General features: G+C 51.8%; 101 protein-coding genes, 1 pseudogene and 1 other annotated feature (2 of these 103 cut by a window edge). Of the genes and pseudogenes, 25 read left to right on the top strand and 77 right to left on the bottom strand.

The annotated features are described in order from the left end of the window. The 17 genes from J2T14_RS15990 to J2T14_RS15910 form a co-directional block, all read right to left on the bottom strand. A protein-coding gene (locus J2T14_RS15990; RefSeq protein ID WP_307200628.1) for an extracellular solute-binding protein crosses the window boundary here: on the bottom strand, positions 1 to 941 show its 5' portion. The gene continues 145 nt to the left of window position 1, outside the view; the window shows 941 of its 1,086 coding nt (coding positions 1–941); it begins with the start codon at positions 939 to 941; its stop codon lies off the left edge, out of view. A 36-nt stretch (positions 942 to 977) separates the two neighbouring features. After that, a complete protein-coding gene (locus tag J2T14_RS15985) occupies positions 978 to 2,405 on the bottom strand; it encodes a HAMP domain-containing sensor histidine kinase (RefSeq protein WP_307472309.1) in 1,428 nt (475 codons plus the stop codon). 2 nt (positions 2,406 to 2,407) lie between these two features. Then, positions 2,408 to 3,097 carry a response regulator transcription factor gene (locus J2T14_RS15980; RefSeq protein ID WP_307472307.1) on the bottom strand — a complete coding sequence of 230 codons (690 nt, stop codon included), beginning with the start codon at positions 3,095 to 3,097 and terminating at the stop codon, positions 2,408 to 2,410. 130 nt (positions 3,098 to 3,227) lie between these two features. After that, positions 3,228 to 3,992: a hypothetical protein gene (locus J2T14_RS15975; RefSeq protein WP_307200634.1), complete on the bottom strand. Its 765-nt coding sequence runs from the start codon at positions 3,990 to 3,992 to the stop codon at positions 3,228 to 3,230. Between the two features lie 5 nt (positions 3,993 to 3,997). Next, on the bottom strand, positions 3,998 to 4,921 hold the full coding sequence (locus tag J2T14_RS15970) for an FTR1 family iron permease (protein WP_307472305.1): 924 nt from the start codon (positions 4,919 to 4,921) through the stop codon (positions 3,998 to 4,000). Between the two features lie 83 nt (positions 4,922 to 5,004). Further along, positions 5,005 to 6,486 carry a stalk domain-containing protein gene (locus tag J2T14_RS15965; protein WP_307472303.1) on the bottom strand — a complete coding sequence of 494 codons (1,482 nt, stop codon included), beginning with the start codon at positions 6,484 to 6,486 and terminating at the stop codon, positions 5,005 to 5,007. 27 nt (positions 6,487 to 6,513) lie between these two features. Continuing rightward, positions 6,514 to 7,563 carry a hypothetical protein gene (locus J2T14_RS15960; RefSeq protein WP_307472301.1) on the bottom strand — a complete coding sequence of 350 codons (1,050 nt, stop codon included), beginning with the start codon at positions 7,561 to 7,563 and terminating at the stop codon, positions 6,514 to 6,516. 28 nt (positions 7,564 to 7,591) lie between these two features. Then, positions 7,592 to 9,151: a hypothetical protein gene (locus J2T14_RS15955; RefSeq protein WP_307472298.1), complete on the bottom strand. Its 1,560-nt coding sequence runs from the start codon at positions 9,149 to 9,151 to the stop codon at positions 7,592 to 7,594. 33 nt (positions 9,152 to 9,184) lie between these two features. Continuing rightward, a complete protein-coding gene (locus tag J2T14_RS15950) occupies positions 9,185 to 9,952 on the bottom strand; it encodes a glycosyltransferase family 2 protein (RefSeq protein ID WP_307472296.1) in 768 nt (255 codons plus the stop codon). Positions 9,953 to 9,999: 47 nt separating this feature from the next. After that, positions 10,000 to 11,469, bottom strand: coding sequence for an alkaline phosphatase family protein (locus J2T14_RS15945; RefSeq protein ID WP_307472293.1), 1,470 nt, complete (start codon positions 11,467 to 11,469; stop codon positions 10,000 to 10,002). Next, positions 11,469 to 12,431 (bottom strand): lysylphosphatidylglycerol synthase transmembrane domain-containing protein, encoded by a 963-nt coding sequence (locus J2T14_RS15940; protein ID WP_307472291.1) that lies wholly within the window; start codon positions 12,429 to 12,431, stop codon positions 11,469 to 11,471. Before J2T14_RS15940 ends, J2T14_RS15945 begins: the two co-directional genes overlap by 1 nt. Beyond that, positions 12,428 to 12,787, bottom strand: coding sequence for a MarR family transcriptional regulator (locus tag J2T14_RS15935; RefSeq protein WP_307200651.1), 360 nt, complete (start codon positions 12,785 to 12,787; stop codon positions 12,428 to 12,430). Before J2T14_RS15935 ends, J2T14_RS15940 begins: the two co-directional genes overlap by 4 nt. A 223-nt stretch (positions 12,788 to 13,010) precedes the next feature. After that, entirely contained in the window at positions 13,011 to 14,072 is a 1,062-nt protein-coding gene (locus J2T14_RS15930; RefSeq protein ID WP_307200653.1) for an endonuclease/exonuclease/phosphatase family protein, read from the bottom strand. Between the two features lie 135 nt (positions 14,073 to 14,207). Continuing rightward, positions 14,208 to 14,963, bottom strand: coding sequence for a 2-dehydro-3-deoxy-D-gluconate 5-dehydrogenase KduD (kduD, locus tag J2T14_RS15925; RefSeq protein ID WP_307472290.1), 756 nt, complete (start codon positions 14,961 to 14,963; stop codon positions 14,208 to 14,210). Positions 14,964 to 14,967: 4 nt separating this feature from the next. Then, the gene (locus J2T14_RS15920; protein WP_307200657.1) at positions 14,968 to 15,762 is read right to left on the bottom strand and encodes a DeoR/GlpR family DNA-binding transcription regulator; all 795 of its coding nucleotides are present in this window, start codon (positions 15,760 to 15,762) and stop codon (positions 14,968 to 14,970) included. 30 nt (positions 15,763 to 15,792) lie between these two features. Beyond that, positions 15,793 to 16,623 (bottom strand): 5-dehydro-4-deoxy-D-glucuronate isomerase, encoded by an 831-nt coding sequence (kduI, locus tag J2T14_RS15915; protein WP_307200660.1) that lies wholly within the window; start codon positions 16,621 to 16,623, stop codon positions 15,793 to 15,795. A 227-nt stretch (positions 16,624 to 16,850) separates the two neighbouring features. Next, positions 16,851 to 18,824 (bottom strand): glycoside hydrolase family 127 protein, encoded by a 1,974-nt coding sequence (locus J2T14_RS15910; protein WP_307472288.1) that lies wholly within the window; start codon positions 18,822 to 18,824, stop codon positions 16,851 to 16,853. A gap of 139 nt (positions 18,825 to 18,963) precedes the next feature. On the opposite strand from J2T14_RS15910, the gene J2T14_RS15905 reads away from it, so the two are divergent. Further along, positions 18,964 to 19,839: a helix-turn-helix transcriptional regulator gene (locus J2T14_RS15905; protein ID WP_307472287.1), complete on the top strand. Its 876-nt coding sequence runs from the start codon at positions 18,964 to 18,966 to the stop codon at positions 19,837 to 19,839. Between the two features lie 332 nt (positions 19,840 to 20,171). Here J2T14_RS15905 and J2T14_RS15900 read toward each other — a convergent pair whose 3' ends face one another. From J2T14_RS15900 to J2T14_RS15865, 8 genes are all read right to left on the bottom strand, one after another. Further along, the gene (locus J2T14_RS15900; protein WP_307472285.1) at positions 20,172 to 20,591 is read right to left on the bottom strand and encodes a DUF6843 domain-containing protein; all 420 of its coding nucleotides are present in this window, start codon (positions 20,589 to 20,591) and stop codon (positions 20,172 to 20,174) included. 84 nt (positions 20,592 to 20,675) lie between these two features. Beyond that, positions 20,676 to 21,947, bottom strand: coding sequence for an extracellular solute-binding protein (locus J2T14_RS15895; RefSeq protein ID WP_307472283.1), 1,272 nt, complete (start codon positions 21,945 to 21,947; stop codon positions 20,676 to 20,678). A 21-nt stretch (positions 21,948 to 21,968) separates the two neighbouring features. After that, complete coding sequence (locus J2T14_RS15890) at positions 21,969 to 23,543, bottom strand: response regulator (RefSeq protein WP_307472281.1); 1,575 nt, start codon at positions 23,541 to 23,543, stop codon at positions 21,969 to 21,971. Between the two features lie 20 nt (positions 23,544 to 23,563). After that, positions 23,564 to 25,333, bottom strand: coding sequence for a sensor histidine kinase (locus J2T14_RS15885; protein WP_307472279.1), 1,770 nt, complete (start codon positions 25,331 to 25,333; stop codon positions 23,564 to 23,566). Between the two features lie 121 nt (positions 25,334 to 25,454). Next, positions 25,455 to 27,248, bottom strand: coding sequence for a glycoside hydrolase family 66 protein (locus tag J2T14_RS15880; RefSeq protein ID WP_307472277.1), 1,794 nt, complete (start codon positions 27,246 to 27,248; stop codon positions 25,455 to 25,457). A 23-nt stretch (positions 27,249 to 27,271) separates the two neighbouring features. Continuing rightward, positions 27,272 to 28,105 carry a carbohydrate ABC transporter permease gene (locus tag J2T14_RS15875; RefSeq protein WP_307472275.1) on the bottom strand — a complete coding sequence of 278 codons (834 nt, stop codon included), beginning with the start codon at positions 28,103 to 28,105 and terminating at the stop codon, positions 27,272 to 27,274. Positions 28,106 to 28,265: 160 nt separating this feature from the next. Further along, positions 28,266 to 29,222 (bottom strand): carbohydrate ABC transporter permease, encoded by a 957-nt coding sequence (locus J2T14_RS15870; protein ID WP_307472272.1) that lies wholly within the window; start codon positions 29,220 to 29,222, stop codon positions 28,266 to 28,268. Positions 29,223 to 29,312: 90 nt separating this feature from the next. Beyond that, complete coding sequence (locus J2T14_RS15865; protein ID WP_307472270.1) at positions 29,313 to 30,638, bottom strand: extracellular solute-binding protein; 1,326 nt, start codon at positions 30,636 to 30,638, stop codon at positions 29,313 to 29,315. Positions 30,639 to 31,443: 805 nt separating this feature from the next. On the opposite strand from J2T14_RS15865, the gene J2T14_RS15860 reads away from it, so the two are divergent. Further along, positions 31,444 to 31,653, top strand: coding sequence for a hypothetical protein (locus J2T14_RS15860; protein ID WP_307472268.1), 210 nt, complete (start codon positions 31,444 to 31,446; stop codon positions 31,651 to 31,653). Positions 31,654 to 31,702: 49 nt separating this feature from the next. Here J2T14_RS15860 and J2T14_RS15855 read toward each other — a convergent pair whose 3' ends face one another. Beyond that, positions 31,703 to 32,440 carry a ThuA domain-containing protein gene (locus J2T14_RS15855; protein ID WP_307472266.1) on the bottom strand — a complete coding sequence of 246 codons (738 nt, stop codon included), beginning with the start codon at positions 32,438 to 32,440 and terminating at the stop codon, positions 31,703 to 31,705. After that, positions 32,433 to 33,494, bottom strand: coding sequence for a Gfo/Idh/MocA family protein (locus J2T14_RS15850; protein WP_307472263.1), 1,062 nt, complete (start codon positions 33,492 to 33,494; stop codon positions 32,433 to 32,435). Before J2T14_RS15850 ends, J2T14_RS15855 begins: the two co-directional genes overlap by 8 nt. Before the next feature lie 131 nt (positions 33,495 to 33,625). Here J2T14_RS15850 and J2T14_RS15845 point away from each other — a divergent pair, with 131 nt between their 5' ends. Both J2T14_RS15845 and J2T14_RS15840 read left to right on the top strand, forming a co-directional pair. Further along, positions 33,626 to 34,546 carry an AraC family transcriptional regulator gene (locus tag J2T14_RS15845; protein ID WP_373458160.1) on the top strand — a complete coding sequence of 307 codons (921 nt, stop codon included), beginning with the start codon at positions 33,626 to 33,628 and terminating at the stop codon, positions 34,544 to 34,546. A 166-nt stretch (positions 34,547 to 34,712) separates the two neighbouring features. Further along, on the top strand, positions 34,713 to 35,939 hold the full coding sequence (locus J2T14_RS15840; protein WP_307472258.1) for an aspartate aminotransferase family protein: 1,227 nt from the start codon (positions 34,713 to 34,715) through the stop codon (positions 35,937 to 35,939). 50 nt (positions 35,940 to 35,989) lie between these two features. Here the strand turns inward: J2T14_RS15840 and J2T14_RS15835 are convergent, their stop codons facing one another. From J2T14_RS15835 to J2T14_RS15825, 3 genes are read right to left on the bottom strand one after another with little or no spacing between them, the layout of a single operon-like run. Beyond that, complete coding sequence (locus J2T14_RS15835) at positions 35,990 to 37,321, bottom strand: multi antimicrobial extrusion protein MatE (protein ID WP_307472256.1); 1,332 nt, start codon at positions 37,319 to 37,321, stop codon at positions 35,990 to 35,992. Then, positions 37,318 to 37,959 carry a ThuA domain-containing protein gene (locus tag J2T14_RS15830; RefSeq protein ID WP_307472254.1) on the bottom strand — a complete coding sequence of 214 codons (642 nt, stop codon included), beginning with the start codon at positions 37,957 to 37,959 and terminating at the stop codon, positions 37,318 to 37,320. Before J2T14_RS15830 ends, J2T14_RS15835 begins: the two co-directional genes overlap by 4 nt. Positions 37,960 to 37,992: 33 nt before the next feature. Then, the gene (locus J2T14_RS15825; protein ID WP_307472252.1) at positions 37,993 to 38,718 is read right to left on the bottom strand and encodes an SDR family oxidoreductase; all 726 of its coding nucleotides are present in this window, start codon (positions 38,716 to 38,718) and stop codon (positions 37,993 to 37,995) included. Between the two features lie 119 nt (positions 38,719 to 38,837). Between J2T14_RS15825 and J2T14_RS15820 the strand changes: the two genes are divergently transcribed. After that, positions 38,838 to 39,044 (top strand): hypothetical protein, encoded by a 207-nt coding sequence (locus tag J2T14_RS15820; protein ID WP_307200676.1) that lies wholly within the window; start codon positions 38,838 to 38,840, stop codon positions 39,042 to 39,044. An 89-nt stretch (positions 39,045 to 39,133) separates the two neighbouring features. On the opposite strand, the gene uxaC is transcribed toward J2T14_RS15820, so the two are convergent. Together uxaC and J2T14_RS15810 are read right to left on the bottom strand one after the other, a co-directional pair. After that, complete coding sequence (gene uxaC / locus J2T14_RS15815; protein WP_307472251.1) at positions 39,134 to 40,540, bottom strand: glucuronate isomerase; 1,407 nt, start codon at positions 40,538 to 40,540, stop codon at positions 39,134 to 39,136. A 16-nt stretch (positions 40,541 to 40,556) separates the two neighbouring features. Further along, positions 40,557 to 41,852, bottom strand: a complete 1,296-nt coding sequence (locus J2T14_RS15810) for a Gfo/Idh/MocA family protein (protein ID WP_307472249.1) — start codon at positions 41,850 to 41,852, stop codon at positions 40,557 to 40,559. 135 nt (positions 41,853 to 41,987) lie between these two features. Here J2T14_RS15810 and J2T14_RS15805 point away from each other — a divergent pair, with 135 nt between their 5' ends. The 4 genes from J2T14_RS15805 to J2T14_RS15790 all read left to right on the top strand — a co-directional run bounded on the left by J2T14_RS15805 (position 41,988) and on the right by J2T14_RS15790 (position 46,113). Then, on the top strand, positions 41,988 to 42,848 hold the full coding sequence (locus J2T14_RS15805) for an AraC family transcriptional regulator (RefSeq protein ID WP_307472247.1): 861 nt from the start codon (positions 41,988 to 41,990) through the stop codon (positions 42,846 to 42,848). Between the two features lie 171 nt (positions 42,849 to 43,019). After that, the gene (locus J2T14_RS15800; protein WP_307472243.1) at positions 43,020 to 44,018 is read left to right on the top strand and encodes a Gfo/Idh/MocA family protein; all 999 of its coding nucleotides are present in this window, start codon (positions 43,020 to 43,022) and stop codon (positions 44,016 to 44,018) included. A 41-nt stretch (positions 44,019 to 44,059) separates the two neighbouring features. Continuing rightward, positions 44,060 to 45,019, top strand: coding sequence for an AraC family transcriptional regulator (locus tag J2T14_RS15795; protein ID WP_373458159.1), 960 nt, complete (start codon positions 44,060 to 44,062; stop codon positions 45,017 to 45,019). Positions 45,020 to 45,033: 14 nt separating this feature from the next. Further along, positions 45,034 to 46,113: a Gfo/Idh/MocA family protein gene (locus J2T14_RS15790; protein WP_307472239.1), complete on the top strand. Its 1,080-nt coding sequence runs from the start codon at positions 45,034 to 45,036 to the stop codon at positions 46,111 to 46,113. A gap of 275 nt (positions 46,114 to 46,388) precedes the next feature. Here J2T14_RS15790 and J2T14_RS15785 read toward each other — a convergent pair whose 3' ends face one another. The 4 genes from J2T14_RS15785 to J2T14_RS15770 form a co-directional block, all read right to left on the bottom strand. Then, positions 46,389 to 47,090 (bottom strand): SDR family oxidoreductase, encoded by a 702-nt coding sequence (locus J2T14_RS15785; protein WP_307472237.1) that lies wholly within the window; start codon positions 47,088 to 47,090, stop codon positions 46,389 to 46,391. A gap of 42 nt (positions 47,091 to 47,132) precedes the next feature. Then, positions 47,133 to 47,585, bottom strand: a complete 453-nt coding sequence (locus J2T14_RS15780; protein ID WP_307472235.1) for a VOC family protein — start codon at positions 47,583 to 47,585, stop codon at positions 47,133 to 47,135. 137 nt (positions 47,586 to 47,722) lie between these two features. After that, a complete protein-coding gene (locus J2T14_RS15775) occupies positions 47,723 to 48,778 on the bottom strand; it encodes a LacI family DNA-binding transcriptional regulator (protein WP_307472233.1) in 1,056 nt (351 codons plus the stop codon). A 91-nt stretch (positions 48,779 to 48,869) separates the two neighbouring features. Continuing rightward, the gene (locus J2T14_RS15770) at positions 48,870 to 50,066 is read right to left on the bottom strand and encodes a GTP-binding protein (protein WP_307472231.1); all 1,197 of its coding nucleotides are present in this window, start codon (positions 50,064 to 50,066) and stop codon (positions 48,870 to 48,872) included. 435 nt (positions 50,067 to 50,501) lie between these two features. Here J2T14_RS15770 and J2T14_RS15765 point away from each other — a divergent pair, with 435 nt between their 5' ends. Then, positions 50,502 to 50,879: a hypothetical protein gene (locus J2T14_RS15765; RefSeq protein WP_307472229.1), complete on the top strand. Its 378-nt coding sequence runs from the start codon at positions 50,502 to 50,504 to the stop codon at positions 50,877 to 50,879. A gap of 60 nt (positions 50,880 to 50,939) precedes the next feature. Here the strand turns inward: J2T14_RS15765 and J2T14_RS15760 are convergent, their stop codons facing one another. Further along, positions 50,940 to 52,013: a Gfo/Idh/MocA family protein gene (locus J2T14_RS15760; RefSeq protein WP_307472227.1), complete on the bottom strand. Its 1,074-nt coding sequence runs from the start codon at positions 52,011 to 52,013 to the stop codon at positions 50,940 to 50,942. After that, complete coding sequence (locus J2T14_RS15755) at positions 52,010 to 53,146, bottom strand: Gfo/Idh/MocA family protein (RefSeq protein ID WP_307472225.1); 1,137 nt, start codon at positions 53,144 to 53,146, stop codon at positions 52,010 to 52,012. The genes J2T14_RS15760 and J2T14_RS15755 overlap by 4 nt, the downstream gene beginning before the upstream one ends. A gap of 145 nt (positions 53,147 to 53,291) precedes the next feature. On the opposite strand from J2T14_RS15755, the gene J2T14_RS15750 reads away from it, so the two are divergent. The 3 genes from J2T14_RS15750 (at position 53,292) to J2T14_RS15740 (ending at position 55,981) form a co-directional block, all read left to right on the top strand. After that, on the top strand, positions 53,292 to 54,137 hold the full coding sequence (locus J2T14_RS15750) for a helix-turn-helix transcriptional regulator (protein ID WP_307472224.1): 846 nt from the start codon (positions 53,292 to 53,294) through the stop codon (positions 54,135 to 54,137). 105 nt (positions 54,138 to 54,242) lie between these two features. Then, a complete protein-coding gene (locus J2T14_RS15745) occupies positions 54,243 to 54,668 on the top strand; it encodes a MarR family winged helix-turn-helix transcriptional regulator (protein ID WP_307472221.1) in 426 nt (141 codons plus the stop codon). Positions 54,669 to 54,742: 74 nt separating this feature from the next. After that, positions 54,743 to 55,981, top strand: a complete 1,239-nt coding sequence (locus J2T14_RS15740) for an MFS transporter (protein ID WP_307472219.1) — start codon at positions 54,743 to 54,745, stop codon at positions 55,979 to 55,981. Here J2T14_RS15740 and J2T14_RS15735 read toward each other — a convergent pair. From J2T14_RS15735 to J2T14_RS15685, 11 genes are all read right to left on the bottom strand, one after another. Further along, positions 55,950 to 57,776, bottom strand: a complete 1,827-nt coding sequence (locus J2T14_RS15735) for a PAS domain-containing sensor histidine kinase (protein WP_307472218.1) — start codon at positions 57,774 to 57,776, stop codon at positions 55,950 to 55,952. The genes J2T14_RS15740 and J2T14_RS15735 overlap by 32 nt on opposite strands. Before the next feature lie 261 nt (positions 57,777 to 58,037). After that, positions 58,038 to 59,294: a 2-oxoglutarate dehydrogenase complex dihydrolipoyllysine-residue succinyltransferase gene (gene odhB, locus J2T14_RS15730; RefSeq protein WP_307472215.1), complete on the bottom strand. Its 1,257-nt coding sequence runs from the start codon at positions 59,292 to 59,294 to the stop codon at positions 58,038 to 58,040. A 6-nt stretch (positions 59,295 to 59,300) separates the two neighbouring features. After that, positions 59,301 to 62,213, bottom strand: a complete 2,913-nt coding sequence (locus J2T14_RS15725; RefSeq protein WP_307472213.1) for a 2-oxoglutarate dehydrogenase E1 component — start codon at positions 62,211 to 62,213, stop codon at positions 59,301 to 59,303. Between the two features lie 585 nt (positions 62,214 to 62,798). Then, complete coding sequence (locus J2T14_RS15720; protein ID WP_307472211.1) at positions 62,799 to 64,316, bottom strand: leucyl aminopeptidase; 1,518 nt, start codon at positions 64,314 to 64,316, stop codon at positions 62,799 to 62,801. A 76-nt stretch (positions 64,317 to 64,392) separates the two neighbouring features. Next, the gene (locus tag J2T14_RS15715; protein ID WP_307472209.1) at positions 64,393 to 65,766 is read right to left on the bottom strand and encodes an ATP-binding protein; all 1,374 of its coding nucleotides are present in this window, start codon (positions 65,764 to 65,766) and stop codon (positions 64,393 to 64,395) included. 168 nt (positions 65,767 to 65,934) lie between these two features. Then, positions 65,935 to 67,284, bottom strand: coding sequence for an anti-sigma factor domain-containing protein (locus tag J2T14_RS15710; RefSeq protein ID WP_307472207.1), 1,350 nt, complete (start codon positions 67,282 to 67,284; stop codon positions 65,935 to 65,937). Beyond that, on the bottom strand, positions 67,281 to 68,096 hold the full coding sequence (gene sigI / locus J2T14_RS15705) for an RNA polymerase sigma factor SigI (RefSeq protein ID WP_307472205.1): 816 nt from the start codon (positions 68,094 to 68,096) through the stop codon (positions 67,281 to 67,283). The genes J2T14_RS15710 and sigI overlap by 4 nt, the downstream gene beginning before the upstream one ends. Before the next feature lie 133 nt (positions 68,097 to 68,229). Then, positions 68,230 to 68,646 carry a hypothetical protein gene (locus J2T14_RS15700; protein WP_307200721.1) on the bottom strand — a complete coding sequence of 139 codons (417 nt, stop codon included), beginning with the start codon at positions 68,644 to 68,646 and terminating at the stop codon, positions 68,230 to 68,232. A 196-nt stretch (positions 68,647 to 68,842) separates the two neighbouring features. Beyond that, on the bottom strand, positions 68,843 to 69,391 hold the full coding sequence (locus tag J2T14_RS15695; RefSeq protein ID WP_307200722.1) for a peroxiredoxin: 549 nt from the start codon (positions 69,389 to 69,391) through the stop codon (positions 68,843 to 68,845). A gap of 142 nt (positions 69,392 to 69,533) precedes the next feature. Next, positions 69,534 to 70,613 carry a 3-isopropylmalate dehydrogenase gene (gene leuB, locus J2T14_RS15690; protein WP_307200724.1) on the bottom strand — a complete coding sequence of 360 codons (1,080 nt, stop codon included), beginning with the start codon at positions 70,611 to 70,613 and terminating at the stop codon, positions 69,534 to 69,536. Between the two features lie 161 nt (positions 70,614 to 70,774). After that, on the bottom strand, positions 70,775 to 72,850 hold the full coding sequence (locus J2T14_RS15685; protein ID WP_307472203.1) for a LuxR C-terminal-related transcriptional regulator: 2,076 nt from the start codon (positions 72,848 to 72,850) through the stop codon (positions 70,775 to 70,777). A 315-nt stretch (positions 72,851 to 73,165) separates the two neighbouring features. Between J2T14_RS15685 and J2T14_RS15680 the strand changes: the two genes are divergently transcribed. Beyond that, positions 73,166 to 74,254, top strand: a complete 1,089-nt coding sequence (locus tag J2T14_RS15680; RefSeq protein ID WP_307472201.1) for an HD-GYP domain-containing protein — start codon at positions 73,166 to 73,168, stop codon at positions 74,252 to 74,254. 209 nt (positions 74,255 to 74,463) lie between these two features. On the opposite strand, the gene J2T14_RS15675 is transcribed toward J2T14_RS15680, so the two are convergent. The 4 genes from J2T14_RS15675 to ilvB form a co-directional block, all read right to left on the bottom strand. Then, positions 74,464 to 76,008: a 2-isopropylmalate synthase gene (locus J2T14_RS15675; RefSeq protein WP_307472200.1), complete on the bottom strand. Its 1,545-nt coding sequence runs from the start codon at positions 76,006 to 76,008 to the stop codon at positions 74,464 to 74,466. Positions 76,009 to 76,136: 128 nt separating this feature from the next. Then, positions 76,137 to 77,129 (bottom strand): ketol-acid reductoisomerase, encoded by a 993-nt coding sequence (ilvC, locus tag J2T14_RS15670; RefSeq protein ID WP_307200732.1) that lies wholly within the window; start codon positions 77,127 to 77,129, stop codon positions 76,137 to 76,139. 142 nt (positions 77,130 to 77,271) lie between these two features. Further along, positions 77,272 to 77,757 carry an acetolactate synthase small subunit gene (gene ilvN, locus J2T14_RS15665; protein WP_307200734.1) on the bottom strand — a complete coding sequence of 162 codons (486 nt, stop codon included), beginning with the start codon at positions 77,755 to 77,757 and terminating at the stop codon, positions 77,272 to 77,274. Then, on the bottom strand, positions 77,754 to 79,499 hold the full coding sequence (gene ilvB / locus J2T14_RS15660; RefSeq protein WP_307472198.1) for a biosynthetic-type acetolactate synthase large subunit: 1,746 nt from the start codon (positions 79,497 to 79,499) through the stop codon (positions 77,754 to 77,756). Before ilvB ends, ilvN begins: the two co-directional genes overlap by 4 nt. Positions 79,500 to 80,063: 564 nt before the next feature. Between ilvB and J2T14_RS15655 the strand changes: the two genes are divergently transcribed. Beyond that, on the top strand, positions 80,064 to 80,516 hold the full coding sequence (locus J2T14_RS15655; RefSeq protein WP_307472196.1) for a GNAT family N-acetyltransferase: 453 nt from the start codon (positions 80,064 to 80,066) through the stop codon (positions 80,514 to 80,516). Between the two features lie 14 nt (positions 80,517 to 80,530). Here J2T14_RS15655 and J2T14_RS15650 read toward each other — a convergent pair whose 3' ends face one another. The 5 genes from J2T14_RS15650 to J2T14_RS15630 form a co-directional block, all read right to left on the bottom strand. Beyond that, the gene (locus J2T14_RS15650; RefSeq protein ID WP_307200741.1) at positions 80,531 to 80,923 is read right to left on the bottom strand and encodes a hypothetical protein; all 393 of its coding nucleotides are present in this window, start codon (positions 80,921 to 80,923) and stop codon (positions 80,531 to 80,533) included. 231 nt (positions 80,924 to 81,154) lie between these two features. Beyond that, positions 81,155 to 81,514 carry a 50S ribosomal protein L20 gene (rplT, locus tag J2T14_RS15645; RefSeq protein ID WP_307200743.1) on the bottom strand — a complete coding sequence of 120 codons (360 nt, stop codon included), beginning with the start codon at positions 81,512 to 81,514 and terminating at the stop codon, positions 81,155 to 81,157. Between the two features lie 46 nt (positions 81,515 to 81,560). Further along, the gene (gene rpmI, locus J2T14_RS15640; protein ID WP_087570780.1) at positions 81,561 to 81,761 is read right to left on the bottom strand and encodes a 50S ribosomal protein L35; all 201 of its coding nucleotides are present in this window, start codon (positions 81,759 to 81,761) and stop codon (positions 81,561 to 81,563) included. Positions 81,762 to 81,813: 52 nt separating this feature from the next. After that, positions 81,814 to 82,407, bottom strand: a complete 594-nt coding sequence (infC, locus tag J2T14_RS15635; RefSeq protein WP_307472194.1) for a translation initiation factor IF-3 — start codon at positions 82,405 to 82,407, stop codon at positions 81,814 to 81,816. Then, positions 82,367 to 82,522 (bottom strand) — a sequence feature (ribosomal protein L20 leader region). Its footprint overlaps the gene before it by 41 nt. 83 nt (positions 82,523 to 82,605) lie before the next feature. Next, a complete protein-coding gene (locus J2T14_RS15630) occupies positions 82,606 to 83,844 on the bottom strand; it encodes a glycosyltransferase family 2 protein (RefSeq protein WP_307472192.1) in 1,239 nt (412 codons plus the stop codon). Positions 83,845 to 84,605: 761 nt separating this feature from the next. On the opposite strand from J2T14_RS15630, the gene J2T14_RS15625 reads away from it, so the two are divergent. Further along, positions 84,606 to 85,178, top strand: a complete 573-nt coding sequence (locus J2T14_RS15625; RefSeq protein WP_307200754.1) for a phosphatase PAP2 family protein — start codon at positions 84,606 to 84,608, stop codon at positions 85,176 to 85,178. A gap of 3 nt (positions 85,179 to 85,181) precedes the next feature. Here J2T14_RS15625 and trmB read toward each other — a convergent pair whose 3' ends face one another. Next, positions 85,182 to 85,964, bottom strand: a complete 783-nt coding sequence (gene trmB / locus J2T14_RS15620) for a tRNA (guanosine(46)-N7)-methyltransferase TrmB (RefSeq protein ID WP_307472189.1) — start codon at positions 85,962 to 85,964, stop codon at positions 85,182 to 85,184. A 189-nt stretch (positions 85,965 to 86,153) separates the two neighbouring features. Further along, the gene (locus J2T14_RS15615; protein ID WP_307200759.1) at positions 86,154 to 86,360 is read right to left on the bottom strand and encodes a hypothetical protein; all 207 of its coding nucleotides are present in this window, start codon (positions 86,358 to 86,360) and stop codon (positions 86,154 to 86,156) included. A 282-nt stretch (positions 86,361 to 86,642) separates the two neighbouring features. Between J2T14_RS15615 and J2T14_RS15610 the strand changes: the two genes are divergently transcribed. The 3 genes from J2T14_RS15610 (at position 86,643) to manA (ending at position 89,290) form a co-directional block, all read left to right on the top strand. After that, the gene (locus tag J2T14_RS15610; protein WP_307200761.1) at positions 86,643 to 87,605 is read left to right on the top strand and encodes a TIGR01212 family radical SAM protein; all 963 of its coding nucleotides are present in this window, start codon (positions 86,643 to 86,645) and stop codon (positions 87,603 to 87,605) included. A gap of 1 nt (position 87,606) precedes the next feature. Then, positions 87,607 to 88,197, top strand: a complete 591-nt coding sequence (locus tag J2T14_RS15605; protein WP_307472185.1) for a class I SAM-dependent methyltransferase — start codon at positions 87,607 to 87,609, stop codon at positions 88,195 to 88,197. Between the two features lie 115 nt (positions 88,198 to 88,312). Further along, a complete protein-coding gene (gene manA / locus J2T14_RS15600) occupies positions 88,313 to 89,290 on the top strand; it encodes a mannose-6-phosphate isomerase, class I (RefSeq protein ID WP_307200765.1) in 978 nt (325 codons plus the stop codon). A 433-nt stretch (positions 89,291 to 89,723) separates the two neighbouring features. Here the strand turns inward: manA and J2T14_RS15595 are convergent, their stop codons facing one another. Beyond that, complete coding sequence (locus J2T14_RS15595) at positions 89,724 to 91,577, bottom strand: B12-binding domain-containing radical SAM protein (protein ID WP_307472184.1); 1,854 nt, start codon at positions 91,575 to 91,577, stop codon at positions 89,724 to 89,726. 125 nt (positions 91,578 to 91,702) lie between these two features. After that, a complete protein-coding gene (locus J2T14_RS15590; protein ID WP_307472183.1) occupies positions 91,703 to 93,247 on the bottom strand; it encodes a stalk domain-containing protein in 1,545 nt (514 codons plus the stop codon). 198 nt (positions 93,248 to 93,445) lie between these two features. On the opposite strand from J2T14_RS15590, the gene J2T14_RS15585 reads away from it, so the two are divergent. Next, positions 93,446 to 94,444: an RluA family pseudouridine synthase gene (locus tag J2T14_RS15585; RefSeq protein ID WP_373458158.1), complete on the top strand. Its 999-nt coding sequence runs from the start codon at positions 93,446 to 93,448 to the stop codon at positions 94,442 to 94,444. An 81-nt stretch (positions 94,445 to 94,525) separates the two neighbouring features. Next, a complete protein-coding gene (locus J2T14_RS15580; RefSeq protein ID WP_307472180.1) occupies positions 94,526 to 94,855 on the top strand; it encodes a DUF1904 family protein in 330 nt (109 codons plus the stop codon). Here the strand turns inward: J2T14_RS15580 and J2T14_RS15575 are convergent. The 10 genes and pseudogenes from J2T14_RS15575 to J2T14_RS15530 form a co-directional block, all read right to left on the bottom strand. Then, positions 94,836 to 96,407, bottom strand: coding sequence for an ArnT family glycosyltransferase (locus J2T14_RS15575; protein WP_307472178.1), 1,572 nt, complete (start codon positions 96,405 to 96,407; stop codon positions 94,836 to 94,838). The genes J2T14_RS15580 and J2T14_RS15575 overlap by 20 nt on opposite strands. Before the next feature lie 11 nt (positions 96,408 to 96,418). Beyond that, entirely contained in the window at positions 96,419 to 97,705 is a 1,287-nt protein-coding gene (locus J2T14_RS15570; protein WP_307472176.1) for an MFS transporter, read from the bottom strand. A gap of 179 nt (positions 97,706 to 97,884) precedes the next feature. Then, positions 97,885 to 99,274 (bottom strand): annotated as a pseudogene (locus J2T14_RS15565) (amino acid permease). Between the two features lie 230 nt (positions 99,275 to 99,504). Beyond that, positions 99,505 to 99,744 carry a glutaredoxin family protein gene (locus tag J2T14_RS15560; protein WP_307472174.1) on the bottom strand — a complete coding sequence of 80 codons (240 nt, stop codon included), beginning with the start codon at positions 99,742 to 99,744 and terminating at the stop codon, positions 99,505 to 99,507. Between the two features lie 27 nt (positions 99,745 to 99,771). Continuing rightward, the gene (locus J2T14_RS15555) at positions 99,772 to 100,392 is read right to left on the bottom strand and encodes a nitrite reductase (protein WP_307472172.1); all 621 of its coding nucleotides are present in this window, start codon (positions 100,390 to 100,392) and stop codon (positions 99,772 to 99,774) included. 41 nt (positions 100,393 to 100,433) lie between these two features. Continuing rightward, positions 100,434 to 101,321 carry a hypothetical protein gene (locus J2T14_RS15550; protein ID WP_307472170.1) on the bottom strand — a complete coding sequence of 296 codons (888 nt, stop codon included), beginning with the start codon at positions 101,319 to 101,321 and terminating at the stop codon, positions 100,434 to 100,436. A gap of 29 nt (positions 101,322 to 101,350) precedes the next feature. Further along, positions 101,351 to 103,786 (bottom strand): heavy metal translocating P-type ATPase, encoded by a 2,436-nt coding sequence (locus tag J2T14_RS15545; RefSeq protein WP_307472938.1) that lies wholly within the window; start codon positions 103,784 to 103,786, stop codon positions 101,351 to 101,353. 37 nt (positions 103,787 to 103,823) lie between these two features. Then, a complete protein-coding gene (locus tag J2T14_RS15540; RefSeq protein ID WP_307472168.1) occupies positions 103,824 to 104,024 on the bottom strand; it encodes a copper ion binding protein in 201 nt (66 codons plus the stop codon). Positions 104,025 to 104,277: 253 nt separating this feature from the next. Next, positions 104,278 to 104,628 (bottom strand): metal-sensitive transcriptional regulator, encoded by a 351-nt coding sequence (locus J2T14_RS15535; RefSeq protein WP_307472166.1) that lies wholly within the window; start codon positions 104,626 to 104,628, stop codon positions 104,278 to 104,280. Between the two features lie 102 nt (positions 104,629 to 104,730). After that, positions 104,731 to 105,363 carry a TVP38/TMEM64 family protein gene (locus J2T14_RS15530; RefSeq protein WP_307472164.1) on the bottom strand — a complete coding sequence of 211 codons (633 nt, stop codon included), beginning with the start codon at positions 105,361 to 105,363 and terminating at the stop codon, positions 104,731 to 104,733. Between the two features lie 201 nt (positions 105,364 to 105,564). Here J2T14_RS15530 and J2T14_RS15525 point away from each other — a divergent pair, with 201 nt between their 5' ends. Next, positions 105,565 to 107,826 (top strand): UvrD-helicase domain-containing protein, encoded by a 2,262-nt coding sequence (locus J2T14_RS15525; RefSeq protein ID WP_307472162.1) that lies wholly within the window; start codon positions 105,565 to 105,567, stop codon positions 107,824 to 107,826. 82 nt (positions 107,827 to 107,908) lie between these two features. Here J2T14_RS15525 and J2T14_RS15520 read toward each other — a convergent pair whose 3' ends face one another. The 3 genes from J2T14_RS15520 to J2T14_RS15510 form a co-directional block, all read right to left on the bottom strand. Continuing rightward, complete coding sequence (locus J2T14_RS15520; protein ID WP_307200793.1) at positions 107,909 to 108,415, bottom strand: ferritin; 507 nt, start codon at positions 108,413 to 108,415, stop codon at positions 107,909 to 107,911. A 110-nt stretch (positions 108,416 to 108,525) separates the two neighbouring features. Then, the gene (locus J2T14_RS15515) at positions 108,526 to 108,747 is read right to left on the bottom strand and encodes a DUF1450 domain-containing protein (RefSeq protein ID WP_307200795.1); all 222 of its coding nucleotides are present in this window, start codon (positions 108,745 to 108,747) and stop codon (positions 108,526 to 108,528) included. Positions 108,748 to 108,885: 138 nt separating this feature from the next. After that, positions 108,886 to 110,313 (bottom strand): S41 family peptidase, encoded by a 1,428-nt coding sequence (locus J2T14_RS15510; RefSeq protein ID WP_307472160.1) that lies wholly within the window; start codon positions 110,311 to 110,313, stop codon positions 108,886 to 108,888. 122 nt (positions 110,314 to 110,435) lie between these two features. Between J2T14_RS15510 and J2T14_RS15505 the strand changes: the two genes are divergently transcribed. Together J2T14_RS15505 and J2T14_RS15500 are read left to right on the top strand one after the other, a co-directional pair. Continuing rightward, the gene (locus J2T14_RS15505; protein WP_307200799.1) at positions 110,436 to 111,236 is read left to right on the top strand and encodes a Cof-type HAD-IIB family hydrolase; all 801 of its coding nucleotides are present in this window, start codon (positions 110,436 to 110,438) and stop codon (positions 111,234 to 111,236) included. Positions 111,237 to 111,330: 94 nt separating this feature from the next. Then, the gene (locus J2T14_RS15500; RefSeq protein WP_307200801.1) at positions 111,331 to 111,600 is read left to right on the top strand and encodes a cysteine-rich CWC family protein; all 270 of its coding nucleotides are present in this window, start codon (positions 111,331 to 111,333) and stop codon (positions 111,598 to 111,600) included. On the opposite strand, the gene J2T14_RS15495 is transcribed toward J2T14_RS15500, so the two are convergent. Beyond that, positions 111,507 to 113,960, bottom strand: coding sequence for a bifunctional diguanylate cyclase/phosphodiesterase (locus J2T14_RS15495; RefSeq protein WP_307472157.1), 2,454 nt, complete (start codon positions 113,958 to 113,960; stop codon positions 111,507 to 111,509). The two genes, J2T14_RS15500 and J2T14_RS15495, sit on opposite strands and share 94 nt — an antisense overlap. Positions 113,961 to 114,082: 122 nt before the next feature. Next, complete coding sequence (locus J2T14_RS15490) at positions 114,083 to 114,865, bottom strand: SDR family NAD(P)-dependent oxidoreductase (protein ID WP_307200805.1); 783 nt, start codon at positions 114,863 to 114,865, stop codon at positions 114,083 to 114,085. A 98-nt stretch (positions 114,866 to 114,963) separates the two neighbouring features. Here J2T14_RS15490 and J2T14_RS15485 point away from each other — a divergent pair, with 98 nt between their 5' ends. Continuing rightward, a protein-coding gene (locus tag J2T14_RS15485) for a hybrid sensor histidine kinase/response regulator (protein WP_307472155.1) crosses the window boundary here: on the top strand, positions 114,964 to 115,343 show its 5' end (the start). The gene runs 2,755 nt beyond the window's last position; the window shows 380 of its 3,135 coding nt (coding positions 1–380); its start codon is at positions 114,964 to 114,966; its stop codon lies beyond the right edge, outside the window.

Here is a 115,343-nt window from a genome sequence, read left to right as displayed (position 1 = left end):
AAGCTCTCCTTCGCCAACAACGTTTGGCCTTCCTTGCTCGTAATATACTCCACCAACTTTAACGCATTGTCTCTATTTTTCGAATAACGGGCAAGTCCGATTCCGCTTATATTCAGGTGAGCTCCCGTCGTCTCCTGATTCGGAAAAAACACGCCTAAGCCTTCCGCGATTCGTGCTTCGTCGGGGTCTTCCGAGGCTGCAAGCTGCCCTACGTAATAGGTATTCATGATGGCTACGTCTCCAATGCCGTCGGCGATGGCTTTCGCTTGCTCGCGGTCGCCGCCTTCTGGTACGCGAGCGAAGTTGTCCGCGATGCCCTTGGCCCACCGCTGTGCGCCATCTGCTCCTTCGAGCGCAATAAAAGAGGCAAGCAACGACTGGTTATACAAGCTGGAGGATGACCTGATCAATACCTTGCCCTTCCACTTCCCATCCGTCAAGCCGGCGTAAGTGGAAAGTTCCTCCGGTTTGACCCTATCCTTCGCATATACGATTACGCGAGCCCGCGTCGCGACACCCGTCCAGTAATAGTCGGGATCACGCCACTTGGCCGGGACTTGACTGTCTAGAACCTCGGAGCGCAGCGGCTGCAAAACGTTTTCGCGTTTAGCGAAGTTTAATACGCCCCCGTCCACGGTAAAGAACAAGTCCGCATCGGAATCGTCTGCATCCTGCTTCATGCGCGACACCAGCTCCTCCGGCGTCCCCTTTACTTCAACGACCTCGATGCCGGTACGCTTCGTAAAGGCTTCGAACACGACGGAATCCGCTTCATAATGCCTGGCCGTGTACACCGTCACGCTTTCCTTCTTCCTATCCTTGTTTTGCTCATCGACTTTGGCCGCACCGGATTGGTTTCGGAGTTGTCCGCCAATGCCTAAGAGTACGCAAGCCGCGAGGACGACAGAAACGAATACATAGACAGATAACCTTTTCAACATAGACCCCTCCTACATCATTTTTCTGAACCGGTATTACTATCGAGGCAGACTAGGCAAGCTGATTGTAACCGTTGTGCCGGAGAACTCCTTGGAACGTATAGCGATCGTGCCTTGGTAACGTTCGAGGAGCCGCTTGGCGATGGCAAGCCCGAGTCCGTTCCCTCCTTGATCGCGGCTTCTGGCTTTGTCTACCCGGTAGAATCTCTCCGTAACATAAGGAATGTCTTTGTCCGGAATTCCAATGCCCCGATCGACGACTTCGATAACGACCCGCTCCGCGTTAACCTCGGCTTTAATGACGATGGTTTTATGTTGCAAAGAGTACTTGGTGGCGTTATCCAAAATGATGAGCAGAATTTGCTCCAGATGTTCGATTGGAATCATTAAGCTTATTCCTATCGCTCTCCACACATCGGTTTCGAAGTCGTAATCGGGATGGATGACCGCAAAACGATCCACGATGGATTCGATTGCGCCAGGCAGATTTTCCAATGCGGATTCGGCACCCTGCGCGTCCTTCTCGGCACGGGATAACGTTAGCAGCTCCAAGACCAGCCGCTTTAATCGCGCGAACTCTTCGAGCGAGGCGTCCAACGATTCGCCCATAATGACGGGATCGTCTTTCCCCCACCTTCGCAGCAAGGCTAGATGGCCCTCTATGATCGCGATAGGCGTCCTAAGCTCGTGGGAAGCATCCTCGACAAACCTCGTTTGCTGCCGAAAGGCATCCTCCACTTGGTCCATCATGTCATTGAACATGACCATCAACGTCGATATTTCGTCTCCGTTTAGCGCCGGAGTCATTCTCTCCTGCATCCCTTTGCTCTTCACGTCCCTGATCGTTTGCGCCATACCCTGCAGCGGTCTAAGCAAGTTGCGCGTTAGCAGCCAGCCTACCAGAATACTTAGCGCCACGGCCCCTATGGCGAAGAAAAACATAACCTGAGAAACCGTCTTTGACAGCTCCTCGAACTGTTTCAGGCTCTTGACGATCTCCACCGACCCGGTAAACTCATGGATCGTTAGCGGACTCTTCATGATTAACAGCGAATAGCCGTTTTTTTTGTAAATGCCGAATGTTTGTCGGGAGGGTGATAGGTTTTCCATTTCGCCAATCCCATTCGTTCCATTGTCCGGCACGTTATTCGTTATCGTAATAATCGCGCGATTATCGTCTCCCAAGATGCGGATCCGTTGATCGTCCCGATTCATTTTGTTCATATATAGTTTGATACTGGCTAGGTTGTCTTGTTTGAATCGTATTTCCTGTTCAAGAAAATCGTTTAATATCGCATTCATGTTCTGTTGGATGTTTTTCTTCTCGCGATGAATGATCCATTGTTCCATAATCATGTACTGCAGCATGTTGTACCCGACGAGAAGCGCCAAGATCAACGCGGTCGATCCCAAAGTCAGCTTGAATTTTATCGGCATCCTTAAGTAATAGCCTGTCCATTGTCGCAAGCTCATTTTCTCATCACATATCCAATGCCTCTCAACGTCTGAATGTAGCTGGAACCGCCGGGGTTGTCGATTTTTCGGCGCAAATACCTAACATATACGTCCACCACGTTCGTATCGACCGCGACATCGTAACCCCATACTTTATCGAGCAGCGTCTCCCGATCGAGCACTCGGTTCGCATTCGACAGAAATACGGCGAGCAGATCGTATTCGCGCTTTGTCAGCTCGATCGACACTCCCGCCCTGCTCACCCTCCGCGTATTCGGATCAAGAACCAAATCAAGGAAGGAAACAACCGGCAACAATCCTTTGTCCCGATCGCTGTTCAGCGCATGCTGCCTCCGGAATACGACTCTCATCCGAGCGAGCAATTCTTCGATGGCGAACGGCTTGGGCAAGTAATCGTCAGCGCCGCAATCGAGTCCGGATACCCGCTCCGATACGCTGTCTCTTGCGCTCAGCATAATAATAGGCGTGTATTTGAAAGAACGAACCCGACGGCATATCTCGAGACCATCCATACCCGGCAGCATAATATCGAGAAGAATAATATCCCAATCTTCGGCAAGCGCGAATTGTAGCCCCGTGTTGCCTTCGGAAGCGACGGTTACGGTGAACCGTTCGTACTGAAGCTCAAGCTCAATAAATCGCGACATGTTTTTTTCGTCTTCGATCAACAATACTTTTTTCATTCCGATATTTCCCTTCGCAAGGCAAAAGCCGCGACATGATGCCGGCCATGACAGGAATCGTTTTTGCTATAAATGAAAATGATTATCATTATTACACATAAGCTTATTCTATTCGATAATCGCGAACCGATCAATCCTTGTTTTTAATAAATTTTTCGTTTCTGAGCCGCAACGCCTGAAGCAATGAGACATTCACTTCCCGCTCGCCCGCTTGGTGAAGCATCGCGTTCACATCTTTAGGCAAACATTTCCCCCCGAAACCCCGATTGTCCTCATATACGAACGTATGGCTTCTCCCGATTCGCGGATCCTCCAGCCAAACCTCCCTAAGCGCGGAGTAATCGACTTCAAACGCTTGCGCGATATCGTAAAACTCGTTGCAAAACGTAACCTTCATTGCCAAAAAACAATTTTCCATGTATTTGGCCAGCTCCGCCGTACGCGCATCCGTAAATACGAATTTAACCTCCGCGTTGCATACGCTTTGATAGGCTTTCACGGCAAGCTTGACATTCGCCTCCGATCCTCCGAGCGTCAGCCAGCTTCTCGCAGTCAAATCGGAAAACGGATGAGCCGCGGTTTCTCCGTAATATTCGGGCTGGAACACGATTCGCTTGCCGGTCTCCTCGATCTGGCTCTCGGTAAAGCCCACGGGAACGGTGGATCGAATGACGATAACCGAGGCGTCTATCCAATTCAGCACTTCCTTCACTTGCGACGTATCGCAGCTACCGTTCGGCGCTTCAGGTGTTGGTACGCATACGAAGGCGGCATCGCAGCGGGCGAGCTCTTCCCGGCTGCCGGTTCCGAGCGGTCCGTCATAGATGACAGCATCCGGAAATTGTTTATGCATCGCTTTGCCCACATGCCCGTATCCGATGATCCCTATTTTCAACTCGTTCACACTCCTGTTATCGATTGTACGGCATGCAGCTTCTCGTAACGTTTTTTCTGCAAACCCTGCATGATGATAATGACTAGATAAAAGGCCCAATACAGCACAAATTCTTCAACTGACGGGTTCTGCGTGTAACCAAGAAACGCTTTGAAGAAAATACCGACTTGCCCGCTAATCAGAGGCTGCTCACCCGTATCGCGAATATGCTGCGTCTCGTCCAAAGGATGCTCGGGCATAATGGCCGTCAGATTGTATATTTCTCCGACCTCGCCGCCGGCGGTCTTGTATATCGTACCCATAATCCCGATATCCTGCATAATCCCAACAGCCTGTACAAGCAGTCCGCCCGCAATCATCATAAGAAATACGCTCGTAATCCGGAAAAACGTCTTCAGTTGTATTTTCCGAGTACCTCTAAAGAACAAATAGCCGACTATAAGAGCTGCGACCAATCCGATGAGCGCTCCCCAGCTTTGCAATGCCTTCTGGATATCGCCGCCGGTAATCGCCGCGAAAAAGAACACCGTTTCTACGCCTTCCCTGACGACAACGAGAAAGGAATGGACGATCATATTGAGCACGCCGCCGACCGTTAAGATCGCGGATATTTTATTTTCCAGCTTCCCTTGCATGCTTCGGCTTTGCTGACCCATGAACAAGACCATATGCGACAGCAGCACGCACGAAACGAGCATAATGCCGATTTTCAAGTAGTTTTGGCTGCCCATCGTCGCGAATCCGGTCAATACGGTTTGGAACACTAATGCGACACCGTAGCTCGCCGCCAACGCAAGAACGACGCCGACCCAAACCCACTTATTCCACTGCGTCTGGCCGATTCTCTTCAAGTACGTCATGATGATGCCAACAATCAAAATGGCTTCGAACGCTTCGCGAAACGTGATCAGAAACGATTGCACATTCATAGTATAGCCTCCCTGCACGTTAAAATAGCGGAGGAAGACACCTGCGCATGATGCGCAGGCGTCTCCCCGCCGACAACCCTTATTTATCGAAGAATAATGATTTCGCCCTTCTCGTAGAAGACCGCTTTGCCGAATAGCTCCACAACTGCGCGCAGCGGAATGAACGAGCTTCCTTTCTCGATAACGACCGGTTGATCCAGCGTAATCGTTTCATTAAGCTTGCCGTCTTGAACGACCTTATCGCTGCCAACTTTCAGCTGGGTGGTTTTGCCGTCTTTGACGATGATAACCGTCTTCGTCTTATTGTCGAAGCTTACTTCGGCATTGATCGCATCCGTAATTAATCGAACAGGAACGAGCGTCCGGCTTGTTTTCTTATTAATGAACGGCGCGCTGGTCGCCGTATGTTCTTGACCGTCTACTTTATACGCTTTCTCGCTCACCTTCAGCTGCACGCCGTCCTTCACAACGAGGTACTTCAGCATTTGGAAGGAAGCCGATTTTGCGCCGGCAAGATCCGACTTGTTAATTGCATCGGCGAATTGCTGCGCATAAGAAGCAGCAGCCGCATATTCTTCCTTAGTGAAAAATACTTCCTGCGTTGACAAGAACATATTGCCTTCCATTGCGTATCCGCGCGCGCCTTGCAAATCGCCTTCAGACAGCTTTGTAAAGGCATTTGTTACGTATTCCGATACTTTGCCGATCATCGTGCGCTGCATAGCGGCTTGCATCTTGTCTTTGTCTACTTGGCCGGCATCTCCCGAGGCGAATACGTTTAGGATATAGTTCGCATCCTCCGTGCTTCCGCCTCTTAAATACGTGTATACCGGAAGATAGAAGAAGTAGCCTTCCGTCATGGCAGCCGGTTGATCGGCCGCGGGCTTCGTCGGTATGTTCGTCGCGTACGTAAAGGCTGCCAGCGCGTACGTTTTAATGATCGTTTTGTCCAGCACTTGGCGATGTACGTTGAAGTCGTTGGCATTTTTATCGTCCAGATCCTTCAGCAGCTGTTCGATGGTTCCTTTCAGAATACCGACCATATCAAGTTTGTACGTACCGTCACGCTTTGCGACTGTGCTTTGGATGACGCCTTCATAAATTTGAACGACCTTGTTAAATTCGGTTTTTGCCGTCGCATAATCCTCATTGGTCAGTGCAGGACGAACCTTCTTGCTGATCAAATCGCGCATATTGAAGTAGAAATACCATTGAAGGCCTTTATCCACCGCTTGCTTCGCTTGATTCACGTTAAGGTTGCCCTTAATCGCATTATCAAGCACGAACGAAATGTTCTCGTCGATTTTCGGATCATTCGGCTTGATCGTATCGTCGATTCGTTTCGCGTCCGTTTGGAATTGAGCGACGTAGAATTCTTGAACCGCTTTTAGATCCGTGTTATCGGTGAACAAAGCTTTAATATCGGCAAATGCTTTGATTTTGGCGGCGATATCCGCATCCTCGGTAATATTGAAGCTGGATTGTGCATGAGCGGTTGTACTTACCGTAACTAATGTAGAGAACACTAAAGCTAGACTTATTGCAATGGACCAAAATTTACGCATGATCATCTCTCCTATAATCGTTTTTTGTTATAACAATCCTTTTTTTCGAATGAACCATATAACTCCGCCGCCAACGATTACGACTCCCGCGATGACGAATATCGTGATGAACGGATTCGTTTTGTCCGTCCGCTCCATCGGAGCATGGCCTTCTTCCTGCGCACCTTGCTGCGAGGCTTCGGCTAACGCAGATACTTCGGATTCGGATTCGCCAGACAGCTCATCCGAATCTCCCTCGCTGCCGGATGCGGCAGGCGGAGTCGTTTCCGTTGTCCCGGGACTTGGCGATATGCTCTCGGCCGGCTCTAGACTCGGTTCTGCGCCTGGCGTTGCCGATGGCGTCTCTTCCGCAGCCAAATCGGAAGCAACCGGCTTGTCGCTGGCCGTAGGTTTGCTCGTAGCGGTTGGAGCCTTGGTTGCAGAGGGCTTCTGCGTCGCAGCAGGCGCTTTGGTTGGTTTGACGCTGCCCGTAGCAGTTGATGCCGGTTTGACGTAAGCTTTGTAAGGGAAGCTTGGTTTTACTTTCCCGTAAATGTAATCAACCTTCACCTTGAACGTATCCGGATCGGCCTCCTTCTCCCCTACGCCGAACAATCCGGGATTGCCGAGCGCTTCAAGCGCATCATCGAACGCTTTGTTAATGTCATCCGTTCCGGAGGACATATAAGGCGCAAGCGTATCGAATGTCGCCTTCGCTTTGGCCAGTAGCAGCTTTGCTGCCGCATAATCCGCTACATCCTTCAGCGCATAGGTAAAGCGGCGATCCAGATTCATGACAAGTACCGCTTTGTAGTTGGCAATGAGCAGCTTGCTGTCCTTCGCTTCAATGTTCTTATCCAGCGTCAGCGCAACCGACTCGCCAAAATGCGATTGGATCTCGGATCGCCGAACCTGATGCGTATCCTGGACTGTTTTCCAATCCGCCTTATCCCCGCTTAAAGCACCCGCTATCACTTTGAAAGTCTCGGCGACATCCTCCGTATTCGCATCTCCGTAGGAGTAGGCCGAAACCTGGACAGGAGCGAGCCATACCATAAGTACGATTACTGCAAGCCCATATCGATACCATCTTGACACTTGTACAGTCCCCTCTCATTCCTTCTCTCTAGTTGTCGCTATCCCGTTTCTTCCATTCGTAAACGGTAATTTCGGAATAGACCGGGTCGAACCGATCATCCGAGGTAAAATGGGCGACGGGCACGACGTCCAATCCCGCAGCCTTGTTTTGTGCCAAAAAGCCGTTCAGGACGTGATCCGTCAAATACACCCGCTGCTCCGTCTCAGATGACGTTATCGCTTGAAAATAATCATACGTATACACTTTCCGGTGCTCGTAATCAGCCTTCAAATAACCAAGCACCCGGGTTTCCTCCCACGTGTACAGCACGAGCGGCTGCTCTAACGCTCCCATATAATCGTTCAATTGATAGACGGCCGGCTGCTGCTCGGCTTGGAGCTTCAGCAATTGCGCTCCGGAGATGAATTGAACGATGACCACGGCGGCTAACGTGAACGGAATGGCTGCGGCGTTGGCTTTGTTCCATAGCCGCTCGTTGCCGGTTACCGAAGAAAGCTTCAGCCAATGAGCCGTTTTCAGTGCAGAGACATAAACAAGCAGCATCAGCGGGCCGGCAATCGGGGCGATATGGCGCGGCTTCTCGATATTTTGACCGAGTAGCACCCAGCCTCCGTAAGCCGCCAATATGATGATCAGCCATTTGTGATGCTTCAAACCGTCTAAAGCAATTGTTCTTCTGCTGCTGCCCAGCTTCCATATTCCGCAGCCTGTCAGAGCGATTAGACATCCATAGAGCGCACCCAGTACGGCCAATCGGTTAAGCAGCACGTCCCGAATCAAGTGATCGTAGACGAGCGTGACGAATCGTGTTCCGAGCGGCACTTGCGCGGAGGCAACGCCGCCGCCCCATTCGGAGAAATGGCCGTCTATGAAAGCCATGGACAAATTCCAAAACCCCTGCAGCGTTCCTTCGGACATCGCTAACCCGCCGATCCATATAAGCTGCGCTCCCGCAGCGGCCGTTATAGCAAGCGCGAGTCTCCGAAGCCCAATTCGCTTATTCGATTCCCTTCTATACTGGTAGATAAGGAGTACGAGCAGTGCCAGGCCAAAAGGAAAGTATGACACCCGAATGCCCATAAGCAAGCTGAATATCACGAGTGCAGCACCGAGGCGAGGGATAGAATGCGGACGATCCGCAGCCATTCGCACGCTCCACAGATACCACCATAACACTGCTATGCCCGTGCATTCGGACATCGGCCTTGAACCCATCAACCACATGTAGGGCATCGATTGAATGGCGACAGTCGACCATAACGCTGCACTAACGTTAACGTATCTTCTCGCCAGCAGCGCAATCGGAATGAACGAACTGCAAGCGAGCGCCGCATTCCAGCCGATCAACGACTTGACGGGATCCGTCACCCATCCATGAACCAGCTTCGCTCCCGCGATGAAATACGGATATCCCGGAAAATGCGGCTGCATGGCGAGCAGATCGAACCGACCTACGGCGAGCACGAAATCGACTTCATCCCATGAGCGTACGAACGGACTGGCGAACCGCAGGTTCAAGCCGAATAACGTCAACAGAACGATAGCGGCAGCGCCCAATGATAAATAACGAAGTGATCGCTGCTGCATTAACGTATCCCCCTCAAGAAGCGTCAGCCTGCCTTAGGCCTGCGAAACCGAGGTTTCCTGCGCATGCCTGCTTGGAGCAGGGGAAGCTCGGCGAAGCGCCGGTCGCTTCATTTCTTGATAAATAGCCGGAAGGACAGAGGTTACATATTGACGGAACTTGATGAACGATTGCCCTTGCGTCCTTACCTTGTAGGCGATGGGAACCTCTTGAAGGCGGAAGCCCTTCCTAAGCAAATTTAAAGTGAGCACCTGGGCATAGTTGTAATCGTGAATGATCTCCGCACTCTCCATCGCCTCCCTTGAAAAGCCCCGCATGCCGGACTGACCGTCATAAATCCATTTGCGGAGCAAGATAGACTGGAGCAGCGTGAACAAGTAGTTGCCTAGCCGCCGATGCACCCTCATTCCGGCAATGCTTCCTTTAAAGCGTGAACCGAATGTGTAGTCCGCCAAGCCGTTCATAATGGGAGCCGCGACATCGGGAATTTGCTCCGGAGGATATTCATTGTCCGCGTCGATCATCAATCCGATATCGGCTCCAAGCAGGCAGCAGCGGGCAAGCCCTTCTCTTACGGCGGCTCCCAAGCCCCTGTTGGCAGCGAAGGAATATACATAATCGGCGCCGGCTTCCTTGGCAGCTTCCGCCGTTCGGTCGGTAGACCCATCGTCGATCACGATGACCAACACATCATAATCGGGATGGAATTTGCGAGGTACGCGCTTAATGACGGTCTCAATATTTCCAACCTCGTTATGCGCCGGTATGAATACGATAAGCTTCTTGTTGCCGGTTGATTTCATGGGAATCCTCTCTTCGTTAAGCATTCGGTTTACATCTCGGCCCAGCATTAAGACTTGAACGCATCCGTCAGCACCTTGCCTCGACTAGCGCTCGGATAAGGCGCGCCTAGCAAATAAGCAAGCGTCGGCGCCATGGAAATAAGCGAGTGTCTCTCATCGACTCGGCAGCCCTGCTTGATCGATGGTCCATGAAGGAAGAAAGGGACGAACCGCTCGCCTTCGTCCAAGTGACCATGCCCTCCGATGCCGTCCGCTTGCCCATGATCGGCACAAATGACAAGCGTCGTATTTTCCATCATCCCTTTGCTAGTGAGCCATTCCACAAATTCCTCGACCAGCCTATCGGCTTCGGCGATTTTTTGTAAATATTCGTCGTACAGCACGCCCATGCTATGGCCCGTCTGATCGACTCCGATCATCTGCACGACGAACAAATCCGGATTTTGTTCGGCCATGATTTTTTTGGCGCGGTCCATGATGTTGCGATCAGCCCTGTCGTTGTGCATGACAGCCGTTACGCTTTCGACATCGTCGCCCATGGAGTCGATGAGGTGGGCGATCCCGAGCAGCCGCCCCCGCTTTCCGACCTTCCGCAGGGAATCGAATATGCTCTCGACCCGAATGCCTAGCTTCCAGACCATATTGGAGCGAATGCCATGCTCCTTCGGATATGCCCCGGTAAACATCGATGAGAAACAAACGACCGTTCTCGCCGGATAGACCGTTTCCATCTGCGTATACTGGGTTCCTTCCTGCCGCAGCTTCTTGAGAAACGGCGCATCCGCCTCCTCGAACCGTTCCTTGCGCATGCCGTCAATGACGATCACGATAACTTTATCGTTGACGGCATTCCCCGTTCTTTCTGGCTCGCTTGTGAGCGATTCCGTCTCTTTGGGCTTCCAATCAAACAGGTTGCGATGGAGAATCCAACTGTACAGCCATAAACACGCCGTGAAGCAGGCTAATATAAGCCATTCTTCACCAAAGACCCCCATAAACCGCCTTTCGCTGCCAAGCGGGAACAACTCGTAAAAGTGGTTCCATAGCAACAGCAGAAGAATCACCTTCGGCAGTTGCTCCTGCGCATTGCCGCTCGTCGAGTCGCTGTTCTTAAGTACCAGCTTCCAGAACCTTCTAAAGTTCCACCATGAGGTCCCGATACGCATCCGATAATAGAACGTGCCCCAGAAGAAAACAGTAAAGAACATGTACAAGCCGATTGCCGCCGCATAAAGCGAAAGGTTTCCCGGCTGCCACAACAGCAGCGCAGCTACGACCGGGAACCACAAATAATTGCGCAGAAACAATGGAAAATCAAAATGATAATAAAGCATGAGCAATGGCAGAATGCATAGAAGGCCAAGGCCGGCCGCAGCCCAAAAACCGCTATCCGTCCATTGATCTAACCGGTAAAGCAGAAATACGGAAAGCGTAAAAATCGGCGTAAACGGCTTGCCCTCGTTCAAAAGATTCCAGCATCTTGCCGCAACGATCTCAAATGGTGACGCTTGTTTCATCAGAATGTCCTCTCGCTCGTAGAATTCGTATGTTGGATTGATCTCCGCGGCATTCGCAGCCACTCTTTTGCTTCCCGCAGGCTGATTGGCATTCGGATCAATGAATAGGCGCCAACCATGAAAGAAAATGCGAATTTGAAGGCATGAGCCAGCAGTGCCGTAGCATAGGCTTCTTCCCAGCCTACCCCGAGTACAGCCAGAGAGCCGCTTAACGTGCTCTCATAGGTTCCGATGCCTCCGGGCGTAACATGAAAGATCTGGCCTCCGATCGTTATGCTGTTCGCCCAAATGGACGAGGCGGCATCCAGCCTCATGTCTCCCATACGAGCGATGCCGAACAGAATGGCAGCTTCCAGTATCCAACTGGCAGCAACGAGCGCTAGAATATACGGGCCTCGCCGGGATAATACGATCGTCTTCAGCTGTGCGAGGTGCCGATGGACGAATGTCCGACGACGAATCGGAGTAAATCGTATGGCCGCAACGGCAGCCAGCGTCACTGCAGACGCAGCGGCAACCGCAATCCAAGACATCGTCATCCCCAACCACAGCATGCCGATAGCCGATATCAACCCTAGCACAAGCATATCCGCCAGTCGCATCATGACGACGCTATGAAGAGCGTTATCCCATCTCAATCGGGCATTCTTCATCAATATCCCAGTTCGGACAAGATCGCCCGCCTTGACCGGCAGCAGATGATTGATCAGCAAGCTGTAAAAAATACCGTGGAGATACAGAGCGATCCCGTGCTCCCGCCCGGCATACGTCCGCCAAGCCTCAGCCTTTAGCACGAATGAGAGCAAGTAAGAGACAACCATGAACAAGATCCATTCTGGCTGCACGAGTATCGCCCGCAAACGCTCAAGCAGCTGATGAGAATCGAAAAGCTGTCGGCTCAGGAGCCAAAAAACGATAAGCAGAACGATTCCGGTTAACCAGGTACATGCTTTTCCCATCATCCTGTGCTCGTATCCTTAACCGGCTCAAGCTCTCCGGCAATATCCGGATCCGGGAATCGTTCCAGTCGCCGCTGCCCCTCACGCTTGACCTCCGCCCAGACCCGAATTCCATTATCGGTAATGGACATGCATTGCCCGTCCTCTTCGCCTCTCATGATTAACCCGCTTGCGGTCAAGCTTAGCGCCGCTTTGTTCACCTCTTGTACGGTTATGTCCAGAAGTTCTGCAAGCTCCTTCGACGTGACAGTTTCTCTTTCGCTTAGCAATTGCAGTATTCTGTATTTGCTTCGCTGCGAACGGAGCTTTAATCCGACTTGGCGAGGTTCCTTTCCGGTCCTATACGAGGTCTGAGCCAACAGTTGCTTACCTCCTTCATGAGGGTGCTAACGAGACGCGATAATCCTTGATTGATTTTGATAATGATTATCATTCCGAACTCAATTGCAATTATAGCGAACGAAAATGAGAAAATGATGTGAATCCAAAAAGATTTTTACTGGCATCAAAATCACCAATCTCCCCGAAACAAAAACGAAAAAAAGCATCCTCGCGGATGCTCCTTCGCTGCATGCATATTCGTTACTTCAAAACAAATCGACCCGTCACAGGGTTATGATCGCTGTTCGCGAAGCCGAGATCATGCCCGCTTACGCTCATTATCTCGATGTTCGGCGATACGAGGAAGCCGTCGATGACGGCAAGGAAGTTGATGCCCGACTCATATGGAATGTCCAGCGTCCTTACAGACGGCGTGGCCGGATCATTCGCCCATTGAAGCCCCTCTGGCCCGAAGCTTTCAGGAAAAGGCTGCAGCCACTCCGGCCATTCCTGCTCGGAATCGAATGCATCGGGATTCGTTCCCGGCAGCGAGTGATTCCAGTCGCCGCCAACAATGAGATAATTGCCTTTGTCTGACTCCTTGCGTACGAAGCCGTCCAAAAACTCCAGCTGCTGCTTGCGAATGACCCCGCCCTTGTCGAACGCGGACAGATGCAGATTGATCAGCACAAGCTCCCTGCCGCCCTCTACAGGAAACCGGCTTGCGATATAGGCGCGATCAAGTTCCATTTGCTGCACGGGCCAGCTTTCCTTGCCGGGAAGATCGTAACGCGTATGCGATGCACTCTGATACGAAGATAACGTCATCAAACCGCTTTTGACCTTGCCCATCGGATCGAGTACGGGCACAGGCACCCATGGTACTTTATAATTGATCGCATAAGTGCTGTCATAGTCAGGCAGGCTGTCGCTCAACTCGGCGGCTTCATCAATTTGATAGCTTCGGGATGAACCTGTATCGACCTCCTGCAGCAAGAAGAAATCCGATTGCGCTTTTTCGAGAAAATCGGCGATAGCAGCCAGATTGGCTTCCGTTTGCTTCTTGCTGCTCGAACGCGACGTTTTGCCGCCGTCCATGAAAAAATCTTGCCCCAGATCAAGTCCCGCATAACCGATGTTGAAGGTTGTCGCCGTTACGGAATCGCCTTGCTTCAGCACTTGCTTACTGTTGTGGGTTGCCTCAAGCTCTAACTCAGATTCGGGCTTGTAATCGACCACCGTTACATAAATAAGGAACAATGCAGCAATCGCGACCGGTACGGCAATAATCCATCCTACCCACTTTAACGTTTTCCGCAGCATCGTTTTTTCTCCTCCTTATCCCCTTTGTGCTGTTAGTTACGATTATGAATCACAATCCATATCTAGGCAATCGAAGCTTTGCAATAAAAAAAGCCTTCAGGCGTTAAAGCCTGAAGGCGCAATATAGGATATTTCCTATCGAACGAGCCAGCCGCCGTCCACGGCGAGAATATGGCCGTTCATGTAATCGGATGCGGCGGATGCGAGGAATACCGCAGGTCCGATCAAGTCCTCGGACGTCCCCCAACGGCCCGCCGGGATGCGGCCGAGAATTTGCGCGCTGCGAACCGGATCTTCGCGAAGCGCTTCCGTGTTGTCCGTGCTCATGTAGCCCGGCGCAATGGCATTCACTTGCAAGCCCTTGGCCGCCCATTCGCTCGCAAGCGCCTTCGTTAGTCCCGCAACCGCATGCTTGCTCGACGTGTAGCCCGGCACGTTAATGCCGCCTTGGAAGGAAAGCATCGAAGCGATATTGATGATTTTGCCCGATCCTTGCTCGATCATGCGGTTGCCCGCCAGCTGGCAAAGCGCGAACACCGAATTCAAATTGACATCCAGCACGTCCTGCCAATCCGCGTAGCTGTGATCGGCCACAGGCGTGCGGCGTATAATGCCCGCATTGTTGACCAAAATATCGATCCGGCCAAGCTCGTCTACCGTCCGCTCCACGATACCCGGCAGCTTGCTCCGATCGGCAACGTCTACCTGAATCGTAATCGCTTTGCGGCCAAGCGCGCGAATCGCTTCCGCCGCCTTGTCCGCAGGCGTCCGGTTTGTCACGAGCGCAATATCGGCGCCCGCTTGCGCCAGACCAAGCGCAATCGCTTCCCCAAGTCCGCGGCCCGCTCCCGTTACGACAGCCGTCTTGCCGCTTAAATCAAACAACCCCATCGTCTCACACCTTCCCTTTAATGCGTTTCCCGTTCCCTGCTGCCGGTGCTTTCATCATTCGCAAACCGCAGGCCTCGTACTTCGCTTCGATCTCCGGAGCAATCCCTTCATCGGTGATGATGATATCGACGTCTTCCAAAGCCGCGTACGTAATGAGCGCCCCTCGATCGAATTTGCTGTGATCGGCCAGACAGTAGACGGTCTTCGCGTTTTCCATATACATTTTTTTAAGCTTCGTCAGTTCCTCGGTAAAGATTGTCAAGCCGTACTCCATATGAATGCCGGTCGTCGACAGAAACAGCTTATGAACATTAAGCCGCTTGATCCATTCCTGCGATTCTGCGCCGATGAGCAGATTGTTATGGCGATAGCCGCCGGGTACGACAAGGCGAACCTGATCCTTCGCCATCAGCTCCCGGATAATAAGCAGATCGTTCGTCAATACCGTGACGGGCATATTCGGGAGCAGCTTCGCGAGTTCCAGCGTCGTGCTTCCGGCATCCAGAGCGATAATGTCTTCGGGCTCGATGCAAGTCAACGCAAGCGTCGCGATCGCCGTCTTCTCGGATTGGTGCTTGCTGTTCGGGTATTGGATCGGCAGCAGGCTGTCTTCGCCGCTTTGCTCCATGACCGCCCCGCCGTGCGTGCGCTTCAGCAGCCCCTTCTCCTCCAGCTTCTCCAGATCCTCGCGGACCGTCTTCTCCGTTACCTGGAACTGCTCGCTTAGCTCGGATACTTTGACCGCGCCGTTACGCTCTAATTTTTCTATGATTTTACGATGCCGTTCTGCTGCTAGCATGGCGCGTACCTCCCAAATCATTCCGTACGACTATTTTAACTGGCTAGCAGGTACCGCGTCCATATCCGTGAACGTGTAGTTCTCGCCGGCCATCGACCAGCAGAACGTATAGTTGCTCGTGCCTACGCCGGAGTGGATCGACCATGGCGGAGAAATAATCGCTTGCTCGTTCGCCACAACGAGATGTCTCGTTTGCGAAGGCTCGCCCATCATATGGAATACGCGCGCGTCGTCGTTCATGTCGAAGTACAAGTAAGCTTCCATACGGCGGTCGTGAACATGCGAAGGCATCGTATTCCACACGCTTCCTGTCTTCAAGCTCGTAACGCCCAGCATCAGTTGGCAGCTTTGAATGCCGTCTGCATGAATATATTTATAAAGGATGCGTTCGTTGGAAGTTTCCTGCGAGCCGAGGTTCGAAGGATTCGCTTCCTCTACCGTCATTTTGCGCGTTGCGATTTCTTTGTGCGCAAGCGCGGAGCAGAAGTACAGCTTAGCCGGGTTGGCCGCATCAAGGCTGGAAAGAAGCACTTGGCGCTTGCCTTTGCCGACGTACAGCACTTCAAGCTTGCTCAGCTCATACGTTTCGCCGTCAACGGAAATCGATGCCGGGCCGCCGATGTTCAGGAAGCCGATCTCGCGGCGCTCGAGGAAATATTCGGTTTTCAGCGTAGCCGCCGCTTCCAGCTCGAGCGCTTTCGTAACCGGCACTGCGCCGCCGACGACCATGCGGTCATAGTGAGTATAAGTCATTTTGATTTGATCCTGCTCGAACAAGCTCTCAATCAAAAACTCCTGGCGCAGACGTTCCGTATCGTATTGCTTCACATCGGTTGGGTTCGTAGTATGGCGCACTTCCATAGTTTTAAAAGCCTCCTATTAGGTATGTTATTGTTCGTTTTAAATAATATCACACATTTACGAACATAAAAAGCACCTTTTCGAAAGTTTGCTTCGATGCGGCTATAAGAACGGCTGACCATCCTCGAATATAATAAACAGCCCCGCTCTCCCAAACCAAAGTTGGCGGAGAGCAGGGCTGTTCGCATTAACAGTATTTCAAGCACGCATGCTTTGTTTGTTTTGCGTTACGCGCGTTCCTTCACCCAGACCGCCATCTCGCCCTTGCCGCGGTTCGCCCAAGCATAATAAGGAATGAACTTCGCCTCGGCAGGCGCCAGATAGGCGGAAGCATCCGAGCGATACAGCTGCGTTCCCCATTGCTTGTACTCAAGCTTCAGCGCATTGGCTGAAATGACCTGCAGACCGCCGGCAAGCTGCTTATCGAAGGATACGCGCAGCTCCGAATCGGCAGGCAGCATAAGCGAACTTAGACCTGCACCGTTGTCGGCTTCCTCGACGCAGTAGACTAGCGGCCCGTGCTGCAAGGCAACCTTGCCGGCGTTGTACTTCACAAGCGGATTGCTTCTTACGCGCATAACAGGCATTTCAAGCACAAGCTCCACGACATCGCCGGAGGACCACGTTCTCTCTACGATCGCGTAGCCGCCTTCGATCTTGTCCTCGAACGAAAAAGGCTTGCCGTTAACTGTAATCTTCGCGGAAGCACTCCAATCCGGAAGGCGCAGCGCCAGCGCGAGCTTGGACGGGGCATCCAGCTTCAATTCATAGATGACGTTGCCCGACCATGGCATACTGGATTTCTGAGTAAGCTGTACGTTTGCTCCTTCAACCTGCAGGTTCGCTTCGCCGCCGATATACAAATGCGAGTAGATCGTCGAGCCTTTGACCGCATACGTATATTCACCGAGCGATGCAAGCAGGCGAGCAATGTTCGGCGGGCAGCAAGCGCAGCCGAACCATTCCTGACGAACCGGCTTGATATGGTTGTAGTTTTTGTTGCGCCCGTCGCATACCTCCGGCGTCACTTCGAGCGGGTTAACATAGAAGAAATGTTTGCCGTCGCGTGACATGCCGGCGATAACGGTATTATAGAGCGCGCGCTCCAGTACGTCCGCATAACGGCTGTCCGGTTCGATCTGCAGCATCCGATGTGCGAAGAAGATTAGTCCGATTGCGGCGCAAGTCTCCGAATATACCGTATCGTTTGGCAGGTCGTAATCGAACGAGAACGCCTCGCCCTGCGCCATCGAGCCGATGCCGCCCGTTACGTACATTTGCTTGGAGACGATATTGTCCCAAAGCTTGCGGCAAGCGTCGATCAACGATTGATCGCCCGTCTCGCGCGCCACATCCGCCATACCCGTCAGCATATACACGACTCTGACCGCATGGCCGATCGCTGCATCTTGCTCGCGTACGGGCAGATGCGCTTGGAAATAAGCATCATCGAGATGTATGCGTCCCTTATGCCAATGCGACGTCCAGCCTCGCGCTTCCGCCTCGGCCTCGAAGAAGCTAGGCTTCTGCCCGCGCTTATCGATGAAATAACGGCTAAGCTCCAAATACTTGCTATCACCCGTTACTTCGTACAGCTTCACGAGCGCAAGCTCGATCTCCTGATGGCCGTCGTAACCGGCAATCTGGCCCGGCCCATCGCCGAATACGACCGCGATATCGTCCGCCATCTTGCATACGACATCGAGCAGCTTGCGCTTGCCCGTTCCTTTGTAATAGGCGACGCCCGCTTCGATCATATGGCCCGCGCAATACAACTCGTGGCATTCCGCCAAGTTCGTCCACTTCTTGCCCGGCTCTTGAAGGGTATAATACGTATTCAGGTAACCGTCCGCATGCTGCGCCTTCGCAATCGTATCTATAACATCGTCGGCAATCTGCTCAAGCGCCGGATCTTTCCTCGTATGCAGCAAGTAGCCGACTGCCTCCAGCCACTTCGCCACGTCGCTATCCTGGAACACCATGCCATGGAAGCTGCCTTCCGCTTCTCCGGCCGCAATCTTGAAGTTCGCGATCGCATGGCTCGGCTCCGCGCTATCGATTCGATCGTTCAACGCATCCCATTGATACGGAACGACCACGTCGCGCACCAGATCGATATAATAGCTCCAGAAATCGTCTTTTATTTGAACGTCTTGAAGCGAAGCCGGTCTTGCCTTGCTCATATTCACAGCTTGTCCCATTCGTACCCGCACCTCTCCCGTGAAGTTATTAATTTTTGTGCTGCTGATTCCTATTGTATGCGCTACAATGAAACATAAATATAACAAGATCAAACTTAATTCTTATAAAATATCACACTAAACAAGGAGGCCATTCACGATGATGAACCGGGCGACTGAGCATGTATACTTTGCAGCCCCTCCGCTTCCGTATTTTCTGGAGAGCGGCATGACGATCTATGAGCCGGGCGGACAGCATCCGAACCGCCAGCAGCTAGGCTTGTTCGATCTTATTATCGTAGAGTCGGGCAGTTTGCATATAGGGGAAGAGGAAACGAGATGGGCGTTGACGGCCGGAGAGACGCTTCTGCTGCTCCCCGATCGCTATCATTATTCGGTGAAGCCCTGCGAGGAGACGACCTGCTTTTACTGGATTCATTTCCTGCCTGTCGGAGAATGGCAGCAGTCGGCAGAGGAGTACGCGAGCTTGAATCATGAGGATCATTTTACAAAATATCATACATCGCCTTACTCCCTTCACCTGCAGAAGCAATGGAAGCTGCCGAACCCGGAGACGACCTACCAGCTTCTCCGTGGACTGAATCAATCGGGCAGCCAGCGCCAATCGAGCGCTTTCTGGACGAGTCAGCAGCACTTCGAGGAACTTCTTCGCTTGATGGACCTGCGCCAGGACGATACGTATACGAGCCCGGCCGTCACGCTCGCGGAGAAGGCGGAAGCCTATATTAAGAACAATTACCGATCGGAAATCACGAGCAAAACGATGACCGAGGCGCTTAATTTCCACTACAACTACATTACTCGCTGCATGAAGCAGGTGTACGGGATGACGCCGATGGACTATGTGACCAAGTATAGGCTGGAACAGGCGAAGCTATTGCTCATCAAGACGGAGTGGCCTATCGCAGAAATATCGTTTTACGTCGGCTTCGAGAATACTCCGTATTTCTCCAACTGCTTCACCGACAAGATCGGCATGGCGCCGACCAAGTTCCGAAAGCAGTATACGACTTGACGACGACTCGCCAAGTTCTCTATATCAAAGCCTATGTTGGATTCTTGCAGTAACCTATGCCAATTTAGGTATCGTTACGAGCCTATGCTGGATATGTGCATTAACTTTCCGTTGAATCCTCCTAGAATGTCCATTCAAGATCAAAGTTAGTGCGAGAATCCATTATAGCAGACGAGTATGCTTGAAAGGTGTCTTCTATCCTGCAGAAATCCATTATACGCAAAAAGACAGAACGGTTTCAGGGGAGTCCGTTCCGGAATTAACGGGAGTAATTGCTCTATTGTCTCAAACAACCGTTTTTCGGATCCGATTAATGGTACAAATTCCAGTTATTATTTTCGTGAACCCCAAAGCCCAAAGTCTTTGCCGCATTTCGAATGCGTCACTTCGATTAACGTGTGATGGGTTTCGCCTTGGGCATTGTCGGTCCCTCCCGTCCCCAGTACGCTGACGCACATCGGATCGAGCTCCGTACGATTTCCTTTCTCATCCACGTAATAATACCGGTCAATCACCTCGCCGTAATCGTACATCGGGGTCGACGTTTCATATTTCCCGTTGCCCTTAACCGGAATAACGTCGTACTTCCCTTCCCGCTCGAGCAGAGGCGCGTTCTTCACGTTGTAGATCACGCGGATCGTGCCTTCGTACCCTTCGGGAATTAAATATAGATCGTACGTGCCTCTATTGTATTTGGACGTGCATCCCATCGCGATGGCAATGAACAGAATGGCAAACAGTAGTCTTTCCATGAAACCGCTCCTTTCCCATTCATCATAGGGCAGGAGCACTTGATTGAGCAGTTCTAACTTTCATAGTACTTATCGGTTATCCGATCATTCCAGCCACTTATCAATCTGCTCAGATGCTAAGGTCAGGCCCTCCCGTGGGGACAGCTCGCCTTGGAAAATCCGGGTCATATACTTCAGATATATTTGGTCGATCTTGCCCCAATGCTTGACCGGCGGTCGCAGAAACGTATGATCGAGCGCTTGCGTAAACGGCGGAATGAAAGAATCGTCTTGAGCTTTGATCTCCTTCGCTTCCTTATTCGTCGGAATGAGCCCCGTCTTCGACATCGCGATCTGCGAATCCTCGCGAACCATCCACCTCATGAATGCCCAAGCTTGCGACGGATGCTCCGCTCCTTGCATAATAACCAGATCCTCGCCGCCAAGTATCGAGGCAGGACCGTAATCGGGCGGGAAAGGGACAGCAACGGTAGAATCGACGGCCCGCTTCAGCTCTTTCCCTTGGAAAACGCTATAAAACCACGGCCCTTCATCCGTTACCAATATACTCCCTGTCTTCACGCCCTCCCAATTATCGGCGCCTCCGCTAATGACGTTGCTGTCGATAAGCTCCTCGTTATATAGAGACACAAGCTGCTCAACCGCTTTAATCGTATTGTCGCCGTTTAAGTAACCGGTCGCTTTCTTATAGTCGTCGCTCGTCATTTTCCCGCCTAGCGCATAGATGTAAGGCAAACTCTTCCACGCTTCGAGACCGCCGATGCCGATCTTAAGCCGCTGCTTTCGCGCAAGCTCGATGACTTCCGCGAAGGTTGCCGGCGGCTCGGTCATGCCTGCCTCTTTCAGCAGCAAGCGGTTATAGATGGCAACTTTCGTGTTCATATTAACCGGCAGCGAGTAATGCCGGCCCTCATAGTAACCGGCCGACCCCGTATTGATCTGGAGCGTGGACATGACTTCATCGTAATCAGGGTTGTCGCTAAGCGGAAGCAGCAGCCCGCTCTGGGAGAACTCCGGTATCCAAGCAATATCCATCCGTACGACATCCGGCGCGCGGCCCGCGGAAGCCTTGGATATGAGCGTATACTTCAGCTCGGCATCATTCGCTTGACGAACGGGATGGACGCGTATATCGGGGTACGTCTCCTCGAATGCCGGAATCAATTGATCCTCCAATATTTGCGTCTCCGCGTCGCTATACGTATGCCAGAACTCGATTTCATACACTTTATTGTCATTCAGCCTCGCTACGCCGCTCTTGTCCGTTATAATCGACTGCTGCCCGCAGCCGGAAGCGAAGATTAGCAGCAGAGGCATAACGATTAGCGTGAATGTCATCCTTCGTTTAACTTCCATTTCAATCACTCCCGTCGCCGATTACTGGTGCTTGTCGCGATATTCAACTGGCGTCATCTGAGTCATCTTTTTGAACAGCTTGCTGAAATATTTAACGTCGTTGAAACCCGATCGCTCGGCAACCTCGTATATCTTAATCTCGTCCTGCGTAAGCAGACGCTTCGCTTCATGCAGCCGAAGATCGATGACGTAATCGATAAAGTTGTGACCGGACTGTTTCTTGAACAGATTGGACAAATAGCTCTTGCTTACATGAATCGAATCGGCAACGTCTTGCAACGTTAGCTCCTCGCGATAATGGAGCTTAATATATTCAATCGCCTTCGCGATCAATTGCGCGCTATGCCCTTTGTCCGCGAGACGCAACCGATTCGGCTGCTCCATCTCCTCGGCCAAGCTTCGAATAGCAGCTTCAAGCTGGCTGATCGTATCGCATCGCCTCACAAGCTCGCGGAAGTCGAATAACGTTTTGGCGTCGCCGTTCCTATATGAGAAGGCAGTCAGCAGCTCATAAGATTGTCTTCGCACCAGCTCGGGCGACGGTCTTTCTGTCCTCCATCGCATAATGAAGCTGTCGATAATGGCAGCTGGACTATGGTCAGAACGCAGCAGTTCTTGCAGCGCATGCCGGCTCTGCTCTTCGATCTCCGGATGCCGGTCGGCATGCGCCTTCGCCTCGGCTTCATTCCATGCGTAGATGCGGCCCGTCCCTTCGTAGAACCGTCGCTCGGCAGCGGAGCGGCTTCTGCTCATGCCAGACTCCAGCCATTCCGTCCCCATAGTCAAGCAGTAGCCGAACGTAACCGATACCGATAGCTCGCCGGCTACGAGCTCTTGGAAGCCGGCAAGCGAATGCCCAGCTTCGGCATCCCGATCATGCTTATGCGCATCGGGATAAATAAGCAGCAGTCCTTCCCCGCTCAATATCGGCGCGCAGCCTCTCTTGGACCAATCGTAAAATAACGTCTGCATATCCTCGTACATCATGCCAATATGCAGGTTCCCGTACGTTTCTTGCCATTCGGTCAGCCCGTCGGCCGTTACATAGGCGCATACGTAAGGGCCAGCATCCATATCCATGCCGAATAAATCGGAGAAACGTACACCGGGGTCGCCCGATACGAGCGAACGAATGACGTCCTGCTCCAGCCGTTTGCGATCGAGCAGGGCGGTCTGGAGCATAATCTGCTGTTGAAATGCGGCCTGCTTGCGACCACGCGCTAGCAGCTCCTTGCACCTTAGCAATACGGCAATCAGCTCATCTGCCTCGAGCGTCGGCTTGAGCAAATAATCGATCGCCCCTTGCTTCATACCCTCGCGCACATATTCGAATTCATTATAGCTACTGATGAGAATGATTTTGACATTCGGATTGATTGCCAGCGCTTGCCGGGTCAGCTCCAGCCCGTCCATGACCGGCATCTTAATATCCGTAATAAGAATATCGATCCTCGCCTTGCCGAACGCGGCGAGCGCTTCCTTGCCGTTCGCGCAATCGCCCTCCAGCACGAGCCCTAGCTTGCCCCAATCGATGAAGCTCTTCAGACCGTTGCGAATGATCGGCTCATCGTCCACGATTAACACATGATCCTGCATTTTCCATCCCCCTCCAGCCGCTAGTTTTGAAGCCGCAACGTAATATGAATCGCTGTCCCGACTCCTGACGCGCTTGCGATAGAAAGGCCCGATGCCGGTCCATAATACAGCCGCAACGAATCATGGATATGCCGCAAACCGATACCCAAATGTTCCATGCCTTGCCGGGCATTCATTCGCTTGAGCTGCTCCTGTTCCATTCCAGCCCCATCATCCTTCACGATGATATGCACTTCCCGATATCGCCCATAAACGTCGACCGATATATGTCCGCCGCGATTAAGCGGGACGAAGCCGTGGAATACGGCGTTCTCGATGAGAGGCTGCAGCAGCATGCGCGGTATTCGAAGCTCCAGAAGCTCCGGCTCGATCTGGCAATTCAGCTCGTAACTATGCTCGTAGCGCATCTCGAGAATGACCAAATATTTTCGGATAATCTCCAGCTCTTCCTCAAGCGCAATCATTTGCCCGTCTTTGCCCATATTCGCCTGCAGCAGCCGTGTCAGCGCAGCCAGCCCTTGATCGGCGCGCTCCCGCTCGCCCGAACGGATAAGCCACCGCAGCGTACTTAACGTGTTATATAGAAAATGCGGATGAATCCGGTAAGTCACCGCTCGCACTTCCGCCTCCAGCTTCTCCTTCTGCTCGGTTTCGACTCGCTCCATCAACTGCTCGATCTCATCGAGCATCTTGTTGAAATGCTTGCTCATTAAGCCGATCTCGTCGGATGTCTTCACCTCGGTCCGTACCTTCAGATCGCCCTGCTGCACGCGCCGCATCTCCAATGTCAGCTGCTTAATCGGCTTCGTCACTTTCTTGGCAATCAATAATCCAATAAGGACGGCCATAAGCGCGAAGCAAGCGGATGTAATCAGGATGCGCGTATGCAGCTTATCCAGCGCTCCCGTAATCTCCACAGTCGGCACCGTGCCAACGAGCAACCAGTCGTTGCTCAGCCTTTGCTTGACCCCGTAGTAAGGAACGCCTTCATTCGAAAATTCGAATTCGACCGCGTCGTTACCGACGATCAGCTCATATAGACCATGCTCCTGAACCGGCTTGCCTATTCGCGTCAAATCGGCGTCGATCATGACGACGCCCTTCGAATCGACGACCGTATACCGCCCGGTCTCTCCGAGCTGCACTTGGCGAATCGTATGAATGGCCGATCGGCCATTCATATTGACGACGAGCAGACCGATCTGCGAAAGCGTGTCGAAGTCCTTCAGCACGCGACTGACCGGCAGCACAAGCTCCGTATTCTCGCCGCCGCCGCTGAAAGGGTCTTGGCGAAGCGGCTGCCAGACCAGTCTGCCGTCCTCCTCCTTGGACTTCTCTACCCAATCGAGCTCGGCAAGATCCGCCTTCTTCAGCTTCGACATGGAGAACGTGCCGCTCCCCCAGCCGACGCCGCTCTCCTTCAAAATATAAACGATCTTGACGAAGGAGCTGGAGTAGGCGATATTTCGAAGCATCGTATTGATCGATTGCGACATTTCGACTTGCTCGCTAAGCGAGCTCGTCTTGTAGTGCATGGCCGCATGCTGAACCTGCAAGTCGCCATAGATCAGGTCGGATGTATCGCTGCCGGCGTTAATCATCGTCGACAAAGCGTCTGCCGTCTGCTTCGTAAGCTGCACCGTGGAAGCCCTTACGTTTTTTTTGACGAGAGCGGTAGATTCCAGATAGAACGAAAATCCCGACAGCGTAGTAGGGATCAATATAATGAACAAAAAGGCGATAATCACTTTGGAAGCATAACGGTTTCTTATTCGTTCGAAGCGCAGCATACTTAAGTCCACCCTAACTATTCGAGATAAGTCTAGTTTACCTCATTCACCGTTGTTTAAAAGAGAAAAACCAAAGCGCTGCGGACTCTCCCGTTATCGCTTTGGCATTTCTATGACCAAATTATTGCTTGTAGCTCACCGTCACCATATTCCAAACCTTCAAACCCGGAAGCTTGAACGTCGCGACGCCGTCCTTCTGCTCGAACAACAGCTCCACCGTCGATCCGTTATAGTAGTCGGGCGAGGCGAACCGAATGCTTTCAACCTGCTCCTCGGTAGGGATGGCAACCTCCATATCCTTGCGTTCTTCCGGCATTGTTTGCTTGCCCTCGTTATCCCGCCAATCGAGCGTTGTCGCATCGGTAAAATTAATAAAATGAACGATGTCGCTCTCCCCCTTCTTCTTGGCGAACGACCAAACCTTATTAAGCGCAGGCGTTGCCGATACCTCATCCTCGCCAGACCCTTTCGCGGTTAGGCCCGACTCCTCGAGTCCGTCTCGTAGGACGTTCTGATAAGCAACGAGAAAATCGTAATAGCGGACAAGCTGCTCTTCCAGCTCTTCGGGAATCGTCAGGTTCCGATTCGGAAAATATTCCTTCGCCAGCATGTTTTCGCCGAGCTCCAGATGCGAGCCGCCCGCCGCGAAAATAACGGCGTCGGTAAGCAGCACGCCCGGCGTATTGAACTGTCCGGCCGAGTCGGCCAAATCATAATTCATGTACGCGGCGAGCACCGTATTCAGCTTGCCCTTGCTATACTTGCCGTTCTGATCGATGATGTCCTTCAGATTCGCATACTTCGGATGAGCGTCCCATACTTCCGTATACAGAAATGCAAGCGGCGCCTGCGTGGCAAGGAAAGCTTGCCCGTACTGACCGACCGCGTTCATGACGTAATCGACGTCCAGCTTCTCCTTGGCCGCTTTCAAGAAGGAAACATAACCTTCGGAGAGCTTGGCGGATTCGCCCTTGCCGTTCCATAACGCGCCGCGGTCGCCGAGCTGGTCGACATGCCAACCATCGAAGCTAAGATGCTTGAACACTTCGATCTCCTTGTCGATCAAATACGTCTGCCACCCCGCATTCGCAGGATCATAAAGCATAATATCGCTGGCCCAGCTATCCGGCAGCGGATGCTTATCCTGATTCGTTTGCGACGGATCGCGGAACAAGCCCCATTCCGGCTTTACGCCATCCGCTTCGGCTCCCTCATAGGCGCCGAACAGCAAATTATAGTTCATCGCCTTCATGTTTCGGTCATGAGCAAGGTCGATATAACCTTTAACCGTGTCGTAAGCAACGGGACGATTCGCAATATCCGGCCACTCCGCGGCAGGCTCCCCTTCGTCCATCTTCAGCGGCTCGTGATGCTTGTATTGCCAGTCGTAGAATTGGATGCCGTTAATATGGAACCGGTTAAGGCGTTCGATAACGCCAGCCTGTTCATCCGACGTCATTGCGTGGAAATCCGCCAAGTAGCCGTAACGCGGGAACTTGCTCCAATCGGAGGAAACGTCGACCGCAACGTTGAGATGATCGACCGGCTTGCCTTTTTTCGTCAGAAACACCTCGGCCATGTAGCCTTTGCCGTCCTCCTTCGGAGGCGTCCAGCTCCAAGCGGCTTTCTTGCCCTCCAGCTTCACTTCCTGTCTGCCGACCTGCTCGCCGAGATGGCGATATTGAACGATGATCTTCGAACCCGGCTGGTCTTGATTAACATCGAGGGTGAACGAAACTTTATCCCCTGGTCGGTATGCGGCTTTATCGGTCGACAGCTTTGCCATGAGGCCTTGACTCTCTACCGTTTCTGCCTTCAGCTTCTGCACTCCGCTGCAGCCCGCCGCCGATAATGCGGCAACGCAGCCTGCAAGCAGCAGGGATAATGACTTTATTTTCAGACGATTCGAGTTCATTCATTGTCTCCTGTTCTATTCGATTAGCCTTTCACGCCGCCTTCGTTGAAACCGCCCTGCACGAACCGCTTCTGGAAAATGATATACAGCAGCACGGTCGGGATGAGCGCAATGATCGAAGCTGCGAAAATCCAAGAGTAGTTCGTCGCATATTTGTCGTTGAACATGAGGAGCGCAATCGGCAGCGTGCGCATCGCCTCGTCCTTGATAATAACGAGCGCCGTGAAATATTCCTCCCATGTCCCCTGAAACGAGAGAACGGCCAGCGTTGCGATAGCCGGCATCGACTGCGGCAAATAAATGTTCCAGAAGATACGCCAGTTGCCCCCGCCGTCGATGAGCACCGATTCCTCGTATTCCTTCGGTATGCTCTGGAAGAAACCTCGCAGGAAGAAAGTGCTGCCGACGACGCCTCCGCCGATATAGATGAGCCATAGCCCCCAATAGGTATTAATGAGGTGAAGCGATTTGATGATCAAGAACTGCGGGATAATGTTGATGACGCCCGGAATCATCATCGTCAGCAGGAACGTGCGGAACAGAAACTCCTTGCCGGGAAACGTAAATCTGGCGAATCCGTATGCCGTCAAGCAGCCGAGGAACAGACTGCCGGCCATCGAGACGATCGTAACGAGCGAGCTGTTCAGGAAGTAACGCGCGAAGTTATTTTTGCTCCAGACCAGCTTGTAGTTGTACAAGTCCGGAACGACCGAGAACACTTCCTTCGGCCGCGGCAGCGAGTACGCCCCCTTGATGAAGCTCGTCATAATCATATATACGAAGGGAAACAGGAAGGCCAAAGCGCCTAAGATGATAATCGCGTATACAAGCAGTTGAATATGCCATTTTGTCTTCATTGTTATCCCTCCCAAGCGTAAACGGCTAGCTCTACGCACGAACCGTTACCTGCGTCTTTAAGCAGCTCGGTTCTGTGCCGTCCTTTGGCGGAGTAAGCTAACGTTTCGCGGATGAAATATAAGTCCGTTTATCCGTGTGAAACTTATAAAGTCTTATATTTTACAAAAACCGCTGGTTGCCGAATTTTTTCATCTGGGTATACGTCAGAAAGAAGACTGCGATCCCCATCATGACGGCTACTGCGGATGCATAACCGAAGTTAAAGTTCTTGAACGCTTGCAAGTACATGAGACTCGGCAGCGTCTGGGTCTGATCCATCGGCCCGCCCCTCGTAATAAAGTACACCTGCGGGAAAAAGTTGAATGCGCCGTTGATCAGGTTGATCACGACGAACGCCGTTACCGGTCCCAGCATCGGTACGGTAATGCCCCAGAACTGCTTCGAACCGCTTGCCCCGTCAATGGCGGCTGCCTCGTAATATTCCTTCGAAATGCCTTGCAGCGCAGCCAAATAAATGACGACGCCCCAGCCGACCGTTTTCCAAATATGGAACAGCCAAATGACGATCATCGCCGACCAATAGTTGGAGAGGAAGTTGATCGGTTCGCCCCAGATACCGAGCTGCTTGTAAAAAATGAAGTTGATCAGGCCGTATTCCCCGCCCGCGAACAGGAAGCGGAACAGAAACGCGACGACGATCCAAGACGTGATGATCGGCAAATAGTAGATCGTCCGGAAGACGATTTTTTGCTTCACAAAATGAAGGTTGATGAGAACGGCGAACACGATCGCGAGCAGCCAGTTGATCGGCACGGTCACCGCGACGTTCAGAAACGTATTGCGGATCGCCATCATCACTTTATTGTTCGGATCGGTAAATGCCGATACATAATTATCGAATCCGACATACGGATTGTCCGCACCCGGCATGATGCTGTAATCTTGGAAGCTGATCAGGATGTTCCGGATCATCGGGTAGATGACGAATACAGCCGTGCCCGCGACGCCCAGAAAGATGAACGGCAGCACCATCATCCATTGCTTCAAGCCTTTCTTGATCCGCAAGCCTGTAGGATTATGCCCTGGCACCGGTTGTCCCGTCATTGGAATAGACATGATGAAACTCCTTCCTTCTCGTTCAATTGGGAGGCCCTCTTCCATCCTATTAGAAAGAAGAAGGCCTCTGAAGATGCGTGAGTAAGTTCGCTACTTCGTGAGAATCGCTTCGATGTTTTTCGCTGCTTCGTCGAGCGCTGCCTTCGCGTCAAGTTCGCCGCGCACCGCTTTCTCGAACGCGAGGTTGATGATCGTCTCCATCTCGCCGTATTGCGGAATCGGCGTACGCGGCAGCGCCGTCTCGAGCTGCTTCACGTATTCGGCAACGAAAGGCGTCTCCATGAACGTCGGATCGTTCGCTGCCGTCTTGTTCGTCGGAATAAGACCAAGCTTGCTCATAATCTTTTGCGGCTCTTCGCCAAGCATCCACTTCGCGAACGTCCATGCTTCTTGCGGATGCTTCGAGTTCGCGAAGATAACAAGATCCTCGCCGCCTACAACGGAGCGGCTGCCGCCGTCGCCTGCAGGCATCAATCCGCGAATCGTCTGCTCCAGCGGTTTGAAAGCCGACTCCGCTTCGTTCATAAGAATGCTGTAGAACCAAGGGCCGTCGTCGATCATCATGTAGTCGTTGTTTTTCATGCCGTCCCAAGCACCTGGCTCGCCGCCAAGAATAGTCGGTGTAATAAGGCCGTCTTTGTTCCACTGCACGATCGTCTCCAGCGCCTTCACACTTGCCGGGCTGTTCAAGTAGCCTTCGACCTTCGTGTAATCCTCGTTCGTCAGCGTGCCTCCGAGACTCCAGAAGTAAGGCGATGCCGCCCATACGTTCGCGCCGCCGATGCCGATGCCGCCCGGCTTACCCTTCGACACCGCAAGCTTTGCCGCAACGACGAGCTCATCGATCGTCGTCGGCGCTTGTGTCACGCCGATTTCATCCATAACCGATTTATTGTAAATCGCGATTTTCGTATTCGTATTGACTGGCACGCCGTAGAATCCGCCGTTATAGGCGTTCGTTTGCATCGGCGCTTCGAACAGGTTCGCTTTAAGATCTTCGAAGCCGTCCATTTTGCTGACGTCCTGCAGGGCGCCCATCTTCGCGAATTCCGGTACCCAAATAATGTCCATCCGCATCAGGTCCGGAGCTGCGTCGCCCGCTACGCCTGCGATAACCTGCTCCTTCAGCCCTTCATACGGCATGCGCGTCAGCTTCAGCTCGATGCCCGGATTTTCTTTCTCGAACAGCGGTTTAATTTCTTCGGCAAGCACTTTCTCTTCCTGGTCGCTGTACGTATGCCAGTATTCGATTGTTACTTTTTTGCCGTCCGCCGCCGGTTTGTCTCCGCTTTCATTTGCCGGCTTGTTGTTGCCTCCATTGCCTGCCGGCGCATTGTTGCCGCCGCTGCAAGCCGTAATCGTGAACGCCGTTACCGCTGCCAGAACCCCGTAGGAAATCGTTTTGTACCATTTCATTGTGTAAGACCCTCCCTCTCATATTGCGTTGCTTTCTCATTATGAGTGGAAAGGCGTTTGCAAGAAACCGTTTACATTGCGTTCGTGGTGTCACATATTACGCAAGTTTGTTTAGTGAATGAGATAGGGAAGTCGTAGAGGTGTCTTATATTTCTGCGTTTGCAGAAATATAAGACACCATGCGATGGCGGCTGCCTCTGCCTCGGGTCTAGTGGTGGTATAGGCTGGAGCGTTCATCTTATGGCAGGTAACTTGGTTACTTCGTCGGGGGTAAGTCGGAGAATCCGACTTATTGCCGCCAGGGCGGCGCGATAGGGGCTCAGTTCGCGGGATAGGCGATTAAATAGGTTGAAAAGTTCATCCTAGTGCAGGTAACTTTGATTACTTCGGCAGGGATAAGTCGGAGAATCCGACTTATTGCCGCCAGGGCGGCGCGATAGGGGCTCAGTTGGCGGGATAGGCGATTAAATAGGTTGAAAAGTTCATCCTAGTGCAGGTAACTTTGATTACTTCGGTAGGGATAAGTCGGAGAATCCGACTTATTACCGCTGGGGGGCGCGATAAGAGCTCTGTTGGCATGCTTGCCGGGGTCGTCCAAGCAATTAACATGAAAAAAATCCTGCTAATTTACCTGGGGTTGCCTCCTTAAAAGAAATAGATGGAAATTATCCTTCTTATTTCGGCGTTATCCCCTTAGGCAGGGATTGGCTCGATATTAACAGGAGCTTTTCCAATTACATCGACTAAGCATTTAGCCATCAGGGCTACTGCAAGAATAATAAAACCCAACAGCTTACGCTATTCGTTGCAGCTTTTGTTCGTCCTCGTATTGACGGCCTGCTCTGCCAAAACCGTCTACTCGCCCAGCGACGTAAGTCACGCTTTGGAGAAACAAGGGCTGGAGGTCAGATCCATTACGCTTGACGAGGCCGAGAAGTTAGCGTCAACCCCACTCGACGTTAACGGCGTCCTCCCTACCGTGAAGCAGTTCACAGCAGCTATGGATAATCTATAATACAAAAACAGGGCGCTCCCGCCTGAGACGGAAGCGCCCTTCACCTTATTTAGCCCTTATTGCCGATCGGCTCGATCGGAGCGACGCGGCCGTAAGCGACGCTCGCTCCCTTAACCGGCGCAGCCCATCGAACGCCGTTGCCTATAACTTGCTGGATTTCCGGCTGATGATAGATCGGGAACGTCTCGTGCCCCGGGCGGAAGTAGAACAGCTTGCCTTTGCCCCTGCGGTAGCAGCAGCCGCTGCGGAACACTTCCCCGCCTTCGAACCACGAGATGAACACGAGCTCATCCGGCGCAGGAATTTCGAAGCGCTCGCCGTACATTTCTTCCTTCGAGATCTCGATATATTGATCGAGACCTTCCGCGATCGGATGACCGTGCTCGATAACCCAAATCCTCTCCTTCTCGCCATCGTCGCGCCACTTCAACGCGCCGGTCTTCGTTCCGAGCAGCGACTCGAATATTTTCGAGCCATGACCGGAATGAAGCACGATCAGCCCCATGCCATCCAGCACTTTCTCGCGAACCTTCGCCACGATATCGTCCCTTACTTCCCCATGCGCCAGATGTCCCCACCAAATAAGCACATCCGTGTTGTCCAGCACCTCGTCCGTCAGGCCGTGATCGGGATCATCCAATACGGCGGTTCGTACTTCGATACCCTCCTGCGTCTTTAGATACCCGCCGATCGCGTTATGAATGCCCTCGGGATATATGCTTGCCACATGCTCGTTCACACGCTCATGCCGATATTCGTTCCATACGGTCACTTTAATATTAGCCATGATTAACCGCCTCCTGTAAGGTGGATATCCACCTTTCTTCCGTGAACGATTGAATAATGCGGTCGATCGTCAATTGGTTCATGTAACCGTCCTCGATCGTCGCATCCAAACCGTCCCCCCGGCCAAGCAATAAATCAAAGAAAGACTGCATTTGACCCACTCGGCATTCTGCCGGAATAGCTATGGATCGGAACTGCTGCTCATCGCCAAACTTCGCTTGAAGCGTATCCTCTTCTTCGAGGTTGTACAAGAGCGCACCCTTCGTGCCGTAAACTTCGACCTGCTGATAATTGCCTCGTCCGTATGCGAACCGGGAGATGCTCATCGACGAGGAAGCTCCTCCCTCGAACCGGGCCAGTACGTGGCAGAAGTCGTCGACGTCGACTGCTCCCTTGCCCTCCGCTCCGATCAGATTCCGCTCCTTCACGATCGTGCCGGCATCGGAGAACACGCGAACCGTCTCCCCGACAAGGAAACGATGGAGATCAAGAATATGTGAGCCAAGGTCGCCGAGCGCCCCCGAGCCCGACAAGTCTTTGCGGAAGCGCCATACGAGCGGGATGTCCTCGTTCAATCCCCAGCTTTGCAAATATTGACTATACACATGATGGATAATGCCCAGCTCGCCTTGCTCGATTAATTGCTTTGCATAACGGACCGCTGCTTTGTAGCGGTAGGAGAAGCACACCATATGCGGCATAGGGTTGACCGCCAGAGCATCCCGTAGCGTAGACGCTTCCTCAACATTAAGCGCGATCGGCTTCTCCAGCGCGAAAGGCTTGCCCGCCTGGATGCAATCGTGAGCCGCGGCAAAATGGTTGCTGTTCGGCGTTCCGATCGTCACCGCATCAAGCTCTGCATCCCGCAGCATCAGCTTGTGATCCGTGTAGCGGCGCTCCATCGGAATATTCAACTGCTCGCCTCGTGAAGCGAGCGCTTCCTCATTGCAGTCGCAAATCGACCATAGCTCCGCATCCTCGCTTGCCTGTATGCCTTCCATATGAAAGTTAGCAATGCCGCCTAGTCCAATAACGCCAATCTTTAGCTTCTTCATCGTCATCCTCCATTTCAATGTCGGCTGCGAATACAAACCCAGTATAGATTGTGATAGAATGAACGGGAATGTAGGATCTAGACTCTTTTTGTACAAAAACGACTTTTCACCTTTAGCGGGAGGTGTGCGCCTTGCTTGCGATCAATATCGAGATCATGCCAAGAATCCGCCTCGTCGGGTTCATATCCTATAAGAGCCCCTGGCTTCATTTCAAACGCATAACGGACGAATACGTCCTTTATTTCATCAAGAGCGGCGAGCTGCACATGAAGGAAAACGGCCGTTCATTCGTGCTGCGGAAAGGCGATATGTACGTGCTTGAGCCGAACCTGGAGCATGAAGGCACGGAGCATGATCGATGCGATTATTACTATGTACACTTCGAGCATACGGACGTCAGAACGCTGCAGGTTGACGATATGAAGGCGTTGGCCCATTATTTTATCGCCCATCACGATCAGTCGCCGTTTCTGGAACGGAAGCCTTCCCACCCGCTTGTATCCGAGTATGATTGCTGCTTCCCGAAGAGCCATTCGATTACCGACAAAGCAAGATTCCGTAAGGCGCTGCTTGCCATGAACGAAATGCTGCAGCTGTATAGGCGCAAGCATTACAACCACAGCTTGACTGCCTTGCGATTCACGGAGCTGCTGATCGAGCTCTCGCGCGACAACTTTATGGATGAGCTCCAGCGAAATGACCGTTACCCTGCGAAATCGATCGGCAAGGTAAACGGACTGCTCGACTATATTCATCAGAACTATCCTCACAAAATAACGAGCCATCAAATCGAATCCGTCTTCGAAGGCAACTACGACTACTTGAACCGCTGCTTCAATCGGATGACAGGCCAATCCATTACCCGATACGTGAATCAAGTGCGAATCAAGCATGCGAAGGAGCTCATCGAAACGACGGACCTCACCTTTGGCGAGATCGGCTATTTAACCGGATTGAACGATCCCTACTACTTCAGCAAAGTGTTCAAGAAGTATGTCGGCATGCCGCCAAGCCAGTATGCGAAGCGGATCATGGAGGACAATTTTAGATAACATGAAAACGCCGTCAAGCATACAATGGTTGGGCGCGGTTGAAGATAGGCTTCTTGCGGCTTAAAAAAATCATAAAACGGGTTCGTCATTTAATAGAAGAGGGTTGCATATTGATACATGGTAATGTATATTTATACAATATTCTGAATAAGCGGGTGAATGACTCATGCTACAAACAACGGAAACAACAGAAACAACGCAGACGAACGGCTTATTAGCCGAAGCCGATAAATCGATCCTTTTTACAACGAAACGTCCTCATATTATAATGGAGCGCGGCGAAGGCATGTATATGTGGGATACGGAGGGCAAGCGCTATCTTGACTTCATTGCGGGATGGGCCGTTAATGCGCTTGGCCATTCGCCGGCCGTGCTTCGCGATGCGCTTGCCAAGCAATCGGCAACGCTTGTGCATGCAAGCCCGGCTTTCTACAACAAACCGATGATTCAATTCGCCGAGCTGCTGACGAATATTAGCGGCATGGATAAAGCTTTCTTCGCGAGCAGCGGAGCCGAGGCGAACGAAAGCGCTATTAAGCTGGCGCGAAAGCATGGCGCGATTCGTATGAACGGCGCTTACGAGATTATTACGGTAACGAACGGCTTCCATGGACGGACGCTCGCCATGATGTCGGCGACGGGCAAGCCGGAATGGGAGACGTTATTCGCTCCGAAGGTAGACGGATTCAAGCATGTGCCGATCAACGATCTCGATGCTTGCTTCGCTGCCGTCAACAACCATACCTGCGCGATCATGCTGGAGCTCATTCAAGGCGAAGGCGGCGTTAATGCGGTAGATGAAGCCTATCTGTACGGCCTTCGCAAAATATGCGATATGTACGGCATGCCGCTCATTATCGACGAGATTCAGACCGGACTTGGCAGAACCGGCAAGCTGTTCGCCTACGAGCATTACGACATAAAGCCCGATATCCTGACGCTGGGCAAAGCGATCGGCGGCGGCTTTCCGTTATCGGCGATGCTGACGACCGATAAATACGATATTTTCGAGCAAGGGAATCAAGGAGGCACCTACACCGGCTCGCCTCTGGCAATGGCTGCAGGCCATGCGGTCGTACAGGAGATTGTTGCTAGCAATTTGGCACGCAACGCGGAGCTGCAAGGACGATACTTGAAGAGCAAGCTGCAACAACTGTCCAGCGAGCTCCCGGTCTCCGGCATTCGCGGCAAAGGCTTATTGATCGCCTTCGACGTGCCGCAAGGTCTTGGGCCGAAGCTCGTTGACGAATGTCAGGACAACGGCTTGCTCATCAATGCGCTTAAGTCGTCTGTCATCCGCCTCATGCCTGCGTTGATCGTCACGCGGGAGGATATCGACGGGATGATCGCTATCCTGCACCGCGCGTTCAATAAACTCCTAACTTCAGCCTAGTTCGTATAGAAAAGCCGCGCTGCTATTGCTATTGCAGCGCGGCTTTCTTCTTAGCTGTGACGAACAGGAACAGGATCAGCCGGTTTAATAAACCGCAAAGCCAGCGCGACGAATATAAGCTCCGCCGACATGCCGAGCGATTGCGCCCAAGCTCCGATTGACCCGTTCCATTCGGGAGCTACAAGGATACAAGCAATCAACGTGGTGAATGTAATGCTTAAATTGGCGATTTGGGAGCCGATAATGAGCTTCGTTTGCCCGCGCACGAATACAAGCCCATTCATGACATCCAGCCAAGGCATCACAAGGGCAAAGAGCATGAAACTTTGCAGAACCCGGATGCTTTCTTCTTGCAGGCGACCATGAACGCCTATGACATGCTCCAGCAACAAAACGCCTATATCCGTGAAGGCTATGAGCCCCATTAACAGCGCGGGGACGAACCCCAGCATCAGCGTAAATTTACGTACGGCAACCGGGTCGATACGGTAGAAATTGATAACAATTTGATGAAAATAACTGAAAAAGCTGCTGAGCAGCATGACGAGACTGGCAGCGATCGCAAAGGAAGAGATGGCCAGCTCCGCATCCCATGTCTTACCCAGCATCGCATTAATGGCCGGACCGATCCACACTGCGATAAACGAGGAAAACAACAACGGCCGGTAAAAGGAAAAAACATGCTTTTTGTTCTCGATCGGATGATTCTCCAGCCTGTCCGGCATTTTGCGAACCAATAAACGGCCCTCCGCGAAGCTGACTGCCGCCTCGATCATCATGCCGAATAGGAAGATCGCGGCTCCGACAACGCCGCTTGTAACGCCGGTATGGATAAAATAAAGAGAGAGCATATACATGCCGGCCAGCCGGACCGCCATCCCGATGGTTAACCACTTCGTGCGCAAATTATAAATAATAACGCCTTGGTAAAAACAACGAATGCCGGAAAATATACTTACGAACATAAGCACTCTATAGACAAGCAGAACGTCATCGAGATTGTCCTCGCCGACTCCGAACACCCCTTTAAAGATTAACATCCCGAGCGGCGTGTAGCTGATCAATAGTCCCATCGCCATAATGCTGCCAAACACAAGCTGCGCAACGGTAAGCGCCGATTTAAAGGAAATTTGGTCCCGTACGAGCGTAGAGCAGGTCTGCCGCAGCAGAACGGCCGGCCGTTCCGTAATCGCAAGCAGGCTCATCGCAACCGCGTAACCGGCAATAATTCGCTCCGGGTCAGCAGCCCTGCTTAACGTACTATTAATAATAACGTGCGAAATCGTAACTAAGCTCGCCGAAATCCCTAACGGCAGAAAAAAAGACCATAATCGCATCATGCTTATGTCTTGCTGCTTCGGCTGTGACAATGGCTGGTTCATTCGCAGGCTCCAGCCGCCCACTTAGCCGCACTTTTAATGAGCGAGCGATACGCCGGAAGCGCGAAGGAAGGCGCATGATGGCCGGGCATCAGATAGGCAACTCGGCCAAGGCCGTACTTATGGGCCCATGCTGCGGGATAGGACTTGCCATCAATCGTGTATGTCATGAGCAGTTCCGTATCGATGAAGGAATCCATCTCGAACCTATACGGCTCTTCATCCATCTCGAACGGTTCTGCCCCTTCTACCATAACATGCCGGGTATCGGCGTATTGGAAAGTCAGCCGCCGATACGCCGGATGCCCGAGAAACTTCGCGCCGATCAACTGACGCAGCTCGTGCCTGTTCTGCACCGATATGCCGTTATGGATGACGAGCAAGCCTCCTCCTTCTGCGACGAATGCCAACAGTCCCGCAACCTGTGCGTCAGTCAGCTTCTCCTCCCAGCAGTCGGCATACGAGATACATAGATCGTATTGTTCGATCGACTCTTTATGCAGCCGCTCGTAGTCGTCGGTCATCTCCATATGGAAGCCCTCGCCGATTATTGCCCGTAGCTCCTTCTCGATTGCATGAAGCGGATGGTAAGGCGCTCGTTCATTGTCGCCGAACACCAGCGTTCTAATGAGCCCACTCATCGTAAAGATCCCCTTCCTTTCCTACATTTTCAATTACCAGCTCATCGCCGCACCTTTATAATCGACGTATTCACACTCTGCAAGCGTTGGGTCCTGTGCCAGCTTCTCCTCGACCACACGCGTAATCGATGACGCGGACTGCTCCGGCGTCAGCTCTGCCCCGGCATCAAGCTTCCCCTGCATATATGTCTGCACCCAGCCCGGATGCATGACGAGCACGCGGCCGCCTAGCGGCTTCATACCGTTATGAATGAGCTTCGATTGCATATTAAGCGCCGCCTTGGACATGCAGTACGCATACCAGCTATCGCGATAGCAATTGCTTATGCTGCCCGCTTCGGAGGAAATATTCACGATCATTTTCGTCTCGCTCTTCATAAGCAGCGGCATGAACGATCGGCTCATGTGCAAGCTGCCTAGCGTGTTGACATTGAACACGTCCATCATTTCCGTGTAATTAAGCGTATCCGTCATTTTCGCCTGAATATCGCCGAGTATCGCCGCATTGTTGAATAGCAAATCCAACTGTCCCGCACGATCCGAAACGCTGCTTACCGCTCCGGCAACGCTTTCATCGCTCGATACATCTAGCTGTACAATATGCACCCGCTCTCCGTACCGCTGCCGCAACTCGGTCAGTCCCTGCGTGTCCATGGCATATTGACCGGCGAATACCGTATGGCCTTTGCTAAGCCATACCGATGTCAGCGCCAGCCCTACACCGCGATCCGCGCCCGATACAAACACCATTTTCCCCATCCCTGCACTCTCCCTGCCTTTAACTATGTGGTTAAACCTCTAAATTGTCGAATGTTGGATAAGCAGCCCCGCATACGCTATTACGATTGTATCGTGCATCTTAGCAGGAGGCCACTCTATTGAGAAAGCGAAGCGTCCGCGCAAAGGAATTCACCGTCTACGTCATTCCCGCCTGGAAGTGGAGGGAGTTTATCGCCTTCGAGCTTATCGGCGGGTTCGCCTTTTATTTCGTATGCAAAAAAACGGCTAACTCCGAGCTCTTCGGCATTGCCGCTAATATAGCAGGCCCGCAAATGCTCAAATATATGACCAGCCTGTACCGCTGAGTTCCCATCAATTAGCCTGCTATGCGCAAAAAACGTTCCGCACTCACGCTCGTCGGATCGATGGGCGGGAGCTCGAAACGTTCTTTTATTTAAAATCCGAAATATTGCTTCGCATTGCGATATGAAATGTTCTGCACCATATCCCCCAGCAATTCAAGGTCACCCGGCGCCTCGCCGTTCTCGACCCATTCGCCGAGCAGGTTGCACAGAATCCGGCGGAAATACTCATGCCGCGTATAGGACAAGAAGCTGCGCGAATCCGTCAGCATGCCGACGAAGCGGCTCAGCAAACCAAGGTTAGCCAAGGCGTTCATCTGATCAAGCATGCCGTTCTTCGTATCGTTGAACCACCACGCCGAGCCGAGCTGGATTTTGCCGGGTACGCCGCCGCCTTGATAGCAGCCGATCAACGCGCCAAGCACGTCGTTGTCGTTCGCATTGAGCGAATAAACGATCGTCTTCGGCAGCAGGTCGTCCGAATCTAATGCGTCGAGCAGACGGGACAGCGGGTAAGCAACCTTGCTGTCGTTAATCGCGTCGAAGCCCGTATCCGGCCCGAGCTTGCCGAACATGCGCGCGTTGTTGTTGCGCGCCGCGTTGATATGCAGCTGCATCGCCCAGCCGCGCTGCGCATATAGACGGCCAAGGAACAGAAGCGTATACGTCTTGTACTTCTTCTCGTCCTCTAAGCTTACTTGCTCGCCTTGCAGCGCCCTTTCGAATATAGCTGCCGCTTCTTCCTTCGTTGTCTCCGCGTAAGCTACATAGTCGAGCGCATGGTCGGACACTTTGCAGCCGACCTCGTCGAAGAACTTCACGCGATCAGCAAGCGCGTCCAGTAGCGCGTCGTAGCTGTCGATCGAACGTGCGGACACCTCCGCCAGCTGTTTGATCCATGGCAAGTACGTCGCCCGGTTGATCTCAAGCGCCTTGTCGGGACGGAACGACGGCAGCACTTGCACGTCGAAGTCTTCCAAGCCTTTGATCGCGATATGATACTCCAGCGAGTCGACGGGATCATCCGTCGTACAGATGACCTCGACGCTCGACATCTTGATCAAATCACGCGCTTTGAAGTTGCCAGTCGCAAGCTTCGCATTCACCTTCTCCCAGATCGCAGGCGCATTCTTCTCATTAATAAGCTCCTGCACGTCGAAGAATCGGCGCAGCTCAAGATGCGACCATTGGTACAGCGGGTTGCCGATCGTCTGCGGAACGGTTTTCGCCCATGCGGCGAAACGCTCGTAATCGGTAGCGCCTTCGCCGCCGGTTACAAGCCTTTCCTCCGCGCCGTTCGCACGCATCGCGCGCCACTTGTAATGATCGCCGTATAGCCAAGCTTCCGTAATGTTCGCGAAGCTCGTATTTTCGAATATTTGTTGCGGGCTTAGATGACAGTGATAATCGATAATTGGCATTTGCTTCGCATAATCGTGATAAAGTGTAACGGCCGTCTCGTTCGATAACAAGAAGTTGTCGTCCATAAAAGGCTTCATTCCAGTTCCCCCATAATCACTTTTTGTAAAAATGAACCAAATCGTCGATCTGTACCGCCTGCCCCGTCTGAATGGAGCGATTGGCCGCGATTCCCGTCAAGATCGACCTCGCGCCGTCTATATGATTGGCAGCCCGATTCCACTTATCCTCCACCGGCGTACCGAACAGATCGTTCAGCAGCACCGGATCTCCGCCGCCATGGCCGCCGACGCCCTCTTCAACGTCGACCTCGTAAGACGCTCCGAACATCGGGTACACCCTTATCGACTTGTCCTTCAACGCGCCCTCATCCGATTTTTTGCCGCCGGAATTCACGTAGGACTGCTCGACAATGTTCATTTCGATGCGGCCTTTCGTGCCGTTGAACGCGATCCGGTAGCCTTCCCATGGCAAGTAAGCGTTTAACGAATACGTCATGATCGCGTTGTTCTTATAGCGGACAAGCACACCCATCGTATCTTCGATATTGATGCCGTCACCGAACACGCTTTGATCGCGCCGGTAGCCGTCCTCGTGCTCGGCGTCCAGGTACATCGATTTCAAATGGTCATTTTTATCCAAGTGTAGCGCAAAAGGATCGTTCTCGGCAATCGGATTGCCCGTCGCGCGCTCATAAAATTTCGTTTCGCCGCGCTGCTCGGCATTCTCGCGACCGTAGAACAGCAAATCGCCGAAGGCGAACACCGATTCCGGCTGCGAATCGATCCAGAAGTTAACGAGGTCGAAGTGATGCGTCGACTTATGGACGAGCAAGCCGCCGCTGTTCCCCTTGTTGCGATGCCATCTGCGGAAGTAGTCGGCTCCGTGCTGCGTATTGAGCAGCCATTCGAAGTGTACGGAAGTGACTTTGCCGATCGCCCCGCTTGCAATCAATTCTCTCGCCTTCGTATGATGCGGAGCATAGCGATAGTTGAAGGTTACGCGCACATTGCGGCCCGTACGCTCCACCGCATCCAGGATTTCCTGGCATTTCTTCGCGTCCACCGTCATCGGCTTCTCCGTTACGACATCGCAGCCAAGCTCCAAAGCGCGAATGATATACGTATGATGCGTTCGATCCATGCTCGTTACGATAACGGCGTCGGGCTTCTCGACTACGATCATGCGGTCGAACTCATCCGACTTATACGTGTTCACGGCGTTGTAACTATATTTTTCGGTCAAAATGCGGTTTGCGTAGTTCATGCGGGTCTGGTTAATATCGCAAAACGCAGTCAGCTCGGACGTTTCCTTGAAATCGGTTGCAAGCGCACCGTAAAAAAATTCGGCCCTGCCGCCGCTACCTACCAATACATAACGTTTCTTCGTCAATTGAATCGTCCTCCTCTTGTTATCTTGCTATTATTTTAGCGCATGGGAGTGCTATAATTCTCTTCATATCCTGCTTATTTTCAAAAAAACACCGCATATCTTGCGCTTTAACATCCATTTAGGGGGCTGGAGAATATGCCAACGACCGAACAAGAACCGTTCTACTACAGCTTTGGCGACACGCCGGCGTTTTACGTCGAATACATGAAGCGTTCGGAAGCGTTCACCATGGGCGTCGACCATTATCACGCTTATTACGAAATCTATTACATGCTGTCGGGTAGACGTCTGTACTTTATCCGCGATCGTTCGTACGCCGTCGAGCAAGGCGATCTGGTGTTCATTCCGAAGCATGAGCTTCATAAAACCATGCATGCGGGCGAAGCCGCTCATGAGCGCGTCATCATTCACTTCGACGATGCTACTATAGAGAAATGGTCAGAGAAGCACGCAGACTATCTGCTCAGCCCCTTCCGCCAGGCCAGCCCGATCGTTCGGCTTCCGCGCGCCGAGCAATTTGCTGCCGAGCAGCTCATTCGTCGCTTGCTCGCGGAAATATCGGGCAAGGCTACAGGCTACGAGCTTATTCCCGGTCCGGCCGTCGCCGAGCTGCTGCTTATGGCTTCACGATATACAGAGAAGCACGATACGGCTCCGCTGCAGCATGAGACGCCGATGCACGAGAAAATATCAGAGATCGTAAGGCATATTAACGCCAACTACGCCGAACCGCTACGTCTTGGCGATCTATCCGAGCGTTTCTTCATTAGTCCCTACTATTTAAGCCGCATGTTCAAGGAAATTACGGGCTTTGCTTTCTCGGACTACGTCGTCTTGACGCGCATTAAGGAAGCGCAGCGTTTGCTGCGCGAAACGGATAACTCGATCTCGGATATCGCCGCTGCCGCAGGCTTCGAGAACTTCTCACATTTTGGCAAAATGTTCAAAAAAATCGCCCGACAATCGCCGCGAGACTACCGGAAGCAGCATAAATAAATCAAAGCGGCTGCATTTGCGCATTAAGTAACATTGTCGTAATATTGCACATAAAAGGTCATAAAATTACACTAATAATAAGAAAATAAATGTGTTACATTTAGCTTGTTGTCACAAATTTATATATTCATGCAATCCAAACGACTGCTGAATGCATTGAGAGGTGAATGTATGATTCGGATAGGTAAAATCAGTTATTGGCATGTTCATGCATGGGACTACACGAAGCAAGCGCAAGAGCATCCGGGTACGGTTATCGCGGCCGTATGGGACGAGATTCCCGAACGCGGACGGCAAGCTGCCGAGAAGCAAGGCGTTCCATTCTACGAGAATCTGGACGACATGTTGGCGAGGGACGACATTGATGCCGTTATCGTCGACGCTCCGACTTCGATGCATGTCGAAGTCATGGTGAAGGCGGCGAGGGCAGGCAAACATATTTTCACAGAGAAAGTGATTGCCCCGACTCTAAAGGAAACGAACGTTATTCTAGACGAAGTAGCGAATAACAAAGTGAAGCTTACCGTATCGCTGCCTCGCCTGAATGATGGATATACGCTCGCGATTCGCGATATTTTGGAACGGAAGCTGCTCGGCAAGCTGACGCTTGTGCGGACGCGTCTCTCCCATAATGGCGCGATTGCGGACTGGTTGCCAAGCCACTTCTACAACCTGGAGCAATGTGGCGGCGGCGCTCTTATCGATCTGGGCTGCCATCCGATGTACCTCGCCAGACTGTTCCTTGGCGAGATGCCGACCGAAGTATCCGCCACGTTCAGCTACTTGACGGGCAAGGAAGTGGAAGATAACGCCGTATCCGTTCTGACGACTCCATCGGGTGCGATCGGGATTGCGGAAGCCGGCTTCGTGAACAGCCATTCGCCATTCACCATTGAAGTGCATGGCACGGAAGGTACGCTGCTGTACGGTACGCCTAACAGCGAGCTGCTGCTTCGCACGAATGGTGCGAGCGGAGAGCATGCCGACAAGTGGACGAAGATCTCGTTGCCTAACAATCGTGAAAGCGCATTCGACCAGTGGGTCGGTCACATCAATAACGGTACGCAAGCCGACGAGAACATTCGCTTGGCTACTGACCTTACGAAGCTAATGGAAGCGTCGAACCGCTCGGCGCAGGAGCGCAGAACGATCTTGATCAGCGAACTTTAGCTAATAGAAGAATGGCTCTGGCTGCAGAGGAGGAGATGGTTTTGCCGAGCTTCCCGTACGAAATGATGAGAGAACGCGAGGATGCGCTGGAGCGGCTCGAGCTGCATATTAGATGGGGACGGTACGATATCCATGTGCTGCGGTTTCACCTCACCCATTTTCCGGCTGGCAGAATTATCGGCTTTCATAAGCACGCGGAATACGAATTCCATTTCATTCCGCAAGGCAGAGGCAAAGTTATTATTATCGATCAGGAGTACGCGCTGAAGGCTGGATTATTTTACTTAACCGGTCCCGAGGTGATGCATTATCAAGAGGCGGATAAGATCGAGCCTATGGACGAGCTTTGCCTCCATGTCGATATTATCGATCGCAGTCTTGAGCGGAGCGAGCCGGTTGACGTGTATGACGATTGGGAGGATGCGGAGGCACAGGCTTGCGTCGAAAAGCTGAAGACGCTCCCCGCCTTCCCGACCTCCGATCTTCATGAGGCGATGCCCTGTTTCCTTGATGCTTACAGGGCATATAAGGACAACTTTACAGGCAGCTACACGACCATTAAGCAAAATGTCATCCAAATTCTGCTGCGGGCCGTTCGCGCTTATGAGACGGCAAGCGAGCAGAAGCAATTCCCGACCCGCGATATGAAGGCTTATCGGTATCGGCTGGCGATGGAATATATTCATGCCAACTATGCGGGTTCGATTACGCTGGAGGATGTTGCCGACAAGCTTAATCTCGGCGTAAGGCAAATTCAGCGGTTGTTCAAAGAGCTGCATAACGGGCAATCGTTCAGTCGTATACTGGAAGACATTCGATTGGCGGCAGTGTGCCGGGAGCTCGCCAACACCGAGTTATCCGTGGAGCAGATCGCGAAGAACGCCGGCTTTGCCGCCGGCAACTATTTGCACAGCGTATTTCGCAAGCGTTATGGAATGACGCCTTCCGACTATCGTAAGACGGGACGCCAGACCGTAACGACTTTAAAAACCCCATTTTGAGGAGGCTAATTATTATGTCACGTACTTACCGAATTGCAATTGTAGGCTGCGGCGGTATCGCCAACGGCAAGCATATGCCGGCTTTGAGCAAGCTGAAAAATATTGAAATGGTCGCATTCTGCGACATCGTGGAAGAACGCGCTGTGGAAGCGTCCGCGAAGTACGGTGCTGAAGGGGCGCTAGTATACACGAACTACAAAGAATTGCTAAGAGACGCTACCATCGACGTCGTCCATGTCTGTACGCCGAACGATTCCCATGCCGATATTGCGATTGACGCCCTCGAGGCAGGCAAGCATGTCATGAGCGAGAAGCCGATGGCGAAGACGGCTCATGACGCGCAGCGCATGGTCGATGCGGCGAAACGTACGGGCAAGAAGCTGACGGTCGGCTACAACAACCGCTTCCGTACGGACAGCCAGCACTTGAAGAAAATTTGCGAGCAAGGCGAGCTTGGCGAGATCTACTTCGCGAAGGCGCACGCGATTCGTCGCCGTGCCGTACCGACTTGGGGCGTATTCCTTGACGAAGAGAAACAAGGCGGCGGCCCGCTTATCGATATCGGTACCCATGCGCTCGACCTTACGCTGTGGATGATGAACAACTACAAGCCGAAAGTCGTGCTCGGCACCTCGTACCACAAGCTGTCGCAACGCGAGAACGCGGCTAACGCATGGGGCCCTTGGGATCCTGCCAAGTTCACGGTAGAAGATTCCGCATTCGGCATGATCGTTATGGAGAACGGCGCTACGATCTCTCTCGAATCGAGCTGGGCGCTCAACACGCTTGAAGTCGACGAGGCAAAATGTACGCTTTCCGGCACGGAAGGCGGAGCCGACATGAAGGACGGCCTTCGCATTAACGGCGAGAAGCATAGCCGCTTGTTCACGACGGAGATTGACTTGAAAGCCGGCGGAGTTGCCTTCTACGATGGCGCTACGGAGAGAGACATCGATCTCGAGATGAGAATGTGGATCAAAGCGATCGACGAGGATACCGAGCCTGTCGTCACGCCCGAGCAAGCATTCGTCGTCTCGCAAATATTGGAAGCTATTTACGAATCGGCTAAGACCGGCAAAGCGGTTTACCTATAGTTCTTACAACGCCAGGCAGAAGCAACCTTCTGCCTGGCTTTTTTTTGATGTTGATATCCTGCTCCTGCTCCAACATCTTCTCGACCAACTCGCCACGCCGATCACACTCTGTAAGGTCACCTGAGTTCATACAGCGCGAACTCCTTGGTTACTCCGGCGCTGTAAGGTCACATACGCTCTTTCCGCATCCTTAACGTCCACCCGGCCACCCGAAATAAATGAAAAAGCCCTTGTAAGCACAATATGTGCTTCCAAGGACTCTCCCTATCAAATAGCTACAAGCGCATCGGCACACCGCGATGATCGATAAAGAGCGCCCCGCCTTCTGCCGTCGTCTGTCTCTCCGCCAAATCCAATATCCCGTGCGCCGATTCCTCGGCGTTGCCGGGCGCTTGCTCGCCGCCCATGTCGGTCCGGATCCAGCCCGGATGCACGGCATGAACGAGCATCCCTTGCGGCCCAAGCTCCGCACGAAGCTGGGCAGAAAACATATTTAGCGCAGATTTCGACAGCGCATACGAATAATCGCCGCCGTAAGCGCCGGCGGAGCTGCCCGCTTCCGAACTAATGTTGATAACCGCTTGCCGCTCGCCCTTCCGAAGTAGCGGCAAGAAATGCTTGAGCACGAGTATCGGACCGTATAGATTCGTCTGGAAAGACTGTTCCAACTGTTCCAGATCGAGCTGCTCCAGCTTCTGATTCCTTCCGAGCAGAATAGCCGCGCTATTGATAATGACATCGATCCCCTCGAAGCGGACCGCCGCTTGTTCGCTTGCATATCGGATCGAGTTCTCGTCAGCAACGTCGATTGGCAATATCGTAACCCGATCTCCATATTGCTCGATCAATGGCTGCAGTTGCTCGACGGATGAACCCGGCCCTCTCACGCCGGCCAGAACCGCATGGCCGCGCGCGCATGCTTCCCGCGCCAGAGCTAGGCCAAGACCTCGATTCGCCCCCGTAATCAGTATTCGCATTTCGTAGTCGTCCACCCTTCTATTCAAATCGTCCATCGTTTTTTACTTATCGTTTTCGAGCAGCTCCAGCATCACTTTCAGCTGCTTGAACGTATCCATATAGGCGTAACGGCCTCCCGTATACTCTCCCTTTTGCACAAGAGGCATGCCGTTTTGCTCCATCAAGGCGATCTTCTCTTTCATGCCTTCCACGACAAAAGCAATATGATGAGGCCCTTCGCCATGCGCATTCAAATGATCCCTCCAGGTGCTCGGATGCTCGTCTGGCTCGATGAGCTCGAGCTGAAGCGCACCCATATCGAAGAAGGCCAGCTTCGCCCGGGCAACGGACGATTCGCCTTTATATTCGGTTTGCGCCTTGTCTACCGTATCCGTCCAGAACCAGTCTGGCTTTTCCACGCCAAAAAACTGCGCGTAAGCATCCGAGGTTGCGTCTATGTCATGCACCAATAGGCCGATCTGAGTAATGGTACGATTGCCCAAAATATTATTCATGGTTATCATTCCCCTTTTCGATTGAGTGCAAATAGGCAAATCCAACTTGCCGTTTTCATTACATAAGCATCCCCCCTTATAAGCGCTTATCGAGTGAACACGCGTTTATATGAAGCGTAGAAGAAGCGCCTCCCCCTTTATGAAGAAGAAGGCGCTCGACATGATTCGCGTACGACAAGCGACGTCGGCGTTGCTATTTGCATGAAAGATTCGCTTCCGTTCTCGATGCCGTCAATTAACGTGCGGGTCAGCTCATCCATCATAGCCGAGAAGTCGACGCGAACCGTCGTCAGCGGCGGATTGAATCTGGCGCTCAGGCTATGATCGTCGAATCCCGCCACCGAAATATCGTCCGGTACGCGCAAGCCCGCTTCCTCAAAGGCACGTATAGCGCCGAAGGCCACGCTGTCGTTTGCGGCGAAGATTGCCGTTGGCAGCTCGCTTCCAAGCTTAAGCAGCTCCTTGATCGCAGCATAACCGCTCTGCTCATGGAAGTCGCCCGGCATGATCCATTGCTGCACGATCGGCAGTCTGTTGCGCTTCATGGCCGACTTGAATCCGTTCCACTTCGATGGTCCTGAATGCCGAAGCATATCGCCCTTAATCATCCCGATACGCGTATGTCCCAGACTAGCCAAATAATCGATGACCATTCCTACGCCCGCTTCGTTATCGAAGTTGAAAACGAGCCGGTTCGTTTCTCGCCTGCCGGGCACAAGCTGATCGACGATTGCCACCATGAACCCCTCGGCAATAAGCTCTTCAATGATCGGTTCTTCGTTGGCGGCGCCGATGAAGATGCCCCCGTCTATCCGGCGCTGATAGAAGCATTCCTTCACGGCTCTCGCTTCATCTTGGCGCTTCGGATCGCGTACGATATGCGTCAAGACGAAGTAGCCGTGCCTCGACGCGCTCTCGATTACTTTCGCCAGCAGCAGGCTGGAAATTAAATCGCTTGACACGTCGCCCGAATCGATCATGAACAGGCCTATCGTTCTTGTTTTCTTCCCGGCCAGCACTTGAGCGGATAGGTTCGGAAAATAATTGTATTGCTCGATAACCTGGAGCACCTTCTGCTTCGTATGCTCCGGAACGTTCGAATAATTGTTAATGACACGGCTTACCGTGCTTCTCGATACGCCAGCTAATCTGGCAATTTCCGTACTGTTCATTTCCTTGCCAAGCTTGCCCAAGCCTTTGTCCCTCTTCCTGTAAACACGCGTTTATACCTTTATGTTAGCAACGATTGCAACTGCTGTCAAACGCCAATTCATATGTCTCCGCTTATCCTGCACTCGGAAAATCATCCTCTAGCTTGCTCCAATCCAATGTCAGCTCCGTATCGCTAAGCAGGCAATCGTCGAGCGAGCGGATAAGCTTCTTCGGATCCAGCTCAATGCCGATGAACACAAGCTTGTTCGTTCGGTCCCCGTAAACGTCATCCCATTTATCCGCGAGCTCCTTCTCCTCCTGCAGAATAACCGCTCTTTCGGCTAGCGGCAGCGCGGCCACCCAATATCCCGCCGGTCCGAATTGGATAGAAGGGCCTGCTTGGCTTAAGTTTTGAGCCATCGTGTCGCGTGTAGCCAGCCATACGATTCCTTTGGCTCTTACGACTTCCTCCGGCCAATTTTCCATCCACTCCATTAATCGCTGCGGATGGAACGGTCTCACTCGTTCATAGACGAAGGAAGATATGCCGTACTCCTCCGTCTCCGGCGTATGGGCCGGCGCTTCCATCTCCTTGATCCATCCGGCAGAACGGCTCGCCTCTTCAAAGTCAAACAACGAGGTATGCAAGATCTCCTTCGGATCGATACGGCCTTTTGTAGTCCGTATCAGCTTGGCTCGCGGTTGAAGCGCGCGCAATACGCCTTCCAGCTCCTCTAAATCCTCTTCCGCAACGAGATCGCATTTGTTAAGGATAAGCACATCGCAAAATTCGATCTGATCGATGAGCAGATCGACGACTGAGCGCGTATCATCCTCGGAAGCCGCTTGGCTTCGCTCCAGCAGCGATTCTCCCGAGGAATAATCATGCCAGAAGCTGTAGGCGTCGACGACCGTAACCATGCAATCCAAATTGCATAACCTCGATAGATCGATCCCTTGTTCCTCGTCCAAATAGGTGAATGTTTGCGCTACGGGCACCGGTTCGCTTACACCCGTCGATTCGATCAAAATATAATCGAACCGCTTCTCCATCGCCAGCTTCTCGACTTCCCTAAGCAGATCCTCGCGCAGCGTACAGCAAATGCAGCCATTCGACATTTCAACGAGCTTCTCGTCCGTTCGCGACAGCCCGCCTCCGCCTTGAATCAAGTCGGCATCGATATTGACCTCGCTCAGATCGTTGACGATTACGGCAACTTTTAACCCGTCCCGGTTGTTCAGCACATGGTTCATAATCGTCGTTTTTCCCGCGCCCAAATAACCGCTAAGCACCGTCACTGGAATTTTTGTATCGCTTCTTTTGCTCATATGTAATGCCTCGTTTCTATTCATGATTATACCGTAATCATTACGATTGTATGCCGAAAGAAAAACCGATCGGTATCGGCATTCTTTTATTCGTAATTATTACGATTAAATGAGTATAACAGGCCGTTTTGCTCTCGTCAATGCATAACAAAAAGACTGTATGAAGTCACATATCCAATCCATAAACCTTTTAGATGCATACTCTATTAGGAAGCTAATGCTAGATTAATAGAGGACGGTGGCGGAAGGGGATTTAATAAGCAATCAAACTGCTCTACCAAGAACCGGGGGTGTCACCCTAAAAAGCAGGTATGCCCTGCTAAAAAACGCGTGACGAAATGCGTAAAACGGCCGGTGAAAAAAATATGCTTCTGCAAAAAGAATACCTGCGGCTGCAATTCGGCGTTCAGAGCTATAGCCAACGCGGTCCAGCCCGTGCCTGGTCCAGGAGGCAACCCGTTCCCTCAAGTATTGTACGGTTTGGAACAATTCGATCTCAACGGTGAATATGATCCCGCAACATCGACGTTTACTCCGAGAAGAAGCGGCGTATATTCTATTCATGCAAGCGTAAGTTTCGACAGCAACGCGACTGTAGCGGTGAATGTCGGAATAGTCATCCGGGCAAACAACGATCCTATTCTGACGGATTCAGAAACGTTCCCGTTCGGCGACGGAGTAATTGATGCGGGCGGAATTGTCCGGCTGCAAGCCGGCGATCGAGTACAGGTCTTTTTCACAATTAGCGGAACTGCAGGCGGCAACATTGAAGCAAGCTTAGAAACGCGTTTTGATGGTGCACGAATCGGTTAATTCACAATAAGTAGGCCGCAAGCGATCCAGCCGCTTGCGGCCTTACTTTTATAAGGCGAATTACTCGACCTTCACCGCTTGCTTCTGTGCGATCAGGCAAAGCTCGGCTGCCTTGAACGTATGCTCCTGCGACATCGCGAGCTCCGTGCCGTTCAAGCAATCGATGATGAGTTGGCCAAAGTACGGAAAGCCTACTTGTCCGCCTACCTGCATCCGCTGCTCGCCGTCTCCGTTGACCAAATACACTTGGTCTCCCTTGGATTCCCGTGCAATATCGACATACTTGCGGAGCTCGATATAGCCTTCCGTGCCCATAATGAGCATGCGGCCATCGCCCCAAGTGCCGAGCCCGCTCGGCGTGAACCAGTCGACGCGGAAATAACCCGTTGCGCCGTTCTCGCCGACAAGCGACATATCGCCGAAGTCTTCAAGCTCCGGATAGTTCTTATTGTTGTAATTGGCTACCTTGCTGTTCACGACCGTCGCATTCCGGTTACCGGTGAAGAACAAGAACTGTTCTACTTGATGAGAGCCGATATCGCATAAAATGCCGCCGTACTTCTCCTTCTGGAAAAACCACTCCGGACGGGAAGGCGCATTCAGCCGGTGCGGTCCGAGACCGATGACCTGCAGCACTCTGCCGATCGCTCCTTGCTCGATCAACTGTCCGGCGAACAAGGCGCTTTCCACATGCAGCCGCTCACTATAATAGACGGCATATTTTTTGCCCGTCTCAGCAGCGGCCTGACGTGCGTCTTCAAGCTGCTCAAGCGTCGTGAATGGCGCTTTATCGGTGAAGTAATGTTTCCCGGCACGCATAACCCGGACGCCAAGCGGCCCCCGCTCCGACGTCACCGCCGCCGCTGCAACAAGCTGCACCTGCGAGTCGTCCAATATTTGCTGGAGCGATTCCGCCGCTTGAGCCTGCGGATACGACTTCAAGAAAGCTTCCACTCGTGCAGGCACGGTATCGTATACCCATTTCAACTCGCCGCCCGCTTCAAGCAGTCCATTGCACATGCCGTATATATGTCCATGATCCAAGCTGACCGCCGCGAAAACGAACTGTCCCGGCTCAGCCACCCGATTGGGCTTTCCTTTAGGGGCGTAATTCATGCCGTCGGCTTTGCTCATTTGGATGCCACTTCCTTCTTGAATTTCGAATTAGCCATACGTTCCTGCAAGTACTCGTAGAACTTTTCCTCATCGATCGGCAAGTCCACCCAATTATCCGTCCAAGTAGACAGCAGCATGGCATTGGACAGCATCAATCCTTTAATGCCTTCCTCGCCAGGCGCAATAAGCGGCTCATCGCGCAGAATCGCGTTGACCCAGTTTTGCGTGATGCCCTTGTGATCCGGGTAGCTGCCTTCAACCGGTATGTCCATCATCCAGCATTCCGGCTGACCGAAGCCGCCCTTGTAGGCGCGATTGAATTCCGGTTCGGAGACGCGCAGTCTCCAGAACGTGAGCTTATTGTCTTCAATGACGATTTTGCCGCGGTCGCCGCTGATTTCCAGCCTGTTCGTGCCTGGCGCTTCTCCCGTCGTCGTTACGAACACGCCCGTTGCCCCGTTCTCGTATTCGACGAATGCCGTTACGTCATCCTCTACCTCGATATCGCGATGCTTGCCGAAGTAACAGAAAGCCCGGACGCGCGTCGGCATCATGCCAATCGTCCATTGCCACAGATCTAGCTGATGCGGGTCTTGGTTAAGCAGCACGCCGCCGCCTTCGCCTGCCCATGTCGCGCGCCAAGTGCCCGAATCGTAATAGCTTTGGGAACGATACCAGTTCGTAATAATCCAATTCGTACGTTTAATTTCGCCGAGCTCGCCGGAATCGATCAAGTCCTTCAATTTCACGTAGAGCGGGTTCGTGCGTTGATTGTACATCATGCTGAACTTCGCGTTCGTCTTGCGGCTTGCGTCATTCATCTCGCGCACCTGCTTCGTATAAACGCCGGCGGGCTTCTCGCAGAGCACATGCAAGCCGCGTTCGAAGCAAGCGATTGCAAGCTCGGGATGCGAGAAATGCGGGGTCGCGATGAGGATACCGTCAACAAGACCGGAATCCATCATTTCGTACGGATCCGCGAATAAGGCAACCTGATCGCCAAGCTGCTCCTTCGCCCATCCAAGGCTCGCCGGCACGCTGTCGCTGACCGCCGTCAGGACGACGCCGCTTACCTCGCCTTTTTTCAAATAGCCGATATGTCCTTTGCCCATATTGCCAAGTCCGATAATGCCCAGTCGTACCGTTTGCATCCGTCATATCCCCTTTATGTTCGTTTACTTGAATCGTACCACTTCATAACAATAACGGCTTCATTGGCATTAGCTTGAATACGCTTTAATTTGACTCTGGTTGGTGTATAATGAGTTTATTTACGACAGGGGGATTCGTTGAGCAATGAGCACGCAGCACAAGATCGCCAAGCCTTTCACCATCGGGACTAGCTCCGATTACAACGTGCAAATTCCATACCATACCCACTTCCACTATGAAATTTATTACTTCCACAGCGGCAAAGCGAATTACCTGATCAATGACCGCATTTACGTGCTGGAGCCGGGCGATCTATTGCTTATGCATGGCATGACGCTGCACTGCGCCAACGTCGATCCAAGCGAGCTCTATCATCGCTCGACGCTGCACTTTGATCCTTATTATTTCAAGCAGTTCATACAGCCGCCCTTCGCGGCCGATCTGCTGGCTCCGTTTCAGAAGCTGCAAAATGTAAGGCTGCAATTGAAAGGCGAGGACAAGCTTGAAGTAGAATCGGTATTCGCCAAGCTCGTTCAATTTCATAATGAATCGTCCGCTTACGCATTCCAACGGTTTCAAGCGCTTTTTCTGGAATTCATGATTATTATTAACGAGCATTGCAAGCAGCCCTTGCAGGCGATTGCCGCCTTCCCCTCGCCGAAGGAGCATCATGTGCAATCGATAATATCCTACGTAGAGAAACATTATGCCGACGACGTTACGCTCAATGCCATTCAAGCCGAGCTTCATTTAAGCAAATATTATTTGGCCAAAACGTTCAAGGAAGTAACCGGCATGACGATTTTTCAGTTTCTTATGCAGCGCCGTATCTACCAAGCGAAGATCGAGCTTATCGAAGGCAAGCAGCCGATTACCGATATTGGTTACGAGGTCGGGTTTAAGCATCCGTCCCATTTCAGCCGCGCCTTCAAGCTGCAGATGAGTTTAACCCCGGAGCAATACCGCAAGCAGCATCAGCTCCGATCATAACTCCGATTATGCCAATGATAATGGGTTGACCCATTTAGTTGTTAAGCGTATTATTGTTATATCAACTATTATGGGAACGGACTTTTCGGAGAAGGTGAATGAAGTATGGAAATCAAAAATTCAGTCGGCTACATCATATCGAATACAGGGCGGAAGCTTAGTCAAAGCTTGCAGCAGCGATTTCAGCACTCGGATGTAACGCCGGAGCAATGGTCGCTGCTCATAACGCTGGACGGGAAAGATGGTATAAGCCATAAGGAGCTTGCTCAGCGTGCCGAGAAGGATCCTGCCAACATTACGCGGCTCGTCGATCAACTCGAGAAGAAGTCGCTTGTGCGAAGGGCGCCTCATCCTAACGATCGAAGATCGCTCCTGCTTCACTTGACCGAGCTTGGCAGATCGACCGCTCACGCGCTCGCGCCTATCGAGACAGCATATGTCGGGCAGATCGTGTCCGGCCTATCGCCGGAAGAGATCCAAGCATTCATGCAGTTCATGGGCAAAATTAACCGGAACATCGAGAATGCGTAGGGCCAATCAGCCGTAAACGGTTGATGACGCCCGCTGACAGTAGAAAGTTATAGCATCTGAGAGGGGAACCTGCCTTGATTGACAATTATAAATTATGGACCAAAGACTTTGTTAAAGTCTGTTTAAGCAGTTTTTTCTTATTTCTAAGCTTCTATATTATTGCAACCGCGTTATCGGGTTACGTAACGGATGGCCTCGGCCGCTCCGAATCGCAAGCGGGATTGGCCATGACCGTCTTCATCGTCGCCGCCGTACTTCTTCGCCCGTTCACGGGACAACTGATGGACAGATTTAGCGAGAGGAAGATCGTGTTCGGATCGCTATTGCTGTTCTTTTTATTTTCGGTCGCGTATTTAGGCGTCTTCGGTTATGCCATGCTGCTTCTCGTCCGGTTTCTCCACGGCGGCACGTTCGCAATAGGCACTACGTCAACGAACACTACCGCAATCGGCATTATGCCGGAAAATCGCAAGGGTGAAGGCATCAGCTACTTCAGCTTATTTATGAGCCTTGCGATGGTTATTGGACCATTCGTCGGTCTAACGATTACGAAGCACGGCGGCTACTCAACGCTGTTCGCGTTATGCGCCGTATTCTCGCTAATCGCCTTCGTGCTAGGAGCAAGCGCTAAGAGCAAACCCGCCGCAAGGCCGCAACAAGCTTCCGAGGAGCCAGTCGGCGCTCCCCTTGCGCAATCGCAGCCGAAGTCTAAGCTGCAATGGAGTAACCTTGTCGAACGCAAAGTATTCCCGATTGCAGTCAGCGGCTTCGTCGTCGCCTTCGCCTACAGCGGACTCGTGACGTTCATGTCCGTATTCGCAGCCGATCGCGCAATCGACGATTATGCCAGCTATTTCTTCGTCTGCTTCGGCATTATGATCGTCCTGCCGAGGCCAATCGTCGGCAAGCTGCTCGACCGTGTCTCCGAGCATTATATCGTCTATCCGAGCATCGCCGTCTTCGCAATCGGCTTGTTCATGCTGAGCACCGCCCATTCGCCGCTCATGCTTCTCGTATCGGGTGCCGTTATCGGCCTTGGCTACGGCGCTCTGCTTCCGTGCTTTCAGACGATTGCCGTGCTCGCCGCTCCGCCGCATCGCAGAGGACTTGCAACGGCCACGTTCTTCATCCTCTTCGATCTTGGTTACGGAATCGGCTCGTATTGCCTGGGCTTGATCGCTACACATAGCGGTTACACTGTTATGTATGTGATTTGCGGTGTCATCGTTTCCTTATCTTCCGTCGTTTATTTCATCCTTCATCACAAGCGTCGCAAGTCGATTACTGCCGTAAATCTTGGGCAGGCAATCTAATTTCGATGGTCGTGCCTTCATTTTGCTTGCTGAATAGATGAAGCGTGCCGTTATGGGCCTCAATGATACGGGTACTAATCATCAATCCAAGACCCGTTCCCTTTTCTTTGGTCGTCACGAACGGCTCGCCAATCTTGGCAATGAGCTCCTCCGGTATACCCTGTCCCTCATCCTTGATTCGAATACCTATTTCGCTATCGGTAACCAACACAGCGGTTATATCCACAACTCCGCCGCTAGGCATCGCCTCGATTGCATTTTTGATCACATTCAAGAATACCTGCTTCAGTTGATTCTCATTGCAAAATACGGCCGGCAGCTCCGGTTCGAGTTTCACCTTGATCTCGACGTTGAGCAAAATCGCCTGCGTCTCCAATATGGATAGAACGCTTTGCAGAATCGGCTCGATATATCCGCTATTGAACTGGGAGAAATGCGGCTTGGCGAGCGTCATGAATTCGTTCACGATAAGATTAATGCGATCGATTTCCCCCGCCATAATATCAAAATAATGCGAATGATCGTTGTACTTCGACTGGAGCAATTGGGTGAAGCCCTTCAGCGCCGTCAACGGATTGCGAATCTCATGCGCAACGCCTGCCGCAAGCTGTCCGATGACCGACAGCTTCTCGGAACGGACAAGCATCTCCTCCGATTGCTTCCGGTTCGTGAGGTCCCTTATGACGCTGAGCAAAACGTTTTTGCCCATATAATCATTAATCCGGATGCTCGATATTTCGACATCAACAAACCTGCCGTCCACGCAGCGCACGATGCTTTCGTTAAAAGGGGCAATTTCCTCAGACAGCATGATTTCGTCCATGCGCATGATCGTCCTCTCATGATAGTTGGGATGAATGAAATCGAGAACGCTTTGGCCGATTACGTCATTCCCATCCTTTACCCCAATCAATTTAAGCGCCAGCTTATTGGCATATACGACCTGTTCGTTATCGGTTAGAACGATGGCCTCAGGGATGAACTTGATGATTTTCTGATACATCAGTGCACTCTTGCGAAGCTGCTGCTCCTGCTCCTGTTTGAACGTAACATCCTGCACGATTCCCAGCATGATTTCTTCACCGTTGAGCGATGTCAGCGAGGAGCTGCCTTCGATATGGATGATACTGCCGTCTTTGCGTCTTCCCTTCATCTTCAGATGGTACTTCGTCTTGTTTTGGCTTATGCCCTCCGCCACTTCATGCTTAATCCGATCCAGATCAACGTCTTCCAACAGATCATGCACCTTAACATTAACGAATTCCTCCGGCGTGTAGCCGAATATCTCCGCAAAGTGCGGATTCATATAAGAGATATTTTCACCGGCTGCCACGAATACGCCTGCCACCGTATTTTCCACGAGCGTCTTGTACAAATGCTCCTTCTCATTGAGAGAGGCCTCCATCCGTATGCGGTCGGTTAAGTCGCGTATGAGAAGCTGAATGCCGCGTTTGCCGTTATAAGTTACGACTACTGCCTTGATTTCGACGTCAATAGCGATACCATCCATACGAAGCAGCTTCTTCACTGGAAGGTTTAAAGGCCCACTTTCTCTAAGCAGAAGTTCTACATTAGCCGGCATTCGTTCCAAATAGTCCGGATGCACGAATTGATTGATCGGCACGCCGACCACACCCTCCAACTTGCCTATCTTAAACAGCCTAAGTGCGGAGTCATTCGCAAAAACGAGACGATAATCGACAATTACGACGACAGCGTCGGGCAGCATTTGAACTAAATGCCTATAACGCTCCTCGCTCTCCAACATTAATAGATTACAATTGTTTATTGACACATGCTATCCCACCCATATCAAGCTTTTTTCCAGTTGTCTCATAACAATATGTTCCACATGTAAAAGAATTGTCCTGCTATGGTCCTAATAAATATATGAAAGCAAGGGGAATATGTCCATGCCGCCAATAATTTTACATATTATTCCTTATGTCGATTTTCGAAGGATTTTTCCTGTAATTGTTTGGCGCAACGAAAAAAAGTCCGTGGAAGCAGCTGATTCTGCCCACGGACTTTTTTTGCCAAAACGTGTTTCCTCCGATTAGCCTTCAAGAAGAAGAGATTCTGGATCTTCAAGCAGGTTCTTAACCGTAACAAGGAAGCGAACTGCTTCGCTGCCGTCTACGATACGGTGATCGTAGGAGAGAGCGATGTACATCATTGGACGGTTTGCCATCTCCGTATCGTTGATCGCTACCGGACGGATTTGAATCTTATGCATGCCGAGAATGCCGACTTGCGGCGTGTTCAAGATCGGAGTCGACAGCAAGGAGCCAAAGACGCCGCCGTTCGTGATCGTGAAGCTTCCGCCTTGCAGGTCGCTAAGCGCAAGCGTGTTAGCGCGAGCCTTCGAAGCTAGCTCGCCGATGCTTTTCTCGATCTCGGCGAAGCTGAGACGATCCGCTTCGCGTACGACAGGAACGACAAGACCTTCCTTCGCGGATACGGCAATACCGATATCGTAGAACTTCTTAACGACGATGTCTTCGCCGTCAATTTCCGCGTTAAGCAGCGGGAACGCTTTGAGCGCGCCAACGACTGCTTTCGTGAAGAAGGACATAAAGCCGAGGTTGACGTCGTTTTTCTCGAAAAACGATTGCTTCCGGCGCTTGCGCAGGTCAAGAATCGCCGTCATGTCTACTTCGTTGAACGTCGTCAGCATCGCTGCCGTGCGTTGCGCTTCAACGAGGCGGTTAGCGATTGTTGCCCGGCGGCGCGACATGCGCTTACGTTCAACCGGCTTGCCGCTCACGGCTTGCGGCTGAGCAGCAGGTGCAGCAGCAGCAGCCGGGGCAACTGGAGCCGCAGCTGGTGCAGAAGCTTGTCCGCCCTGCGACAATACATCGCCCGTAGAGATACGTCCGGCTTGGCTTTGCGCTTGCGTCAGATCGATGCCTTGCTCGCGAGCTAGCTTGCGAACAGCCGGCGATGCGTTTACGGACGCTGCTGTAGGCGGAACGGGTGCTTGCACGGCAGCAGCAGGTGCTGCTGCTGCAGGCGCAGCGGCTGCTGGAGCCGCTGGCTGTGCTGGAGCTGCCGCCGGAGCAGGAGCTGCACCGCCTGCGGAAGCGCCGATCGAACCGATCGCTTCGCCTACAAGTACAACCTCTCCGTCTCCTCTTGCAATACGCGAGACAACACCGCTGCTATCTGCGCTAATCTCAATATTTACTTTATCCGTTTCCAGCTCTAGAAGGACGTCGCCCTGATTGACGGAATCGCCTTCCTTCACAAACCATTTCGTAATTGTACCTTCCGAAATCGACTCTCCCAATTCCGGCACAATAATTTCTGCCATCGGTAACTACCCCCTTACCAAACTCGATTCGAACGGTTGACCGTTCAAAGCGGATGAAATAATGCTTTGTTGTTCTGCTGCATGCACTTCTTGGTGACCGCTTGCCGTACTGGCGCGATCAGGACGTCCGATATAACGGACTGCCGCTTTCTCTGGAGCGAGCGCGCGGAGGCGAGGCTCCATATAGAACCACGAGCCCATGTTTTTCGGCTCTTCTTGTACCCATATGATCTCTTCCAGCTTAGGGAACTGGCTAATAATGCGCTCAAGCTCCGCTTGCGGCAGTGGATACAATTGCTCTACGCGCGCGACGCGCAGCCAAGTGTAATCCTCTGCATTGCCCGAAGCAAGCGCCTCGTCAAGATCGATAGCGACCTTGCCTGTCGCAAGAATAAGGCGTTTCACTTTATCCTTCGCAGCTTTCGGTTCAGTCAGGCTGAACTGCGGCAATACCGGCTTGAACGAGCCTTCGCTGAATTCAACGCCATGCGAAGCGACGCGCGGATTGCGGATCAAGCTCTTAGGTGCCATAAGCACGAGAGGACGAACGTTCTCGCTGCCCAGCATAGCCGCTTGCTTACGAAGCAAGTGGAAGTATTGAGCCGCGGACGTCAGGTTCGCTACCGTCCAGTTGTTGTCGGCTGAGAGCTGCAGGAAACGCTCAAGCCTTGCGCTCGAATGCTCTGGACCTTGCCCTTCATAACCGTGCGGCAGCAAAATCGTAATGCCCGATTTTTGCGACCATTTCGCCCGGCCTGCGGAAATAAATTGGTCGAAAATAACTTGCGCCACGTTCGCGAAGTCGCCGTATTGCGCTTCCCAAATAACGAACGTGTCCGGCGCGAATACGTTGTAGCCGTACTCGAAGCCAAGAACGGCCGTTTCGGACAACGGGCTGTTATGAACGGCGAAAGACGCTTTCGCTTGCGGCAGCATGTGCAGCGGCGAGAATTTCTGAGCGTTCGCATAGTCGTTCAGCATAATATGGCGATGCGCGAACGTTCCGCGTTCGGAATCTTGGCCGCTAAGGCGGATCGGCGTACCGTCAGCAAGAATCGTAGCGAAGGCCAGCGTCTCGGCATGTGCCCATTCTACTTTCTCGCCGTCGTTCAGTGCAGATGCGCGGCGCTGCAAAATACGTTGCAGCTTCGTATATTCAGTAAAGCCTTCCGGACGATTAAGCAATTCAAGGTTAATCTCGCGAAGCTCTTCGAGCGGAACCGCCGTGCGGACATCCTCGGCTACCACTTTGCCCGTCTGCTCAGGCGGAGCGATCTTCGCTTTGCCCTCGTTTGCTTTCATCGCGTCATAAGCAGCCTGAAGAGAGGCCGTCGTACGTTGACGCAATTGATCTACTTGCTCTTCCGTAATCGCCTGCGCGCCTTTCAACTGCTCGCTGTACAACGTAGCTACAGTCGGATGATTGCGAACCTTCGTGTACATAAGCGGTTGCGTTACTTCCGGATCGTCCATCTCGTTGTGGCCGTAGCGGCGGTAGCCGATCAGGTCGATAACGAAACCTTTGTTGAAGCGAAGACGATACTCGCAAGCCAGACGAACGGCTGCAAGACATGCTTCCGGCTCATCCGCGTTCACGTGAACGATCGGAATGTCGAAGCCTTTCGCCAGGTCGCTCGCGTAATGCGTCGAACGCGAATCGATGCTGTTCGTCGTGAAGCCCAGACGGTTATTCGCAATAATGTGAATCGTTCCGCCGTTGCGGTAGCCTTGCAGTTTATTGAAGTTAAGCGTTTCGGCTACGATACCTTCGCCGATGAATGCCGCGTCGCCATGAATCGCGATCGTGACCGCGCTATGCAGATCCTGCTGCGGGAAGCCCGGCTTGCTGCGATCTTCCTGAGCCGCGCGCGTGAAGCCTTCGACGACTGGATTAACGAATTCAAGATGGCTCGGGTTGTTCGCGAGTACAACATTTGCGCGTACCGTCTCGCCTTCCTTGATTGCGCGATCCGCGCCAAGGTGATATTTAACGTCGCCCGTCCAGCCGTAATTAATGCCCATCGAGCCTTCGGAAGGAATAAGCTCCTTGTTCGGCGCATGATGGAACTCGGAGAAAATTTTCTCATACGGCTTGCCAAGAACGTGAGTAAGTACATTAAGACGACCGCGATGCGCCATGCCCATTAAGATATTAGTCGCTCCGTCATGAGCGACAGCGCGGACGATCTCGTCCAGCACGGGCACGAGCATGTCTACCCCCTCGATCGAGAAGCGCTTCTGACCGACGAATGTACGGTGCAGGAAGCTCTCGAATTGCTCAACTTGAAGCAAGCGCTCCAATAGAGCTTCGCGTTCTCTTGCCGAGAGCGGCGCCGGGAACGAGCCCGACTCTGCTTTCTCATGCAGCCAGAACCGTTCGCTTTCGTCATGGATATGAGTAAATTCATAAGCAGCCGAACGCGTGTAAATTTCTCTTAGGCGGAGGATTGCATCCCAACCGTTCGAAATTTCCGCCGGCGCATTATCCCAGATCAACGAAGCCGGCATAGCGGACAAATCCGCTTGCGTAAGGCTGAACGTCGCAGGATCAAGCAGCTTCGTATCGGCTTCGGGGCTTAGGCCCAAAGGATCGATATCCGCGGCTAAATGGCCGTATCTGCGTATGTTCAGCATAAGCTGATGCGCAGCAACGACCTTCTTCAACATATTCGAGTCGATCGGTCCGACTCCAGCGCCTGCCGGCAGTGTTGCCTGACCGGCTCCTGTGCTTACGGCTTGCGTTCCGCCCGCAATCGGCGTGGAAGGAGGCGCCCCCCATTGGACAAACAGTTCGCGAACCGAAACGTCAACCGAGTTCGGATCGATCAAATATTGCTCGTATTGCTCTTGCACATAACCAAGATTGGGACCATAGTAGCTTTTCCAAGGCGAATGATTGCGCTCATCATGGATGCTCATTGCAGAAAATTCCACCCTCTCTATTCATAACCATCCTATTATTTTCTAAGGCGAACGCCTACATTCTTGTTCGCCGTCTTCCTTGCCATTTGTTGCATTATGACTGCATGCTTGCTGTCAATCGTATAGCCTCTTCATATTTTAGTACATTACTTGCCTGTCAACCATAATCATCTTGGCATCGGTTTCATCCATTTCAAGCATCGATTATGAGTATCAACTAACCCATATTCGATTTCATCCAATAGAGGCCTGTAATTAGGGGCTAACAAATACATGTTTTTTCTTCACGCCCGCCTTGCCCATCGGGTACCGTTTTATGTATATAATCCACTGCCAGAGGAACCTTGCAGGTCGTATTGCCTACGTCAACATGTACTTGCTGTATGCTCGGCTGCTGCCTTCGCCGCTCCCGTCATCTCAATTGCATAGACGCCTGCCGTTATGACGAAGTTGTTCATCGTATAGCGAACGCGATTCCTTCTCTTGATTGATCGTCTGCTTCACGCGCCAGCCCTTTAGTTATGATTAGTATACCCATAATTACGAAGCAAGAAGCCTGAATCCAGTTTGCACCATGCCACTTTACTCCCGATGATCGATCAATTCGACCAACGTTCTAACCATGACGCCCGTCGCGCCCTTCGGTTCCCAGCCTCTTGCCGCTTCCAGCCATGCCGTTCCGGCAATATCAAGATGAACCCAAGGCAGTTCCTCGGCAAAATGTCCGATGAACAAGCCGCCCGTGATCGTTCCCGCGTAACGTCCGCCGCTGTTCTTCAGATCCGCTGCGTCGCTCCTAAGCTGCTTCTTGTATTCCGGATAAGAAGGAAGCTGCCATACTCGCTCGCCGGCCCGTTCCGCAGCCGAAAGCAATTGCAGGAGCAATGCCGTGTCGTTCGTAACGGCTCCCGTCGCTTCCGTCCCAAGCGCTACCCCCACCGCTCCGGTTAGCGTAGCTACGTCGACAATCCGAGTCGCGCCTCGGCGAATAGCTGTCGTAAGCCCATCCGCCAATACTAGCCTTCCTTCAGCATCCGTATTGACAACCTCGACAGTGTAACCGCTCATTGTCCTTATTACATCGCCCGGCTTAAGCGCCCGATCCGAAGGCATATTCTCGGCAGTCGGAATAACAGCGATAACGTTAACCGCCGGCTTAGTCTCCGCAATAACCTTCATGGCGCCGAGCACGGCCGCCGCACCGCCCATATCCGATATCATTTCCTCCATGCCCGGCGCTTTCTTAAGGGAAATGCCGCCTGTATCGAAGGTGATTCCTTTGCCGACCAGTCCCCATGCTTCCTTGGAATCCGGATCGCCCTTATATTCAAGCACGATCATTCGGGGAGGGTTAATGCTCCCTTGGCCAACGCCAAGCAAGCCGCCCATCCCTTGCTCCGATGCGCTCCATTCGTCGATCACTTCAATGTCCAGGTCATATTCGCGCGCCAATTCCTCCGCATGGAAGGCAAGCCGTTCCGGGGTCAAGTCATTTCCAGGCAAGTTCGTAAGATCCCGCGCATAGCATACGCCGCCCGCGACTAGTTTGGCTCGCTCGATGCCGGATTGCCATGCCGAGACTTCGTTCGATGCCACTGTTCCGTCTAAAGCAATGTGAATATCCTTAAGCTGATATCTGCTGCCTTGCTCCTTCTTGAGCGGCATACGGTCATGGAGCGCAAGAAGCAAGCCCTCCGTCAGCGCCTGAGAAGCAACGACCGTGCCAAAACCTTCAGTTCCGTTTCCGCTAATGGAAGGCGGCAGGATTTGAACGGATTGCGCACGAAGCCGCTTTAACGCTTTGGCCGCAGCTGCAGCCGACCTGCGCAAGCCATCGGCTCCGCCCGCTTCCGAATAACCTACGAACAATACATGCGCCGAGGGGTAGAGCCCTAATGTCGGAAGCACTTCGACCTGCTCAGGCTCTGCCTTGAATAGGCCTTTGGCGTACAATCCGCGAATCGCCTCGTCGAGCTGCGGCTGAATGAGGCCCTTCGAAGCTGCCTCTTGCTTCAGCTCGGAAGCGCTGATCCATCTAATAACGGCATCGGGCACAGCCAGATCCGCTGTGCGTGAACCAACTGTAATAGGTACGTTCATGTTTATTATTCCTCGCTTTCCTGCGGTTGAATGAAATAAAAAAAGAATCGGGGTTATTACCCCCGATTCTAATGGTTTACTCCGCTAATGGCAAATAAATGATAAATTCCGTACCGCTGCCCGCTTGGCTGTCTACCCGTATTGCTCCGCCATGATTGCGTATGATTCGGTAGCTTACCGACAATCCAAGTCCCGTTCCAAGCTGCTTCGTTGTAAAGAACGGATCGAACAGCCGGCTCATCGTCGCTTTGTCCATTCCTTTTCCGTTATCCCGGATCACGATCTCGGCATATTGGCCATCGCTTCGGCCAATCACGTCGATACGGCCTCTTCGCTCCAGTTGCACATCCTCGATGGCATCCAGCGCATTTTTGATAATATTCAACACAACCTGCTTCACTTGCTTCACATCGATCGAGACGAACACATCGTTAGCATGCCATTCGGCTTTGATTTCGCAATTGCGAAGCAACGACTCGCTTTCGGTCAGTAACACAACTTCCTTAATAAGGGAATTAATCGATACGTATTGCTTCATCGGGGCAGATGGCTTCGAGGAATTAAGAAATTCATATATAATGTCGTTCGCCCTATCGATCTCCGTCAATATAATGCGGGCATATTCCTCTTTGCCTACTTGCAGCAAATACGGGCGCAGCAATTGAATGAACCCTCTTATGCTCGTAAGCGGATTGCGTATTTCATGCGCGATGGCGGCGGCAATCTTTCCGAGCATTGCCAGCTTGTCGTTTTGCATCGCCGTCTGCTCTATCTGCTTGTACTCCGAGACGTCTTTCACACTGAACAGAAAATCTCCGTCCAGTTGATCGCCGTAAGTAACGGTCACCAGCAGATGTTTGCCATCCTTGTATTCAAATTCATAGTACTTGCTGCGCATGAGGAACATTTCCCGATACAGCCGAAGGATTGTCCGTTTCGTGCTCACGCCAAGTTGAGAATGTCTCAATATTTCTTTCATATTGCAGCCGATAAGCGTTTGCCTCGGAATATCGAGCAGCTTGGCCATTTGTACGTTAATGAAAGACAATATACCATCGCTGTCGAAGATAGCAATCCCGCTATCCATATGCTGCAAGACGTTCTCGTATTTGTTTTTGACCATTTCGAAGGAACGGTTCGAGCGGAATAACATCTCCCTCATTTCCGTGAACCGTTGCTCGATCGATCGATCGGCAGACGCCTCGTAGCGAACTGCAACCATGAGCTCAATTAGGAAAAGAAACGAACGATTATAAAGCTGCAACGCTTCTTCGGATTCTACATTAGCGACAAGCTTCTGCAAGCTTTCTTCATGCATGGCGATGAGTTCTTCGGGATTAAATCCATCCAGCTCTCTGCCGAGTTCGCCAGCCCGATACAAAGACTCCTCGCTGCGACTTCGTAAATACTCGGCAAGCGCCGGGAAATAGCGCTTTCGAATAGCCTGCATTATGTACTCCTCCCCGGCTACGTCTACAGACCACGGTTATGACACACACTAATCATAGGATTACTTTACAATCGCTGTCAATCAGAAATACTGTCGAAATTTGTTAACGGCATGCGTCCAAAGACACCCTTCATCTATTTTTACTGCCAAAATAGCGATAACCGTCGCCTATTGTCGCCGGTCTCCTTTATCGTTTTTGCCGCTTTGCGAGCCGCTGCCACGATGATCGTCTCCGCCTTGACTGCCACGATTGTCCTCATTATTCCGCCGATCGTCATCATCATCAACCGAATCGTCGTTGTTATCATCCTTTTGGTTGTCAACGGGGGCATCGTCCCGGTCATCATCGGCGCCATCATTGTCGTTGTTGCCGCGACTCCGCCCCCCGTCGTTATCGTCATCATCGCCGCTACCCCGATCGTCGTTATCGTCGTTGTCTCCACGATTGTTATCTTCCCGTTTGCCCGAAGCGGCTTTATCGGTCGATATCGGCTTCTTGTTATTGTTGGGGGTTGCCTCAGGTTTCCTTACCCCATTCGCTTTACCGTCTTGCTTGTTATCGTTCTTAAAGGTTGCGACCGGCTTGCCCGTGCCGTTCGGCTTAGCCGTTGCTGCAGGCTTAGGCGTAGAGGAAGGTTTCTGACTATTCTTTTTCTCATCATCGTTCTTCTTGCCCATCTCCGCCTTCTCGCGATCGACAAGCTCCTTCAGCTTGCTCTTGCTCGTATCCCGCGCGTTGTCGACGATCGTTTTCACGCCGCCGATCGACGAAGTCACGTTATCGATCGAATGATGCTTCAACTGCTCCAGCTCGATTTCGTACCCTTCGTCCTTCGCCATCAAATACACGGCCATCTTGCCGGAGGATACGCCGTTAGCGGCTGCCGCGTCCCGAAGCTCCGACGGTACGGCAAGCGTAGTGATATTGGCTGTAATCGATTCGGCAGCCAGCTCGGTCAATCGCTCGATAAGCGTGTCGCTGATCTTGCCGGACAACAGTTTATCATAATTGCTACCGCCGTCTTCTCCGCCCTTCATCACCATGCTCGTTATGACAATATCCTTATCTGCCACATCCAGATAATGCAACTCTCGCGCTTTCGCAAGTAAGCTTGCCGCAACTAGCTCTACTGCAATTCCCTTATAGGGAAGTCCGCTTATGATCTTCTCGCCGTCCTTATTCAGAGCCCTCAGCGAGCGTACGCGCTCATGGCTATCGACGCCGATCTCAACGCTCGGGTTAATATCCATGCTGACGTAAGCGACAATCGGATTCGAGTCCTTCATCACCATGAAGAGCAGCGGCAAAAACAAGATTAATGCGATAGCCGCAACTCCCGAATAGCCGTATAACGGTCTAATTCTAGGTCTGCGCCGCGTTTCCCTGTACTCCTGTTCGAAAATGATTTCTTCGCCTATTTGCGGAGTTCCTTGAATAGGGGCTCGCAAAAATCCGCCATCTGCCGTCATAACAACAGCATATTGGTCATTCATGCTCATGACGATTCCGCGCTTCATTGGCTGGCCTCCTGATTCATTGAAATTGGTTCGAACGTTATATTTAAATAATCATGCATGAAAGGATATGTACCCGATATGACAAGCGCGATGGCGATAATATACTTCCGATTGCGCTCGACCGTCTTGCGCGACACGCCGCATAATTCGGTAAGCTCCTTAACCGGCAGCCTGCCTGTATGCTTGAACGTTTCATACAGTTCCGACTGATAGGCAAGCGTCTGCGCGATGCCGATCAGCAGCTTGCGCGAATCGGTATGCTTAGGCGATTGCTCGACAAGCTCCATGAACGTTATGCCATAGCTCTCAAGCTCGGCATTCAGATCGCCAATCTCAAGCCGTCGCTCGTTCTCGGTTTGCATGAGATCATATTGATTAAGCGCCTGCTTCGTCTCAACCGAATTGTAGACGGCTTGATCTTCTTCCTCCGCATCGAACATGCTGTAAGGAACAACCTGCGCATGGCGCTGCTCTTTTCGGACATAGTCAATAAGCCGACGCCTAATGACGGTTTCAGCGAATCCGAGGAATGATTTTCCCGCATTGCTATCGAACTGGTTAATAGTTTCATTAAAGGCCAGCAGCGCTATGCTAAACTCATCATCACGTGTCGGATCGATGTACCGCTTGCTAAATCGACTTGTTACTTTCAGAATATAAGGTTTGTAGTCTGCTATGAACTGCTCGCGGAGGAGTTCATCACCCAGACGGATTCTGGCAACCCATTGTTCGGGAGTGAGCTTCTGCTCTAACTCCTGCGTTTTTGCGGAAGCTGACTTTCGCAAAAACCGTTTGAACAATACAAGTAACAACCGCTCCACCTCACTACTAGTATGATTCGAATTTGTACGTTCATTTTCAGGGGGTAACGATTTTAATTTTTTTCATAAATCTCTCCACGAAAAAAGCCTCCCGCAGGAGGCTGTCGCTTTATACCCTTCGCAGCTATACCGAGGTGCGCCTCTGACGCAATTTGTTGCGGCGGCCGTTCAGCATTATAAGCCGCTTCTTAAGCTGTTGCCCCCACTCTATATCCTCAATCTGCTTAGCGAAGCTTAACAGATCAAGCGCCATATCGATCTGGCTATGCACGACATCCATTGGATCCTCGTTTTCGTTGTTTACGCAGTTCTCGAACAGCAGCTTGCCGTCCTGCTCTACATATTCCTGAAAATCAACCTCGACAGCATCGTCGCCATGGGCGTATTCAGCCAATATGTCATATTCGTCCTGTGCCAAATAGTGAATATCGACGCGATGGCATACGGGACAAAACGTAATCGGCACGTTGTGAATATGCGTACGATAGTGCTTAAGTGTACCTTTCGTACCAATCATACTGGCTCCGCAGCAAAAACTCATAGCGATACCCCTCCTTAGACGTTGCATCATTCGAATTTGCACTGGCTGCTCATTATACCCTACATTATTCGCTAATAAACTATGAAATTCCTGCTTGAAAAATATGACATCAATCTTAAAGATCTTTAACATCCCAATGTAATAATAACAAAACCCGTACCAGAAGGTACGGGTTCTGTATGAACGAAATCGATTATTATTTCGCTACCAGGTGAGATTGGCCCGGCTTCCAGTTGATTGGGCAAAGTCCGCCGGATTGCAAAGCTTGCAATACGCGAAGCGTTTCTTCGACGCTGCGGCCTACGTCGTTGTGGTTAACGACTTGGTATTTCACTTCGCCTTCCGGATCGATAATGAACAAACCGCGAAGCGCGATTCCTTCTTCTTCGATCAATACGCCGTAATCGCGAGCAACGTTCTTCGTAATGTCGGCAGCGAGCGGGAAGCTCAATTGACCAAGTCCGTTATCGTTAACCGGCGTGTTGATCCACGCGCGGTGGCTATGTTTGCTGTCTACGCTAACGCCAAGAATTTCAGTGTTCAGGCTGTTGAACTGATCTGCAGCCAAGCTCAAAGCGGTAATTTCAGTCGGGCATACGAAAGTGAAATCGAGTGGGTAGAAGAACAATACCAACCATTTACCTTTGTAATCCGAAAGCGACGCCGTACCAAAATCTTGTCCGTTTCCTGTTGCCGTCTCCATTGTGAAATCCGGAGCTGGGCGACCTACCAAACGTTCTGCCATAATCGAAAAACCTCCTTGACCTATCCATAGTTTATTATTTTTGTCGCGTTATTTATGCAACTTACTTTTTACATACTATCACTAGAATGTAATCAAGTCAATATTATAACTAATACTTTTTGATAATTATTTTAATCTGAAACTACTTTCTCATTGCTGCAACGATCAGATCGCCCATTGCGGTCGTGCCGATTGCTTTGCTCTTATCAACGGCGATATCGCCCGTACGGTGGCCTGCATCCAATACTTCCTTAACGGCATTCTCAATGGAAGCCGCGGCCTCGTGGTAGCCGAAAGTCAGTCTGAACATAAGCGCAACCGACAAGATCGTTGCGATTGGGTTCGAGATGCCTTGTCCGGCAATGTCGGGCGCAGAGCCGTGTACCGGCTCGTATAGGCCGAAGCTTCCCTCGCCAAGCGAAGCAGACGACAGCATGCCGATCGAACCTGTCAACATTGCCGCTTCGTCGCTAAGAATATCGCCGAACATATTTTCCGTTACGATAACGTCGAAGCTCGATGGACGGCGAAGCAATTGCATCGCGCAGTTGTCGACGAGTACGTGCTCAAGCTCAACCTCCGGGTATTCCGGTGCGATCCGGTTAACGACTTCGCGCCACAGGCGGGATGTCTCAAGGACGTTCGCCTTGTCGACGGAAGCAAGACGTTTGCTGCGCGTCATCGCAATGTCGAATGCTTGGCGCACGATGCGCTCGATTTCTTGTACGTTGTATACGCAAGTATCGACCGCTTCTTCGCCGTTTGCGCCTTCGCGACGGAATTTCTCGCCGAAGTAGATGCCGCCCGTCAATTCGCGCACGACGATCAGATCAGTGCCTTCAAGCACTTCCGGCTTCAAAGTGGAAGCTTCCTTCAAGCAGTCGAATACCGTAGCGGGACGGATGTTGGAGAACAAGCCAAGCGCTTTGCGGATGCCGAGCAAGCCTGTCTCCGGACGAAGCTCTTTCGGATTGTTGTCCCATTTCGGGCCGCCGACAGCGCCAAGCAATACGGCGTCTGCGCCTTTGCACAAGTCAAGCGTTTCCTGCGGAAGCGGCGTACCTTTCTCGTCGATTGCGATACCGCCGAACAAGCCGTTCTCCGTCTCGAATTGGTAGCCGAACAGTTCTTCCGTTTTCTTAAGCACTTTAAGCGCTTCGCCTACAACTTCAGGTCCAATGCCGTCACCGGCAACGACCGCGATCTTTTTCACTTCAGCCATGATCGATTGTACACTCCTCTATTATCTCATTCTCAGTCTATTATCATTTGTACCATAAATCCGCTTTGATTACAAAGATATAAAATCTATTTAGTTTATAGTTTGCGGCTATAAGTCCATTTTTCCATAAGCGGCATGTCGACGATTACTTGATCTGGTAGTCATGGCTGCTCCAATAGTTTCTTGAGCAATTGCGTCCGATTGGCGGCATTCAATTTGGCGAGCATCGATTTCATATGCTTCTTAACAGTTGCCTCGCTTAGATAGAGCCTCTCCGCTATCTCGGCATTTTTGAGTCCCTGCTCCAGCAGCTTGGCTACTTCCTTCTCTCTAGGCGTTAGATCGGTTCTGATCAGAATCGGATCAACAGGGGCCTCTCCTCCAACGGCATCGCCTATTCCGGGTTCGGGCAGTTGCTCCGCTTCCATAACAAGCGATTCGGATTGCCCTGCGCTTTCCATCATCCGATGGATGTAGGTAAGCAGATTGTTCTTGCGCATATCAATGACGAACGTCGGTGCATCTGTAATCCCGTCATATTCTCTATGCGTCGCGTTCGGAACGACCTCGAACCCGAGGCTCTTGTGCGCCTCGATAAAAAAAGGGATGGGCGCAGGCGATTCAACCACAAGCTCTCCCGTGAAGATCAGAGCATGAAGCAGATGCCCCATCGCCGTCTGTTGCCCCACATCCGCGAAGTCCGCAATATCGATTGTTTCAATAAACCAACCCGCCCGCGTCGATTCGGAAACGGCAAGCTGCTTCAGTCTCTCGGGAACCAATTGGGAAAAATACGTTCTGGACCGGGGACTTTCCAGCAAGTATGGCAATGTCTTGCCGTTGATCGGAATAACGACTGCGAATCCGTTAATCTCCCCTTCGGCGTCCCTCATTATGCGGACAACGTCATAACCAAGCTCGAACAGCTTTTCGAAGTCCAAATACTTCAACGTAAGGCAAGTCTGCTCCGCCGTAACGACGAAGTCGAACGTACGTCCCGAGTGCGGATCGAATAATTCGATTCTGGCGTCTCTCGCCTCGTCTCTTCGCCTTTTTATGTAGCGCTCAAGCTCAAGAATCGTATGACGTCCCGCCTGCTCGAACCGCGGCGGAATGAGATCGAACCAATTCATGAGCGCTCTGACCAGCGCATCGCCGATATAATACATCAGCTCGACCGCTTCTCTTGGACTAGCCTCGAACGTTTCGTTCTCTTTCAGCCTCCCGTAGTAATACAGCAGTCCTTTCTCCCTTAGCGCCTTGTAGCGCATTGGCGCTCTCACTATGAGTTCCTGGCTGACCGCTTCCCGCATTAACCCATGCAGCGTCCATCCGCGTTCGACCTTCCTGACGAAGGAGAAGCGAATAAGACGGTAGAACTGCGCGGATGATACCGGGTAATCCATAAGGAACGACAAACTGTCTTGGTTAAAATGTCTTAGCACCGAAGCCGCCTCGATAAGCGAGCGCAGCTCCTCATCCGGCACCTCCTGCAGCCATTTGTCCACGAGATAAGGCAGTGTGTCATGCTCGCTGAATACAGGCTCTTCTCCATTTAAATGCGCTTGCTCAAGGATGAACGTAACGAGCGACAGCGTTAGGGGATGCCCCTTGGAATACCTCCAAAGGCGGGCAATCAATTCTTTGTCATTCACTCCGCTGTATCCGGCATAACGTTCGACAGCTTCGAAATCAAGCTCCGCCAAAGGCATTCTAATGATCTGCTGACGCCAGGAAGGGGATAGGAACCATGGCTCCGCTAGTTGCGTTCTCCCCGCAACAACCGTTAATATATGCGGCTTCAATTGCTTAAGAAAGTAGTCTCTCAGCCAATGGTCCAAGCTCTCCATTCGTTCGTACGCATCGAAGAGCAAAACGACTCTCTTCGATCCGTCATACCCGTTTAATGCCTCTACGCACTCCGACATAAGCTCCCCGTCCGAAGCGGCGTTATAACCGCGCGGATGGATTAGGTTCAGTACATGAAGACAGAAGCCTTGAGGCGTTACAGCGAAGCTCTCGCAATCTATCGTGAAAGGGATAACGCCGCAAGCATGCGCCCTCTTATGAAATTCGTCGAGCAAGAAACTTTTGCCTATGCCTGCCGTTCCGTGCAGGTTCATGATTTTTCTCGTGAATAAAGCGCCGTCAAGTTCCTTCTGGAATGCCGCTAGCTCCCGTTCGCGGCCCACGACGTATAGACTTTCATCTCCGCTCTTGATTTCATTTACCGTCATAAAGAGCTCACCCGTTTCGAATTATTAAACCTACAGCATTATTTTACATGATTAATCTTCTTATTTCACGGATTATTGCACCTTGCGCCAAGCGTCAACGGCTAAGCCTCTTTAAGGCGGCGTGAAGCAATCGTTCGCGGTGAAAATATAGGCGTCGGTATAGGAGTGAAACTTGATTTCTTGCAAAAGTATCCTTTCGGATACCATGAAAGGGCCATAGGGATAATAGATCCGCTGATCATACGATGTTACGCTTGGATCAACAAGAAGAAGCGAGCATACGAACGATGAAGAGGAGAAAGGGGGACGCTCCGAATGCGTGAAGCGGACGTAACAAATTTGAAAGAAGGCGACTTGCTGGCCAAACCGATCCTCGCCGATAACGGAACGATGATCTTGGGCAAGGGAACCGTCATGACGGAGCTTTACATTAAACGGTTGATCCAGCGCAAAATCCGTAACGTGTGGATCGAGCATCGCGAGGGGCAAGCCCAGCAATCGGAGCCGCCCCTTATTCCGGACAACAAACCGAACAGAACGCTGTTATTCAATCAAATTATAGATCGGCTGGACAATCATTCTTTATGCGGACATGCCTTTTCGGGTGAAACAGAGCAGCGGCATAAGCGGCTCTATCGCAACTCGGTCAACGATTTTTTATCGCAATCCGAAACGACGAGCCTGCTGGCCCAACTACAAGCTTACGACCAAACTTTGTACGAGCATGCTATAGATGTATCCATCTTATCGACGATAATCGGAATGGAATGCGGGTATGACGCCGAGAGGATGCTTGAACTAACGATAGGCTCGCTGTTATTCGACATCGGCATGACGCAATTGCCTGCGGCGATAACCGCCGGCGAGAGGAACTTAACCGCGCGGGAGCAGGAGCAACTGGAGAGCCATACCGCATTAGGGTTTCGAATGCTGCTCGATATTCAAGGCATGCCCGCCCCATCGGCTCAGTGCGCGCTGCTGCATCACGAGAGATATGACGGTTCGGGCTACCCGCTAAGGATAAAAGGAAGCGTCTTTCCTGAGTATGCCCAAATCGTAGCCTTATCGGATCTGTACGCTCGATTGCTTGCGAAAGCCAAGAGACAGAGCAATTGCAAGACAGATGACGTGATCGAGTTTATGTTTGCTTCGGGAAATCATTATTTTAACGCCGATCTTGTCAAAATATTTCTAAAGCAAATAACGGCTTACCCTTTATTAAGCGTATTGAAGCTTAGCAATGGCCAGACGGGGATCGTCAAGTCGTACAACTCGGCAATCATCCATCGTCCGGTCGTGCAGATCATCAGGGATGCGGAAGGCAATGACCTTAACGCCCCTTATGAAATTGACCTGGCCTTATCCCGTAACTTGACCGTGCTTCATGCAGCTTCCTATTCATAAAACAATTAACGCTCTCCATTCGATGCCATTATCATAGATCAGTTCGTGAGATTCACGACATATCCCTCGTTCACAAGCATGATGCAACGGCATAAGCTTTCCTATGCCGTTTAGAATAGCAAGAGAAGAAGACAACATGTAAGAGCGATAACCGCCTTTGCTTGCTGTCTTCTTCTCTTTTTTATTGCTTATTGTTCCTAATGACTGATTTAGATCAGGCTCATCTTATCGCGACGGCCCGGTAACTTGCGCTTGTCGATCAAGCGGTTCACCGCGTCGATATATGCGCGCGCGCTTGCTTCAAGAATGTCGGTGCTCAGGCCGCGGCCTTGAGCGGACACTTCATTCTGCTTCAGCACGACATGCACCTCGCCAAGAGCGTCCTTGCCTTGCGATACGGACTTGATGGAATAATCCTCCAGCTCGACCGTCTCGCCCGTTGCCTTGTCGATCGCGTTGTAGATCGCGTCTACGGAGCCGTTGCCGACTGCCGCTTCCGTGGCCGCTTCGCCATCCGCTTTGCGAATGCGAACCGAAGCGCTAGGCGTCGATTGGTTCGTGTAGTTCACTTGGATCGTCTCCAGCGTGAATACTTCCGGCGTATCGACGAGCTTCTCTTCGAGCATCGCGCGAATATCTTCGTCCGTCACGTTCTTCTTGCGGTCAGCCAAGTCCTTGAACTTCGCGAACGCCGCGTTGACCGATTCGTTCTCAAGCTCGTAGCCGAGGTCGATCAGCTTCTCGCGGAACGCGTGGCGTCCCGAATGCTTGCCGAGGACAAGCTTCGATTCCTTAAGTCCGATCGTATCCGGCGAAATAATCTCGTACGTCGTCTTTTCCTTCAGCATGCCATCCTGGTGAATCCCCGATTCATGCGCGAACGCATTGGCTCCGACAATTGCTTTGTTGCCCGGAATGACCATGCCCGTAAGCTTGCTCACGAGGCGGCTCGTCTTCGCGATTTCCTTCAGGTTCAGCGTCGTCTGCGCGCCGAAGAAATCAGGGCGCGTCGCAAGCGCCATCGCCACCTCTTCAAGGGCCGTATTGCCCGCGCGCTCGCCGATGCCGTTGATCGTGCCTTCGATTTGATCCGCGCCGTTCATGATCGCCGATAGCGCATTGGCCGTTGCCATGCCGAGATCGTCATGACAGTGCGCGCTAAGCTGGATCGTCTCGATATTCGGAACGTTCTCCTTGAGCGTCTTGAAGATGTTGCCGTATTCAAGCGGATTCAAGTAGCCGACCGTATCGGGAATGTTGACGACCGTAGCGCCGGCCTTGATCGCCATCTCCGTCACTTGGCAGAGGAAATCAAGCTCTGTGCGCCCCGCATCCTCCGGAGAAAACTCCACTTTGCTGAAATATTGCTTCGCGTACCGAATGGCGCGCTCCGCCGTCTCGAGCACCTGCTCCTTCTCCATTCGCAGCTTATGCTTGCGGTGAATCGGGCTCGTTGCAAGGAAGACGTGAATACTCGGATCTTGGGCGCCGATAAGCGCTTCGCGCACCGCGTCGATATCCTGCTCGCGCGAGCGGGACAGACCGATGACGCTAGCGTTCTTCACTGCGCGAGCAACCGCGTTAACGGCTGCCAGATCGCCCGGCGATGCAGCCGGGAAGCCTGCTTCGATGCGATCGACGCCCAGCTTCTCAAGCTGCAGCGCGATCTCGACCTTCTCCTTCGTATTCAGGTTGACGCCTGGAGATTGTTCCCCGTCACGAAGCGTTGTATCGAAAATATAAATTTTCCGCATGTGATCCTAGCACCTCCGTGAACAGAATTATCCCGGTATACGCAAAGGGCGCATGCGGATCGTCAGTCGATTGCCGCATGCGCTCCGGTGTACCGGGATCATATCATTTTGCGTATAGACGCCGTTTATTACTTCTTGATCCAGTGCATAAGCTCACGAAGCTGTTTGCCTGTTTGCTCGATTGGATGAGCGGCTTCGTTGCGGCGCGTAGCCGTAAGCATTGCACGGTTCGATTGGTTCTCCAAGATGAAGTCGCGAGCGAAACGTCCGGATTGGATGTCTTCCAGAACGCGTTTCATTTCTTTCTTCGTTTCTTCCGTAACGATACGCGGACCTGTTACATAGTCGCCGTATTCCGCTGTGTTGGAGATGGAATCGCGCATTGTCGCAAGTCCGCCTTCATACATCAAGTCAACGATCAGCTTCAGCTCGTGCAAGCACTCGAAGTAAGCCATTTCCGGAGCGTATCCAGCTTCAACAAGCGTCTCGAAACCAGCTTTAACAAGCGCGGAAGCGCCGCCGCAAAGTACGGCTTGCTCGCCGAACAAATCCGTTTCCGTCTCTTCTTTGAAAGAAGTTTCGATAACGCCCGCACGCGTGCAGCCAATGCCTTTGGCATATGCAAGGCCGATAGCTTTCGCATTGCCGGAAGCATCTTGATGAATTGCGATCAGACCAGGAACGCCGAAGCCTTCTTGGTATGTACGGCGAACCATGTGACCCGGCGATTTAGGAGCTACCAAGAATACGTCCGTATCTTTGCTAGGCACGATTTGGCCGTAGTGGATGTTGAAGCCGTGGGAGAACATAAGAGCCGCGCCTTTTTTGAGGTTTGGTTCGATTTCTTCCGCGTATACTTTCGCTTGCGTTTCGTCGGGAAGCAAAATTTGAACAACGTCGGCGATTTTAGTCGCTTCTGCAACAGTCAACACTTCGAAGCCGTCATTCTTAGCTACGTCGGCGGATTTGCCTGGGCGAAGACCGATAACGACTTTCAGACCGCTGTCGCGAAGGTTTTGCGCTTGCGCGTGGCCTTGGCTGCCGTAACCGATAACTGCGATTGTTTTACCTTGAAGCACGCCTTGGTCGGCGTCTTTTTCATAGTACATTGTAACTGCCATTTTAATAATTGCCTCCTTTAATTTAACCCTTTTGAACGGGTGTTTAAGCAGAGAAGTGAAGGTCATATAAATGAGCGGTTCTCCTCTTAAACTCCCGTTCAAATAGGGAGGTTGAACCGATTAGTCTTTTAACAAGCCGCTATTATTTCGAATTGCCCCGGTTAAGTGCCGTTACCCCTGTGCGGGACAACTCGCGAATGCCGTAAGGCTTAAGGAGCTCGACCATCGCGTCGATCTTCTCCGTATCGCCAACCACTTGCACGATTAGCGTATGCGTGCCGATATCGACAACTGCCGCGCGGAACGTATCGACAACGCCGAGAATTTCCGGTCTAGCCGATGGCTCGGCGGCTACCTTGATGAGTGCAAGCTCGCGCGCAACCATCGGGTTCGCGCTAAGATCGATTACCTTAATGACATCGATCAGCTTGTACAGCTGCTTTGTGGTCTGCTCGAGCGTGTGATCATCGCCAGTCGTGACGATGACCATACGCGACAAGCCGGCTTCCTCGCTCGTGCCTACCGTAATGCTCTCAATATTGAAGCCGCGGCGTCCGAACAAGCCGGATACGCGTTGCAGAACGCCGGGCTGATCGTTAACGATTACTGCGATCGTATGCTTCTTCATTCCGAATCCCCCATGATCATTTGGTCGATAGTGCTTCCTTGTGCGACCATCGGATACACATTCTCATCTCTGCGAACGACGAATTCCACGACGGCCGGACCTGGATGATTAAGCGCCTCTTCCCAAACCGCTTTCGCATCCTCCTTGTTCGAAGCGCGGAAACCCTTAACGCCATACGCTTCGGCAAGCTTGACGAAGTCCGGGCTGCCGGCGAGGTCGATATGGCTGAATCGGTTCTCGTGGATAAGCTCCTGCCATTGACGAACCATGCCGAGTACCTGGTTATTAATAATAACAACCTTAACAGGTATGTTGTTGATCGCGCAAATCGCGAGTTCCTGCGCGCACATCTGCATGCCGCCGTCGCCGTTGATCGATACGACCGTACGATCCGGATTCGCCATTTGGGCGCCGATCGCCGATGGGAAACCGAAGCCCATCGTGCCAAGTCCGCCCGACGTTACCCAAGAACGCGGCTTGTTGAATTTGTAATATTGGGCCGCCCACATCTGATGCTGTCCTACGTCCGTCGTTACGATCGCGTCGCCGCTTGTTGTCTCGTGGATAAGCTCCACGACCCATTGCGGCTTAAGCTCGTCTTCGGAATCGATGTAGCGGAACGGGTGCGCCGCCTTCGACTTCTGAATGTCGGCTCGCCATGCGTCCGCTTTGTCCGCGCGCTTCACGATCTTGTTCGCCAAGCCGAGGACCGTCTTCACGTCGCCGACGATCGGAATGTCCGTCGGCACGTTCTTGCCGATCTCGGCCGGATCGATATCGATATGAACGATCTTCGCTTTCGGCGCGAATCCGGAAAGCTTGCCCGTCACGCGGTCATCGAACCGTGCGCCGATATTAATAAGCAAGTCCGCGTTCTGGATCGACATGTTAGCCGTATACGTACCGTGCATGCCCGGCATGCCAAGCCACAGATCGTTGCCGCTTGGATAGCCGCCAAGACCAAGAAGCGTCGTCGTGATCGGAATGTCCGTTTTCGTCACGAACTCGAGCAGCTCCTCATGGGCTCCGGAGTAAACTACGCCGCCGCCTGCAAGAATAAGCGGACGAGTCGATTCTTCAATCGCCTTAACCAGCTTATCAAGCTGCAGCTTGTTCGGCGTTACCGTTGGATTGTAACCGCGAATGCTAACTTCCGTTACCGGCTTGAACAGCGTCTTCGCCGCGGATATGTCCTTCGGAATATCGATGAGCACGGGGCCTTTGCGGCCTGTGTTCGCGATATGGAACGCCTCGTGAATCGTGCTCGACAAATCCTCTACATTTCGAACAAGGTAGCTGTGCTTCGTAATCGGCATCGTAATGCCGGTAATGTCGGCCTCTTGGAACGCATCCGATCCGATCAGGGAGGAGATGACGTTGCCCGTAATAACGACGAGCGGCACAGAGTCCATATAAGCAGTTGCGATACCGGTTACGAGGTTAGTCGCGCCCGGTCCCGACGTTGCGATACATACGCCGACCTTGCCGCTAGCGCGGGCATAGCCGTCAGCCGCGTGAATCGCGCCTTGCTCGTGGCGAGTCAGCACGTGGTTAAAGTCAGGGTTGCCGTGCATCGCATCATAAATATACAATACGGCGCCGCCTGGATAACCGAATACGCAATCTACACCCTCAAGCAACAGACTGCGGAGCAATATTTCCGATCCAGATATGACCTCGGGCATCGAGAGTCTTTCCATTAATTCCTCTTTTGACTTAAGCTGAGCATCTTGCGTTACCATCAGTCATCCTCCTCTCAAAAAAACAAAAAAACCTTTCGCTCCTCCTGCTTCATGTCGAAGCAACGAGGGACGAAAGGTTGATCTTCCGTGGTACCACCCAAATTCGTTATACATATTCAATGTATAACCTCCACAGGCAAGAACGATGTGCACATACTCGTTCATACCTTTGGCACTTTAACGCTTGCCCTGCGATTTCCCCTAATGCGCATCGGTCGATGCTTTTCAGGGAAACAGCTCCGAGGTGAGCTCGTAGAAAAGGGATTTTGGCGACGGTTGCAGCTGATCCGTCTGCTCTCTGTTCAAAAGAGCCCTTAGCACTTCGTCCTCATCATTGCCGATAATATATTTACCACTGAGGCTGTAAGCCAATGCGGTAGATAAGACTTTCTTTATTATATGCCGTTATATCCGGTTCGTCAAGAACCATAAACCGCTCTTGAATAATTTGCATGCGGCGCAATTCACCCGCACAGCACATATACTAGTGTAGCCTGACAACGGCAAATCCATGCGGCGCCCATCGAGGCGGCAACATACGCATTGCAGATAGGAATGAATGCCATGATTAGATTGCGAAATCCTAGAACCGACGACGCCGAGCTCGTCCGGCTTATTCGTACCGAGCTGCTTCCGCTCTCTCATACGGCCCGTCCACTCGACGCGCAGATCGTCCGAGAGCTGCCGAAACGATTCCGCAGCGGCATGACGTATGTCGCATCGCTTTCCAAGAATAGTCCGCCTATCGGCTTTGTCCGCTGCGAGATTATGGGCGAAGTCCTATATGTAGATATGCTCGTAACCCATCCCGACCATCAGAACCGAAGATGGGGAAAGCGTTTAATGGCGCAAGGCGAGGCCTACGGTGGGGCCCACCATTGCAAAGCTGTCCGGTTGTTCGTGGATTCAGTTAACGACAAAGCCAGACAATTCTACGTCAAGCTTGGGTACTCCGTCGTCCACTACCACCAGGATCTTCGCTGCTATGAGCTTATCAAACCGTTGACCTCGCCTTGAACGCCTAAACTTCTTTAGAAACCGCTATAGTAGCCGCTGCCTTGATAGCCGTCACCGTTGCCGTAACCGTTATATCCGCCACCGTAGCCTCCACCATAACCGCCGCCGTAGCCTCCACCGTAACCGCCGCCATAACCGCCTCCGCATTTGTTGAAACAGTTGCCAGCTTTAGCGCCGCAGCCGCAACTGCAAAGGGCGCCTACCGCAAGCACGCTAAACAAAAGCAGCGGGATGAAAAAAAAGCTAGTCTGCACTTTTTTTCCTTTATCCTTGCCAAGAGGCTCAAGAATAAGCTTATTGCGATGAATGCGTACAAGCTTCCCTGTAACGACCGAACCATCCGGACGTACCGCATAGATGGATTTGCCGATTAGTTTCCGGACTTCCTTCTTGGAAACATTCTGCATGCCAAATCCCTCCTTTCCCGTTGTTCTTCAGTTTATTCGGGGAGGGGGGGCATCGTCTGTTTGTTTGTCCACTATGGCAATAAATGTGCGATTCACAAGGTGAAACGGCTGTCGCCGTCCTTGGCGGCGCTGCGCGTTTCATTCCGACTTTTCTATATTTCAAGCAAAAGGGCTGTTCCGCAGATCATGAGAATGATCTTACGGAACAGCCCCTTCTATCGGAATCAACGACTAAACGTTGATTTTTTCTTTGGCGATGCCTGCAAGCGAGTTGAACGAACCCAGGTCGTTAACAGCCATGTCAGCAAGCATTTTGCGGTTTACTTCTACGCCCGCAAGTTTCAAGCCGTGCATGAATTTGTTGTACGAAAGGCCGTTAATGCGAGCTGCTGCGTTAATACGGACGATCCACAGTCTGCGGATGTCGCGTTTTTTGTTGCGGCGGTCGCGGTAAGCGTACATCAACGATTTGCCTACTTGCTCCTTCGCTGTTTTAAACAGACGATGTTTCGAACCGAAATAACCTTTAGCGAGCTTTAAAATTCTTTTGCGACGACGAGTGCGGACAAATCCGCCTTTGACTCTTGCCATGAGTGGAAACCTCCTGTAGGTTGAATGGATTTATATAGCGATGCGACTATTTCAATTGGGAAAGACCTTGTTGCAAACGGCGAACATCGCCTGCAGCCATAAGCGGCTGGCCGGCAAGAACGCGTTTTTGACGGCCGGATTTGTGCGAAAGCAAGTGGTTACGGTATGCTTTGTAACGTTTTACTTTACCCGTACCGGTAATTTTGAAGCGGTCCTTTAGACTGCTGTGCGTTTTCATCTTTGGCATGTCAGTTATCCTCCTAAAAAGTTTTCGTTGCTGCGGATTGATGATCCGTGTGCTAGCTAGTAGTTTTTGGTGCCAAAATCATAATCATGCTCCGGCCCTCAAGCTTGGGAGCACGTTCTACGCTGCATATTTCGGCAACCTCTTTGGAGAGGCGGTCCAATATCCGTTGTCCGATCGCCGCATGCGTGATCTCACGGCCGCGGAATCGAACGGAAGCTTTCACCTTATCGCCTTCGTTCAAGAATTTGACTACGTTGCGGAATTTCGTCTGGTAGTCGTTCTCCTCGATATTGGCGCGGAACCAAACTTCTTTGATATCGACGATTTTCTGATTCTTACGGGCTTCCTTCTCTTTCTTCTGCTGCTCGTAGCGGAATTTGCCGTAGTCCATGATGCGGCATACTGGCGGCTTTGCCGTCGGAGCGACGTTCACAAGATCCAAGTTAAGGTCGATTGCCATTTGAAGCGCGTCGCGAATCGGTTTGATGCCAATCTGTTCGCCTTCCGCGCCGACTAAGCGCACTTCTCTTGCCCGAATCTCATCATTGATTTGATGTTCTCTGCTAATAACGTGCCACCTCCATAATAGTATGCTGCTCTTGATAAAAACAAAAAAAATGCGGGTTCGCTCGAACCCGCATCTCATAACCGTTCATAGTAGCCGCGATCGTATTAACGAGGGTCGGCTATTCGAATTTCGATTATCGCGAACCAGTCAGCTTAAGCCAAAAGGTGAGAAGCGGGCGCTTCTGCTTGTGCGTCATTAAGTTATTCCAAAACACTACCGTGTTAATATATCATAATCGACGATTTGATGTCAACAGTCGTTTCTACAACCGCGAATCTACAACTGCTTGCTCTGAACTTCCTCAAGCCGAATAACGCGCGTATGCTCGGTATGGCTCCACGTCTTGTTGTTCTGCGTAAAGAAGGCGTGAACCGTAATCGGCCACCACGACAGCGTGAACAGCAGGAACGTCGGAATGCGCAGGTAAAGCTTCCAGTCCACCTTCGCCATATACATCGACAGCGGGATTTGCACGAATACGTAAGCCATATACGGAATACTCAGCCAGATCGGCAGCATGTTGTACACGGACGTTACGTTGTCCCCGCCGGATAAGAAAATATCGCCCCAGATGATCGCCGCAATGAAGAAGCCGGCCAAATAGTTATAAGCATTGAATACGTACAGCGCAGCGTCGATCTTCGTCATGCTGCGTTCCTTGATGCCCTGCCATAGCAAAGGCAGCATATATTTGCGAGTCACGTCAAAGTGTCCTTGCATCCAGCGAAGACGTTGGCGGGCCGACGCTTGGAACGTAATCGGCTTCTCGTCATACACTTTCGCTTCGAAGTTGAACTTAGGGTAAATACCGCGTTGAATGCAGCGTACCGTAAACTCCAAATCTTCGACGAGGCTTGTCGCGCCCCAGCCCATTTCCTTCAGCAGCTTGGCGTCGAAGCACATGCCCGTTCCGCCGAGAAAGTTCGCTAGCTTCAAATTCGTGCGCGGCAATTGCCATAACCGGTTGCAGAACCAGTAGTTGATGGCATTAGCCGAGCTGATCCAGGAGTCGTTCGGGTTTTTCGTATCCAAGTAGCCTTGAATCACTCTCGAACCGTTGCATAGATCGTTGTTCATATATTGCAGGAAATCTGTTGCTACCAGGTTGTCGGCGTCGAAGATCGCGACGCCGTCATAGCTTTTTGGCATCTTCCATAGTTCCTTCAGCATCCATTCCACCGCAAATCCTTTGCCCCTTTGGCTCGGATTCGTACGTACGCAAGCATGCACGCCGTCGTAGCTATTGACCACGTCAACCGTGCCGTCCGTGCAATTGTCGCAAATGACGAAAATATCGAACAGCTCGCGCGGGTATTTCATTTTCAGCAAATTTTCGATCAGAGCCCCGACCACCTGCTCCTCGTTATGCGCCGCAACAAGAAGCGCGAAAGACTTCTGCGGCGGGTGGGATAAATCCTCTTTCTTGCGACGCCAGCCAAAAAACGTTAGAAACAACTGATACAAGCCTAGTAAAGCAAAAACAATCTGAAACACGAGCATGATTGTGTTAAACATGCGGTACTGCCCCCTTGAGACCCCATTTTTTCTTGATTCGAGTCTTCGGAGCCGAGACGGCGAGTCTTAAAAAACAACCGCTTAGACGCGGTCGCTCATCTCTGAAGAACATCAAACAAGTTTTTATCATATATTTTCTCTTTGTGTATGGGCGCTTCTCTGCAAGCGTCCTGCTAACCCTTTTTGATTTTCCACAGAAATAACAGCTTTGTCAAAAGTAGAATATGACGCGATTACGCTTAATCTCGTCAGAAAAACGCTTGCATGCCTACGGAAAGAGCCCATTACCTCCTTTTGCGACGGTTAAGCCTTATTTTCAACCATTTGCTGACTTTTTAGCACTAACGACCTTACTTACGATAAAATGTTTTAAAATGTTCCCCTTTTTGCGTCCCGGACGTGTGACGAATAGGTGAACGGTTGCGCTGCAAACAGTTTCCCTCCGAAAATTGTCGAATACTGCGATTAGTCTGTATAAGCATTTCCATACGATTCGAATTGTAAAACGGATTTCGGTACAAAAAAGATTTCACAAAGCGCAAACGGCGATCAACGTCCTTTGGCGGCATAAAGCTATCGTTTCGCGGTGAAATATAGGACCCGTATAAGAGAATATCTTATACGGCCTAAATTTTGAAATGAAAATTCATTAATAAAGGATTATTAATTAGTTAACGTTCATCGTACAAAAACGTGGTAAGATCGGATTACGCTTATGAAGTGTGTTTGCTTAGCGCAAATGCGGCAGGAGGGATTTACTAATGGAGAGAATGTTCGATTGGTTACGATCGAATGAGCAGAGAATGCTGTTCTGGGCTAATCGAAGACCTACGGATGGAAGAGTGCATTCGTGGCTCGGCAAGTGGCTAAGCACAGTCACGCATATGGGCGGTGCAACGTTCACCCTAGCTACCGCCTTGTTATATGCGCTCATAGCTCCGACACCATGGAGCACGACCGGCTGGCAATGCCTCGCAGCCGTCATTCTTAGCCACTTGCCGGTAGCGATCGTCAAACGTAAATTTAAGCGGCTGCGGCCTTACCAGGCGCTGCCGGCCGTCAATACCTGCCATAAACCATTGCAGGATTCGTCGTTTCCTTCAGGCCATACGACGGCGATCTTCGCGTGGCTCGTCCCGATATTGCTGACGGCAAGCGTCGGACTTATGATTATCGTGCCTGCAGCTATCGTTATTGGCCTCTCCGTCGGATGGTCGAGGATGTACCTGGGCCTGCATTACCCGTCGGATGTTGCGGCCGGGGCGCTGATCGGAACGGCTACGGCCTTCGCCGTCAATTACTTCTGGCTTGCTTCTACCGTTGCTACCGTATAGTCCTTATTCGGATGCAGATTCATTAGATCCGTCTTCGCTATCATCATCAGCAGCATCAATCGCTTGAGCTGCTTCCTGCAACGCGGTCGCTTTTTTCGCTTCGCGGTGCTTGCGAAGCGCTTCGGAACCGATGACCGCTTCGACGCGATAAATATTTTGGCCTTTTTCCATAAACTTCATCTCATATTCAGTAAATACAAGGTCCTCTCTAGGACCGTCCTTATGCAAGTGAAGCGATATGCCCCGCATAATAAGCTCCATATCGGCGAAGCTGTTCAAGGAGAACTCGAACAACGATTGCGAATCGGTCTTAAAATGAATCTCTCCGCGCTCGTTCAGCAGCTCGATATATTTCTCGACAAATCGGGAATGTGTCAGCCGCCGGCGGGCGTGTTTGCTTTTCGGCCAAGGATCGCTGAAATTCAGATGGATCCGCTCAAGCTCGCCGGGTGCGAACATGTCTTCAATTCCTTCGATATTGGCCCGCAGCAGCGCCAGATTCGGCGGAGAATCAACGCCTTGCTCTTCCCAGATCGCACGCGCCTTCTCGCTCGCACGACGGATCAGTTCATCGTACATATCGACGCCGATGAAGTTAATATGCGGGTAACGCGCGCTCATATTGCTAATAAAGCGGCCTTTCCCCATGCCAAGCTCTACATAAATCGGATTGTCATTGCCGAAGAATTCGCGCCACTTTCCTTTATGTGGCGCAGCATCGAGCACAACGAGCTCCGGCTGGCTCTCCAGACTCTCGCGAATTCCTTTTCTTCCTCTTAAACGCATAGCGTATTGCCTCCAATTGCTCTAAAATCAAAAGTCCAGTGTTATTGGTTATAATGAAACTAGTCCTTATTGTGCCCAACAATAGCCGCATTGTAAAGCAATTTCGTGGCCGCAAACAAAAAAAAGCCGGCGCTATGTCGGCGCTGCGGCTTTAGTCGGTCGATTCGTATAAATAGAGTCGATTCGCGATTAGCTCAGCAGCTGATACGGAATCGGGGCATCCTCGCGTTGAGCGATCTCGTAAGTACCTTCCAGCACCTCGTTCAGCTTCTTGCGGGCGGATATTTCAACGCTGTGATTATTGTAGAAACGAACGCCTGTCAGCGCCATTAACTCTTTCACTGTAAGCTCTACCGTCACTTTGTCATTGCCATGCGGAATTTTCGTCGTACTCATCTCACATCACCTCATCGATTTATTAAAAATAGCGTTCCCAGTTAATCGACGTTTCATGAATGCAGGTGCAAATGGGCTATGTCAGGTTTTTTTGTTGTTTTGTCGCACTTTTAATATAACACTTCATGTAAGGTATTGCAAGCCCATAATCGACGATTTCAAAAATAATTTCCATATAAAGCGGTTTCCGAACATTGTCCGCGGCTAATGGGATAAGTCGTGGCTTTTCGGATCGTTTTTCGCTAAAATAGAAGATGTACGTCTTGAAAGAAGGGGAAAAAAATGATCGATCTAAAAGCGACGCCGCAGCAGCCGATGCTCTGGGGCGACAAAAGATTTCATACATGGAACTACGAAATGCGCGAGCAGTTCGGCGGCAAGGTGTTCAAGGTCATGCTCGACGCCGGCTTCACTTGCCCGAACCGCGACGGATCGATCGCCAAGGGCGGCTGCACGTTCTGCAGCGCGCGCGGATCAGGGGACTTCGCGGGCAGCAGGCGCGACGATCTCGTCACCCAATTCAACAATATCCGCGACCGCCAGCATCAGAAATGGCCCGAAGCGAATTATATCGGCTACTTCCAGGCTTATACGAACACGTATGCGCCGGTCGAGGAGCTGCGCGAATATTATGAAGTCATTCTGCAGCAGCCTGGCGTTGTCGGCTTGTCGATCGCGACACGGCCGGACTGCTTGCCGGATGATGTCGTCGATTATTTGGCAGAGCTGAATGAACGTACCTACCTATGGGTAGAGATGGGCTTGCAGACGGTCCATGAATCAACGTCCGAGCTGATTAACCGCGCGCATGATACCGCCTGCTATCTTGATGCGGTGCGCAGATTAAGAGAGCGGGGCATCCGCGTATGCGCGCATATTATTTACGGTCTGCCGCAAGAAACGCATGAGATGATGCTGGATACGGGACGCGCCGTCGCCAAGATGGATGTGCAGGGCATTAAGATTCACCTGCTCCATCTCATGCGCAAGACGCCGATGGTTCGCCAGTACGAGGCCGGACTGCTTCGATTCCTGGAGCAGGATGAATACGTAAAGCTGATCGTCGACAGCTTGGAGTTCCTCCCTCCGGAGATGATCGTTCATCGCCTGACCGGCGATGCGCCTCGCGATCTGCTGATCGGACCGATGTGGAGTCTGAAGAAATGGGAAGTGCTGAATGCAATCGATGACGAGCTGCGCCGCCGCGATACGTGGCAAGGCAAGCTATGGCAGCCGGAGAATTAGCATGGGCTTCTTATCCGTGCTGAGCACGGCGCATAAATGGATCGCCGAGCGCACCGCTGCCGGAGATATTGTCATTGATGCAACCGCAGGCGGCGGCGTCGATACGCTTGCGCTGGCCGAACTAGTAGGACGATCAGGCACCGTATACGCCTTCGACATTCAGCAAGAGGCGCTGGACCGCACAAGCGAGCGGCTCGCCCCGCTTGCGAAGAGCGGAATGCTGCCCGATGTGAGGCTGTTGCTTGAGAATCATGCACGCATGACCGAAGTCGTTGATCAGGGTGCAGCGGGAGAAGTTGCAGCCGTCATGTTCAATCTCGGTTACTTGCCCGGAGGCGACGACCTTGCCGTTATTACGGAGCCGGCTTCGACGATTCAGGCACTGGATGCGGCCTTATCTCTGCTTCGGCCCGGCGGCATCGTCACCTGCGTGCTGTACCCCGGTCATCCGGGCGGCGCAGAGGAAGCGGCTGCCGTCGAGAATTGGGCCGCCCAGCTTCCGCAAACTTTGGCGCAGACGGTCATCTACCGTCAGTTGCAGCGCGGAGCTGCCCCTTATCTCATTGCTGCGGAGAAGCGCCGAAGCAAATAACAGACTGATAAGGTAATTCGATGATTGCGTTGCACGTACGGAGGCTCATTGGACGAGCTTGCTGCAGGCCGCAATCAGATCTACATATCATTCAAACATGGGAGAGATACGTACAATGACAGTAAAACCTTATCCGCTGCAATTTCAACCGGAGATGAAAGAACGCATTTGGGGCGGTAGAGCGCTTGAAGGCTTCGGCTTGACGCTGCCTGAAGGGTCGATCGGCGAAGGCTGGATGATCGGCGATCATCCCAATGGAACGACTAAAGTCATGAACGGCGAACTCGCAGGCACCGGCCTCGATGTGATTCGCGAGACTTACGGCCGCGAATGGTTCGGCTCGCAAGGCTTCTCGGAGAAGAACGGACGCTTCCCGTTGCTTATCAAGCTGTTGGATTGCAACGACGACCTCTCTATTCAAGTCCATCCTACCGATGAATACGAAGGGCTGCCGCAAGGCGAGCTGGGCAAGACGGAAATGTGGTACATTCTGGACGCCAAGCCGGGCGCCAAAATCATCTACGGTCTCAAGGACGGCATCGACCGCGCAGCCATGGAAGCGGCCATCTCCGAAGGCCGCATTATGGATACGCTGCAAGAGGTTTCCGTCGAAGCGGGCGACGCCTTCTATATTCCGGCAGGCACGGTCCATGCCCTGTGTTCCGGTGTCGTTGTAGCTGAAATTCAGCAAAATTCGGACACGACGTACCGTCTATACGATTACGACCGTCCAGGTCTGGACGGCCAGCTTCGAGAGCTTCATATCGAAGACTCGCTTAACGTCATCGCATACGAGGGCGCCGGCGCCCAGCGGATGAAGACGGATGGCGCTGCGCCAAGCGAGTGGCTGACCATCGCCACATCCCCCTACTTCATCGTCGAGAAAGGCATTGTCGAAGCGCCATGGCAGCTTGCTACTTCGGCGCAAAGCTTCGTTATCCTTGTCATCGCCGAAGGTCAAGGCAGCTTGAAGTGGGCGGAAGGCGAGTTAGCGGTTAAAGCGGGCGAATGCTTCCTCCTGCCCGCAACGCTCGGCAGCTACGAGCTATCCGGCAGCATGACGGTATTGCGCAGCGTTGTGCCAAGCAGCTAACAATTATAGACCGTTCCAACCTGCCGTGCTCCTTGGCCAACAGCCAAGACACGGCAGGTTTTTATTATTCAAAGATGAGCGGTTATTTCGTTTCGTTATTTCGTTCAAGAAACCGTAATTATCGCTATATTTAGAATAACGTTCTTTCATTATTACGGAATGAATTAAAACTCACTATGTATGAAGCTAGCCTCACTTATTTCTGCGCATTTTTTGGCTGTATGATCAAAGAGTGAGGCAAACCTCATTGCCCATGAACCTAGCTTCACGGGCAGTGAGATTCGCCTCACAAATTGTGTCAAATCGGTTCGGATGTTCGTAAACACTGAGATTACCCTCATTATTTTATGAGGATGCTCATAAGACGGGAAACGTCTGAAAAAGAAAACAGCCTGGCGCCGCTCCATATTCGGACGCCAAGCCGTCTATGAACTTACTTTGTAACAACCTCGCTCATCCTGCCCGCTTCCATCGTCAGCATATGAGGACGCGGCGTCGGCTTCGTGCTGCCGGCATCGAGCGCGTACAACATGACGAGGAGCGTATGCCGCGACTTGTCTATCTCCCCGCTCGCAAGGAAAGCCGCAAGGTCGTACGGCAGCTTCTCGATGACCGCATGCTTGTGCAGCTCCTTCTCGCTTAAGCCCAGCGCGGCGAATTCCGGCGATACGTCCGCAGGGCGCTCGACAAGGCGGCGCATCCAGCCGCTCCACTCCGACTTGTCCATCGTGAACTCCCACCACGTCTTGCGCGGCTTATAGTTATGATTCAAGAAGAAATCATATTTCATAAGCCCGAGCACGACTTCGGTATCGAGACGGTCGCGAGCGTCCGCGAGCATCGAGGCTTGCAGCTCCGACCCGGCGGAAGTCTCCTCAAGCGAGCCAAGAAACGCCCATAGCCGCGAGAACAGATCCTCCAGCTGATGGCCGATCTTCTGCCAGCCGCGGCGCTCCCAATAGTCGCCGAACAGCTGGAAGAAGTCGAACGGCGAGTCGAATACGCGTTCGACCAAATAGAGCAGCGTATGGTCCATCCGATGCGCGTTCCAATATTTCTCCAGCACATCCTCAACCCGCTTGATGCGGACGATATCGCCGAACGGCATGAGATCGTTGCCGAGCATCTCGTACGGAGCCCGATCCATATAGATATAGCCCCACTTCGTTGCGTCGAGGCGCAGTCCCGTACCGCGCAGCATCTTCAGAAATCCAAGCTGCAGCTCTTCCGGGCGGAGCTCGAACACGTCGTTGAACGTCCCGCGGAACGTATCGTAGTTCTCGAGCGGCAATCCAGCGATCAAATCCAAATGCTGGTCGATCTTCTTCGAATCCTTCACCTTCGTGACGGTGCGGACGAGCTTCGACCAGTTCTGTCTTCTCTGCACCGCTTCGTTGGTCGGATCATTCGTCGATTGGACGCCGATCTCGAAGCGGAATACGCCCGGCGGCGCATGCTCTGCCAAATAGTCGAGCACCTCCGGCCGCATAATGTCGGCGGTAATCTCGAATTGGAATACGCAGCCCCGATGGTTCTCGATCAGGAATCGGAACATTTCCAGCGCATAGTCGCGTTTAATATTGAACGTGCGATCCACGAACTTAATCAGCTTGGCGCCGGAATCGATCAAATATAAAATATCGGCCTTCGTCCGCTCGATATCGAAGTAGCGTACGCCGACCTCGATACTCGAGAGACAGAACTGGCAGCTGAACGGGCAGCCCCGGCTCGTCTCGAAATAAACGACGCGGCTGCCAAGGTTCGGAATGTCCTCCTTGAATCGATGGGGCGACGGCAGCTCGGCCAAATTCAGCTTCGGACGCGGAGGCATGATGACGACCTCGGATTCCTCTCCGCGCTGCTTGCGGTAGGCAATGCCGAACACCATATGGTACTTGCCGTCTCCTTCAATCTCGGTCAACAGCTGGTCGAACGTCTCTTCGCCTTCGCCGATGACGATGAAATCAACCTCGGACACGCGGTCCATCCAGTAATTCATATCATAACTGACCTCTGGGCCGCCTAATACGATTTTGACTTCGGGCATGATTTTGCGCAGCATGTTGATGACGGTAATCGTCTCTTCAATATTCCATATATAGCAGGAGAAGCCCACTACATCCGGGTTGCGCGAGAAAATATCCGAAACGATGTTCATCGCCGGATCCTTGATCGTATACTCTGCTATATCCATATCGAACCGCTCGCCGCTGTATGCCTTCAGGCACCGCAGCGCAAGCGAGGTGTGAATGAACTTCGCGTTCAACGTCGTTAAGACGACTTTCATAGCTTTATACCTCTCTGACTTAGCGCTTAATATGAGACTGCTTCCTATTGTACAGAAATTCGGGTCAAAAAAGAAGAGGCGCCCCTTCCGCATCATGCGGACGAAGCGCCATCGTAAGATTCGTATTATTGCTTAACGTCAATAACCAGTTGATCCTTCACTTGCATATCGATGACCGGGAACCGCAAGCGCCACTTGCCCTCGCCTGCCGGCGTAACCTCGTTCTCCTCGTAGCCGCGGGGCTCGAAGGTAAGAACGCGGTCATAGGAAACGATGAATTGAATTTTCTCGTCCGGCAGCATCCGATTGAGCTCGTAACCTAAGTTAGCGGCCCAAATGCGGAGCTCGTCTGCCGATGCCGGTCCGTAGTACATGTAGAACAGCGGATCGATATCAGCCGATATGACGTACCAGCCTTCACCGTCACGCTTCACTTCCCAATTCGTAAACGTCGCCGTCTCCGCCTTCAGCTGCACGCTTCCGAATTGCTCTTCCATGAGCTTCTTCACTTCCGTGAAAGGAGCTCCAGCAAGCGTATCCGGCAACGACGGAGGAAGGAACTTCGCATCCTTGATCATCTGCTCGCTTACTCCCTCAAATAGCATGGCCGCATGCATAACCGATACGGCAACATTCAAGTGGGCAGTCGTGTTCTCCATGCCGCCGGATGTAATGCCGATCAATTCGCCCGTGTCGCCGAAGAGCGCGCCTCCGGAGCTGCCATGGTCGATCGGAGCGCTAATTTGCAAATAACGAACGCCTTCTTGATAGATGATGTTGCTGATGACGCCTTCCGACACCGTATTCTGGAAGCCTAAAGGACTTCCGATCGCTACGACCTTACTGCCCTTATCCGTGTTCATGCCATAACCGATTTCAACGGCAGGCACCCCGATAGATTCCTCCGTTTTGACAATAGCGAGGTCATCCGTCTTATCATAATGAACGACGCCAACGATGTTCAGAGCCTCCCCATTCACCATCATCGCGGTTGCCGAGGTGGCGTCGACGATAACGTGATAATTCGTCAGAATAAGGTTATCGCCAATTACAACGCCGCTGCCTTGCGCGACATTGGTAGAAATAAGAACGACGCTCTGGTCGTATTTGTCTACGATTTGCTTCGTTGACAGCTTCGGAATGTTGGCTTGCTGTTCCAGCCACTTCTCGTAAGCCAGACGCTCCGCCTCTTCCGGCGATGTGATTCGTATCGTATTGGCTGCGCTATCCCATTTCACCGTCGCCCCAAGCGATTGCGAGATGAAGCGAACAGGAACGAACGTTACTCCGCCTTTGACGATCGGCGCTGCGTCTAGCTTTACTGCCTTGCCGTTAATAAGCGCTGTTTTCTGGCCTACCGTCAACGTTATCGTTATATTGCTTTTGCGCCCGATAATCGTCTGCGTCTTCGGCTCCCAAGTTACCGATGCATGCAACGCGCCAAAAATATTGCGCATCGGCACGAACGTAACGCCGTTCTGCGCGAATGCGGATGCCGACAGCGTCAGTTTCTTGCCGTCCACATAGACGAGCGGCGACTTCGTTGCCGCGACGGCAGCCGGTGCAGCTGCTGCTTCGACCGTCGCGCCGCTAAGCGCAGGCAGCGGAGCAAGCAGAAGACCTGCGGCGAGCAGCGGGGTTAACACCATTGTTGCAAGTTTGTTGTTCACTCGTTCATTCTCCCAACTTTTTCCTTTAATAACAACTAACGTCCTATTGAATTATGGTACCATCCCTATGATTGCTTTGTCTATGAAAATAGCTTTCATAGACAGGCTCGCGCAGCCTTCCCCTTTTCGGATGAATCATTAGAATTGCAACGGCCAATCATGGTATAGTAGGTGCATTGAAGCTAGGAGGTCGTGAGCATGAATAAGGGGAGAAGTCGCCCTGAGCAACAGAAACAGAAGCAGAAGCAGAATCACAATCAGAAAGAGCAGCGGAGCAAGGTAAAGGATAACGCCAAGGAGAAGCAGAAGGCCTACGACGTGGACGAGCCTATGGAGCTGCTTCCTTTTCTCATTAAACATATCGCCGGCGCTGGACGGAACAAAATCAAATCGATGCTCGCGCATGGTCAGATTTCCGTAGACGGCAAGCCGAACACCGCCTATAATTTCCCGCTTCGGCCGGGCAGCACGGTCACGCTGAACAAAGAGCGGATCGTAGAAGCGCCGCCGCTGGAAGGCATGAAGATCGTGCATGAGGACGACGATATCATCGTCATTCATAAACAGGCAGGTTTGCTGTCTGTGTCCTCTACTTCAGGAGCGGAGAACGAGGTAACCGCCTATCGTCAATTAATGGCGTACGTGCGCGCCTACAATCCGAAGAACCGGATCTTCATCGTGCATCGGCTCGATCGGGACACCTCGGGGCTTATGCTGTTCGCAAGAAGCGAAGCGGTCCAGCAGCAGCTTCAGAACAACTGGCAGGAAACCGTTCAGGAGCGTATGTACGTGGCGTTAGTCGAAGGAGCGGTCAAGCAGGAGCAAGGAACGATCTCGTCCTGGCTCAAGGAGAGCAAGACCCTTAAGATGTATTCCAGCAAATATCCGAATGACGGCCAGCATGCCGTCACTCACTATAAAGTCATCCGGTCGGACAGAAACTTCTCCTTGCTTGAGGTACATCTGGAGACCGGCCGCAAAAATCAGATTCGCGTTCACATGGAGGAAATCGGACATCCCGTCGTCGGCGACAAAAAGTACGGCGCTCATTCGAAGGCTATCGGGCGGCTTGGCCTGCACGCCCGCGTGCTCGCATTCCATCATCCGACTACCGGCGAGCTGCTTCGGTTCGAGACTGAAATTCCGAAGCTGTTCTTGAAGCCTTTTCAGACCGATTCTCCGCCGGATAAAAAATGAAACAGACTGCATGAACATGCAGTCTGTAAGCAGGAGGGATTTCTCCGTCCTGCCATATTACCACTCTAGGAGGCTATTTGCTTGCCACATTTATTATTCCGCGGCGTAACCGCCGATCGACTGCGCGCCGTCAGCGCCCCGCTTGCCGAGACGTTAGCCGATATATGCGATTGCGGCACCGACAACTTCACGATATCTTGCCTGAATGAGACAAGCGTATATGGCGACCCGACTGACGGATCGATGTTCGTGTTCGTCGAAGTAGGCTGGTTCGACCGGGGACTGCAGACAAGAAACGACTTCGCAATTGCCGTCACGCAATCGATGCAAAAGCTTGGCGCTGCAGAGGTCGAAGTCGTGTTCATCGCTTACCGCGAGGACAGCTACTACGTTAACGGGACGCCTTGCTAACGACGGTATAGTGCATGAACTCTTTCACCTGGTAGCCGCTTAGGTCACTCGGAAGCGGATCTCCTTCGGACAAAATATAAACGGCCTCCCCGCCCGGTTCCAATGCGGCAGGCAAGCCAAACTCATAACGTCCGAAGGAACTGACGAATTGGAACGGTGCTCCCGGATTGCTGTAGTCAACCGTATCCAGGAACGTATGCGGATCGATCCGCTCGTAGAAGAGGACGTAAATATACGGCATATTGACGTTATTCGTTACATAGATCGTTCCATCCGTCTGATCAGACGCATACCGCACCGCATCGCCGAACGATTCATAGAACATCTGACCGGCTTTTTTGGGATAGTCGACGAAATAATTGCCGCAGAACATAACGAAAAATACCGCAAATGCCGCTAGCGCGACCGGGAGCGCATGCTTGATTTGCCCTTTCAGCCACATAAGCCCGGCTACCGTAAGCAGCACAAGCGGGAAAAAGACAATGTTGATTCGGTTAATGTTAATATCCGTTATAAGCGACATCAGCACAGCCGTTATTCCCCATATGGCGATAATCGCTTGCTCGGTGCGCAAGCCGCTGCCAATCTTCACGCAAACGGCATAGAGCCCGACAACCATAAGCGGAAGCGCGATCGGATACATATAACCGTAGGGGGGAATGGCATTCCATAGCAACCCGTCGCTCTGATTAACAAGCACCTGTATGAGCTGGTCAAGATGCCGGATCGCATTTTGCAGCGCATTTCCTTGGAAGACGCTCGACACCTGCTCCACCCTCGGAACGGTCAGCTTCGGAATCGAGAACAGCCACGTTTCAATCGTCCCCTTTCCTAGCCGGTTTATCAAGAGAAACAGCAGAATCGGCAGCCCCAGCACGACCATGATGCCTATATTCAACAGAAGAGTACGAAGCTTTATTTTTTTCCGAGCAATGAACAAGATCAGGACCCCGAGCACGAACACCGGAACGAAGAAATAGGCCGTACCGTAAGCGTACAACGATATCGCGATCGTAATCGCGAACAACGTGAACCATCGCGGTTGATGGATCGATTTGAACAGGAACAACACCGCAAGCAGCACCAGCGTCGGAAACAGGTTCGACTCCAGCGCCCATCTCGACATCATCATATGCCACGGACAAATCGCGATAAGGAACATTGCCGTACCGGCTGCTTCCTTCTGCTTGAACAGCTGCTTCGCGATCATGTAGAAGGCAATCATGCCGACAAGTCCGAATACGATATTAACCGCACGAACGGATACTTCGTTCAAGCCAAACAGCAAAATGAAAGGCATCGACAAGTACGCATATAAGGCGTTCTGCCCGCTGCCCCACGCGATTAGATGAATCGGCAGATGGATGCCGTTACGATCGATACCGTAATGAAGGATGGCGTAAGCGTCATAGCCGATCGACGCCTCATCCTGATTGAAACCGGCCGGTATTGCACCGGCATAGAGCAAGCGCGCAAGCGCGCCGATAGCGAACAGAACAAGGATCAACCTATTCTTTTTGACCCATTCATACGTACTTGCCATTCTTTCCATAACCACGCTTTCTATAGATCGATAGATGATTTCCGTTCCGAACCGCGAATCGGGTACAGATAGAAGAATACGAACGCCAGCAACAGCGCTCCTAGCGGAATGAAGCTCAGCATCGAGCGGATGCCCCATACGGCGGTTTCCGTCTGCACGGCATCCTTCACATACCCCGTCGTCTCCAATATAACGCCAAGCACGACTGCCTGCAGCGATACGCCCCATCTGACAATGAAGCCGTTCATGCCGAAGTACATGCCCTCTCGGCGCACCTTCGTCCGCTTCTCGTCCTCGTCAATGACTTCCGATAGCAGCATATCAAGCAGAACGAGCAGTCCGGCAAGCCCGATTCCGATTACGGCGGCGGCAATAGCGGCTGCGAGCACGCTGGAGACGAAAGCGAAAGGAATCATGGAAGCCGCGTAACAAGCGACGGCGACCATCGCCGTCTTGCGCAGCCCCCATCGGGTGACCAGCTTGCTCCACAGGAACACGCAAGGTATGGCGGCTGCGAATATAGCGCCGAGCAGGATCGTATTGCTGTCGTCGGATGCGTTAAGCACGTATTTCGTGAAAAACGGAATGATAGCGGGAAGCATCGCAAATGTAAACTGTACAAGGAAACTCGCAATGACGAACATAACGAATGCTTTGTTTGTAAACGTATATTTCAGCGATTGCTTAAAGCTAAGCTTCTCCCGCTCCACGGTGGTCTTCTCTTTGCTTGTCGACACCATGATAATGAGGAACAAAAGAGCGACGCCTGCGAAGATAGCGCCCATCGGGCCCCAGCCCAAGTCGCCGTACAGAAGCGGCGGCAGGGCAACGCCGATTATCATGCCTACGATGCCGAGCATCTGGCGCGAAGCGGATACGCTGGCGCGTTCCCTCATTGTTGTGAACATCTCCGGAAACAGAGAAGAGTAGTTGAGCACAACCATAACGAACAAGATATCGTACACCAGAACGATAATGACGAAATACCAGAATAACGCCATTCCCTCGCCTACGGGAAACCATATCGCGGTGAATGCGGCGGCCAGCGGTACCATGCCGAACAGCATATACGGAACGCGCCTTCCCCAGCGCGACGTCGTCCGATCCGACAGGTGACCGAACAAAGGATTCAGAATCGCATTCACGATCCCATGCCCGACCATCGCGGCGCTTATGAGACCAGGCTTCACGCCAAGCACGTCCACGTAATAAAACACGATGTAAGTCGCGAACGCCTGCGCAATTAAATTTACCGACAAATTTCCCGAACTGTAGGCTAGCTTCGTGCTTAACCGACCACCCAACATGAACAACACGCTCCCGGATACGATTGAAAAATGACTAAATCTGTCACTTTTATATTAACGTACCGTTCCTATTTATTCCAAGAAATAGTTTTGGTGCATAAGCCATTATTCGATATTTTCGCCATAAGAACCAAGGGAAGTTTGTATTTGCGGAAAATTATCGTGGAATAGTTTCAACTCTAATCCACCTTGTCCAGCCGGCACTCGCGAAGCGGAACGAGCGTCGTCCGGTACTTCCACTTGTAGCCGAGGTAGATCAGCAGAAACAAGGGGAGGCCGATATAAGTGGCGATAACCCCTCTCCAGTCTATGTCGCCGCCTAGAAATTGCGCATAGCCCTGACCGACCATGACGATTAAGCAGATAAGGAACGCGAAGATTGGTCCGAACGGGTACCATAACGCCCGGTAGGGGAGCTCGTCTAAACTCCGTCCTTGCGCGGCGAACGCCCTCCGAAATCGGTAGTGGCTCATGGCGATGCCGATCCAGGCGAGGAATCCGGACATGCCGGACGCATTAAGAAGCCATGTATAGACGGCCCCTTCGCCGAACAAGGAAGCGAGGAAAGCGATCATGCCCACGGCGGACGTCACAAGGAGCGCCGCGATCGGAATGCCCCGTTTGTTCAATGTATTCAGCCAAATTGGCGCTTTCCCTTCCTTGGCGAGCACCCACAACATTCGGGTAGATGCATACATGCCCGATGTTCCGGCGGAGAGCACGGAAGTCAGTATAATCGCATTCATAAGCGATGCCGCAAATGCGAAGCCCGCACGCTCGAACACGATCGTGAACGGGCTAACGGCGATATTCTCGACACCGGACTGAAGCAACAGCGGGTCCTTGTGCGAGATGATGGCGCCGACGATGAAGAGCGCCAGAATGTAGAAGATGAGAATGCGCCAAAAGATTTGTTTGATCGCCTTCGGCACGCTTCGCGCGGGATCTTCGCTCTCTCCCGCCGCAATCCCGATCAGCTCTGTGCCCTGGAAGGAGAAGCCCGCTGCCATGAATACGCCGAATATGGCCAAGAACCCGCCGGGAAACGCCGTCTCCCCTTCGTTCATCCAACGGATGCCGCCTTGATGTCCGCCCATGATGCCAACGATCATGAGCAACCCGACTAGGATAAAGAGGATGACGGTCGCTACTTTCAAGAACGAGAACCAATATTCCGTATGCCCGCACGGACAAATAGTTGATGCCCGCCATCACGCCCAAGAAGATGATGCTCCACAGCAGCGTAGAGGAGTTCGGCAGCCAATATTTCACGATGAGATTCGCCGCCGCGATCTCCGCCGCTATCGTAATCGCCCAGTTGAACCAATAATTCCATCCCAAGGTGTAACCGAGAGCAGGATCCACGAATCTTCCGGCATACGTGCTGAAGGACCCCGGTACCGGCATATAAGCGGCCATCTCTCCAAGGCTCGTCATTAGAAAATAAACCATGAGGCCGATTGCCCCATAAGCAACGAGCGCTCCTCCCGGACCTGCCGAATGAATCGCGCCGCCGCTCGCGAGAAACAATCCCGTGCCGATGGAGCCACCGATCGCAATCATTGTCATATGGCGCGCCTTAAGTCCCCTTACGAGTTGATCGCCGCTTTGTTGTTGTCCCTTCTCCACGCCTCAAACCCCCATCTCAACAGATGGGTATATCATTTGGAAATCGGGAGTTTCTCATACGGCTTCCATATAGATTCAGTCTCCATGAAGATCCCACCCATACCATCGCATTTGCATACAAGAACAAGAAAAAAACTCACTACAAAGTGAGCTTTTAATTAATCATATTATTAAACCAGTAATTCGCTAATTTCTTTTAGATTTTCAGTAAATCCAACAAATACTTTATCGTTAATGACGATAGTCGGGACGATTTGTTTCCCCGTTAATTCCCACACTTCTCTTGGATAAGCTTCGTCGTCTTCGCAATTGTATTCGGTAAAGGGGATCTGATTCTCATTAAAATATCGTTTCGCATAGGTACAATCACTGCATGTCGGTATCGTATAAATTCGCAATTGTCCAGCCAAGGTTACCACTCCTTCAAATTCTTCCGATTACCCAGCAATTTGCTTTAAATGATCAAGCGTTATTCGATCGATGAATTTGTTGAATTTTTCTTTTCCTTTTGCATTTTCCTTATAGAAATCAATAAGAGTTTTTATAACCGGCACCAGCCTATCCTCTGTTAACCCCGTAAGCAGCAGTTTGGCTATTGACGTTTTTAAGCCTTTAGGTTCTCCTCCGACGTAAATATCGAACGTATTCCTCATTTTTACAACACCAATGTCTTTTAGAAGAGGTTCGCTAGTCCCCAGCGCACATCCGGCATAGCCAATCTTAAGCGGAGTGGGCGTTTCAATGCCTGCAATGGCTTTATTTAATATTCGTGCCGTATCCAATCCCGCCTCTTCCGCTCCTTTGCAAAAATGGCAGGCAATCAAACTTTTTGTTGTAGAACCCGGCGGGTAAACTTCAAGACCGACGAGCTTGAATTGTTCTACAATGGCATCGCGCCTGTCAAACGGAACCTCTACATAAAGTTGCTTAAAAGGAGTCATTTCAATCTTGGCATCCGCACCTAAAATCGTCCCGATTTTGGCAAGTTGCTCCGGAGAAAATAAACTGCCGCCAACTTGAATTTCAGGGGCAACAGCAATCTTCGTTTTCTCTCCCATGTCCGGGTACCTCCCTATTTATCGTATATTCGGTTTATTGTTTATTTGATTTCAACTACGAACGGGACGGTTATGACTTCTCCATTATGCTGAAATTGTCCCCATATTTTATATGTGCCGCTTTGAGGGAAAGTGGTCGCAAATTCCGCAACGGGACCAGTGGCTTTCTCATCAAGCGGATGAACATGGAGATAACTTTCCGCATCGGCCGACAGTATAACGACATGACCTACTGCACCAAGGTATGGCTCCAGGTTGCTAATTCCTTCTTTCGTTACGGAATCGCGAATAGTAAAGGAGAGCGTTATTTCTTCTTTCGGCTTCATACCGCTCAAAGCAAGCTCTATCTCTTTGCCGCTTACCTCTTGGATCAGGTTCGTGTCGGGTGTAATATCCGCATGCTCCCCTTCCTTGCCTTCTACTTCTACCCAATCGCTAAGCGTCAAATTGGCTCCGCCAGAAGGGATAAAATCTGCAAACACCTTATATTCCCCGCCCGCAGGAAAAGAAGTTTCTACCGTAAACTTGCCCTCTCCCTGAAATTCCGGATGGATATGATTAAAGAACGATAAATCATGATTAACAATGATCAAATGAAGCAACTTCTCATGATTGACCTCGTAGTCGTTAATCGGTTTTCCGTCATCGCCGGTAATCTGAATCGCTAATTCCGTATCCTCATTGGCTTTAGCACCGCCGGAGACAAAATTAAAGGAGGCTTCGAGATTGCTGCTTTCCGTCGTCTGTGCGTTATCGCCATGCCCGCTATGACCGTTGTTACTGTTCTCTTTATCGTCGGTTGCATTCTGCCCGCCGTGGCCATCATGCCCTGCAGCAGAATCATTCCCTCCTGAAGCATTGCCGCAAGCTGCCAACAAACCAAGGATTAGGATGATTGAGATAAGGAGGGTCAACTTTTTCTTTTTCATTCGAATTCTCCATTCCATTATTAAAAGTTTTATTGACGTACACGGACACGCTGCAAGCGGAGTGCGTTAAGGACGACGGAAACCGAGCTTAATGCCATTGCCGCGCCCGCAACCCATGGCGCTAGCAGGCCAATCGCGGCGATCGGAATGCCAAGCGTGTTATAGCCCAGCGCCCAAAATAAATTTTGCTTAATGTTGCTCATCGTCTTGCGGCTCATATAGATCGCGTCCGGAATGCTCGAAAGATCGCCGCGCATCAGCGTCACGTCGGCTGCCTCCATCGCCACATCGGTGCCCGTGCCGATCGCCATCCCTACATCTGCCGTAGCCAGAGCGGGCGCATCGTTAATGCCGTCCCCGACCATTGCCACTTTTTTGCCGCTTGCCTGCAGTTTCTTCACTTCCTCCGCTTTGCCTTCCGGAAGAACTTCCGCCAGCACTTGCTCGATGCCGACTTGCTCTGCAATGGCTTTTGCCGTACGTGCGTTATCGCCTGTGATCATAATAACCTGTATGCCCATTTCCTTCAGCCGGGTAATTGCAGCCTTCGATGTTTCTTTCACCGTATCCGCTACGGCAACAATCCCTGCGTAACGATTATCTACCGCGACAAGCATCGCTGTCTTGCCAGTCTCTTCGAGTCGTGACATCGTATCGTAAGCAAGCCTTGCATCCACATCGAACTTCTCCATTAACCGGCGCGTACCGATTAGCAATTCCTTGCCTTCCACGATCGCTTTAATGCCGAATCCAGGGATGGCTTCGAACGCTTCAGTGCCTGGGAGAGTTATACTTCTTTCAAGGATGCCCGCAACAATCGCTTCCGCAAGCGGATGCTCCGAGTTTTTCTCCGCAGCGCCCACAAGCCTCAGAAACTCTTGCTCGTCGGTGTTCGTCAATACATCCGTCAATTCTGGCTTTCCTTTGGTGACTGTACCTGTTTTATCTAAAATAATAGCGTCAATCTTATGCGTCTGTTCAAGATGCTCGCCGCCTTTGAACAATACGCCCAGCTCGGCTGCACGGCCGGATCCCGCCATAATAGAGGTCGGAGTTGCCAGACCAAGCGCGCATGGGCAGGCAATGACCAGAATCGCGATCGCTTTCTCCAACGCTTCCGCAACATCGCCCGGGGTAACGAAGAAGAACCAGACCAAGAAAGCAGCGATGGCGATGCCGACGACTATCGGTACGAAAATGCCTGAAATGACGTCCGCCACCCGTTGGATGGGCGCTTTGGATCCTTGCGCTTCCTCGACGACCTTGATAATCTGCGCAAGCGCGGTTTCCTTTCCGACTTTCGTCGCTTGTATTCTAAGCCTTCCGTTTTTATTGATCGTCGCACCGATGACGGCGTCGCCGGATTTTTTCTCGACCGGAATACTTTCTCCGGTTAACATGGATTCATCTACCGACGAGGTTCCTTCCACAACCTCACCATCTACCGGTATTTTCTCCCCCGGCTTCACAATCACGTTATCCCCTGCGAGAACTTCATCAACCGGAATGGTGAGCTCTTGACCTTCGCGAATGACCAATGCTGTTTTCGCTTGAAGTCCCATCAATGATTTAATGGCCTCCGAAGTCCGCCCTTTGGCGAGCGACTCGAACAATTTGCCCATTATAACGAGCGTGATGAGCACGGCGCTCGTTTCATAATACAGAGATGGCCCGTGATGCGCGGAGGCGCCTTTGAAGAGCCAATCGATTGTGAGATACAAACTGTAGAAAAAAGCAGCCGATGTCCCAAGCGATACAAGCACATCCATATTTGCACTGCCGTTGCGAAGCGCCTTATAAGCACCTACATAAAATTGTCTTCCGACATAAAATTGAACGGGCGCGGCCAAAATAAGCTGAAACCATGGATTCATGAATAGGTCCGGTGTGTAGATCCATGAAGTGAACGAAAAATGTCCGACCATGCTCCACAATAGCGGGAGCGAGAGAATAGCGGATAGAAGCAAAATTCGTTTTTGATGCCGGATTTCTTTTTGGCGATGGTCGCCCTTATTTTCGTTCTCTTGCTTCGTATTTGCTTTATAACCTAACTGTTGCACCTTATTTTGCATATCGGCTATGGAGATTTCACTTGGGGAATATTCAACCCGTGCGGTTTCCATTGCAAAATTGACTGTTGCATTCGTTACTCCCGGGAGCTTGTTAAGCCCTTTCTCAATCCGGTTCGCGCATGCGGCGCATGTCATGCCTTCTATCTGAAAATCAACGGCTTCTTTTGCCGTACCGTATCCCAATTTACTAATGCTTTCCTCCAGTTTATCTATGCCTACAACTTTCGAATCATAAGTCACGCTGGCTTTCTCAAGAGCAAAATTTACATTCGCGGAGGAAACGCCATCCAGTTTATTCAATCCCTTTTCGATTCGATTTGCGCATGCGGCGCAAGTCATGCCGGTAATTTGAAAAGTCACCTGCTTGTTATCGTTCGTTGCAGTAGCTTCCATTGCCATCAGCCTTTCACTCCTTTATTTCGTTGTTTACTCACTCAACGTCGTAGCCTTGCTCTTCGATCGCTTCTTTTACTGCCTCAAGATCAACTTGATTCTCGTCAAAGGATACATCCACCGTATTTTTCGTAAGATTGACTTTCCCAACGACACCGATCGCTTTCAGCGCGCCTTCGATCGAATTTACGCAGTGCCCGCAACTCATTCCCTCTACTTGCAAAGTCATATTTGTCATTATTCATCTTCTCCTTTATTTTTGATTATTGGTTTTCATCGATTTGATCATTCAATTGCATCATTTCTAATCGCAAGTCGTTTGATGCGATGACTAACAATCATTGCCATCCTTTTCTTAAACTTAGTATACCCCCCTACCCTATAATTAGTCAACAGTTTTTTACGATACCCCCGTAATGTATTTTTACTTATCAAAAAAAGCAGCATTTCTGCTGCTCAATCTTACTTTCTTACCACTCGCCCCTTTACCTTTATTTGATTAACTTGTTCATCGTAGTCAGCAATTCAGCAAGGACTTCAGTATCCCCATCCTGCAGACGTTCGATGACACAACTTTTCATATGATGTTCAAGCAAAAGTTTCCCTACGCTGTTTAATGAAGATTGAATGGAGGCAATTTGATTCAACACATCGTCGCAATACGTATCCTTTTCGATCATTCCTTTTACGCCGCGAATTTGACCTTCTATCCGATTAAGACGTGTAACTAAATTTTTTTTATCCTTCTCCGAATGATGGCTCTTTCTCTCTGACTCCTCTGCCCCGCAACATGAAGAACCTTCATGAGAGGTTGGTTCTACGAGATCCGTTTGTTCGCTCATTTAAATCCGCCTCCTTCTTATATAATACCATACGGTCATACCCTATATATATCCGTCAAAGATTTTACATGTTATCTAAAATGATCTTAGTACGGATACTAATTACCGTCTTTTATAGTTAAGCAATCGATACAACGCATAAATGATAAGCAAACATAGAGCATAAATGACAAGGACGGTCATCCATTCCCCGGAACCAGAGTGCATATTGACCCCAACATAAGCAAATATAAGCATGATGGGAATTTTGCCAATCAGGGTCGACAATATAAATATCGGGAAAGGCAGACCGAATACGCCAGCATACATATTGATAAGCGATGCCGGCATAATGGGAATCATTCGTGCAATTAACAACGACCAGAATGAATGGTTTTTAATAAACGTATTCATTTTCCGAAACGAGGTACTTCTTTCCGCCCATACTGTTCCGAGATTATTCAGTAAATAACGAAATAAAAAGTAAATCAACGCGGCAGCTAGCGTCGAGGCGGCTATGTTGATCAGACTACCCCACAATAGACCATACTTCGCTCCGATTACTCCGCCAACTAATCCGAACGGAATGCCTGGAACAGCGGCTAGTATTACAACAAGCACAAAGACAATGATGAAGCCTCCGTCTTTATCTTCATTAATCCAATTCATTAATACATCCGCGTTCAATAAAACGATTAGGCTAACTGCAACGCTAAGAGATGCAAACATCCATTTGTGAACTTTCAAATAATACACTTCTCCCCCATTGACTCTCCGCCCTAGCTTACTACGTTAAACATACTAAACTCAAATCCGATGACGAGGGTTGCAAGGCCGGTAAGCAGGACCGGCTTTACTGTCTTGAACAACTCCTTTTTGCAATGAATCATTAAGCTAGTCGAAAACTTATGCCATCTGCTATGATGGTCTATATATTGTCGACGAAGGTGATTGATCATGAGTCTTACCTATTATTCTTACCCGATTGGGATTCAAAATAGTTCCATTCCCGTTGCCGACCGCGCTGAAGCCGATACGAGCGTTCAGCTCGTCGTCGGCAAGGAGGCGGACGCCGGCTTCTTCCGCGCGCTGGAGCGGCATGGCATCTCGCTCAACCGGCCGCAAATCGCCGCCGTGCGCCACGATGCCGGCCCGGCGCTAACGCTTGCGGGCGCCGGCTCAGGCAAGACGTCGGTGCTCGTCTGCCGCACCGCCTATCTGGTTGCGCTGCGCGGCGTGCAGCCGCAGCGGGTGCTGCTTATGACCTTCTCCAAGAAGGCTGCCGACGAAATGAAAAACCGCATACGCTCTCTGCCTGTCATTCCTCCGCAGGCGGCGGGCGGCATCGAGGCGCGCACCTTCCACTCTTTCTGCCTTCAGTTGCTTCGTGGGAGCGGCTTCCGGCAATCGATTCTTAGCGAGACAAGCCAGAAGCTTGTCTTCTTCAAGCGGCTGATGCGGGAGCTCGCGCATACGCTGACTCGCGAATACGAGCCGGAGACGCTGCTTGCCCAGTTGTCCGCGGTGAAGCTGCAAATGATCGACGTGAGCGAGCTGCCGGAGACTACCTCGGAGGAACGCGAGCTGAAGGTGCTGTTTACGAGATACGAGCTATGGAAGAAGGAAACGGATCGCTTCGACTTCGACGACCTGCTGCTCGAAGCGTATCGCCTGCTCTCGAACGACAAAGCGCTGCTAGACTCGTTGCAGCAACGCTTCCGATATATCATGATCGACGAATTCCAGGATACGAACGAGGTACAGTACGCCATCGTGAAGCTGCTTGCCGCCGGCCATCGCAATCTAATGGTCGTTGGCGACGACGATCAGACGATCTATTCGTTCAACGGCGCCCGCAACGACTATATCTTGAACTTCGAGCAGCAATATCCGGGTGCTGCGATGATCGTTCTCGATATTAATTATCGCTCGACCGCTGCCATCGTCGGTCTTGGCAATGCGATCATCCGCCGTAACAAGCTTCGCAAGCCGAAGACTTTGCATGTCGTGAAGCCTAAGGGCGAGCCACCCTCCTATGCCCGTGTCAAGACGACGCAGGAAGAAGCTGTGCTCATCGCGAATACGATTGCGCAGCAGCAGGAGCAAGGCGCACGCTCCTTCGGCGACTTCGCCGTGTTATACCGGACAGCCAGCAGCAGCCGGGCGCTCGTGGAGCAGCTGCTGATCCGGCAATTGCCCTTCGTCGACTTCGGCGACGGCCAACTGTTCTACGACAATTGGGCTGTCAAGCCGCTGCTTGCCCATCTGCGGCTCGTGCTGGACCGCCGCAACTTCGACGCGATCGAAGCGATGCTCCAGACGTTGTACGTGAACCGCGAGCAAGCGATGGCGTTCATCTGGAATCAGGACAAGGAACGGGCCAAGAAATGGCCGCTTATTCATTTGCTTGACTACCCGGCCTTGAAAGAATTTCAGAAGGACAAGATCAAGGAGCGCATCAAGCTGCTGAAGACGCTCACCGAGCTTAAGCCGCAGGCTGCTATTGCCGTACTGCGGCAATCGTTCTACGACCAGTATTTGGAGACGGGCAAGCAAAGCGTCCTTACCGAGCATAAGGAAGGGATTAAGGAGGTCGTCGACGAGCTGGAATCGGCCGCGCAGGCACATGAAACGATTGAGGCTTTTCTCGGTTATATCGACGATATTACAGACAAGCATGCCTCCGCTGCGCAGTTGAAGAAGAATCATAATGCGCCGAAACGCAGCACGATCTCGATGATGTCGATTCATAAATCGAAGGGACTCGAATTTCCAGCCGTCTTTCTCCTCGGGGCGTCGGAGGGCATATTGCCGCACGCTTCCGCACTAACCGCCGATAAGCGAAGCGACCGCAGCGCGGCGCAGACGGGCGAAGACACGGGGGCAGAGGCGCTGGAGGAAGAACGGCGGCTTGCGTATGTCGCCGTCACCAGAGCGCAGGAGCAGCTCTATATAAGCTCACCGGCCGTGTACCATGGCAAGCCCGCCGAACTGTCCAGATTCGTTCTGTCTGCCTTCCAACCCGAAAGCGAAGAAGCAGATGATAGTCAGGAACGCGGTGAATTGGCGCTTGCCTGGATGTGTTCAAGCGATAGCTGCAAAGTTTGGCAGCGAATCATTACGTACGAGGATGCGCAGGCGGAGCAGCGCGAATGCCCGCTATGCAAAAGCCCGATGCGCAAAGGGCCGAAACGGCTTCCAAATGCGATTAAAATCTAACGGACTCCTATAATGAACGAAGGGCTGTTCCGGAAGGTCATGGACGACCTCCTGGAACAGCCCTTTGTTTTTGCGCTAACTCTTACTCGCCAGTTGGAGGCGTGAACGAACGCTGTGCGAACTCCGCATCGAGCATATAGAAAGCGTTGCTGTCTTTCTCGATACGCTTCAGCTTATGAATGATGTTATCGAACAACGCTTCCTCTTCGACCTGCTCGTCGATGAACCACTTCAAGAAGTTGATCGTCGCATGCTCGCGATCGTTCATCGCAAGATCCGACAGGTTGTAGAAGCGCTGCGTATTTTGCTGCTCATGACCGTATCCGGCCTCGAACGTATCGAGAACGGATTTGTAATCGTTTTTCGGCTCGCCGAGAGCGGTTATCGTCGCACGGCGTCCGCGGTCATTCAAAAACTTGTATATTTTCATTGCGTGAAAACGTTCTTCCTCGGCTTGTACAAGGAAAAAATTCGCAAAGCCTTCCAAGTTCTCGGCAGAGCAATACGCCGCCATTGCTAGGTACACATGGGCGGAGTAAAATTCAAAGTTCATTTGTTCGTTTAATGCTTCTGCTAAATTGTCCTTCATTGGCGTAACGCACCTCTCTTCACTAGATTGTACTTATTCTAACACAAGCGGAGACAGCTGTCGCCATCCTTTGGCAACAAATGCTAAAGAATGGCGACGTATGATTGTATTTAACCGATCATTTTTTTTAGTCTCTTATAGAGCTGGTCTGCCGATGGCGCGGTGATCGTTTTGGACTTAACGACGACGAAGCATTCAAGCTTGCAGGTTTTGCAATTGCCTAGACAATCGCTCTTCTTCTGCTTGATATCGGGATACTTATCCTTCATCGCCTTATAGATCGGCTTCAGGCCGTGTCTGAAATTACGCTTGCAATACTTGATCTTCTTCACATCAGTCACCTCTCGCCGCCACGGTGTAATCATCTCTTATTGATGATAATGATTATCACTCCCGTTGTCAACAGCGAAATTCATCGGCTTGTATGCTCAAGCCTGCAAACTTAAGCGAAAGACTGGCGTCAGCCAGCTCTACGCGCCTTGGCCCTTCAGCACTTCTACCCCTTTGAGCAGCTGCGGATCCTCGCGGTCAAGCTTCTCTCTCAGCCTCTGCAGCAATTGATAACCGCTCTTATCGTTGAACTGCCCCGTCGACTCCAGCTTCTCAGCCGCTTGGAACTTCTTCATGGCGGCGGCAGTCTGCTCGTCATAGTAGCCCTCCACGCCTGCCGGTCCGTAACCAAGCTCCTGCAGCACGAGCTGCAGCGTATGAACATCTTCGCCGTAGCTGCCGATCTTCATGGCCGTTCCGATCGCAAGCGGTCTTAAACTTGCATACGCCGGCAGCGAGACAACATGATCCGGCGTTACGCCCTTTTTGTTGATCCACGCTCCGCCCGGCGTCTTCCACTGGGCTTCGGTCAAGCTAAGGACAGAGCCGTCGGCGAATTGCTTGAACGCCTGAACGACGCCTTTGCCGTATGTCTGCTCTCCAATGACGGTTGCTCCAGCCGATTCCTTCAATGCGGCAGTCAGCACTTCGCTTGCGCTGGCCGACTGTCCGTTCACGAGCACCGCAATGGGGATCGTCCATTCCTTCTCTTGGCGGGACTTATACGTAATAATCTGGCGCTCGTCCTTGTACACGACGTCCAATATCGCTTTGCCGTCGGGAATAAGCATGTTCGCGATCTCAATGGTTGGCTTAAGCAAGCCGCCAGGGTTGGAGCGAAGATCGAGCAGCAGCCCTTTTAGCGGTTTATCCTGCTGCAGCTTGCCAAGCTCGGTCTTGAACTCCTCCCCCGTCATATCAGCGAAGCGGCTAATCGTCACATGCCCTATCCCGCCCTCAAGCAGCTTCGATGTGACCGTATGTACCGGTATTGCCTCCCGCTTCAACGATACTTCGATCGGCTTGGAATCGCTGCCCCGAACGACCTTCACGACGACGGACGTCCCTTCTTCCCCTCTCACGAGAGCCAGCAGCTCTTGAAAGTCTTTGCCTTTCGCCGCCTGACCGTCGATTGCCGTTATGATGTCGCCGGGCAGCAGTCCTCCGCGCTCGGCCGGAGCGCCCTTCGTCAAGCCGCTAATGACATATTGATCTTCCTCGACGCGAATTTCCGCCCCGATTCCATAGAATTGCCCCTCGTAAGATTGTGTATACGCATCTCCCTTCTCTCCGGTCATATAACTCGAATACGGATCTTCCAGCGCTGCGACCATGCCTTCGGCTGCCCCGTCCAGCAGTTGCTTCGGCTCTGCGCCGTTCAAGTAGTCGCTAATGACTCTGTCATACGATGCGGCGAACTGCTGAAAGCCCGGCTCCCGCAGCATGGGATAACGAATGCCCGTCCATAGGAGTCCAATCGCGAACCCGATAGCCGCGCACAGTACCGCCCCAAGCGCGCATAGCGCAATAAATCGTTGTTTCGCTGCATTAGAGGTAAAAATGTTCATGTGATGACATCCCTTCAGGTTATGTGGATAAGCTTGCCGCATAAGCGTTGAATGATCGGTTTATTTTCGTTACAATCAAGGTTAACAATAGAAAGAGGTTAGAGAGGAGCTTTACCGCTATTATGTATAAGCTAATTGCAATTGATGTAGACGATACGCTGCTGACCGACGAACTCATCGTGACGGAAGGAACGAAGAGCGCCATGGCCGCTGCGATCGCGCAAGGCGTAACGGTTACGCTCGCTACGGGCCGCATGTATTCTTCCGCTGTGAAGATCGCCAAGCAGGTTGAGCTCAATGTTCCTATTATTACGTATCAGGGCGCCCTCGTCAAAACGCTGCTGGGCGGCACCGTTTTATATGAGCGCAACGTGCCAACCGATGCAGCTAAGGAGCTATACCGATTCGTGCAGGAAAACGGTCTTCATCTGCAGCTGTACGTCAATGACGAGCTGTACGGGACGGAGGACAACGATAAAATCAAAGCGTATTCCAAGCTTTCTAACATTCCTTACAAAATCGAGCCTGACTTCGATAAGTTAATCGATCGGCCGCTTAACAAAATGCTCATTATCGACGATCCCGCCAAACTCGACGTCGTCGCGGAGCAGCTTCGCCCGCTTATCGGCGACCGCGTCCATATTACGAAATCGAAGGCTCATTATCTGGAGTTTATGCATAAGGAGGGCACGAAAGGACATGCCCTTCGTTTCATGGCCGAGCATCTCGGCTGCACGATGGACCAAACGATCGCGATGGGCGATGCTTGGAACGATAACGAGATGATTACCGCTGCCGGTCTTGGCGTCGCAATGGGCAACGCGATCGATTCGTTGAAAGAAATTGCCGACTACGTCACTTTCTCGAATAACGAGGAAGGCGTTCGTCACGTCATAGAGAAATTTGTACTCAACGCCGAATAACGAGACAAAAAAAGTGGCTGTTCGGGAGCAAGACGCCCGTCAGCCACTTTTCGCCTATGAACATATTGCAATAAGAACGGAGGTTTTACCGCCTATGAATTGTCCTATCTGCGGTCAACCCAATCATTGCGGCGTTGCGACATCCTCAATCAATGAAAGCGGCAGCGCCTGTTGGTGCTTCCATGTCTCTATTCCCGACGGACTGATAGCGCTCGTTCCTCCCCATCTGCGTGGAAAATCATGCATCTGTCGGAGCTGCGTCGACGCTTATCACGAGTCCGATAAGGAGAGCTCGGCATTAGAGCGCTGCGGCTTGAAGAATGACTGTTCCACGTCGGCAGCCGATAACGGCTTGCTGAAGTAGTAGCCCTGTATTTTCCGACAATCCTTGTCCGTCAATATGTCAAGTTGAGCCTTTGTCTCGATGCCCTCCGCGATAACTTCCATATTCATATTTTGCGCCATAGCGATAATCGTGGCGACGATCGCCTGATCGTTGCCGCTATTCGTAATGTCCCGTATGAAGGAGCGGTCGATCTTAAGCTTTTGGATCGGGAACATTTTCAGATAACTAAGCGAGCTGTAGCCTGTACCGAAGTCATCCAGACTGATGCGAACGCCGTATTCGTTCAGACGCTTCATTATATCGGCCGACAACGTTGCATCCATCATCATGCTCTCCGTAATTTCAAGCTCCAGAAAATGCGGCTCCAAGCCGACTTCGTCCAAAATATTTTTGACATACCCTGCCAAGTCGGGCTGATGGAACTGCTGCGACGACAGATTGACCGCAACGGGTATGAGCGGCCCGCCTGCCAAGTGCCACTTGCGCATCTGGCTGCATGCTTCGCGAAGCACCCAGGTTCCGATCTCGTATATAATGCCCGTCTCCTCGGCGATTGGAATGAACGTTCCCGGCGGCAGCAGCCCTTTTTCCTTATGCTGCCAACGAACAAGCGCCTCGACGCCGATCATCTCGTTATCGGACGTTCTAATCTGCGGCTGATAGTGGAGCAGCAGCTCGCCGTTCTCTACCGCCTTGCGCAGATCGCCTTCCAGCTCGATCTTCTGCTGAAGAAGAGCATCCAGCTCATGCGAGAAAAACAAATAGCCGTTTTTCCCCTTCTTCTTCACTTCGTACATCGCCGTATCGGCATTTTTAAGCAATTCGGCAGCATTTTGTCCATGTTGAGGGAACAGGGCTATGCCGACGCTTGCCGACACGTAGAAGTCATTGTCCATTAACCGATATGGGATTTGAATCGAGTGAATGATACGTTCCGCCAGCTCGATAATCTCCGCCTCTTCGGAACAGTTGCGGCATAGAATGGTAAATTCGTCTCCCCCCATACGTGCGAGCATCACATCCTGCCCTTCCAGGCTCGAGTGAATACGGTTCGTCAATTCCTGCAGGAAGATGTCGCCATACGTATGGCCAAGCGAATCGTTGATCATTTTGAACCGATCGATATCCAGGACCATAACGGCGAACGGCAGGCGGCTTGCGCTTCGGGCTTCAATCCATTCGCCAATCGCCTGGTTAAACTTGCGGCGGTTCGGCAGACCGGTCAGCTCATCGTGAAACGCCAGATGATGAATCCTCTGCTCCGCCTGCTTCTCGTCCGTAATGTCCTTGAAAATTATATAGCTGCCGGCAACGCTTCCCTCGATAATAACGGGAACAATCGTTACGGTCAGCATAACGGCTTCGCCGTCCTTAATTAGGGTCGTATCATGCGTAGAACGCAGCCCCTCGAACGCATGAAAGAACATTTCGCTCGTCTTGACGCGATCCGCTTCGGCTATTACTGAGACAAGCTCGGATATCGGCTTGCCCAGCACCCGCTCCTTCGTCAGACCCGTAATATGTAGCGCAGCTTCATTAAAGCCTGTGACTTGATAGTTCAGATCGACTGAAACGATACCGTCCAGATTATTATCGTATAAGGACTTATACCATTTCTCGCTTTCCTCCAATGCCGTATCCTTAATGTTCAATCGCTTGGAAATGACAATGCCGAATAACGATAATCCGAGTGTGAACAACGTCCCGCCGACGATCAGATAACCAAGCAGCTCCTGATCAAGGATAATGCCGATCGAGAATGGCGTCCTGTTGTTCGGATGGAAGTGCGTCGCGAACATGCCCGTATAATGCATCCCCACAATAGCCGCTCCCATAATAATACCGCTGCCCAGCTTCTTCCAGCCCGCGTTGCTAGCCTTGCCCCCGCGAAAATAAAAAGATAGCCACAGCGCCGCGATCGACGCCACGATCGCAATCGCTACCGATAACGCGAACATCGGCGGATCGTAGGATAAATCAACTAAAATAGCCGCCATTCCGACATAATGCATCGTCGATATGCCAGTGGCAAGCAATAATCCGCCTGTAAGAAGCTGGGATACCGTCAATTGATTGCGGCCTACGACATAAAGCGCTATGAATGCGGCCGCAATCGCCGCAACGACGGAGGCGAATACGATGACAATATCATATCGAATGGTGATCGGCAGCGAATAGGCGAGCATGCCGACGAAATGCATCGACCATATGCCCATGCCCATAATGGCCGCGCCGAACGACAGCCAGCCCAATCTGCTTCTGCCTTTGGCGTTGCTTACTCTGCCTGCTAAATCAAGTGCTGTATAAGAAGCCGCAACCGCTATAATATAAGAGAAAACAACGAGTAAACTGTCGTATGATCCGTGTATGTGCTCCATCGTATGCCCTCATTTCGGTTACGTAAACATCTGCCAAGCTTTTGTCGAAATCTAGCGAATAATCAGATCTTAAGATCTCTTCTCAGTATACATGACTAGAATCATTCCAGTATAGGTATTCTTTACAATACGGAGGCGGTTCCGCCATCGATGTTGACCGACGTTCCGGTTACGAAGGAAGCGGCTTCCGATACGAGGAAGGCGATGACGTTCGCCGCTTCCCTCGCCTCGCCGATGCGCCCAAGCGGAATGCGATGCTTCGGATCGGCGGCGAATTGCTCCCACGACTGCTCGGGCGCCGTCGTTCGCCACATCCGCTCGATCTGCTCGCTGCGGATGAGGCCGATGCATACGGCGTTGACGCGAATATGATCCGCGGCGAGATCCTTGCTCATCGCCTTCGTTAGGGCAAGCCCGGCCGCCCGGCTTACGGACGTCGGCAGCGACGAAGCCCCCGGCGTCTTCCCTCCGATCGCCGTCACGTTCACGATTGCGCCGCGTCCGGCGGCGCGCATATATGGCAGTGCCTCGCGCGCGAAGTGAATCGCTCCGAACAGCTTCAGATCAAGATCGGCCGACCACGCATCCGTGCCGACATCAGCAAACGGACGCGCCGCAGACGTGCCCGCATTGTTAACGAGAATATCGATTCGCCCGAACCTCTCTACGGTCCTCGATACCGCTTGAGCAGCGGCTTCCGGCTGCGAAACGTCCGCGCTGATCGTTAGCACCGACTTGCCGGTCTTCGCTGCGATTTCTCCTGCCGCAGCAGCAAGGCCGCTGCTGTCTCTTGCGACAATGGCAACCTCCGCTCCTTCGGAAGCGAGCAGCATGGCTGTTGCCAGTCCGATTCCTTTACTGCCGCCCGTAACGATAGCCGCCTTGCCTCTCAATCCAAGCTCCATTGTTTTCGCTCCTCATCTACTTTTCTAATATACTAATCCAGCGTCATAGTGCCGCGCAGCAAACAGGAATCCAGGCCCTCCCTGTCGAAACAATAGGAATGATGACAAAACGAATACAACTACTACTCCTATTAGTACTTTTTCTATTGGCGCTGTCCGGCATACGAATGCTGTACTTAAGCCTGTTTGCGATACCCGAGCATCCTAAGGCAATAAATGGCGTGCTCGACCTGCGGGATCTGCCTCTTTCGCAATCGCACCCGATTACGCTGGACGGCGAATGGGCTTTCTATCCGAATGCTCTGCTGACGCCGGAGGAGGCATTGGCAATGGATAGCCTTCCGCAACCAAATTATATACCCGTGCCGGGCATTTGGAATGCTTATTTGGCTAAGGAAGAGTCCGAGGACAGCAAGTCCTCTTATTATTACGGTACTTATCGTCTTAAGGTTCTATTGAATGACGAGGATAACCACCT

Origin of the sequence: Paenibacillus harenae (genome assembly GCF_030812415.1) — a bacterium.
Lineage (GTDB): Bacteria > Bacillota > Bacilli > Paenibacillales > Paenibacillaceae > Pristimantibacillus > Pristimantibacillus harenae_A.
Note: the sequence above shows the minus strand (reverse complement) of the source record. Positions and strands in the feature narration are given on the sequence as shown.

Excerpts from the sequence above, each read along its gene's own strand:
- J2T14_RS15980 (WP_307472307.1), bottom strand. The coding sequence starts at position 3,097 with ATGAAAAAAGTATTGTTGATCGAAGACGAAAAAAACATGTCGCGATTT.
- J2T14_RS15970 (WP_307472305.1), bottom strand. The coding sequence starts at position 4,921 with ATGAATGTGCAATCGTTTCTGATCACGTTTCGCGAAGCGTTCGAAGCC.
- J2T14_RS15965 (WP_307472303.1), bottom strand. The coding sequence starts at position 6,486 with ATGCGTAAATTTTGGTCCATTGCAATAAGTCTAGCTTTAGTGTTCTCT.
- J2T14_RS15955 (WP_307472298.1), bottom strand. The coding sequence starts at position 9,151 with ATGCAGCAGCGATCACTTCGTTATTTATCATTGGGCGCTGCCGCTATC.
- J2T14_RS15950 (WP_307472296.1), bottom strand. The coding sequence starts at position 9,952 with ATGAAATCAACCGGCAACAAGAAGCTTATCGTATTCATACCGGCGCAT.
- J2T14_RS15945 (WP_307472293.1), bottom strand. The coding sequence starts at position 11,469 with ATGAAACAAGCGTCACCATTTGAGATCGTTGCGGCAAGATGCTGGAAT.
- J2T14_RS15940 (WP_307472291.1), bottom strand. The coding sequence starts at position 12,431 with ATGATGGGAAAAGCATGTACCTGGTTAACCGGAATCGTTCTGCTTATC.
- J2T14_RS15930 (WP_307200653.1), bottom strand. The coding sequence starts at position 14,072 with ATGCTGCGGAAAACGTTAAAGTGGGTAGGATGGATTATTGCCGTACCG.
- kduD (WP_307472290.1), bottom strand. The coding sequence starts at position 14,963 with ATGGGGTTGTTTGATTTAAGCGGCAAGACGGCTGTCGTAACGGGAGCG.
- J2T14_RS15920 (WP_307200657.1), bottom strand. The coding sequence starts at position 15,762 with ATGCTAGCAGCAGAACGGCATCGTAAAATCATAGAAAAATTAGAGCGT.
- kduI (WP_307200660.1), bottom strand. The coding sequence starts at position 16,623 with ATGGAAGTGCGCCATACTACGAACCCAACCGATGTGAAGCAATACGAT.
- J2T14_RS15910 (WP_307472288.1), bottom strand. The coding sequence starts at position 18,824 with ATGGGACAAGCTGTGAATATGAGCAAGGCAAGACCGGCTTCGCTTCAA.
- J2T14_RS15905 (WP_307472287.1), top strand. The coding sequence starts at position 18,964 with ATGATGAACCGGGCGACTGAGCATGTATACTTTGCAGCCCCTCCGCTT.
- J2T14_RS15900 (WP_307472285.1), bottom strand. The coding sequence starts at position 20,591 with ATGGAAAGACTACTGTTTGCCATTCTGTTCATTGCCATCGCGATGGGA.
- J2T14_RS15895 (WP_307472283.1), bottom strand. The coding sequence starts at position 21,947 with ATGGAAGTTAAACGAAGGATGACATTCACGCTAATCGTTATGCCTCTG.
- J2T14_RS15890 (WP_307472281.1), bottom strand. The coding sequence starts at position 23,543 with ATGCAGGATCATGTGTTAATCGTGGACGATGAGCCGATCATTCGCAAC.
- J2T14_RS15885 (WP_307472279.1), bottom strand. The coding sequence starts at position 25,333 with ATGCTGCGCTTCGAACGAATAAGAAACCGTTATGCTTCCAAAGTGATT.
- J2T14_RS15880 (WP_307472277.1), bottom strand. The coding sequence starts at position 27,248 with ATGAACTCGAATCGTCTGAAAATAAAGTCATTATCCCTGCTGCTTGCA.
- J2T14_RS15875 (WP_307472275.1), bottom strand. The coding sequence starts at position 28,105 with ATGAAGACAAAATGGCATATTCAACTGCTTGTATACGCGATTATCATC.
- J2T14_RS15870 (WP_307472272.1), bottom strand. The coding sequence starts at position 29,222 with ATGTCTATTCCAATGACGGGACAACCGGTGCCAGGGCATAATCCTACA.
- J2T14_RS15865 (WP_307472270.1), bottom strand. The coding sequence starts at position 30,638 with ATGAAATGGTACAAAACGATTTCCTACGGGGTTCTGGCAGCGGTAACG.
- J2T14_RS15855 (WP_307472266.1), bottom strand. The coding sequence starts at position 32,440 with ATGGCTAATATTAAAGTGACCGTATGGAACGAATATCGGCATGAGCGT.
- J2T14_RS15850 (WP_307472263.1), bottom strand. The coding sequence starts at position 33,494 with ATGAAGAAGCTAAAGATTGGCGTTATTGGACTAGGCGGCATTGCTAAC.
- J2T14_RS15840 (WP_307472258.1), top strand. The coding sequence starts at position 34,713 with ATGCTACAAACAACGGAAACAACAGAAACAACGCAGACGAACGGCTTA.
- J2T14_RS15835 (WP_307472256.1), bottom strand. The coding sequence starts at position 37,321 with ATGAACCAGCCATTGTCACAGCCGAAGCAGCAAGACATAAGCATGATG.
- J2T14_RS15830 (WP_307472254.1), bottom strand. The coding sequence starts at position 37,959 with ATGAGTGGGCTCATTAGAACGCTGGTGTTCGGCGACAATGAACGAGCG.
- J2T14_RS15825 (WP_307472252.1), bottom strand. The coding sequence starts at position 38,718 with ATGGGGAAAATGGTGTTTGTATCGGGCGCGGATCGCGGTGTAGGGCTG.
- uxaC (WP_307472251.1), bottom strand. The coding sequence starts at position 40,540 with ATGAAGCCTTTTATGGACGACAACTTCTTGTTATCGAACGAGACGGCC.
- J2T14_RS15805 (WP_307472247.1), top strand. The coding sequence starts at position 41,988 with ATGCCAACGACCGAACAAGAACCGTTCTACTACAGCTTTGGCGACACG.
- J2T14_RS15800 (WP_307472243.1), top strand. The coding sequence starts at position 43,020 with ATGATTCGGATAGGTAAAATCAGTTATTGGCATGTTCATGCATGGGAC.
- J2T14_RS15790 (WP_307472239.1), top strand. The coding sequence starts at position 45,034 with ATGTCACGTACTTACCGAATTGCAATTGTAGGCTGCGGCGGTATCGCC.
- J2T14_RS15785 (WP_307472237.1), bottom strand. The coding sequence starts at position 47,090 with ATGCGAATACTGATTACGGGGGCGAATCGAGGTCTTGGCCTAGCTCTG.
- J2T14_RS15780 (WP_307472235.1), bottom strand. The coding sequence starts at position 47,585 with ATGAATAATATTTTGGGCAATCGTACCATTACTCAGATCGGCCTATTG.
- J2T14_RS15770 (WP_307472231.1), bottom strand. The coding sequence starts at position 50,066 with ATGAGCAAAAGAAGCGATACAAAAATTCCAGTGACGGTGCTTAGCGGT.
- J2T14_RS15760 (WP_307472227.1), bottom strand. The coding sequence starts at position 52,013 with ATGAGCAAAGCCGACGGCATGAATTACGCCCCTAAAGGAAAGCCCAAT.
- J2T14_RS15755 (WP_307472225.1), bottom strand. The coding sequence starts at position 53,146 with ATGCAAACGGTACGACTGGGCATTATCGGACTTGGCAATATGGGCAAA.
- J2T14_RS15750 (WP_307472224.1), top strand. The coding sequence starts at position 53,292 with ATGAGCACGCAGCACAAGATCGCCAAGCCTTTCACCATCGGGACTAGC.
- J2T14_RS15745 (WP_307472221.1), top strand. The coding sequence starts at position 54,243 with ATGGAAATCAAAAATTCAGTCGGCTACATCATATCGAATACAGGGCGG.
- odhB (WP_307472215.1), bottom strand. The coding sequence starts at position 59,294 with ATGGCAGAAATTATTGTGCCGGAATTGGGAGAGTCGATTTCGGAAGGT.
- J2T14_RS15725 (WP_307472213.1), bottom strand. The coding sequence starts at position 62,213 with ATGAGCATCCATGATGAGCGCAATCATTCGCCTTGGAAAAGCTACTAT.
- J2T14_RS15720 (WP_307472211.1), bottom strand. The coding sequence starts at position 64,316 with ATGAACGTACCTATTACAGTTGGTTCACGCACAGCGGATCTGGCTGTG.
- J2T14_RS15715 (WP_307472209.1), bottom strand. The coding sequence starts at position 65,766 with ATGCAGGCTATTCGAAAGCGCTATTTCCCGGCGCTTGCCGAGTATTTA.
- J2T14_RS15710 (WP_307472207.1), bottom strand. The coding sequence starts at position 67,284 with ATGAAGCGCGGAATCGTCATGAGCATGAATGACCAATATGCTGTTGTT.
- J2T14_RS15700 (WP_307200721.1), bottom strand. The coding sequence starts at position 68,646 with ATGAGTTTTTGCTGCGGAGCCAGTATGATTGGTACGAAAGGTACACTT.
- J2T14_RS15695 (WP_307200722.1), bottom strand. The coding sequence starts at position 69,391 with ATGGCAGAACGTTTGGTAGGTCGCCCAGCTCCGGATTTCACAATGGAG.
- leuB (WP_307200724.1), bottom strand. The coding sequence starts at position 70,613 with ATGGCTGAAGTGAAAAAGATCGCGGTCGTTGCCGGTGACGGCATTGGA.
- J2T14_RS15685 (WP_307472203.1), bottom strand. The coding sequence starts at position 72,850 with ATGACGGTAAATGAAATCAAGAGCGGAGATGAAAGTCTATACGTCGTG.
- J2T14_RS15680 (WP_307472201.1), top strand. The coding sequence starts at position 73,166 with ATGCGTGAAGCGGACGTAACAAATTTGAAAGAAGGCGACTTGCTGGCC.
- J2T14_RS15675 (WP_307472200.1), bottom strand. The coding sequence starts at position 76,008 with ATGCGGAAAATTTATATTTTCGATACAACGCTTCGTGACGGGGAACAA.
- ilvC (WP_307200732.1), bottom strand. The coding sequence starts at position 77,129 with ATGGCAGTTACAATGTACTATGAAAAAGACGCCGACCAAGGCGTGCTT.
- ilvN (WP_307200734.1), bottom strand. The coding sequence starts at position 77,757 with ATGAAGAAGCATACGATCGCAGTAATCGTTAACGATCAGCCCGGCGTT.
- ilvB (WP_307472198.1), bottom strand. The coding sequence starts at position 79,499 with ATGGTAACGCAAGATGCTCAGCTTAAGTCAAAAGAGGAATTAATGGAA.
- J2T14_RS15655 (WP_307472196.1), top strand. The coding sequence starts at position 80,064 with ATGATTAGATTGCGAAATCCTAGAACCGACGACGCCGAGCTCGTCCGG.
- J2T14_RS15650 (WP_307200741.1), bottom strand. The coding sequence starts at position 80,923 with ATGCAGAATGTTTCCAAGAAGGAAGTCCGGAAACTAATCGGCAAATCC.
- rplT (WP_307200743.1), bottom strand. The coding sequence starts at position 81,514 with ATGGCAAGAGTCAAAGGCGGATTTGTCCGCACTCGTCGTCGCAAAAGA.
- rpmI (WP_087570780.1), bottom strand. The coding sequence starts at position 81,761 with ATGCCAAAGATGAAAACGCACAGCAGTCTAAAGGACCGCTTCAAAATT.
- infC (WP_307472194.1), bottom strand. The coding sequence starts at position 82,407 with ATGAGATGCGGGTTCGAGCGAACCCGCATTTTTTTTGTTTTTATCAAG.
- J2T14_RS15630 (WP_307472192.1), bottom strand. The coding sequence starts at position 83,844 with ATGTTTAACACAATCATGCTCGTGTTTCAGATTGTTTTTGCTTTACTA.
- J2T14_RS15625 (WP_307200754.1), top strand. The coding sequence starts at position 84,606 with ATGGAGAGAATGTTCGATTGGTTACGATCGAATGAGCAGAGAATGCTG.
- trmB (WP_307472189.1), bottom strand. The coding sequence starts at position 85,964 with ATGCGTTTAAGAGGAAGAAAAGGAATTCGCGAGAGTCTGGAGAGCCAG.
- J2T14_RS15615 (WP_307200759.1), bottom strand. The coding sequence starts at position 86,360 with ATGAGTACGACGAAAATTCCGCATGGCAATGACAAAGTGACGGTAGAG.
- J2T14_RS15610 (WP_307200761.1), top strand. The coding sequence starts at position 86,643 with ATGATCGATCTAAAAGCGACGCCGCAGCAGCCGATGCTCTGGGGCGAC.
- J2T14_RS15605 (WP_307472185.1), top strand. The coding sequence starts at position 87,607 with ATGGGCTTCTTATCCGTGCTGAGCACGGCGCATAAATGGATCGCCGAG.
- manA (WP_307200765.1), top strand. The coding sequence starts at position 88,313 with ATGACAGTAAAACCTTATCCGCTGCAATTTCAACCGGAGATGAAAGAA.
- J2T14_RS15595 (WP_307472184.1), bottom strand. The coding sequence starts at position 91,577 with ATGAAAGTCGTCTTAACGACGTTGAACGCGAAGTTCATTCACACCTCG.
- J2T14_RS15585 (WP_373458158.1), top strand. The coding sequence starts at position 93,446 with ATGAATAAGGGGAGAAGTCGCCCTGAGCAACAGAAACAGAAGCAGAAG.
- J2T14_RS15575 (WP_307472178.1), bottom strand. The coding sequence starts at position 96,407 with ATGGAAAGAATGGCAAGTACGTATGAATGGGTCAAAAAGAATAGGTTG.
- J2T14_RS15570 (WP_307472176.1), bottom strand. The coding sequence starts at position 97,705 with ATGTTGGGTGGTCGGTTAAGCACGAAGCTAGCCTACAGTTCGGGAAAT.
- J2T14_RS15555 (WP_307472172.1), bottom strand. The coding sequence starts at position 100,392 with ATGGGAGAGAAAACGAAGATTGCTGTTGCCCCTGAAATTCAAGTTGGC.
- J2T14_RS15550 (WP_307472170.1), bottom strand. The coding sequence starts at position 101,321 with ATGAAAAAGAAAAAGTTGACCCTCCTTATCTCAATCATCCTAATCCTT.
- J2T14_RS15545 (WP_307472938.1), bottom strand. The coding sequence starts at position 103,786 with ATGGAAGCTACTGCAACGAACGATAACAAGCAGGTGACTTTTCAAATT.
- J2T14_RS15540 (WP_307472168.1), bottom strand. The coding sequence starts at position 104,024 with ATGACAAATATGACTTTGCAAGTAGAGGGAATGAGTTGCGGGCACTGC.
- J2T14_RS15535 (WP_307472166.1), bottom strand. The coding sequence starts at position 104,628 with ATGAGCGAACAAACGGATCTCGTAGAACCAACCTCTCATGAAGGTTCT.
- J2T14_RS15525 (WP_307472162.1), top strand. The coding sequence starts at position 105,565 with ATGAGTCTTACCTATTATTCTTACCCGATTGGGATTCAAAATAGTTCC.
- J2T14_RS15520 (WP_307200793.1), bottom strand. The coding sequence starts at position 108,415 with ATGAAGGACAATTTAGCAGAAGCATTAAACGAACAAATGAACTTTGAA.
- J2T14_RS15510 (WP_307472160.1), bottom strand. The coding sequence starts at position 110,313 with ATGAACATTTTTACCTCTAATGCAGCGAAACAACGATTTATTGCGCTA.
- J2T14_RS15505 (WP_307200799.1), top strand. The coding sequence starts at position 110,436 with ATGTATAAGCTAATTGCAATTGATGTAGACGATACGCTGCTGACCGAC.
- J2T14_RS15500 (WP_307200801.1), top strand. The coding sequence starts at position 111,331 with ATGAATTGTCCTATCTGCGGTCAACCCAATCATTGCGGCGTTGCGACA.
- J2T14_RS15495 (WP_307472157.1), bottom strand. The coding sequence starts at position 113,960 with ATGGAGCACATACACGGATCATACGACAGTTTACTCGTTGTTTTCTCT.
- J2T14_RS15490 (WP_307200805.1), bottom strand. The coding sequence starts at position 114,865 with ATGGAGCTTGGATTGAGAGGCAAGGCGGCTATCGTTACGGGCGGCAGT.